The following is a 110,634-nucleotide window of genomic DNA, read 5'->3' on the forward strand; positions in this document are numbered from 1 at the left end:
GCGAGGACCTGCTGGGCGAGGGCGCCGGCCACTCCTACGAGGAACTGGCCGCCGGACCGCTGCGCGAGGCGCTCGCCGAGGACGAGCCGGCGGACCTGCTGGTCCTGGCCTTCGACACCCCGGACGTACGGCCCGGCGCGCCGTCCTCGCTGGCGCTCAGCCGGTCCGTACCGGGGAGCCCGCTCGCCTTCGCGGTCTGCGACCAGGGCGGCGCGGCGGCCTTCACCGCCCTGCGGCTGGCCGCCGGCCACCAGCGCACCGGCGGCTGCCGCCGGGCCGTGGTGGTGCTCGCCGAGCAGACCGCGCTGCACTACGAACCACCCGGGCCGGTGCCCTTGCCGCAACGGCACGCGGTGGTGGTGCTGGTCTGCGAGGAGGCCCCCGGCGACGGTCTGGTCGTCCGGCAGACCCGGGGCGCGACCTCCCCGGCGGAGACGGTCCGGGCCGAGGCGGAGGAGCTCGGGCCCGAGGCGGCGCTGCTGCTCGGCCCCGGCTTCGAGGCGGGGGAACCGGCGCCGGTCCAGCCGTTCACCGGACTCTGGGCGGAGCTGGCCGACCAGCTGCCGCGCTGGCGGGCGGACGGCCGGCCCGCGCTGCTGGCCGGGTACGACCGGCGGCTCGGCGTGCTCAGCACGCTGACCCTGCCGTGACGGCGGTCGACCTCTGGCTGATCGATACGCGTCAACCGGCCTCGGCGGCCGCCGGGTTGTGGCGGCTGCTGGCCCCTGACGAACGCGCCAGGGCGGTGCGGATGGACCCGGAAGCGCGCCACCGCTTCGCCGTGGTGCGCGGCGCCGTCCGGCAACTGGTCGCCGCCCGGCTCGGCGTGCACCCGGCCGAGCTGGTCTGGCGGTACGGGCCGCACGGCAAGCCCGAGCCGGCGGAGGGCCGGGGGCTGCGGGTCAACTGGTCGGCCTCGGAGGCGTTCGCGGCGCTGGCCCTCGCCGAGGGGCGGGCGGTCGGCGTCGACGTCGAGCGGCTCCACGATCCCCGGACGGCCGAACGGATGGCTGCCCGCTGGTTCCCGGCCGAGGAGGCGCGGTTCGTCGCCGAGCCCGTCGAACCGGCCGAGCGGGCGGCGCGGTTCACCGCGCTGTGGTGCCGCCGCGAGGCCTGCGTGAAGGCGTACGGCGGGCGGCTCGCGCAGTCGTTCGGCGTGCCCGTGTCCGGTCCGTCGCCGGTGCTGGTGGCCGATCCGGGCGGGCTCGGCACCGGCCCGGCCCGGCTCTGCGACGTCCCCGTCGCCGAGCCGTTCCGGGCTGCCGTCGCCGCCCTCGGGGATTCACCGATACATGTCAACTCCCTTGTGTGGAACGCCGGTTGAGTCGCAGCTCAGGCTTCCGCAGTTGGTCTGGACCAGTTCGCGAGGGCGCTGGTAGCGTCCCGATCACACCCCCGCCGAGCCCTCCCGGGCGAGCCGAAAGGCGCGTACGACGTGACACCGCACGACGCCACCCCATGCGACGCCACCGCTTCCGACGCCGCGGCGAGTGACGCCGCCGCGCACGAGCCGACGTCACTCGCCGCGCCTCCGGGCAGCCCGCGGCGGACCGCCCGGCGGGTCACCGTCCGGTTCGCCGCCGAGGGCGGCGGCTCCGGCCCGCTCACCCGCGGCCAGGACAACATGGTCCGCTGCATCCGGTCGAGCGCCCCCGAGCAGATCAACCGGGAGTCCGTCTGGCCGGTGCCCCACGGCACCTCGGTCCCCGCCGGACTGGCCGCCCTGCGCCTGCTGGTCGAGCGGCACGAGTCGCTGCGGACGACCTTCCCCGCCGGCCCGGGGGCGGACGGCTTCCCGGACCGCCAGGTGGTGCACCGGGACGGCCGGTTCACCGCGACCGTGGTCGAAGCCGGCGACCGCTCGGAAGACGAACTTGACGCCTTGGCCGAGGAGTTGGGCCGCGTCGACGTCGCCGTCCCGGTGGCCCTCGACACGCCGCCGCGAGCCCGGTTCACCCTGGTCGCCACCGGTGACCGGCTGCTGCGGCTGGTCGTCGTGGTCTGCCACGCGGGGGCCGACGGCGCCGCCACCGCGGTGCTGATCGAGGACTGGCACGCCCTCGCCGCCGGGAAGGAGCTGCCGCCGGTCACCGCGCCGACCCCGCTGGAGATCGCCGTCGCGGAGCAGAGCCCGCAGGGCCGCCGCAGGGCCGCCGCCGCGCTGCGGCACTGGGCCCGCATCCTGACCACCGGTCCGCAGACCGTCTTCGCCGACGCGCGGGTCACCGGGCCGCCCCGCGACCACGGTGCCCTGCTGGTCCGCTCGCGCACCGCCGCCGACCACCTCGCCGCGGTGTGCCGGCGCACCGGCGCCAGCCCCTCGGTCGTCCTGCTCGCGGCCTTCGCCGCGCTGGTCGCCCACCGCGCCGGCCGGCGCGGACTGGTGCTCTCGGCGCTCTCCGCCAACCGCCAGCGCGCCGCGCTGATCGACCACGTCGGGACCCTCGCGCAGGACGCGCTGATCCTCCTCGACACCGGCGCGGCCGACCTCGACCAGCTGATCGGCCGGGCGAAGTCCGCTTCGCTGAACGCCTATTGGCACAGCACCCTGGACGCCGAGAAGGTCTGGCAGCTGGTCGAGGACGCGGCCCACCTGCGCGGAGCCCGGTTCGGCCGCCAGGTGGTCGTCAACGACCTGAGCCTGACCGTCCCGGCCACCGTCGCCGACACCAGGCCGCTGCCGGCCGTCGACCCCGAACTCACCGTGCTGACCGCCCCGACGCTGCCGGTGCGGTTGATGTTCACCATCCTGCGGATCACCGGAAGCCTGGACTTCGTCCTGATCGCCTGCCCCCAGGTGCTCGACGCCGAGGAGGCCGAGATATTCGCCCGGGCGCTGCCGGCCCTGCTCGCCGCCGCGGCCGAAGGCGCGGTTCTCCTCGCCGACCTGCCCGCGGTGCTCGGCCCGCCGGGTGGCGGCCGGGACGGCGAGTGGCTGCTGATCGACGACTCCTGGATCGACCTCGCCGCCGTCCACGACCTCCTGCGCACCGCCCTCGGGGACCACCGACTGTCCGTGGCGGAAGGCAGGTTGGTGGCCGAGGTGACGGCGTCCGACCCCGCGTTCGGCCCCGCCGAAGCGCACCGCGCGGTGGTCGCCGCCCTGCCCGGCCGCGACACCGCGATGGCACCGCACCACTACGTCGTCCGGCACGTCACCCCGGCGGGGGAGCGGACCGACTCCGGGAGCGGACGGGACCCGGCCGTCGTCGCCGCGCTGTCCGCGCTCACCTGAAGGGATGATCACGGTAGCCTGCGGGGCCCTCACCCCCACGGGTCGTCGCGATCGTCCGCCGCTCCCCGGCGAAGGTCCTCCCAGGAGCAGGCGGAGGTCGCCCCCGAGTTGAGCCCCCACGGGCTCGGCACCTCCTCCTCGTCGCCGTCCTGCACGGGCAGCCGGTCGACCACCGCGACCAGCGCCGGCGGCAGCCGCGGGGCCAGCCCCCGGTGCACCCGGGACAGGATGTCCCGCCGTACGCCGGCCGGCAGCAGCGGACGGTCCATCCGCAAGGCCCTTGGCCCGGGCGGGCGTTCGGCCGTCGCCAGCTGGTCCGACCAGGCCCGCCAGTAGTCGGCGTCGTCGGTCTCGCCGAGCATCAGGTGATGCAGGTGCAGGCAGTACGCGGCCGTTCCGCTGCCCGAGCCGGCCGCGAAGCGCCACCAGAACTCGGCGCCCTCCTCCTTGCCCGTGGCGTACAGCAGCGCGCCGAACACCTCGGCCCCCTCCGGCTCGATCCGGCGCGCGTTCACCAGCAGGTCGAGTCCGCGCGAGGCGTCCGGCGCGCCCAGCACCAGGGCCACCACCAGGCCGAGTTCGAAGGCGGCCTGCTGGTGCTCCGAGGGCAGGTGGGCGGGCGCGGCGGTCAGCCGGGCCTGGCGTACGGCGGCGATCCGCTCGGCATGGGGTCGTTCCGGCCGCGGTACGCGGAACCCCGTGCGGCCGCCGTCGGCCGGGGCGCCGTCCTCCCGTCCCGCCGTCACAGATCGCCTCCGCCGTCCGGGAGTTCACCCACCCCGAGTCGGCGGGCCAGCCGGTCCCGGGCGTGCCGGAGGTTGGAGTGCACCGTCGCCACCGGCCGCCCCAGGTAGGCCGCGATCACCTTGACGTGCAGGCCGAGCAGGTACCGCAGGATCACCACGTCCCGCTGGCGGTCCGGCAGTTCGAGGATCGCCGCGTACAGCCGGACCTCGTCCGCCTCGCTGTGCAGCAGCCCGTTCGCCACCTGCTTGAACGCCCCGATCACCGCCGCGAAGGTGACCGCCTCCACCTCCACCGGCTCCTCGGCGGCCACCCAGTCCGAGACGTGCCGGTTGGCCAACCGCCAGGCGTACGCGGCCGGTTCCTCGAAGCGCAGCACCTGCGGCCAGCAGCGGGCCAGGTCGGACTTCACCGCTCCGACCACCAGCGCCGCGTCGGACCGGTTGCCTATCCTGGTCAACGCGAGGGCGTGCCAGGCGGGTTCATGGGTCTCGCAGAAGGCGGCGTAGGTGAGGTCCAGGCGGAGGCCGAACGCGGATCGGAGGCCGGACTCCGGGCCGGCCGGCCGCTCCGGCGCCGGCTCCACGCCGGTGCACGCCACGGCCGTCCCGCCCCGGTGCCCACGCGCCGGGGCACACCTGTCGATCGTCATCGGTCCTGCTTTCCGTGGCCGTCGGCTGCGCACCGGGCCACCCGAGGGTCGGGCTGTCCGCGCCCATCCTCATTCCATCAGGCCTGTCACTCCAGGCTGCAATCCGAATACAGATTGTCATCTCATGCGTCTCGAATGTTCGTCGTTACCCCCGGGGTGACCGGTTCACGGTTGGCCCCCGCCCGTCCTGGGCAGCAAGCGATCGATCAGGAGCGGAGCGGAGGGAGAGCGCGATGGGCCTCTACGACGGGGTGGACCTGCGGCTGAACGTGCCGCACTCGGCCCGGATGTACGACTACTTCCTCGGCGGCTTCACCAACTTCGCCGCCGACCGCGAAGCCGCCGGGCACGCCCTCGCCGTGGCGCCCTGGCTGCTCACCGGCGCCCGGGTCAACCGGTCCTTCATGCACCGCTCGACCCGGATGCTCGCCGAGGCCGGCTTCGACCAGTTCCTCGACATCGGCACCGGCATCCCCACTTCGCCCAACCTGCACGAGATCGCCCAGAGCGTGCGGCCCGGCGCCCGGGTGGTCTACGCCGACAACGACCCGATCGTCCTCTCGCACGCCCAGGCCCTGCTCACCGGCACCCCCGAGGGCCGCACCGCCTACGTCGAGGCCGACGTCACCGACCCGGCCCGGCTGCTCGCCGCCCCCGGCCTGCGCGACACCATCGACCTCACCCGGCCCGTCGCGCTCTCCCTCAACGCCCTGCTGCACTTCGTCCCCGACGCCCGCGGAGCGTACGAGCTGGTCGAACACCTCAAGTCGGCGCTCGCGCCCGGCAGCGCCCTGGTGATGACCCACGTCACCCCCGAGTTCGCACCCCAGGACATCGCCTCCCTGGTCCGGATATACGCCTCCGGCGGCACCGAGGTCCAGCCCCGCACCCGGCCGGAGATCGCCCGCTTCTTCGACGGCTGGACCCTGCTCGACCCGGGCCTCGCCCCCACCCCGCGGTGGCGGCCCGCGCCCGGCGAGGTCCCCGCCGCCCCCGACGAGGCCTCGGCCTACGCGGCGGTGGCCCTCCGGCCGTGAACCGTCGAACCGGATACGGCCGCTGACGAACCATCGGCGCACGCACCGCGTCCTGGTGATCAAGAAGCGGCTCGCGCCGCGACAGTCGATCAAGGGGGATGCATGTACCCGCAGTCTTCGGAAGTACGCCGCCACAGCCGCCGCGCCGTCCTCGGCCTGGGCCTCGGAGCGGCGGTCGCCGTCACCGCCGCGACCGGCGGAACGGCCTTCGCGACGACCGGCGCAACGCCCCTCGCGGCGCCGGCGAGCGACGACCCGGCCACCGGCAACGGCCTCCACCGGGCCCTGGCCGCCCTGGAGCAGGAGCACTCCGCCCGCCTCGGCGTCTACGGCCGCAGCCTGGTCACCGGCCGGACGGTCCGGTACCGGGCGGACGAGCTGTTCCCGATCTGTTCGGTCTTCAAGACCGTCGCCGTCGCCGCCGTCCTGCGGGACCTCGACCGCGACGGCGAGTTCCTCGCCCAGCGGATCCGGTACACCACCGAGGACGTCACGCGGGCCGGCGGCACCGTCGGCGTCGAGGGCGGGGGCGGTGCGCCGATCACGGGCCGGGAGGTGAACCTGGCGAACGGCATGACCGTCGCCGAGCTGTGCGCCGCCACCATCGACTACAGCGACAACGTCGCGGGCAACCTGCTGCTCCGCGAGCTCGGCGGGCCGACCGCCGTCACCCGGTTCGCCCGCTCGGTCGGCGACCGCGTCACCCGCCTGGACCGCTGGGAGCCCGAGCTCAACACCGCCGAGCCCGACCGCCGCACCGACATCACCAGCCCGCGCGCCATCGCCCTCACCTACGGCCGGCTCGCGCTCGGTGACGCCCTGCCGCCGGCCAAGCGGGACCAGCTCGTCGCCTGGCTGCGCGCCAACACCACCAGTACCCGCCGGTTCCGCAGGGGCCTCCCGGCGGACTGGGCCCTCGCCGACAAGACCGGCACCGGCCGCCACGGCACCACCAACGACGTCGGCATCGCCTGGACCCCGGCGGGCGCCCCCGTCCTGCTCTCGGTACTGACCACCAAGCCGGCGGACGAGGCTGCTCCGATGGACGAGCCCCTGGTCGCCCGGACGGCCACGCTGCTCGCGGGCGCCCTCGGCTGACCGGACCCTCCCACCACCCCGTCGGCCCGCACCGCGCGGTGCGGGCCGACGGGTCGTCCCGGTGGTACCCCTCACCCCCTTCGTCCCACCCGTGCGCCCCGGTTCGGCCGGGCACAGACTGGTGGTGGATCGAAGCTGCCCCGCGAGGCTGGGAGAGGCATGCTGCTGGGACTCACCACCGCGTTGGCCGCGACCGTCTGCTTCGGCTTCGGGGCGGTCTTCCAGGCGCGCGGGGCGCGGTCGGCCCCGCGCGCCGACCGGGTGCGGGCGGGCCTGCTGGCCGCGCTGGTGCGGTCCTGGCAGTTCGTCCTCGGCACGGTGCTGGACATCGTCGGCTTCGTGCTGAGCATCGTCGCCCTGCGCACCCTCCCGCTCTTCCTCGTCCAGGCCGTCACCAACGCCAGCCTCGCCGTCACCGCCCTGGCCGCCGTCCGGCTGCTGGGTGCGCGGCTGCACCGGAGCGACCTCGCGGGCATCCTCGCCGTGGTCGTCGGCCTGACCCTGCTGGCGCTCGGCTCCGGCCGGGAGGGCCGCGACCACGCCGCGCCCGCCTTCCACTGGGCGCTGCTCGCCGCCACCGCCGTGATGCTGCTGGCCACCGTGGTCCTGGCGCGCCGCGAGGGCGACGCGGCCGCGGCCGGCCTCGGGCTGCTGGCCGGGGTCGGCTTCGGCGTGACCAGCCTGGCGGTGCGGGTCCTGGACGCCTCCGGCCCGGTCGCCGTGCTCACCGATCCCGCGGCCTACGCCCTCGCCGTCGGCGGCCTCGGCGGCTACCTCGCCTACGCCCTGGCCCTGCAGCGCGGCACGGTGACGGCCGCGACCGCCGCCGGGACGGTGACCGAGACCTTCGGCCCGGCGCTGGTCGGCGTGACGGCGCTCGGGGACGCCGCGCGCCCCGGCTTCGAGTGGTGCGCGCTGACCGGCTTCGTGGTGGCGGTGGGCGGCACCTTCGTACTCTCCCGGTTCGGCGAGCCGGAGGGCGAGTCCGCCGAGCTGTCGGCCCCGCGCCGGGGCGCCGGGACGGAGCCCGCCGTCCCGCCCCGGTAGCCCGGACGGCTCCGCCGTGCGAAGGTGACTTGCCGGACAAAACGGACGGCGACACGGTCACAGAGCGGCAGGTGCCCGATGGCGGAGGAGCCCCATTCCCGACCCCGGCGGTCGGACCCGAAGGACGGCACGGACCCCGCCGATCCCAGGGATCCCGCGGATACCGGCGGCCCGGCCGGCCCGACCCGCCGCCCCGTCGCGCTGATCACCGGCGCCTCCTCGGGGATCGGTTACGCCACCGCCACCCGACTGGCCGACGCCGGCTGGCTCACCCTGCTCTCCGGCACCGACCGCGCCCGCCTCGACGACCTCGCCGAACGCACCGGCGGCCGCGCCCTGCCCGAAGACCTGAGCAAGCCGGACGGCCCGGCCCGCCTCGCCGAGGCCGCGCTGGCCGGGACCGGCCGGGTCGACGTCCTGATCGCGAGCGCCGGGCTGGGCTGGCGCGGCCCGTACGCGCGGACGCCCTCCGACACCCTGGACCGGATGATCGAGGTCAACCTCGCCGCCCCGCTGCGCCTGGTCCGCCTGCTGCTGCCCGGCATGCTGGAGCGCCGGCACGGCCGGATCGTGCTGCTCGGCTCGATGGCCGGCCAGGTCGGCGTGCGCGACGAGGCGGGGTACGCCGCCACCAAGGGCGGGCTGACCATGTTCGCGGAGAGCCTCTGGTACGAGCTGCGCGGCACGGGGGTGGGGGTGCGCCTGGTGCTGCCGGGGGCGGTGGACACCGCGTTCTTCGACCGGCGCGGCACGCCGTACCAGCGCGAGCGGCCGCGTCCGGTCCCGGCGGAGCGGGTGGCGGACGTCGTGGTCGCGACCATCACCACCGAGCGCGACCGGCTCTACGTCCCGCACTGGCTGGGCTTCCCGGCCCGCATCCACGGGGTGGCCCCGGGCGTGTTCCGCCGGATGGCCTCGCGCTTCGGGTGAGCGCCGGTTGAGCACCGCCGCCGGCCGCCCCGGGACGCTCGCCGCCGCGGCGCTCGGCGTCGCCGCCGGCGTCGAGTTCCTGCACCTCGCCCCGGCCGCCGTCCGGCTGCCGCCGCTGCGCCGGACCCTGGCCCGCCGCACCGCCGGCCACGGCACCGCGCCGGGCCACGTCGCCCTCACCTTCGACGACGGCCCCGACCCCCGCAGCACCCCGTACGTCCTCGACGCGCTGGACGGCCTCGGTGCCCGCGCCACCTTCTTCCTGCTCGGCGCCATGCTGGAGCGCGCCCCCGCGCTCGGCCGCGAACTGGTGCTGCGCGGCCACGAGGTGGCCGTCCACGGCTGGCACCACCGGCCGCAGTGGTACCCGGACCCGCTCCGCGACCTGCGCGAACTGCGCCGCGCCAGCGAGGCGGTGACCGGACTCTGCGGGGCCCGCCCGCTCTGGTACCGCCCGCCGTACGGCGTGCTGACCGCCGGCCCCGCCCTGGCCGCCCGCCGTCTCGGCCTGCGCAGCGTGCTGTGGACGGCCTGGGGCCGCGACTGGACGGCGGAGGCCACCGGCGAGTCCGTCTACGCGACCGCCCGCCCGGGCCTCACCGCCGGCGCCACCCTCCTGCTGCACGACTCCGACTGCACCTCCGCCCCCGACTCCTGGCGCGCCACCCTCGCCGCCCTCCCCCTGATCGCCGCCCACTGCCGCACCCACCACCTCACCCTCGGCCCCCTCCGCGACCACGGGGTGCCCCCGCCGGCCGGCGGGAACCGTCGGATGTGACGGACGCGCCGGGCGAGCAGGGGTGCCCGACTCGGCCCGCCCGTCACGGCCCCCGCCCGCCCCTGCTATCCCAGCCCGACCCGCCGCAGCGCCGCCCCGAACCCCGACTGCCAGGCCTCCGGTGTCGCACCGGCGGACGGCGCCGGCTCGGGGCGGCCGAGTGCGGCCAGGGCGTTGCGGACCACCTCGGCCGGGTGGGCGGTGGCGACGTCGGCGTGGCCGAGTTCCAGTTCGTGCTGGAGGTTGTCGCGCCCGTGCCCCTGCACCACGTCGAGGAGGAGCAGCCGCCGGCCCAGGGCCCGGGCCTCGCTGCAGGTGTCGCCCGAGCTGGTGACCACCAGGTCGGCGGCGGCCATCAGGGCGGGGACGCGGTCGGTGTAGCCGAAGGGGTGCAGCCGGGGCTCCCGGCGCGCGGCGGCCCGCAGCCGGCGCTCCAGTTCCCGGTTGCGCCCCGCCACGGCGAGTACGTGCGGCCCGGCGGCGGCCAGCGAGGCGGCGGTGCGGGCGAGCGGGCCGAGCCCCCAGGAGCCCGACATCAGCAGCACGCACGCGGCGCCGGCCGGCACGCCCAGCTCGGCGCGCGCCGCGGTCCGCGCCGGCGGCGCGTAGAACGGCTGCCGCAGCGGTGCCGGGACGACGACGATGTCGGCGTCCGGCCGGTACCGCCGCACCGCGCACGCGGCGACCTCCGAGGTGACCAGGAACAGGTCCGTCCCCTCCTGCACCCAGAGCCGGTGCGGCGTCACGTCGGTGCAGAACACGAAGTGCCGGAACTCCCGCACCGGAGCCTGCCGCAGCAGCCGGTCGACCGCCGAGGTCGCGGTGGCGAACACCGACACCACCAGCTGCGGCCGCTGCTCCTCGACCAGCCGCCGCAGCGCCGGGACCAGCCGGCTGCGCGCCGCCGCGTCCGCGAGCAGGGCGAGCCGGGTGCCCGGCCGCAGCGCCGAGAAGTGGAAGGCGTCGTACACCCCGGGCAGGTCGAGCAGTCGGCGGAACACCGCCTCCCCGGTCGCGCCCGAGCGCTGCCCGAGCAGGGCCATGGCGTCGACGGTGCGGGTGGTCCAGCCGCGTTCCCGCAGGGTGTCCGCGCAGGCCTGCGCCATCACGTCGTGGCCCTGCCCGAGCGAGCCGGAGACCAGCAGGGCGTGCGGCATCGGGCGGCTCCGTCAGGCGCCGGCGGCCGGGCCGGCGGTGGCCCGGTACCAGTCCGCGTAGCGCCGCACGCCGTCCGTGAAGTTGGTCCTCGGCGACCAGCCCAGCAGCCGCTTGGCCTGCGCCGAGGAGATCCGCCGCCCCGCGTAGTCGGCCTTGCGCCCGTCGATGTGCTCGATGGTGACGGGCCCCAGCAGGCCGTCCACGGTGTCGGCGATGTCCCGCACCGAGACGGCCGTCGAGCCCTCCAGGGCGAAGGTCTGGTCCTCGGCGGCGGGGGAGAGGGCCCGGACGTGGGCGTCGGCGAGGTCCTCGACGTAGACGAAGTTGCGGCTCTGCCGGCCGTCCCCGGCGATGGTGATCGGCCGGCCGGCCAGCGCGGCCTGGACGAACCGGGCGACGACCAGTTCGTCCCGCATCCGGGGCCCGTACGGGATGCCGTAGCGCAGGATGGTGAAGTGCTGCCCGTAGAGCTCGCGGTAGCTGTGCACCAGCATCTCGGCGGCGAGCTTGGTGGCCACGTACAGGTGGCCGCTGTGCTCCAGCTCGATCGGCACGTGCTCGTCCAACTCCTGCTCCCCTCCTTCGAGTTGCTCGTCGGCGAGGGCGGCTCCGTACACCCAGACGGTGCTCGCCAGCACGGTCCGGCTGAGGCCGCTGCGGCGGGCGGCCTCCAGCACGGCCTCGGTGCCGTCGATGTTGGTCCGCACCGCGCGGACCGGGTCCGCGCAGACCTGCTCGACGTCGGCCATGGCCGCCAGGTGGTAGACCACCTCGCTGCCGGCCAGTGCCGCGGTGAGGGCCTTGAGGTCGAGGACGTCGAGCCGCGCGTGCTCGGCGTCCGGGTTGAGGTACTTGTCGGTGGTGTCCACCGCGAGGACGTCGTGGCCGGCCGCGATCAGGTGGTCCACGACGTGTGAGCCGATGAACCCGCAGCCCCCGGTGACGGCTATCCGCACGATCTTGCTCCCTTCGCTCCGGCTGCCCGGCTATCCGGCCAGTCGCCGGTACACCGCGGAGACGGCGTCGACCACCTGCTCCGTCTCGTCCTCGGTCATGTCGGAGTGCACCGGCAGGCAGACCTGCCGGGCGCAGACGTCCTCGGCCACCGGCAGCGGCCCGCGCCGGTACGGGGCGAGCACCGGCTGGAGGTGCAGCGGCAGGTCGTAGACCTCACCGGACAGCCGCACGCCGTACTCCTCGGCCACCGCCCGCTTGAACTCCGCGCGGTCCACCCCGGAGGGCAGCAGCGCCACGTACTTGTAGTAGTTGCCGCGGCAGCCGGGTGGTTCGAGCACCGGGTCGAGGCCGTCCAGCCCGGCCAGCGCCGCGTCGTAGCGGCGGGCGACGGCCCGGCGGGTCTCGATGAACTCCTTCAGCCGGCGCAGGTGCACCGCGCCGATCGCGGCGTGCGGCTCGCTCATCCGCCAGGAGTAGCCGAGCTTCACGTGGTGGTTGGTGGTGAAGGAGCCCTTGCCCTGGTCGCGGTGGATCCGGGCCTCGTCGCGCAGCTCCGGCGACTCGGTGAGGATCATCCCGCCCTCGCCGCTGGTGGTGACCTTGGTCGGGTAGAAGGAGAAGGCCCCGGCCAGGCCGAAGGTCCCGGCGGCGCGCCCGTCGAAGCTGCTGCCGTGGGCGTGCGCGGCGTCCTCGACCAGCGGGACGCCGCGCCGGTCGCACAGCGAGCGCAGGTCGTCGACCCGCGGGCCGACCAGCCCGCCGATGTGCACCAGGACGACCGCGGCGGTGTCCGGGGTGAGCGCCGCCTCCAGGGTCTCGGGGGAGAGCGCGAGGGTGGCGGGGTCGACGTCGGCGAAGACCGGACGTCCGCCCGCGTGCACCACCGCTCCGGCGGTCGCGTAGAAGGTGACGGCGGGGACGACCACGTCGCGGCCCCGGACGTCGATGCCGCGCAGGATCACCTCCAGCGCCGCCGTGCCGCTGCTCACCGCGACGGCGTACGAGGCGCCGTGCTCGGCGGCGAAGGCCTGTTCGAAGCGCTCGGTCCACGGACCGAGGGTCAGCGCCCCGGTGGTGAGCATCTCGGTCACCGCTTCGGCGACCGCCGCGCGGTCGCTCTCGTCGAACACGATGCGGGCGGCTGGAACGCCCATGGGGCACCTCCGGCGGCGGGCTGCGAAAGCAGCACCGATCGGGTGGGATCCTCCCGAACCGCACGTCGGCGGACGGGTCAGGTCACATCACGCTACTTCGCCCACCGGTCCGCGGCCCGCCGTCGCGGCCCGCACGGGTGACCGGAACTGCTTCCGCCGCAGGTGGGGGCGCTGCTCCGGGCGCAGGGCGTGCGCTCCTCCGTACGGGGGAGGGGACTACTGCGTCCGTAGTACGCAAACGGCCTGCGCAGGGACGACGACGGAGCAGGGGTCGGCGATCAAGGATTGGCCATGCTGCGGCGGACCGCGTCCATCCGGACGTCAGGCCCGCCGTGGCGCGTCCCGTTTCCGAGACCGCATCCGAAGGAGTCCGCTCTCCCGTGGCCACGTTCCTCTACCGTCTGGGCCGATGGACCTTCGTCCGGCGCCGGCTGGTGACCTTCCTCTGGGTCGCCGTGCTGGCCGCCGTCGGGGTCCTGGCGGCCAAGGCGCCCGCCGCACCCGACGACGGCTTCGCGATGCCCGGCACGGAAGCGCAGAAGGCCTTCGACCTGATGAACGAGCGCTTCCCCGGCGGCCACGCCGACGGGGCCTCGGCGCGCCTGGTGTTCGTCGCCCCCTCCGGCCAGAAGATCACCGCCGCCCCCAACCAGCAGGCGGTCGAGCGGACGGTCGACGAGCTCGCCGGCTCCGAGCAGGTCACCGCCGCGGTGAACCCGTTCAGGACGCAGGGCGCCGTCTCCGCGGACGGCAGCACCGCGTACGCGGCGGTCAGCTACTCCGCCAAGGCGGGCGAGGTCTCCAAGGGCGCCACCGACGCCCTGGAGCAGGCCGCCCAGCACGGCCGGGACGCCGGGCTCAAGGTCGAGATCGGCGGCACCGCCCTGATGGCCAAGCCCGAGGCGGGCGGCAGCAGCGAGGCGATCGGCATGGCGCTGTCCGCCGTCGTACTGGTGATCACCTTCGGCTCGCTGCTCGCGGCCGGCCTGCCGCTGCTCACCGCGGTCGTCGGCGTCGGCCTCGGCATGGCGCTGATCACCGCGCTGGGCAGCACCCTGGGGCTCTCCGCCACCACCGGCACGCTCGCCATGATGCTCGGCCTCGCGGTCGGCATCGACTACGCGGTGTTCATCGTCTCCCGCTACCGCGCCGAGCTCGCCGAGGGCCGCACGCCGGAGGAGGCGGCGGGCCGGGCCGTCGGCACCGCCGGGTCCGCGGTGGTCTTCGCCGGCCTCACCGTGGTCATCGCGCTCGCCGGCCTCTCCGTGGTCGGCATCCCGGTCCTGGCCAAGATGGGCATGGCCGCCGCCGGCACCGTGGTGATAGCCGTGCTGGTCGCCCTCACCCTGGTCCCCGCGCTGCTCGGCTTCCTCGGCCGCAAGGTGCTCCCGCGCAAGGCCCGCAGGGCCCGCGGCGCGGCGGCCCCGGCCGCGAAGGAGAACGGCGGTGCCCGCTGGGCCCGCTTCATCCTGCGCCGCCCGCTCGCGGTGCTGCTCGGCGGTGTGATCGGCCTCGGCGTGCTCGCCGCCCCCGCGCTGGACCTGCGGCTCGGCCTGCCGGGCGACGAGTCGAAGCCCACCTCCACCACCCAGCGCCGCGCCTACGACCTGCTCTCCGAGGGCTTCGGCCCCGGCTTCAACGGCCCGCTGACGGTCATGGTGGACGCCAAGGGCGTCGCCGACCCGAAGGCCGCCGCGGGCGAGGTCGCCAAGAAGGTCTCCGGACTGCCCGGGGTCGTCGCGGTGACGCCGCCGATGTTCAACCAGGCGGGCGACACCGCCCTGCTCAACGCCGTCCCGGCGACCGGCCCGAGCGAGGCCGAGACCAAGGACATCGTGCACGCCATCCGTGCCGACGCGGCCGGTCTGAAGTCGGCCACCGGGGCGACGGTCCTGGTCAGCGGCACCACGGCGATGAACATCGACGTCTCGCAGAAGATGTCCGACGCGCTGGTGCCCTACCTCGCCGTGGTCGTCGGCCTCGCCGTCATCCTGCTGATGGTGGTCTTCCGCTCCGTCCTCGTCCCGCTGAAAGCGGCTCTCGGCTTCCTGCTCTCGGTGGTCGCCGCGCTCGGCGCCGTGGTCGCGGTCTTCCAGTGGGGCTGGCTGGCCGACCTGATCGGGGTGGAGCAGACCGGCCCGGTGATGAGCATGATGCCGATCTTCATGATCGGTGTGGTCTTCGGCCTCGCCATGGACTACGAGGTCTTCCTGGTCACCCGCATCCGCGAGGGCTACGTCCACGGGGAGCAGCCCGGCGAGGCGATCGTCACCGGCTTCCGGCACAACGCCCGGGTGGTCACCGCCGCCGCGTTCATCATGATCGCCGTCTTCGCGGGCTTCATCGGGATGAGCGAGCCGATGATCAAGATGATGGGCCTGGGCCTCGCCGCGGCCGTCGCCTTCGACGCCTTCCTCGTCCGGATGACCATCGTCCCGGCCGTCCTCGCCCTGCTCGGCCGCCGCGCCTGGTGGCTGCCGCGCTGGCTCGACCGGCTGATACCGGACGTGGACGTCGAGGGCAGCAAGCTGGCGACCACCGCGCCCGAGCCGGCCCCGGCCCGGGAGTCGGTCCCCGTCTAGACCGCCACCGTCGCGGCCTGGCCCCGGCACCGCCCGGGGCCAGCGGACAACACCCGGGCCTGCCCCGGTACCGCCGGGGCAGGCCCGGGCCCTCTCGGCTCGGACAGTGGTTCGAGCCCAACCGTTACCGTTGCTGTCGGGGGCCACCGCCCGTACGGAGGCTCCCCGACGCGCCCCGCCACGGCTCTGCCGGGCCCCGCGCGGCACGAACTGGAGCCGCCCGCCGACGGGCGCGGCCGGCGCCCCCGACCGGAGAGCACGACCATGAGCGAGACCTGGCAGCGCCTGCGCCGCGACCACCCCCGGCTGCTCGACGCGGCCGGAGGCGTGGCCCTGATCACGGTCACCGCCCTCGGCGCCACCACCGACCAGGCCGCCGGGAAGTTCGTCAAGGCCGACCCGACGACCTGCGCCCTCGCGCTCGTCGCGGCCCTCACCGTCTTCTTCCACCGCCGCTGGCCGCGCGCCGTGGTCGCCGTCACCCTGCTCTGCACCATGCTGCTCGCCTGGAGCAGCCCCCGGCTCACCCCGATGCTGGCCACCCCGCTGCTTCTCGCGCTCTACTTCCTCGCCGTCCGCACCGACCGGGCCACCGCCTTCCGCGCCTCGGTCCTCACCGCGGTGCTGCTCACCGGGATCGCCCTGCTGTTCGGCCCCAGCGGCCCGGTCGGCGAACGGATCGGCGTCCTGGCCTGGGCCCTGCTGCCCGGCGCCCTCGGCGACTCCATCCGCAACCGCCGCGCCCACCTCGCGGCCATCGAGGAGCGCGCCGAACGCGCCGAGCGCACCCGCGAGGAGGAGGCCCGCCGCCGGGTCGCCGACGAGCGCATCAGGATCGCCCGCGACCTGCACGACGTCGTGGCCCACCACATAGCCCTCGCCAACGCCCAGGCCGGCATCGCCGTCCACCTCATGGACAACCACCCCGTCCAGGCCCGCGAGGTGCTCAGCCACATCACCGACGCCACCGGCTCGGCCCTCCAGGAACTGCGCGCCACCGTCGGCCTGCTGCGCCGCGCCGAGGAGCCCGCCCCGCTCGAACCCACCCCGGGCCTCGACCGGCTGCCCGAGCTGATCAACACCTTCGAGCGGGCCGGCCTGCCGGTCCGGCTCACCGTGGACGGCGAGGCCCGCCCGCTGTCGCCCGGCGTGGACCTCACCGCCTTCCGGATCGTCCAGGAGTCGCTGACCAACGTGGCCAAGCACGCCCACGGCGCCGACGCCGAGATCACCCTGGCCTACAGCGGCAGCCGGGTCGCGGTCAGCGTCGCCAACGGCCGCCCGACCGCGACCGGCCGCCCCCGCGCCGTGCCCCTGCCCCAGCACCCGCCGAGCGAGGGCGGCTTCGGACTGATCGGCATGCGCGAACGGGCCGGCGCGGTCGGCGGCCGGCTCAGCGCCGACCGGCGGCCCGACGGCGGCTTCCTGGTCACCGCCGAACTGCCGCTGCGCACCGGCGCCCGCGACGACGGCCCGGAGGCCGCCGGAGCCTTCACCGCCGCCGACGTCGCCCGGGCCGCCCGGGCCGTGCGCACCGCCGGTACCGATCACCCGACACCAGCCGAAGGACAGGCCGGCGCCGCCCGAGCGGACGGCGCCGTTCGAGAGGACAGGGACCACGCATGACCATCCGGGTACTGCTCGCCGACGACCAGGCCCTGCTGCGCGGCGCCTTCCGCCTGCTGATCGACGCGGAGGAGGACATGGAGGTGGTCGGCGAGGCCGCCGACGGCCGGGAGGCCGTCGCGCTCGCCCGGGCCACCAAGCCCGACATCGTGCTGATGGACATCCGGATGCCCGGCGTCGACGGCCTCGGCGCCACCGCCGAGATCTGCGGCGACGAGGAGCTGTCCGGCACCCGGGTGCTCATCCTCACCACCTTCGAGATAGACGAGTACGTGGCCCAGGCGCTGCGCGCGGGCGCCGGAGGCTTCCTCGGCAAGGGTGCCGACCCGAAGGAGCTGCTCGCCGCCGTCCGCACCGTCGCGGCGGGCGAGGCACTCCTCTCGCCCGCCGCCACCCGGGCCGTGATCGACCAGTTCCTGGCCCAGCCGGAGCCGGCCTCCGCCGCGCCCACGAGCGAGCGGCTCTCGGTCCTCACCGCCCGCGAGCGCGAGGTGATGTCGATGGCCGCCACCGGCCTCACCAACGAGGAGATCGCCGAGCGGATGTTCGTCAGCCCCTTCACCGTCCGCACCCACGTCCACCGGGCGATGTCCAAGCTCGACGCCCGGGACCGCGCCCAGCTCGTCGCCATCGCCTACCAGACCGGCCTGGTCCCGCCCGGCCGCCCGGCCTGAGCCGCCCGCTCCGAGCCGCTCGGGATGGGGCAGGGCCGGGGCCGGGTCAGGCCTGGGCCCGCTCCGCGCCCGGACGCGGAGTCCGGACACGGAGGAGGCCGAAGGCCACGAGGGAGGGTCCGTCGGCCGGCTTCCCGTGCGACGAGGCCGTCCGCCGTCAGGGCTTGCGGGCCACCGCGCCGTACATGCTGACGCGGTCGGCGCCGGAGCCCGGGGCGGTGTCGGGGCGCCAGAGGGGCACGGTGGTGACGCCGGGGGCCAGGAGGTCGAGGCCGTCGAAGAAGGCCCGGACCTCCTCGCGGGAGCGGCCGACCAGGGGCGCGGTGGCCTTGTCGTAGACGCCGGTGACCCGGTCGCGGATCTCGGCCGGGATGAAGTCGGCGGTGCCGTGGGAGAGGACGAGGTGGCTGCCGGAGGGCAGGGTGTCCAGGAGGGTGGCGAGGACCTGGTGCGGCTTGTCCTCGTCCCGCAGGAAGTGGAGGACGGCGGCGAGGACGAGTCCGACCGGGCGGGAGAAGTCGAGCAGCCCCACCTCCCGGACGGCGTCCAGCAGGGCGTCGGGCTCGCGCAGATCGGCCTGGATGACGGTGGTGCGGCCGGGGCCGGAGCCGGCCATCAGGGCGCGGGCGTGGCTGAGCACGATCGGGTCGTTGTCCACGTAGACCACCCGCGCGCCCGGCCGGGCCGTCTGGGCGATCTCATGGGTGTTGCCGACGGTCGGGATGCCGGTGCCGATGTCGAGGAACTGGTCGACGCCGAGGTCGGCGACGCACCGCACCGCCCGGGTGAGGAAGCCGCGGTTGGCGCGGGCGGTGGAGCGGAACTCCGGGTTGGCGGCGAGCGCCTTCTCGGCGGCGGCGCGGTCGGCGGGGAAGTTGTCCTTCCCGCCCAGGTAGTAGTCGTACATCCGGGCCGGGTGCGGCACGTCGGGCCGCAGGTCGGCCGCGATCCCGGCCTGGCCGGACTCCCACATGTCCTCGTATCCCACGGCTGCCGCCTCCTCCGCACAGAAATCACTGGTGATCCACTCGCGTCCTTGCTGGCGGACAGCCTAAAGCCCAGGTCACGGCCCCGGTACCGGTTGGTCGGGTCACCCCCGTATGTCCCTGTTCGTCGGGTGGGGGAGGTCGGCGGCTCACCGCGCGCCGCCGCCGCTCCCGTCGCAGGATGGGAGTTCGGGCAGTGGAACAGCCGGGGACGGGAGGTCGGGTCCGTGGTCATCGCAATGGCAGACATCCGCGAGTGGCGCGGCCACGCCGTGGTCGACGAGAAGGGCCACCGCATCGGTTCGCTGGAGTCGGTCTACGTGGAGACGGCCACTGACGAGCCGTTCTTCGTCACCGTCACGGTCGGTTTCGCCGGTCGGCGCCGCCTGGCGTTCGTGCCGCTGGACGGGGCCGTGGCCGGACCGGACTACCTCCGCGTGGCGTACCCGCGCAACCAGGTCAAACAGGCTCCGGCGATCGGCACCGACGACGTGCTGCCCGCCGAGGACGAGCCCGCCGTGTTCGCGCACTACGAGCTGCCGTACGCGACCGGCGCCGGCGGCGAGCGCCGCCTGGCCCGCCGCTGAGCCGCGCCGCTGAGCCGCGCCGTCCCGCCGCCGGACCAGCCGGCCCCGCCGGGACGGCCGGGCTGGCGGCGACTTCCGCGATCCGGGAATGGATACCCCGCCGGGTACACTTGTCCATCGACAGTCGATGTGAAAGGCGGCCCGACATGCAGGTGGACGAGGAGGCGGTCGGCGCGGTCCTGAACCGGCTGCGTCGCGCCCAGGGCCAGTTGGCCGGAGTGATCGCGATGATCGAGGCGGGCCGGGACTGCAAGGACGTGGTCACCCAGCTCGCCGCCGTCTCGCGCGCCCTCGACCGGGCGGGGTTCAAGATCGTTGCGAGCGGCATGCGCCAGTGCATGGCCGCCGCCGACGGGGACGCGCCGCCGATGAGCGAGGCCGAGCTGGAGAAGCTGTTCCTCGCCCTGGCCTGACCGCCGGCACGAGCCCGAGCCCGAGCCCGAGACCACGCCCGCCCGGAGGGCCGCGACGCTTCACCCGTCGCGGCCCTCTTCGGCTGCCGCGGACGTTCCCGTGAGGCCCGATGCCCCGTCCCCCGTCCGTCGCCTGCCCGTTCACGCCGTGGTCGTCGGCCTTCGGGTGAATGAAGGCGCCGCAGTTGTCCGGCCAACTGTCCCGGGACAGCCCCGCAACTGTCCCGTACAGCCGACCGCGGCGTCGGCCGGGGCGCCGATCCGGTGACCCCCGGCCGTGGCTCGGCCGCCCCGTCGCGGCTCGCCGCTACCGTCGGCGCATGCAGAAAATCACCACCTTCCTCTGGTTCGACGACCAGGCCGAAGAGGCCGCCACCTTCTACACGACGCTGTTCCCGAACTCCCGGATCACCGGCATCACCCGCTACGGCGAGGCCGGCCCCGGCCCGGTCGGCTCGGTGATGACCGTCGGGTTCGAGCTCGCCGGCCGCGAGTACACGGCCCTCAACGGCGGCCCCGAGTTCCACTTCACCGAGGCGATCTCACTCCAGGTCGAGTGCGATGACCAGCGGGAGGTCGACGAGCTCTGGGCCCGGCTCACCGCCGACGGCGGCCAGGAGGGCCCGTGCGGCTGGCTCAAGGACCGCTACGGCCTCTCCTGGCAGATCACCCCGCGGGTGCTGCTCGACCTGATCGCCGACGAGGACCGGGCCAAGGCGGGCCGGGTGATGGCGGCCATGCTGCGGATGCAGAAGATCGAGATCCAGCCGCTGCTCGACGCGGCCGAGGGCTGAGGCCGTGACCGCCCTCAGCCACCGCGGCGTCACCTACCTGCGGGCCACCCCCGAACGGGTCTGGCACGCGCTGACCAACGCCGACGAGTCCGGCCTCTACTGGGGCCACCGCAACGTCTCCACCTGGCTGCCCGGCGCGCCCTGGGAGCACCAGCGGACCGACGACTCCGGCGTCGCCGACGTGACCGGCACCGTCGAGGCGGTCGACCGCCCGCACCGGCTGGTCACCACCTGGGCCGGCCCGCAGGAGCAGCGCGCCGGCTGGCCCTCCAGGGTCACCTTCGAGCTCCAGGGCTGGCAGGACCTCACCCGGCTCACCGTGACCCACGAGAACCTCGCCGACGAGGCCGAGCGTACGGACGCCGAACGGGGCTGGTCGGCGGTGCTCGCCAACCTCAAGACCTACCTGGAGACCGGCCACCCGCTGCCCCAGCAGCCCTGGCTGATGCCCTGACCCCCGCCTCGCTGACCCCTGCCTCGCTGATCCCCTGCCTCGCTGACACCTTGACCCTCTCAGCCCTGACCCCCTGAGCCCTGACCGCCGCCGCTCCGGGAACCGGCGAACGGCGCCCGGCCTACGCCGCCGGGCGCTCCGCCGAGCGCTCCGCCGGGACGGACGCCCGGCCGCCGCGGACCCGCTCGCCGCGCACCACGCGGCGCAACCAGGCGTAGCGGGAGAACCGCTCCCGGTTCGCCACCGAGGCCCGGTCCAGCTCCTCCATCAGCCGCCGACTGCGGTGCTCCAGGTCCAGCTCGTCAAGGATGCGGTCCACCTCGGCGAGCATCGAACCGTGCAGCTGCCAGGCCTCCGGGTGCTCCTGGACCTTGCGCAGCAGCAGCTGGGCGACGTTCTCCCGGCAGGCCCACGCCGCCGTCAGCTCGGCGGTCAGCCGGTCCTCCGCCTCCTCGGCGTTCCGGCTCACCTGGGTGGTCACCAGCACCGCGAAGCTCACCATCGCGTCGCCGACGTGCGCCAGCAGCTCCTCCAGCGCCACCGCGACGTCCGGCGGGAAGAGCCGCTCCTCGGGTCCGCGCTTCTTGGCCAGATCGGTCAGCGAGCGGGCCAGCACCCGGATCACCACCACGCAGATCTCCAGGGTGTCCAGCCCGGTGCGCAGCACCAGCCGGGACAGCAGCCCCTCGCTGATCCGCGGGTTGAACCGCAGGCTGTCCTCGGCCTGGCGCAGCGCCGCGTCCACGTCCGCGATCGCCTGGTCCAGCCGGCGGGCCTCGTGCAGCCGCTCGGCGGCCCGGGCCACCGGGGTGGGGCGGCCCAGCTCCTCGGAGATGTCGAGCAGCAGTTGGCGGGCCCGCCGGGCGAGGTCCTCGATCGACTCACCCGCGGTGTCCACCCAGACCGGAGGCGCGAACAGCAGGTTGAACAGCAGGCCGACGGCGGCGCCGATGAGCGTCTCCAGCACCCGGTCCCAGGCCTGCGAGGCCAGCTTGGTCACGCCCAGGATCAGCATCGCGCTGATCGCGACCTCCTGGACGAACTCCTCGACCCGGACGAAGCGGCCGACGACCAGCGAGGACAGGATGATCAGTCCGAGGCTCCACCAGGAGAGCCCGACCACGGCGCTGAACCCGATGGCGATCAGCACCCCGACCACCACCGAATTGACCCGGCGGATGCTGGTCTTGAGCGTCGAGTAGACGGTGACCTGGACGACCAGCAGCGCGGTCAGCGGTGCCGTCAGCGGGGCGGGCTCGCTGCTCAGCGCCGTCGCCACGGCGTAGGAGATGGTGGCCGCGACGGTGGCCCGGATCGTCTGGACCACGAAGGGTTCTCGGGCGCTGCGGCGGAGCAGGTCCGCGAGTGTCTCCGGGAGAAGGGCCATGTCGCCCTTCTTTCCCCGCGGCCGCCCTTCACACCGCCTCCGGGGCCGTTCGGCACCCGTACGCCAGCATCGGACCCTCGTCAGCCCTCGCGGTTGAAGCGCAGCTTCCAGGGTGCCAGCGCGGACTCGACCTGCACGCCCATGCTCATCTTGGAGGCGCCCTCGATCCGCTCCTCGAAGCGGATCGGCACCTCGCGGATCGTCATGCCCTGCCTGACGACCCGGTAGTTCATCTCGACCTGGAAGGAGTAGCCGTTGCTCTGCACGGTCGGCAGGTCGATGGAGCGCAGGGTGCCGGCCCGCCAGGCCTTGAACCCGGCGGTGGCGTCCTTCACCCCGAGGCTGAGGATCGCGTTGACGTAGAAGTTCGCCCAGGTGGAGAGCGCCTTGCGGTGCCAGGGCCACTCCTCGGCGGTCGAACCGCCGTCGACGTAGCGGGAGCCCAGCACCACGGCGGTGTCGTCGGCGAGCAGCGTCTCGACCATCGCGGGTATCGCCGACGCCGGGTGGGAGAGGTCGGCGTCCATCTGCACCACGATGTCGGCGCCCTCGTCCAGGGCCCTCGCCATGCCGGCCAGGTAGGCCCGGCCGAGGCCGTCCTTCTCGGTGCGGTGCAGCACGCCCATGGTTCCGCCGGAGTCCGCGGCGAGCTTGTCGGCGACCTCGCCGGTGCCGTCGGGGGAGCTATCGTCGACCACCAGCAGGTGCAGGTTGGGCACCGGGAGCTCCGCGAGCATGCCCGCGAGGACCGGGAGGTTCTCCCGCTCGTTGTACGTGGGGACGACCACAACGACCTTGGGGGAGGCCTCGACCATGTTCTGTTTCCCTCGTGCCTGCTCCGGATGGGACTGTGCGAGTGTATCGGGGGTGCCGGGCGGCTCCTGCCCCGGCTCAGTGGGGACGAAGCCCCGACCCACCGGGGCGGACACCCGTTCGATCACGATGCGGTACCGTGACGGGCCGCAAACGTCGGAACGGCCGCCCCGGAGAGCTCTCATGACGTCCCGTCGCACCACCGTCCTGCCCGTCACCGCCCTGGTCCTCGCGGTGGCCGCCGTGTCGACGCTGACCGGGTGCGCCGCCGACGGCTCCACGCCGCCGACCGCCCGAACGACCGGAGCGTCCGCCGGCACCACCGGTGCGCCCGCCGAGGCGACCGGTGCGCCCGCCGAGGCGACCGGAGCGCCCGCCGACGCGAGCGGCGCCTTCGACCCCGTGGTCGCGATCGCCCACCGCTCCTGGGAGCCGTACGCCGCGACCTTCGAGACGACCGTCGAGACGGGCGAGGGCGACGCCAAGGAGATGACCACCGTCACGGGCCGGTCGAACCACAACACCCCGGCCGAGGGCTCCCGCCTGGAGTCCCGAATGGTCCGCGGGTCCGACGTGCTGGCCTGGGAGGAGACGGTGACCATCGACCAGGTCGTCTACTGGCGGGACAAGGCGAACGGTGAGTCCCGGTGGTCGAAGGACCAGAAGTCCCCGGCGGCTGCCGGGAGCAGCGCGAAGGACAAGGACGGCTACGCCAAGGCCCTGTTGGACGCCGGACCCGCCGCCCGCAGGGGCATGGAGACCGAGGCGGGGGTGCCGGTGTTCCACCTGAGCGCCAGTCTCTCACCGGCCGAGCTGCGCCGCGCGGACCCGAGCTACGGGGTGGGACGGCAGAACCAGGGCGTGGACGCGGGCGACTGCCAGGTGTGGATCGACCGGTTCGGCCGGACTGTCCGGGCCGAGCTGTCGACCGTGGTCGCCGGAAAGCCGGTCGTGACGAAGGAGCGGTACTCGGACTTCGGTCCCGCGGAGACCTTCACCCCGCCGGCCGTCGGCTGAGCCTGGCCCGCTACGCCGTGCCGTAGACGGCGGCGAGGTTGTCCTGCGCCGGGCGGGTGCGGCCGGCCGGGCCGGCGGCGAAGGCACGCAGGACGTTCTCGGTGACCTGGCGGACCAGGTCCCCGGCGTGCGAGTCGATGCCGTGGTCGGCCCTGCCGCCGCCGGGGCCGCGGGCCTCCAGCGCCTCGACCCAGCGCATCGTCCCGGTGGCGAACACCCCGGCACCGCTCGGCACGGTGTGGTAGGCGGTGTCGGCGTGGGAGCGGCGGCCGTCGCAGATCACCGGGGAGTGGGCGATCACCTCGATCGGGCGCGGGGTCGGGAAGCCGGTGTCCACCCGGTCGTACTCGACCCCGACCAGGTGCGGGAAGGACGCCCCCGCCGCGACGCCCGTCCCCTCGAAGGCCCAGTGCCCGGGCGAGGTGACCACGTACGGGGCGTCCACCGGGTAGCCGTCGTAGAGGACGCCGAGCATCGAGCTCTCCGGGTCGGCGTCCGGGCCGACCCGGAAGTCGGTGGTCGCCGGGGCGCCCGCCCGGTGGCCCGGGTCCTGCGCCCAGGCGTCCTTGTAGCAGACCACCGTGCGGTCCGGCCCGAGCCCGGTCGGCTCGAACCGCACCCGGCGGTAGCAGCAGTTGGCGCCCAGGACCGCCAGGTTGGTGCCGGCGTCCCTGGCCGCGACCACGTTGGCCCGCTGCTCGGGCGACCAGTACTCGTCGTGGCCCAGGGACAGGACGGCGCTCGCCCCGGCCAGCAGGCCGGGCTCGCGGGCCACGTCGATCCCGGTGGTGTAGGCGAGCGGCAGGCCGAGCCGCTCGGCGAGGGCGACCAGCGGCGCCTCGTAGACCAGGAACAGCCCGGCGCCGTGGTCGTAGTCGTACGGCCGGTCGAAGACGACCCGCAGCGAGCGGGTCGCCAGGCCGCCGGTCGGGCCGTTGTAGAGGCTGTGGCCGCCCCACTCGTTGTAGGCCTGCCAGGTCGCGGGGGCGCTCATGATCACGGTCCGGCCGGCGGTGCTCGCGGAGCGGACGGTGAGCGGGACGTAGCACCGTCCGGAGCCGTCCTCGGCGTCCAGCCGCAGCAGGTAGGCGCCCTCGGGCCAGTCGGCGGTGTCCACCGCCAGGGTGCGCTGCCAGCCGGTCAGCACGGTACGGGTCGCCGGGTCCACGTGCGGCGCGGGCTGGCTGCCGCCGGGCACGTGTTCGCGGCGCCACACCAGGCGGGCGCGGGCGCCGTCGTACCAGCCCGTCCGGTAGGCGGAGACGGTGAAGGCGGCGGCGGGGGTGGAGACGTGCAGGCCGAAGGGCTCGCCGGGCAGCACGCTGACCCGGTCGGCGAAGCCCTCGATGGCGCCGTCGGGGCCGGGGTCGGTGATCTCCCAGTCGGGGTTGCCGGGGAGGGAGCGCTCGCTCTCCGGGGCGGTGTGCCCGGCGGGGGCCGGGCCGTCAGGCGCGGGCGCGGGGACGGGGGCGGGAACTGGTCGGGGGACGGCTGGTTCGGTGGAGGCAGGGGCGGCGGACGGGACCGGGGCGGGGGCCTGGTCCGGGCGGCGGGGGCCGCAGGAGGTGACGGCGGCCGCCATCAGGCCCAGGCCCAGGATCCTCCGCCGGCTCGGCTCCACCACCGCGACCTCCCAGTTCGTGTTGATGCCCGCGTCCCTGCCTCCGCTGGCGCCGTGCCGCTGTCCGTACCCGTGCCGGCGCCCGTGTCGGTGCCCGTGGGTGTGCCCACCCGGTCGTCAGTGGCGCGGACATCCTCGCGTGTTCCGCGAGGTCCGGGCAGACCGCCGTGCCCGCGCCGACCGGGGCCGCGGGGCCGTCACCGGCGCGAACGGGCAGGTGGGGAGGCGGCCCGTCACCGGGGCAGGGCCGTACGGGCGCACCCGGGCGTGTCGGCGCGCGCGGTTGACCAGGCCCGATGAGCCGGTCCCCTAGCCTGACCAGGCCCGCCGTCCGGCGGCCACAGGGGATCCGGAGCAGCGCGCCCGGCCGAGTCGTGGACAGGGGTGCACGTGGTTTCGTCGGGGTCGGCCGAACCGGGGACGGGGCCGGTCACGAAGCGCGAGCGGTTCCGGGCCTGGATGCTGGAAGGCCTAGCGGACATGGCCAAACAGCACCCCGGCCCGCACGCGCAGTTGCCGCAGGTGAAGGGCCAGCGCTGGTGGCGGGTCATGTGCCTGACCGGTCTGGACTACTTCTCCACCCTCGGATACCAGCCCGGCATCGCCGCGCTCGCGGCCGGGCTGGTCTCGCCACTGGCGACCATCGTGCTGGTGGTCGTCACCCTGCTCGGCGCGCTGCCGGTCTACCGGAGGGTCGCCCAGGAGAGCCCGCACGGCGAGGGCTCGATCGCGATGCTGGAACGGCTGCTGTCGTTCTGGCAGGGCAAGCTGTTCGTGCTCACCCTGCTGGGCTTCGCGGCCACCGACTTCATGATCACCATCACCCTGTCCGCCGCCGACGCCGGCGCCCACCTGGTGGAGAACCCGCACCTGCACAGCGCGCTGACCGGCAAGCAGGTCATGCTGACGCTGGTCATGATCGCGCTGCTCGGCGCGGTCTTCCTCAAGGGCTTCAGCGAGGCGATCGGCCTGGCCGTGGTGCTGGTCGCGGTGTACCTCTCCCTGAACGTGGTGGTGGTGGCCGACGGACTGTGGCACGTGCTCCGGGCTCCGCACCTGTTCAGCGACTGGACGGACGCGCTGACCGTGGAGCACGGCAACGGGATCGCCATGATCGGCGTCGCGCTGATCGTCTTCCCGAAACTGGCGCTCGGCCTGTCCGGCTTCGAGACGGGCGTGGCCGTGATGCCGCACATCGAGGGCGACCCGGACGACACCGAGGAGAAGCCCACCGGCCGCATCCGCGGCGCCCGCAAGCTGCTGACCACCGCGGCCGTGATCATGAGCGTGTTCCTGATCACCACCAGCTTCATCACCACCCTGCTCATCCCGGCGGACCAGTTCAAGACCGGCGGCCAGGCCAACGGCCGGGCGCTCGCCTATCTCGCCCACGAGTACCTGGGCAGCACCTTCGGCAGCGTCTACGACCTCTCCACGATCGCCATCCTGTGGTTCGCCGGAGCCTCCGCGATGGCCGGGCTGCTCAACCTGATGCCGCGCTACCTGCCCCGCTACGGGATGGCCCCGCACTGGGCCCGCGCGGTCCGGCCGACCGTCGTCGTGCTCACCCTGATCGCCTTCCTGGTGACCTGGATCTTCGACGCGAACGTGGACGCCCAGGGCGGTGCCTACGCGACCGGCGTGCTGGTGCTGATCAGCTCCGCCGCCATCGCCGTCACCATCGCCGCCCACAAGGCCGGGCAGCGCCGCTGGCGGGCCGGCTTCGCGGTGATCGCCGCGGTGTTCCTCTACACCACGGCGGTGAACATCGCCGAGCGGCCGGACGGCGTCAAGATCGGCGCCTGCTTCATCGCCGGGATCATGCTGGTGTCCTTCCTCTCCCGGCTCAAGCGGGCCTTCGAACTGCGCGTCACCGACGTGGTGCTCGACGGCGTCGCGGAACGGTTCGTCCGGGACTACACCCACCGCCCGCTGCGGTTGATCGCCAACGAGCCGAACAGCCGGGACCTCGCCGAGTACCGCGACAAGATGCACCAGATCCGGCGGGACAACGACATCCCGGCCGAGGACGACCTGGTCTTCGTCGAGGTCACCGTGCTCGACCCGTCCGACTTCGAGGCCGAACTGACCGTGCGCGGCGAGGTGCTGCACGGCCGCTACCGGGTGCTGTCGCTGGAGAGCTCCAGCGTGCCCAACGCCCTGGCCGCCCTGCTGCTCCAGGTCCGCGACCTCACCGGGCAGCAGCCGCACATCTACTTCGAGTGGACCGAGGGCAATCCCTTCGCCCAGTTCCTGCGGTTCTTCCTGTTCGGGCAGGGCGAGATCGCCCCGGTCACCCGCGAGGTGCTGCGCGAGGCCGAGCCGGACCGCTCGCGCCGCCCGGCCGTCCACGTGGGTTGACGGGCCCGGCCCGGGCCGACCGGGTTCGGTCGGGCCGGGCCGGGTCGACGGTGCGGGCCCCGGCCGGTCCTGACGGAGGGGCCACTCCGGCCGGTGGCGACGGAGCGGCCCCCGGACCCGTCAGCGGTTCTGGTGGGACCTGCTCCACGCCGGCGCCACGAAGGCCACCAGGGCCACGGCGAAGGCGAGCTGCAGGACGTGACGGATCCAGTCGATGCCCGAGGTGTGGCGGACGCCGATCCAGCCGGCGACGGCGTTGCCGAGCCAGGCCCCGGCGGCGCCTAGCAGCATGGTCAGCCACCAGGGGATCGACTGCGGTCCGCGCAGGATCAGTTTGGCGATCACGCCGAGCACGAAACCGATGAGCAGAATCCACAGGAGCTGGAACATCGCAGTCCACCTTCCGGGCGCTCCCGGGGCCGACGGCCCGGTGCGCCGTATCGCCGATGACGCGGTTCGTCCCATGATCACCCGGATCGGGCGAACGGGCACCTCGACAGGAGACCGCGCAGGTCAGCGCCGTGTCGGCGGGTGAATCGCGGAGGGGAGGGGCGAGATCGCGCCGCAGGTCGGGCCGGAAAGAAGCTGTCCGTCCTCACCGCCGCACGGATAGGAATGGGCGGGACGCGGACGCGCCGCGTCGCGAGAGGAGCCGATCCCTGTGATACGCCTTCGTTCCGTCGCGCTGACCCTGGGCTGTACCGCCGCCGCGCTGACCCTGACCATGGGGACGGCCCAGGCCGCACCCGGCGACACCAGCACCGTCTGCTCCTCCTCGCTGACGCCGAGCGGCTTCGTCGACGTCCAGTGGTGGAACAGCGCCGGCTGCGGCTCCGGGTTCAACCCGAACACCAAGAAGATCATGCAGCTCACCGGCTACCCGGTCGGCACCGTGGTCAACGCCTGCGGCTCCACCTGGCCGCCGGACGGCTGGACGATCGTGAGCAGCTTCTACAGCTCCGGCTGCCGGTACTCCGCGGTGCCGAGCCTGGAGAAGAACTCCTGGCAGCTCAAGCGCGTCTCCTGACGCGGAACACCCGGCGCCTGAGGTTCGAGGCCTGGCGCCTGAGGTTCGAGGTCTGACTCCAGGGCCTGCGGCTTGAGGCCTGGGCTCGTCGTGCGACCTGACGGCGGCCGGGGCCTCAGCGGTCCCGGACCGCCTCGACGGCCTCGCGGACGTACGGGTGCGGGTCGTCCGCCAGGCCGTCCAGGAGGTCGGCGACGCCCGGGGTGGACCAGCGGCCGATCGCCCAGACCAGGTCCCCGCGCACCTCCGGGGCCGGGTGGACGGCCAGTCGGGCGAGGAGGTCCACCGGGCCGCGCCTGCGCAGCCCGAACCAGTGCAGCGCGGCCCGTAGTTCGGCCGGATCGCCCGGTTCGCCGGCCGCCGCGATCCGGGCGAGCAGCACGGGAACGGGCGGCGGCGGGCCGTCCAGCGGGTGCGGATGGCGCTCGCGCAGCCGGCGGCTGCCGTACTCGCCGCGGACGCGGCAGCCGAAACAGGTGCAGGGCCGGGTGCCGTGGGCGCCCGGCAGGTAGCGCCAGCCGGTGACCTGCGGGACGGCGCGGACCCGGTGCACCTCGCGGGCGCCCACCGCGCGCGGCAGGAACACCTCCCAGCCGCGCGGGTCGGTCAGCGAGCCGATCCGCCGGACCGCCTCGGCGGCCGGCAGCGGCCGATGGGCGTCCCGGCCGCGGCCGCCGTAGTGCCCGGCCAGGACCTCCTGCTCGTCGTCCAGCCGGAGGTGCACCGCGATCAACGGCCCGTTGGGGTGGAAACGGGCCAGCTCGCGCAGCCACTGGTGGGTCAGCGTGTACGAGGGCAGCACGGGGAAGCAGTACACCCCGCGCGCGCCGCCCTGGCCCCGGCTGTCGGCGCGGATTCCGGCGCGGCGGATGCGCGGCGCGTTCGCCGCTGCGGTCAGGTGCACGAACATCGCCATGGGGCGCGATCCTAGCGAGCGCCGGGCGGTGGTCCGAGCGGTTTTCCGGCCTCCCGGGCGGGTCGGCAAGGCCGGCTCCGGCGGCCGCGGTGGATCACACGGTGCGCGGCGGTCGCGGCTGGTCAGGCGGTCCGCGGCGGGTCAGGCGGTGTTCGCGCGGCGCTCGATCAGGGCGGCCAGCCCGTCCAGGATGCGGTCCAGGCCGAACTGCAGCGCCTGGTCGCGGCCGCCCGGTTCGGCCATGGCGGCGGCGACCGCGGGGAAGCGGTCGGCGTGCTCCTGGACCACGCTGCCGAGGGCGGCGAGGAGTTCGGCCTCGGGGGTGTCGACCGGCCCGGCGGCGCGGGACTGTGCGGCGATCCCGCGCACGTGCCCGGTGAGCAGGACGGCGGCGTCCATCCGTTCGGGGCCGGTCAGTCCGTGGCCGTCGAGTGCCGCCACCACCCGCTCCAGCCAGGCGAGTTCCCTCGGGCCGATCGCCCGGGCGCCGACGGTGGCGTCCAGCAGCCACGGGTGCCGGGCGAAGGAACCGGCCAAGTGGTGGGCCCAGGCGGTGAGTTGCTCCCGCCAGTCGGCGCCCTCCGGTGCGTCCGGCGGCGCGTCGACGGCCGACTCGACCATCAGGGCGATCAGTTCGGCCTTGCCGGGGACGTAGCGGTAGAGCGACATCTTGGTGAAGTCGAGCAGCCCGGCCACCTTCTGCATGGAGACCGCGCCCAGCCCCTCCGCGTCGGCGACCTCGACCCCGGCCGCGGCGATCCGCTCCAGGCTGAGGGCCGGCTTCGGCCCCCGGGTGGGCTTGGCCGGCGGGCCCCAGAGCAACCGCACCGTGTCGTTCGCCGCCTCGACCATCATCCGCTCCCCTTCTGAGGTCCCGCCCAGGGTCGTTCCACGTACCACCGGTGGTCCGTCGGTGTTCCGCCCTGGGCCGCTGACCGTGTTTCCGCCGGGCTTCCACCTGGGGGGTTGCCCTCCCAGCCAACTGTGTCTACCGTACACAGCAATGAACAGTGTCTGCGAGACACAGTTTCCTGATCATCGGACGGAGTGGTTTCCATGAGCACCAAGGTCCTCATCTCGGGCGCGAGCATCGCCGGCCCCGCACTGGCCCACTGGCTGGGCAGGTACGGCTTCGAGGTGACCGTGGTCGAGCAGGCCCCCGCGCTGCGAGACGGCGGTCAGGACGTGGACTTCCGCGGCCGCACCCACCTGACCGTGCTGGAGCGGATGGGCGTCCTGGACGAACTGCGCGCGCTCGGCACCGGCGGCAGCCCGATGACCTTCGTCGGCCCCGACGGACGCCAACTGCTCCACCTGCCGGCCGAGTTCGCCGGCGGCGACGTGGAGGTCCCACGCGGGGAACTGGCCCAGCTGCTGCACCGGCACAGCAGCGCCCGCGCCGAGTACGTGTTCGGAGACTCGATCACGGCCCTGGAGGAGACCCCGAGCGGCGTCCGGGTCGCCTTCCGGCACGGGGCGCCGCGCGAGTTCGACCTCGTGATCGGCGCCGACGGGCTGCACTCCAACGTCCGCCGGCTCGCCTTCGGGCCCGAGCAGCGCTACGTCCGCCACCTCGGCTACTACGCGGCCACCTGGCAGCTGCCCAACACCCTCGGGCTGCCGGTCGGCGGGGTCGGCCTCAACGTCCCCGGCCGGCTGATGTCCGTCGGCGCCGCCCACCGCGACCCGGGCCGGGCCGGTGCGTTCTGCCTCTTCGCCTCGCCCGAACTGCGCTACGACCGCCACGACCCGGGGCAGGAGAAGGCACTGATCCGGGCCGCCTTCGCCGGCCTCGGCTGGCGGGTGCCGCAGCTGCTGGAGAGCCTGGACGCCGCCCCCGAGCTGTACTTCGACTCGATCAGCCGCGCCGACGTACCCACCTGGTCGACCGGCCGGATCGCCCTGCTCGGCGACGCCGCCTGCGGCGCGACCATCGGCGGCATGGGCACCGGCACGGCGGTCGTGGCCGCGTACGTCCTGGCGGGCGAACTGGCCCGGGCCCGCGGCGACCACCGGGCGGCCTTCGACCGCTACGAGAAGCTGCTGCGCGGCTACGCCCAGGGCTGCCAGAAGGGCGGCGACCGCACCGGCCCGTTCCTCGCGCCGCGCACCACCGCGGGCCTGCGGTTCCGCAACGCCCTGCTCAACCGGCGCTGGGCGCTGGACAAGATGCTGGAGCTGGGCAAGCAGGTCAGCAGCGTCGAACTGCCGGACTACGACGGGGAGCTTGCCCGTGGGCCGAAGGTCAGGGGATGAGCGGGGGCACTCGGGGAGAGTTCGGTGGGGCGGGGCGGGAGGGCGGCAGGACAGACCAGCCCGAAGTCCTGTCAATCTCGGTGGGCGGGCTGCACGCCCGGCCCGGTCCGCCGCCGCTGTGCTGGGGGGTGCGGGTTGCGGGCGCCCGGTAGGACGACGGTGGTGGCCGGACTGCCCCCGCCGTTCCAGCGGTCGGCGCGCAGGCAGGCACGGGAGGCCGAGCCGACTCGGGGCAGAAAGTCCCACCCGTTCGGCCCCTTGGCCCCTGGCGAACGGAGCCGCCGCGCGCGATGCTGCCGGTACGGGCCGGGACGATCCGCGCCCGGTCGGACCAGCATCGTTGGACGAGGTGAACCGGCGTGCGGCATGCCACCGTCGAATCCGTGATGACCAGCCCCGTGGTCCTGGTCTCGCCCGAGACCGGATTCCGGGAGATCGTGGCGCTGCTGAGCGAGTACGACATCACCGGCGTGCCGGTGGTGGATCCGGAGGGGCGGCCGCTGGGCGTGGTCTCGGAGGCCGATCTGCTGCGCACCCTGGCCGCGCAGGAGGACCCGGCCAGCCTGTTGCCCGCGCCCGAGTCGGCGCCGGCGGGCCCGGACGGCGAGGTGACCGCGGCCGACCTGATGACTACGCAGCCGGTGTGCACCACGCCGGACACCAGTGTGGTCGCGGCGGCGCGGCTGATGAGCCGGCACGGCCTGAAGCGGCTGCCGGTGCTGGACGAGGAGGGGCGCGTGATCGGCATGGTCAGCCGCGGTGACCTGCTGCGGGTGTTCCTGCGCGAGGACATGGTGATCCGGCGGGAGATCGTCGAGGAGGTGCTCGGCCGGATCGAGGGGGTCAGTCCGGCGGAGATCGGGGTGGAGGTCAACCAGGGGCGGGTGGTGCTCAGCGGCACCGTGCCCGAGCCGTACCTGGTGCCGATCGTCCTCAACCTGTGCCGCTCGGTGGACGGGGTGGTCTCGGTGACCGACCGCCTCGCCGCCGGAGGTGCGGCACCGGTCGGCTGACCGGCCGCGCCCCCCGCCGTACCTTCGTCCAGGGTCGAACGATCCGCTTCGCATACTGCGGAGGGTATCGGGTAACTCACTCTGTGTGCCTGGCGGTGTGGGCTGCCGGGGCGCCGGAGCTTCGGGGAGGCGGCCGTGGCAGTCGTTTTCGACGCGGACTTCACTTCGACCAGTCAGTGGATCGCCGGGCGCAGCAGCGCGTATCCCCGGATGGGGCCGACCAACCGGAGCGACCACAAGCTCGACTACCTCAGCCGCGACTACTGCCTCGACGGGGTCTTCGCGGCGGTCAGGCGGCACAGCGGCGGGCTGTGGAGCTGCAACCTGCTGACCACGGAGGGGAGCCCGGACGGTTTCCAGCTCCTGTCCGGGGACGTGTTGTCGGCGAGGGTGACGCTGCCCGTCGAACTGGGTGCCTGGCCGGCGATCTGGACCTGGCGGGACGGCGGCAACGAGGTGGACGTCTTCGAGTACCACCCGGACAACCCGGACCTGCTGGAGATCTCCAACCACGTCCGGGGCGGCTTCCGGTACTGGCACGGCGCGGACGCCGGGATCGCTCCGGGGGCGACCTTCGACCTACGGGTGGTGCTCGGTGCGAAATCCGTGGACTGGTACGTGGCGGACGAGCTGGTCTACGCGGACCTGCACGGGGTCGGCTCCGGGTGGCACGCCTACCTGATCGTCAACATGTCGGTGGCGGACGGCACGTACCACGACCGACCGCCGTACGGCGGGCCGGACCGGCTGAGCTGGGTCTGCCACAGCCTCCGGGTCGAGCGCTGAGCGGCCGGTGGGGAGGGTGCGGGTCCACCTACGGCTCGTGGGGTGCGAACGCGGCCGTGATCGGGCCCCGGGGGGCGTATCCACCGCGGGGGTCGAGTGGGGTGAGGAGGGCCCGTGGGCCGCTTGGTCCGTAGGGGTCGTGCGAGTTCTGCGGGCCGGGTGAGCCGTACGGGTCGGTTGAGTCGTACGGGTTGTGCGGGCTGTGCGGGGCGGAGCGCTGGAACCAGACCGCCCGGCGCTGCGGGCCGATGTGGGCGGGGTCGGTCACGTACAGGTCGTCGCGCGGGGCGCGTTCGTTGCCCGGGGCGAGCGCCGCGTCCACCGCGCGGTCGGCGATCGAGCGCAGCAGCGCGGCGGCGGTGGTCTCGGCGGCGGCCGGCGCGATGGCCAGGGCGGTGAGCTCGGCCCAGAGGGCGGCGGTGACGTAGTCGATCGGGGAGTGGCCGAGCGCCGGGTGGGGACGCGGGTCCGGGTGGCGCCGCAGCACCCCGGCGGCGACGAACTGCTCGGGGGAGCGGTCGTCGTCCGGCAGGTGGAGGGCCACGGGTGGCTGGTGAGCCGGGGGCCGCTGGAGGTGGGGCGCGGGCGGCGGGTGGTGGGTCACGAGCGGCACGCTACCCCGGGTGGGCGCCGGGCCGACCGCCGGATCGTTTTCTCGGGCGGCCCTCACGCCGCTTTCACCGCTGACGGGCGCACGATGGTGGTAAGGCGCTGCTCACCTCGGCGGGCTCCGACGGGGCCGGAGGAGGAGGTCCTGATGAGGTACTGGCACGGACACGGCCACATGGATGGCTGGGGCATCGGCCTGATGGCGTTCGGGACGCTGCTGTTCCTGGTGATCGTCGTACTCCTGGCCGTGGCCCTGTTCCGCTACCTGTCGCACTCGCGGCAGCCGATGCCGCCCGGGCGGGCGACTCCGGGTGTCGGTGGATTCGGGGCGGGGGGCCGGCCGGGTTGGGGCCGGGACGGGCAGGGGAGGCCGGGATTCCAGGGGGTGCCCCCGGAGCAGCTGCTCGCCGAGCGGTTCGCGCGGGGCGAGATCGACGCGGAGGAGTACCGGCACCGACTGGAGACGCTGCGCTCGGCGAACCGGCCGGGCGGCGATTGACCGTGGTGGCGACCCGGGCCGGGCCCGCCGCGGTTCGCGTGCGGCGGGCCCGGCCTGTGCTTGGGTTCCAACGGTCCGGCGGGGCTTCTTCGGTGACCGGTCGGTGAGGCCTCGGAAGCCGGTCGGTGGGGCTTCGGGGGCCGGTCGGCGGGCCGTCTACTCGACGACCAGCTCGACCGGGATGTTGCCCCGGGTGGCGCGGGAGTACGGGCAGACCTCGTGGGCCTGCTTGACCAGCAGCTCGCCGGTCTCGCCCGCGAGGGACTCGGGCAGCTCGACGCGCAGCACGACGGCGAGGCCGAAGCCGGCCCCGTCCTTGCCGATGGACACCTCGGCGGTCACCGAGACCTCGCTGGTGTCCACCCGGGCCTGGCGGCCGACCAGGCCGAGGGCGCTGGCGAAGCAGGCGGCGTAACCGGCGGCGAAGAGCTGCTCCGGGTTGGTGCCCTGGCCGCTGCCGCCGAGCGCGGGCGGCATGGCCAGCGCGAGGTCCAGCTGGCCGTCGGAGCTGACGGCGCGGCCCTCCCGGCCGTTGGCGGTGGCGGCGGCGGTGTAGAGCGCGTCCATGGTGGCGTCCCCTTCGGATCCTGGGTGTTGCTGCGGTCGGTTTCCGGCGGATGCCGGTCCGGTGTGCTTCGCGGCGGCCGTCCGGTCGTCGCTGCGCTGCGACAAGTAGAGCACGCAATTCAATTGCGCACAACTCAATGGCGTGATGGCGATCGGTACCATGGGTCCATGACCACCCACCCCGGCATGGCGGACCAGGAACTGCTCCGCCTCGACCAGCAGATCTGCTTCTCGCTCAACGCGGCCTCCCGTGCCTTCGGCGGCGTCTACCGGGTGCTGCTGCGCGACCTCGGGCTGACCTATCCGCAGTACCTGGTCATGTTGGTGCTGTGGGAGGAGGGCGAGCTGCCCGTCAAGCGGATCGGCGAGCGGCTGCGGCTGGACTCCGGGACGCTCTCGCCGCTGCTCAAGCGTCTGGAGGCGGCCGGACTGGTGCGCCGCGAGCGGAGTCCGGAGGACGAGCGGTCGGTCACCGTCCGGCTGACCTCCGAGGGGTCGGCGCTGCGCGAGCGGGCCGGGCAGGTCCCGCGGCGGCTCCTTGCGGCGACCGGCCTGCCGATCGAGGACCTGGCCGCGCTGCGCGGGCTGCTGGACCGGGTGACGTCCGCGCTGGACGTTGCGGAGGTGGAGCCGGCGCCGTAGGGGGCGGGGTGGTCGATGGGGCGGGTTCGGGGGTGAGGGGTGAGTTCACCGGGGGTCGGTCGCGGGGTGGAGGGGGCTGGGTGGGTCTCGCCGGGCCTTGTCAAGCGGCGCTCTCGATGGCTGTGATCTGGGTCACGTTTCGGAGGCTCCGGCGGGATTCGTGAGGGCGAAGCCGCAGGTCAACGGTGCTGTTCAAAAGTGAACGGAATCGTTCGGCAATTGTCCGCCCGATCCGGTCAACATCCCGCTCCCCCCGGACGGTTACACCACGAGCCCCAAGGGGCCGTCGGCGTGCCACCAGGCGGGTCGGCCAGTCGACCCACGAAAGGGGGCCGCGTGACCACTCCCGGGCCGGGCGAGGAGCGGGGCCTGAGAGCCGACCCGCTCGGCGACCTCCCGAACGACTTCGAGGCCTTCTTCACCCGAGAGAACTCCGGCTACCTCCGCTACGCCCAGCAGCGCCTGCGGCACCGTGAGGACGCCCAGGACGCCGTCCAGAACGCCGGTACCACGCTCTACAAGAACTGGCGCCGGGCCCTGGCCAGCCCCGATCCGCAGGCCTTCGCCTTCAAGATCGTCAAGGACGCGGTGGTGGACGTGCTGCGCGAGCGCCGCCGCATCGAACGCAGACGGCTGCGGGTGATCGCCCAGCGCCGTCCCGACACCAGCCAGGACGAGTTGGACGAGCTCGCCGAGCTGGACGCCCTGGACTGGGCGATGGAGGAACTCGCGCGGGCCGCCCCGGTCCAGGCCGACGTGGTCCGGCTGCGCCAGGCGGGACTGTCGTACCACGACATCGGGCGCTCCCTCGGCATCGCGCACACCACCGCCCGCACCTACTACAGCCTCGGGCGGCGCCACCTGGAGTACCTGCTGGAGCACCCGGACGACGGCGGGGCGCGGACATGAGGATCGTGGACCTGCTGCGCGCGCACGCCGTCGAGCTGGACCGGGAGCTCGACGACCACGATCCGGTGGACTTCACGCGCCGACTGGCCGAGCGGCTCGCCGCCGCCCGACGGCCCGCCCCGACCGTGCGCGAACGTCCCGCCAGGCCGCCCGCCGGCGCCCGTCCGCCGCACGCTCCGCTCTCGGGGCCGAGCCCGGGAACGGCGGCGGGGGCGGGCTGCGGACTCGGTGCGGGGGCGGCGGGCGCCGGCTCCGGCCCGGGATCGGGCGCCGGCCCCGCTGCGGTCCCGGGGCAGCCCCGGTGGGCCGGGGGGCGGGCGGAGCTGCGGCGCGACCTGCGGCACCTGTGCGCGGGGGTCGCGGGCGCGGTGGAGCCGGGGGAACTGGCCCTGGACCTCGAACTCGCCGAGAAGACCGCCTTCCGCACCCTCGGCTGCCTGCTGTACGGCATGGGCCGCACGGCGGACGGCGTCTTCTGGTGGCGGATAGCCGCCCAGTACGGGGACCAGCTGGCCGTGCACTGCCTGGCGGTGCACTACACCGCCGAGGGCGAGCGGCGTGACGCGGCCCGCTGGGCCGCCCAGGCCCAGGACCTCAGCGCCCCCGGCCGGTTGCCGGACCTCGCGCCCGACGTCCGGCCGGGCGGCGCGGCGGAACTGGCGCGGGTGCTGGCGGAGCACTACGACGGCGAGATCCTGCTGACGGTGCGGGAGGCGGTGGCGGCGCGGCAGGCGGCCGACCCCGGACGGTTGGGGGTACGGGCGGTGCGGGGGCGCGGGGTGGTACGGATCCGGTGAGGGGGTGGCGGGGGCGGGAAGGATCGGCTGGGCGGAGCGGGCCGGGCAGGAGGGTTCACGCGCAGGTCATGTGAGACCGGAGACGGCGGCGCCCAGGTACTCGGCCCCGAGCAGCAGCGGGACGACGGTCATGATCGCCGCGTTGTGCGTGGCCGTCCAGGCGCGCCACTCGCCGAGGGCGTGCCGCGTGCGGTCGTCGGCCCGGAGGTGGACCGCGAGCGGCAGCAGGGTACCCAGCGAGCCGAGCAGCACCAGCACGGCGGCGGCCGCCGCCTTTCCCCCGCCACCGGTCGGGGCGGCGGCGATGGAAGCGGCCCCGCCGATGGCCGGAACCAGGGTCTTCGGGTGGGCCACCACCAGGACCACGGCGAGCCCGGCGGCCCGAGCGGCGGTCAGCCGGTCGATCGAGAGCAGCCAGACCGGCGGCGCGGTGACCCGGCCGGGCCGTGGCCGTTGACGCCACTGCCGGGCGGCCAGCAGGAGGAGTACGGCGCCGAGCGCGAGCTTCAGCCAGGACGGCCACGTCGGCGTGGCCTCGGCGCGGTTCAGCGCGGTGCCCGCCGCCACGACGGCGGCCGTCACCGCCGCCAGGCCCAGCAGCCAGCCGACCGTGAACGCGATCCCGTTGGCCCGGCCGCGAGGCGAGGCGAGGATCAGCAGGACGGCGATCAGCGGAAGCGGGCTGAGCGCGACCGCTACCGCGGAGGCCAGCATCGGGCCGATCGCCTCACCCATCCCCGGACCTGCCTTCCCGCCGCCGGGCGCCCGTCCGCCATTCAGCTACCGACCGGCGGGCGGCGCACGGCCGGTGCCGCCGTTCGGGTGAGCGCGGGGTGAGCGGCGGGCGGGCGAGACGAGGGTGGACGGCAGTGGGGCCGGGCGGGATGGGGCCGGGCGGGATGGGGGCGGGACGGCGGAGGGCCGCCGCACCGCTTGGGTGCGACGGCCCTCCGCGGGCACGAGGTGCGTCAGTCGGTGCCGGACTCGATCGCCGCGTGGTCGAGCGCGGTGGAGTCCTCCTCGTCACCGGTGCCGGCGGCGATGGGGGTTGCACCACCCGGGGCGAGCTCACCGATCAGACCGCTCCACGGAGCCAGCTGGCCGTGCACCGCGTACTGCTCCAGCTTGCTGCGCGAGTCGGCGATGTCGAGGTTGCGCATGGTCAGCTGACCGATGCGGTCGTCCGGGACGAACGCGGCGTCGACGCTGCGCTCCATCGACAGCTTCTCGGGGTGGTAGCTGAAGTTGGGGCCCTGGGTGTCGATGACGGAGTAGTCCTGGCCGCGCCGCAGCCGCAGGGTGACGCTGCCGGTGACCGGGTGGCCGATCCAGCGCTGGATGCTGTCCCGGAGCATCAGCGACTGCGGGTCGAACCAGCGGCCCTCGTAGAGCAGCCGGCCGAGCCGCCGACCCTGGGTGTGGTAGGTGGCGAGGGTGTCCTCGTTGTGGATGGCGTTGAGCAGCCGCTCGTAGGCGATGTGCAGCAGCGCCATGCCGGGGGCCTCGTAGATGCCACGGCTCTTGGCCTCGATGATGCGGTTCTCGATCTGGTCCGACATGCCCAGACCGTGCCGTCCGCCGATGGTGTTGGCCTCGTGGACCAGGTCGACGGCGCTGGCGAACTCCTGGCCGTTGATCCGGACCGGGCGGCCGAACTCGAACTCGACCGTGACGTCCTCGGTCTGGATCTCGACCGCGGGATCCCAGAAGGCGACGCCCATGATCGGGCTGACGATCTCCAGGGAGGCGTCCAGGTACTCCAGCCGCTTGGCCTCGTGGGTGGCACCCCAGATGTTGGCGTCGGTGGAGTAGGCCTTCTCGGCGGAGTCCCGGTAGGGGAGGTCCCGCTCGGCGAGCCACTCGGACATCTCCTTGCGGCCGCCGAGCTGGTCGACGAACGCCTGGTCCAGCCACGGCTTGTAGATCCGCAGGTTGGGGTTGGCGAGCAGGCCGTAGCGGTAGAACCGCTCGATGTCGTTGCCCTTGTAGGTGGAGCCGTCGCCCCAGATGGAAACGCCGTCCTCCTGCATGGCGCGAACCAGCAGGGTGCCGGTCACGGCACGGCCGAGCGGGGTGGTGTTGAAGTACGTCTGCCCGGCGGAGCGGATGTGGAAGGCGCCGCAGGCGAGGGCGGCCAGGCCCTCCTCGACCAGCGCCGCCCGGCAGTCGACCAGCCGGGCCTGCTCGGCGCCGTACGCGCGGCCCCGGGCCGGGACGTCGGCGAGGTTCGGCTCGTCGTACTGGCCGATGTCGGCCGTGTAGGCGTAGGGGAAGGCACCGTGCTCGCGCATCCACGCGACGGCGACGGAGGTGTCCAACCCACCGGAGAATGCGATGCCGATCCGTTCACCGACCGGCAGCTTGCTCAAGACCTTCGACATGGATGCACCCTTGACCCGCGTGGAGCGGGCCCCTGATCTAGCGATGTGTGACGGGATTCGGCGTAATCGATCCGATGCCCGAACTCTGGCATACATTTGCAGAGCAATGCAAGAGCATGCGGAATCCTGGTCGGCTGCGGAGCCTCGACCGGTCGGCGTCTGCCGGTCGCCGGTTCCGCCAACTCGCGCGAATCGTCCGTCGGTTGTCGTGGATCGGGAGGTGGGCGCGGGCACAGTGGGACCGCGCGGAGCGCGATGAGGCAGTCGCCGCCGGCGCACCGGCCGCAGGTCCTCGCGGTGAGCAGTTGGGCGTAGCCGGTGGTGAGCAGGTCGGGTGGCGGCTCCCGGATCCCGGCTCCCGCGCGCCGGGTGCCGGGAGGCGGCGGAGTCGGGCGGGGGCGAGGGTGAGGGGGGAGGAGCGGCGAGGAGGCGTCGATGGCCGGCAGCACCGCCAGGGGTTCCGAGACCCACCGGCGGCCCCGGTGGGGTCATCCCACCCGCGCGGCGTGGGCCTACGTCCGGCGCGCGCCGGGCACCTACGTCTGGCTGGCGATCCTGCTCGTCACCACCCAGGTGATCCGCCACGTCGATCCGGCGACCGCCGACCACATCCTGGAGCGGCGTTCGACCAACCTCCACCACCTCCAGATCTCACCGGTCCGCGTCCTGCTGACCAGCGCCCTGTGGATCGCGGGCGGCGGCTGGCCGTTCTACTTCCTGCTGTACAACCTCTTCCACGTGCCCGCCGAACGGTGGCTCGGCACCCTGCGGTGGATCTCGGTGGCGGCGCTCGCGCACGTCGGCGCCACCTACCTCAGTGAGGGTGTGCTCGGCTGGGCGATCCACCGTGGGCTGGCCCCGCCGAGAGCCGTCTACACCCTGGACTACGGCGTCAGCTACGCGCTGGCCGGCGTGGTCGCGGTCCTCACCTATCTGATCGCGCGGCCCTGGCGGTACCTGTACGCGGCGGGGGTGCTGCTGGTCTACGGACTGGGCGTGCAGCAGAGCCGGGACTACACCAGCGTCGGCCACCTCAGTGCGGCGCTGATCGGATTCGCCTGCTATCCGCTGACCAGGGACCGCCCGGGCTCCTTCGACCCGGTCGTCTCGGCCCGAACGCTCTGGCGACGCGCCCGGGGGCGGTGACCGGTGGCTGGTGACGGGGCGCCGACTGTTCGAAGCCGTAAGGCGATTACCGCCTACGTGTCGTCTACGCCTACCCCGGCCCGGTCGGGCCCAGCAGGCAGACGCCCTGTTTCCGCCGAGTGCGCGCGACCGCGCGACAGGCTCCACGAGTCGGCCCGCCGCCCGGTGTTGGGCACCAACCCGGTCACCACCCGGCAACCCGCCGGCACCTGCCACCGCTGCCCGGCCGCTCCTCGTTGAGCGTGCCGGGCAGCGGCGCCGCCTCCGAAGAACGCGGCGCGGTGGGTGAGATGGGCGGTGTACCGAGGTGCCGGGCCGGCCGACGGACGGGTTCCGGGGAACGCCCGCCGGCCGGCCCGGCCGGCGGGACGGCTACTGGTCGACCCGCTGGGCCACGCAGATGATGTTGCCCTCGCTGTCCTTGAACCAGGCCGCGCGCATGCCCTCGCCCTCGGCGACGCCGTTGACGGTCTGCAGACCGGGGAAGTCGTACTCCTCGAAGGTGATGCCGCGGCCGCGGAGGGCAGCCATCTCGCCGTCGAGGTCGGTGACCTTGAAGCTGGCGAGGGTGTGGGCGGCCTGTCCGCCGCTGGGCGTGCGGTAGACGGTGAACTGGGTGCCGCCGCTGTCGCAGGCGAACTCCTCCTCACCTTCCTCGGTGAGCTTGAGGCCGAGGGTGTCGGTGTAGAAGGCCTTGGCGCGGGCGAGATCGGTGGCGGGGATGACCGCTTGCAGTGGAGCGTCTCCAAGCATGGTGTTTCGCCTCCTCCTTCTCACCAGGCTAGGGACGTGCGGGCCGTGTCGCCCGGTGGGCGTGCGGCTGCTTCGGGCCGTGTGCGGCAGGTCGCGTGGAGTCATGCGGGGGCCAGCCTCCAGAGCGAGGTGACCTCGGCGGCGCGGGCGGCGCGGAGGAGGGGGTCGGCCCCTTCGGGGGTGGTGGCCCGGGGGTGGCGGGGGACGGTGTCAAGGCGGCCGGTGACGCGCAGACCGGCTCCGGCGACGGCGTCGAGCAGGTCGGCGCGGGACCTCAGGCCGAGGTGTTCGGCGAGGTCGGAGAGGACGAGCCAGCCCTCGCCGCCGGACAGCAGGCGGCCGGCCAGAGCGTCGAGGAAGCCGTGGAGCATACGGCTGTCGAGGTCGTAGACCCCCTCGTCGAGGGCGGAGCTCGGTCGGCCGGGCAACCACGGAGGATTGCACACGACCAGGGCGGCCCGGTCGTGGCCGGGCGGGTAGAGCCCGGTGCCGGCGGTCTCGATGCGGCGGGCGAGGCCGAGCCGGTGGGCGTTGTCGTGGGCGCAGGCGAGGGCGCGCGGGTTGGCGTCGGTGACCAGGACCTTGCGCAGGCCGCGCCGGGCGAGGAGCGCGGCGAGCACGCCCGTGCCGGTGCCGAGGTCGTAGGCGGTGGAGTGGGTCCGGGCGGCCGGCGGCAACGGCGCCCGGGCGACGAGGTCGACGTACTCGCCGCGAACGGGTGAGAAGACCCCGTAGTGGGGGTGGATGCGGGCGCCGAGGGCCGGGACCTCGACGCCCCTGAGGCGCCACTGGTGGGCGCCGATCACCCCGAGGAGTTCGCGCAGGGACACGATTCTGTTGTCAAGGAGCGGTCCGTAGGCCGCCAGGCAGGACTCTCGGACGTCGGGCGCCCGGTGGAGCCGGACGCGGTGATCCGCACCGAGCGGTACCAACAGCATGCCCAGGACGCGTGCGAGGCGGGCGCGCTCCCGTCGGTGCCGACGGAAGGCCTCGGCGGGTGAGGCGGGCGCGGATCGGGGTTGGCGCCGCTCGGCGCGGCGGCGCATGGCGTGCAGGAGGTGGAGCGCGCCGGGGTAGTCGCCCTGCCAGAGCAGAGCGGTGCCCTCGCAGGCCAACCGGTAGGCGGCCTCGGCGCGAAGGGTGTCGTCGGCGGCGATCAGGCGACGCGGCGGGGGCGTGCCGTTCTCGCTGTGCCAGGGTGCGGGCAGGGCGAAGAGGGTGGGCAGGGTGACGGTACTGGGCCGGTGGGTGTCGGACACCGGGGCTCCTCGTGGTCGAACGTGCAAGGGGGCACGAAGAGCACTTCGACGAGGAGTGAGCAGCAGGCGCGTCGGGCGACGGCGCCGCCGGGACGGCGGGCGCGGGCGTCAGGCCGGGTGCGGCTCACGCGTCGAAGCGCGAGCCGGGGTGTCACCGAGTACGAGGCCCGGCACGACCGCGAGCCGTATGCCACTGATCATCTGCGGGCCTCCCTTCCGAACGAGCTGGTCCTGCGCGGTTGTTCGTACGCTTTCACACAGAGTGGCCGGTAGGCAACCGATTTATCACCGCCCCCCTGGCCAGCCGTGCGGCACGCGCTCCAGCACTCCCGCCCCGAATAGCTCGTACAGCGGCAGGGTCTCCAGGTGGACGTAGCCGATGTGACAGTCGCAGACCGGCAACGGGCAGGCGCGCGGCCCGAGTTGGGTGCGGTAGCTGCCGTCGTAGAGGTTGCCGAGGACGTCGCGGACGAAGTGGCAGCGGCGTACGGTGCCGTCGCCGTCCACCGACAGCACGGACTCCCCGGTGCGGCACGGCAGCCCGGCACTGGGATGGGCGTGCCGGCTGTAGCCGAAGTGCGGATCGAGGGCCGTCCATTGGGCGGCTTCGGCGTCCGTGTAGTCGAGGCCCTCGGCGGCGTTGACCCACAGGTAGACGTCCCCCGCGAGTTCGGCGCGCAGCCGACGGGCCTCCGCGAGGTGCTCGGGTTGGCCGACCACGCCCACGCTGTAGCGCACGCCGAGTGCGTCCAGCTCGCGGCACTTGGCGAGGAACCGGTCGCGGGAGACCTGGCCGGGGTGGAAGGTGACCCAGAGGGCGAGGGCGTCGAGGTCCGCGTCGGCGAGCCAGCCCGTGCGGCAGCTGAGGTTGGTCTGGATCGCGACGCGGCGGACGTGCGGCAGGAGGCTCAGCTCGACCAGGGCGCGGCGGTACCAGGACCGCACCAGACCCTCGCCCCACGGGGTGAACAGCAGTGACAGGGTGTCGCCGGTGCCCGCGCGCCCGGCGGCCCAGCCGGTGAAGCGCTCCAAGGCGGCCCGGTCGGCCCGCAGCTGCTCGGGGCTGTCGCGCCGCTTGGCGAACGGGCAGTAGGGGCAGTCGTAGTCGCAGGACGCGAGCGGCCCGCGGTAGAGCAGGGTGAGGTGCCGCGCGCCGTCCTCCGGCAGCGGTGGGCCGGAGGGCATGCCGAGGAAGGTCATTTCGCCTCGTACGCCGCCATCAGGGCCCCGACCTCGGGCGAGAAGAGCATCGGCCCGACGGCGTCGGAGTGCGCCAGCCCCTCGGGGCTGAGCCGCAGGTACTCCGGGTCGCCCCCGGCGAGCCAGCCGCGCTCGGCGAACTCGGCCAGCTCCGCCCGGAAGTCCTCGGCCGGTGAACCGCCGAACCGGGCTCGGTAGTCCGCCAGCGGCAGGCCCTCGGCCTGGAGCAGCGACTGCAGCAGGTGGCGCCGGCGCGGCTCCGCGCCGCCCATCCAGTGGCCCACCTCGGCCCGGTGGAAGTCCTCGGTGGCGACGTAGTCGTCGATGATGCCGCGCACCTCGGTGGCGTTCACCGCGTAGTCGAAGGAGTAGTGCAGCCGCGAGGTGTAGGAGCGGGCGCCGCAGCCCAGGCCGACCATGCCGTCGGTCTGGCAGGCGTACTCGCCCGCCCCGGCCTGCGGGGAGGCCGCGCGGCGGAACATCCGCATCGACACCTGCTGGTAGCCGTGGGCGAGCAGGTGGTCGCGGCCGGCCCGGTAGAGCGCGAGCCGGCGCGCGTCCCAGGCGGGCCGGCTCTCCTGCTCGCCGCGCCGGGCCAGACCGGTCAGCGGGCGGACGTACAGCGGGTAGAGGTACAGCTCCTCGGGCTGCCAGGCGAGCGCGGTGTCCAGCGAGCGGAGCCAGCTGCTCTCCGTCTGGCCGTCGATGCCGTAGATGAGGTCGATGTTGAGCACCGGGAACCCGGCCGCGCGGATCCGGCCGAGGGCGGCCTCCACTTCGGCCCGCTTCTGCGGGCGCACGGCGGAACGCGCCTCGGCGTCGTCGAAGGACTGCACGCCCAGGCTCAGCCGGGTGGTGCCCCGGGCGGCCAGCACCTCCAGCCGGTCGGCGGTCGCGGTGGCGGGTGAGGCCTCCACCGAGAGCGGTACCGCCTGCAGGTCGGCGCCCATCCGCCGCTCGGCGATGTCGCACAGCCGCTCCAGCTCACCGGCCGTCAGATAGGTGGGCGTGCCGCCGCCGAACGCGGCCAGCGCGAACCGCGCGCCCTCGTCCAGCGCCGAGCGCACCGCCGTGGCCTGCCGGTCCAGGGCGTCCAGGTAGGCCGTGGTCAGGCCGTCGGGGCTGCCGATCCGGGTGAACAGGTTGCAGAAGCCGCAGCGGACCTCGCAGAACGGGATGTGCAGGTAGAGCGAGAGCGCGTGTTGGGCCTCGCCTGCCCACAGCTCGCGCAGCGGCGGGCGCTCGGGCAGCGGGCGGTACGCCGTCTTGTGCGGGTACGCGTAGACGTACGACTGGTACGGCGAGTCCGGGCGCGGGGGTGCGGTGGTCATGCGCGCTCCTTGGAGGTCGCGGGGGCGTCCGCCGCTCGGGCGGGGAGGGTGAAGTGCGCGTACGGGACCGTCCAGACCACCTCGTGGCCGATCCGGTGCCCGGTGTAGCCGTCCTCGCCGTAGGCGGTGCCGTGGTCGGAGCAGACGACCGCGAAGCAGGGACGGCGGGCGCTCATCGCGGCGAACAGCCGGCCGATGTGCGCGTCCACGTACTCCAGGGCGGCGGCGTGACTGGCCCGGGAGTCCCCGTGCTCGCGGGTGGCGCCCGGCAGGTGGAACCAGTTCGGCTGGTGCAGCGCCGAGACGTTCAGGAAGAGGAACAGCGGCTGGTCGGCGGACTGTTCGGCGGCGACCCGCTCGGCCCGGGCGACCTGCTCCTCGAAGGACGTCGGCGAGGCCACGCCCAGCTCGGGCGCCCAGTGGCTCTCCTGGAAGAGGCCGGGCAGCACCGAGCCCAGCGGGCCCTGCTTGTTGAAGAACCCGACGCCGCCGACGCACACCGTGCGGTACCCGGCCGCGGCCAGCGCCGTCGGCAGGTCGGGGGCGTCGAACACCCAGGTGCGCGGGGCGGTGCTCTCGGAGCCGGCGAAGCGGGCCGCGAACAGGCGCGGATGCGGACCGTCCGGGGTGGCCGGCGTCGGCAGGAAACCGGCCAGGATCGCCTGGTGGGAGGCGTAGGTGAAGCTGCCGGGTGCGTGCCGGCGCTCCCAGCGGCCGCCGGGCAGGACGGCGGCGAGGTTCGGGATGCGGCCGGCGGCGGCCAGCTCCTCGGCGACGTCGAAGCGGAGGGTGTCGAGGGTGACGAGGAGGAGGTCGTGGGTACCGACGACGGCGTTCATGTCGGGGGCCGGGAGGGTGGTCCGGTGGTTCATCGAGCGGGTTCCGTGATCTGGTGGTCCGTCGCCGCGGACGACGACGGGGAATGAGCGGTGAGCGCGGCGAGCTGGGCGCCGTAGGTGTCGAGGCCCTCGGCGGGGCCGTCGGGCAGGCCGGTGAGGTTGGGGAGCAGGTCACCGAAGGCGTTGACCTCGCCGACCAGGGCACGCCGCCAGCCGGCCGTGGGCAGCACGTCGACCCCGACCATCGGCGAGCCGGGGAAGCAGGCCGCCGCGCGCTCGGCCGTTTCCAGCAGGGCCGGCCAGGCCGGCCCTGCGGCCTGACGGACCTGGTCGACGCTGCCCCGGGCGCCGCCGAGGTGCAGGTTGGTCATCGGCTGGGCGCTGGTGCGCACCACGGCGTGGGTGGCCCGGCCGGCGACCACCACCACCCGCAGGTCCGCGGAGCGTCCGGACTGCGAGGCCTTCGGGATCCACTGCTCGACGTGCAGCCCGTCCGGTGCCAGGCCGTCGACGATCGCGGCGACCTCCCGCTCGCTGCGGTAGCGGCGCACCCGCAGCGAGTTGTGCAGCCGGCCGTCGGCCAGTTCCACCGAGGTGGTGGCCTGCAGCCGACCGTGCGGCCCGAACTCCAGGGCCATCACCCCGGAGGCGGAAGAGCCGTGCGCGGGTTTGACGAAGACCCGGTGCAGGCCGGCCTCGGCGAGGCGCTCGCGCAGGTGCTCCCAGCCGGTGACCTCGCCGCCGAGCGCCCTGGGCACCGGCACCCCGGCCCCGGCGAGCAGCGCGTGCGCCCGGCGCTTGTCGAACATCACGGCGACCTCCTCCGGATCGCCGAGCAGCCGTACCCCGGGCCGGGCGGCCAGCGCGCGCAGCGCGGCCATGACCCCCGCGTACCAGACGGCCGTGCCCTCGACCCTGGTCGGCGCGTAGCCGGGGCCGAGCGCCGGGCCGCGCAGCAGGCGGTCGACCTCCGGCTCCTCGCCGGGTGACTCGATGCGCAGCAGTCCGCCCTCGGGCAGCCGGTACCGGCCGCGCAGCACGTCCAGCCAGGGCAGCACGGCGGGCTCCGGCAGCCCGGCGGCCCGGGCGGCGGCGGCGAACAGTGTCACCCGCCGGTGCCCGGGGTTGCCGAGGACGGTCAGCCGCAAAGTCATCGCCTCCGCCGCCCGCCTACTCGGCGACCGAGACGTAGCGGTCGTCCTCGTCGTCCATGGCACCCTCGGCCTCGTCGAGGTCGACCTCGACACCCGGCAGGGCAGCGCTCAGCCGCTCCATCATCGCGTCGCTCAGGTAGTGGTGGTGCAGGTCGAGGGAGCGCAGGTGGGTGAGCGGCTGGCCCTCCAACAGGGCGGTGGCACCCTCGTCGGAGAGCATGCCCATGGAGAGGTCGAGCGACTCCAGCCGGGCCACCACCGGGGCGTGGGCGACGGCGGCGGCGATCTCGTCCTGGAGTTCGCTGTTGGCCAGCCCGAGGTGGCGCAGCTTCGGCAGTCGGGAGCCGTCCAGGAACGGTGCGAGGTCGTCCAGCGACGCGTCACCGCCGTACTCGTCCACACCGAGCCAGAGGCTCAGGCGCTCCAGCGCGGGCAGTTCGGAGCCGGCCACCGCGCGAACCACGGTGGCCGGAAGGCCGCCGGACTCGAAGCGCAGGCTGGTCAAGCGGTCGTGCCGCACCGGCTCCAGGGCGAGGTCCATGCCGCCGCGCACGGCCAGCGACCTCAGCCCGGGGAAGGCGGTCAGCAGCGGCGTGACGTCGTCCATCTCCAGCCAGGAGATCTCGCACTCGTCGAAGGTCACCTCGCCGAGGAACAGCGCCTCCAGCGCGGGCAGGCGCGGCGCTGCGGCGGTGATGGCCTCGATCACGGGGTGGACGGACGTGTAGCCGTCCTGCCACCAGGCGCCGACCACCACGGCGCGCACGCCGGCCGGGTCGACCCTCTCCAGGAACGACTGCCAGAGCTGGACGAAGTCCTGCTCGGAGCCGTACTCGAGGGACAGCCGCCAGGCGACGGCGCCCGCGTCGGGACGCGGCCGGTCGTCGGGCGTGAACTCGTGGATCGGCAGCTCGTGGAAGCGTTCCAGGTGGCGGGAGACGGCCATGTCGGATCCTGGTGGGTCGAGTGGTCGGACGGGTGGACGGTGCGGGTCGCTCTGGGTGGTGCGGGAGGTGACGGCTACTCGGCCACGGCCACGTAGCGCCACTGGTCGCCGGGCTTGCCGGGCTGGGAGAGGTCGACCTCCACCCCGGCCAGGGCCTGGCGCAGGCGCTGCCGCACCTCCTCGGTGATGTAGTGGTGGTGGAGGTCGAGGGAGCGCAGGTGGGTGAGCGGCTGGCCCTCCAGCAGGGCGGTGGCGCCCTGGTCGGTCAGCACGCCCATGGAGAGGTTGAGCGACTCCAGCCGGGCGACGACGGGCGCGTGCGCCACGGCGGCCGCGATGTCGTCCTGGAACTCGCTGTTCTGCAGGCCGAGGTGGCGCAGCGCGGGGAAGCGGGTGCCGTCCAGGAAGGGCGTCAAGTCGGCCATCGTCGCGTCGCCGCCGTAGTTCTCCACGCCGAGCCAGAGCTCCAGCCGCTCCAGGGCCGGGAAGTCGCAGCCCGCCACCGAGCGCACGACCGAGCCCGGCAGCCCGCCGGCCTCGAAGCGCAGCGCCTTGAGATCCTCGTGCCGCAGCGGCTCCAACGCCAGACCGCCGTTGCCGTCCCAGTCCTCGGACGCGCCGCGCACCACCAGCTCGGCCAGCCGCGGGAAGGCCTTCAGCAGCGGCGTGATGTCGCACTGCTGGATCCAGGAGATCTCGCACTCCTCGTAGGTGATGTCGCCGACGAACAGGGCGCGCAGCGCGGGCAGCCGGCCGGCGGCGGCGATGATCGCCTCCATCGGCTCCTGGAAGCCGTCCGGCTCCTCCGGCGCCCACTGGCCGATCACCAGGGCGGTGACCCGCTCGGTGTCGACGGCGTCGAGGAACTGCTCCCAGCGCTCGACGAACGTCGCCTCGGACTCGTAGTCGAGCTTGATCCGCCAGGCGACCGACGCGGCGTCGGGCAGCCGGACGGCGCCGGATCCGCCCTTCTCGGCGGCCTCCTCCAAGGCCTCCACGAAGTCGAAGACGGGAAGACCGTGGAACCGCTCGACGTGGGCGTTGACACTCATGCGCTGCTCCCTCTGGGGTCTGGACCGAACAACTGTCTACCAGCAGGGACTGACAATCCGGTGGCCGGGTCGCCGCCCGGGCGCATTGTCAGACCCTTGCCCTATGTTCGGGTCCTGGCTCCGGAGAGTGACCGCGGCAGGTGCGGCGGAGCCGTGGGTTCCGGCGTCCGCCGGGGTCCGGCCGTACGGCGAGGGAGGACTGATGTACCGCCAGGGCGATGTACTGATCGTGCCGGTCGAGGAGGACGCGGTCCCGCCGCGGGTGGCCGAACTGGCCGTGCAGCCCCGGGACGCGCGGGGTCGGATGGTGCTCGCGCTCGGCGAGGTCACCGGGCACGCCCACGCCGTGGTCGGCCCCGGCGAGCTGCGCCGCGAGACCGGGCCGTTCGGCGCGGGCTGGCTGCACCTGCCCGAGGGCGGCCGGGTGGTGCACGAGGAGCACGCCGCGATACCGCTGCCCCGGGGCTGGTACCGGGTGGTCCGCCAGCGCGAGTACGTGCCGGGCGCGGTGCGGGTGGTGGCGGACTGACGACGGCTCCGCCCGCCGTACGGGGGTCGGCGGGCGGGTGCGGACACGACGGCACGGCGCGGCCGGGGCCGAGGCACGGAACGGGAACGGACGGCCGGGTGGGGAGCCCGGCCGGGAACGGAGCAGGGATGGAGACGGTGTTCCACCACGAGGTCCACGCCGACCGGACGGAGGCACCGGCGCTGCCCGGGCCGGCCGAGGTCACGGCCCGCTGGCGGGCGGCCGCGGCCGCCACCGGGGCCGCCGACCGGGCGGCGGCCGAGCGCGCCGTCCGGGCCGCGTACCGGGCGGCCGGGCTGCCCGAGCCCGCGGCCGTCCGCTGGTTCGGCTCGCCGCTCGCCGCGACCGAGGCGGCGCTGGCGCTGCGGGCCGCCGGTGCGGAGAGCGTGCGCGAGGCCGTGCGCACCGGGCCGTGGGAGGAGGCCAGGCGACGGGCCGTCGAACAGGTCGGTGCCGTGGGGTGGGCGGGCCACTGGGCGCTGACCGGCGGTGAGCTCGGCCCGGTCACCACCGCGCTCGCCGACCGGCTGCGCAACGCGGTGCTCGACCGGCTCGCCCCCGAGGCCGACCGGGAGGAGGACGCGGCCGTGGCCGAGGACGCCCGGGCCCGGCGCACCACCGTCCGGCTCGCCCTGCTGGACGCCGTGCGCGGTCAGCACGACGCGCCGTGGTTCGCCGCCTTCGAGGCCGCCGGGCCGAGCGCCGACGCCGTCGCACCGCTCGCCGAGCTGGCCCGGGAGGTCGGCTGGTGGTGGCCGTACCGGGACGTCGCGCTGCTCAGCGAGCGGCCGACCGCCCTGCACCGCGACGAGGCCGGACGGCTCGACCGGGCGGACGGCCCGGCGCTGGAGTACGCCGACGGCTTCGCGCTGCACGCCTGGCGCGGCATGCCCGTGCCGGCCGAGTTCCTGGCCGGCCTCGCCGGGGTGACGGCCGAGCGGATCCGCACCGAGGAGAACGCCGAACTGCGCCGCGTCCTGCTGGAGCACTACGGCTACGAGCGCTACCTGGCCGACTCCGGCGCCGAGCCCGTCCACCGCGACGAGACCGGGGTGCTGTGGCGGATCGTCCTGCCCGACGACGAGCCGGTGGTGATGGTCGAGGTGGTCAACTCCACCCCCGAGCCGGACGGCACCCACCGCACCTACTGGCTGCGCGTCCCGCCGAGCACCCGCACCGCGCGAGCCGGGGTCGCCTGGACCTTCGGCATACCCGAGAGCGCCTACCACCCGCAGCGCGAGACCTGACCGGGGTGCCTCCCGGCATCCGGAGCAGGCCCCCGGGCTGCGCGTGTTGACCCTCACCCCACGTCAGGCCGCACGGTGGGGCGCAGTGAACGCACGGATGATCGGAGGGACGCATGAGCTGGTCGGTGGGCCAGGTCTCCGGCTTCGCCGGAGTCACGATCCGGACCCTGCACTACTACGACCGGTCCGGTCTGCTCTCGCCCAGTGAGCGCAGCCCGGCCGGCTACCGGCTCTACAACGGCGCGGACCTCGCCAAGCTCCAGCAGATCCTCTTCTACCGGGAACTCGGCTTCCCGCTCGACGAGATCGCCGACATCCTGGCGGATTCGCAGGCCAACGCGCTCGACCACCTGCTGGCGAGACGACAGGCCCTGACCGAGCAGATCGGCCGCCTGCAGAAGCTGGTCGTCGTCGCCGAGCGGGCCATCGAGGTGCAGCGCACCGGGGTCGAGCTGACCCCGGAGGAGCGCTTCGAGGTCTTCGGGGACGTGGTCTTCGACCTCAGCTACGCGGCCGACGCCCACCTCAAGTGGGGCGAGCGGGACAGCCACCAGGAGGCCCTGGCCCGCGCCGCCACCCACTCCAAGGAGGACTGGCAGCAGCTGATGGCGGAGGCGGCGGAGTGGCGGGTCCGGCTGCTGGAGGCCTTCGACGAGGGGCTGCCGGTCGACCACCGGACGGTGCTCGACCTCGCCGAGGAGCACCGGCAGCACATCACCCGGTGGTTCACGCCCTGCCCGCCGGAGATGCACGGCCGGATCGCCGACGACTACGAGGCGGACGCCCGCGCCTTCGCCCTCGTCGTCCCGCCGGCCGAGCAACGCCCCGGCCTGGCCGGCTACCTCCGCGCGGCCGTCGGCGCCAACGCCGAACGGCAGGAAGCCGAACGGCGCGACACCGAGCAGCAAGACGCCGAGCGGCGCGGCACTGAGCAGCAGGACGCCGAGCGGCACAACGAGAGCGACGTCGCCGGGGTGACCCGATGAGGATCCTCGTCACGGCCGCCGGATCGCACGGCGACGTCGCCCCCTACACCGGTCTCGGGGCGCGGCTGCGCGACGCGGGGCACGAGGTCGCTCTCGCGGCGCCCGAGGCCTTCCGCGGGCTGGTCGCCGACAGCGGCCTCGACTTCCGCCCGCTCCCGGTCGACCCGCGCGGGGCGGGCACCGGGTCGGCCGGTGGGCGCTCCGAACTGCTCGCACGGGCCGCGGTGTTCATCGGGCAGCTCGGCGACGCGCTCGCGGACGCTGCCGTACCCGGAGCCGATCTGCTCCTGCTCAGCACCACCACCGCACCGCTGGGCTGGCACCTCGCGGAGGCGATGGAGGTCCCCGGCATGGGGGTCTACCTGCAACCCACGCTGCCGACGCGGGAGTTCCCTCCGGTCGTCGGGGGCGGCCGCTCGCTCGGAAGCTGGGGCAATCGGGCGGCGGGGGCGCTCGGTCAGCGGGTCGTCGACCGTCTGCACGCGGAGGCCGCACGCCGGTTGCGGTCGCGGCTGGGCCTTCCGGCGATCTCCCAGACCGCGCGACGGCGGGCCGTGGAGCGGGCGAACTGGCCGGTGCTGCACGGCTTCAGTCCGACCGTCGTGCCGCGCCCGACCGACTGGCGGGAGGGGCTGCGGGTGGTCGGCAACTGGTGGCCGCACGTGGCGGAGGACTACTGCCTCCCGGCCGAGGTCGAGGACTTCCTCCGGGCCGGGCCGCCGCCGGTGTTCATCGGCTTCGGCAGCATGGCGGCGGGCCAGGGCCGGCGGCTGAGCGCCCTGGCGGTGGAGGCCCTGCGGTGGGCGGGCGTCCGGGGCGTGGTGCAGGCCGGCTGGGCCGGGATCGCCGGCGAGGGCGACGACGTGCTGACGGTCGGCGAACTGCCGCACGCCCGGCTGTTCCCGCACATGGCGGCCGTCGTCCACCACGCGGGCGCGGGCACGGCGGCTGCGGCACTGCGCGCGGGCGTGCCGAGCGTCCCGGTGCCGGTGACGGCGGACCAGCCGTTCTGGGCCGAGCGACTCACCCGGCTCGGTGCCGCCACCGCTCCGATTCCTTTCGCCGGCCTGACCGCCGACCGGCTGGCGGAGGCCGTCCGTCAGACCGTCGAGGGGCGGCGGCTGCGGGAACGGGCGCAGGAGGCGGCCCGCGCGATGGCGAAGGAGGACGGCGCGGGCCTGGTCGCGGAGGCGGTGATGGCAATGGGCCGGTAGGGGAGGAGGGGAGCGGCCCGCTGAGGCCTTCAGCGAGGGTCCGCTCCAGCCAGTCGGGCACCGTGGTGCTGCGGAGCTGCTGCGCCATGGGGCGCAGTGGTCGCCGGCGCCTTTGGCGACGGTGAGGACGGTGTGCCGTTCGGGGACAGCGGAGGAGGTGGTTTCGGCGGGCTCGGCTGATCCAGCGGCCCGGTGATCGCGGGTCGGTCCGTTCCGGTCAGGCCCGCAGGCCGTGGCGCTTGGTGTACACGAGGTGGAAGAGGAGCAGCGGCGCGGCGATCACCGGCCAGCTCAGGTTCATGGCGGCCGGGGCGGCGTCGACCGGAAGGAGGTAGGCGAAGGCGACTTGGGCGACGGCGTTGAGCAGGCTGGCGGCGCCCCAGGCCAGGGTGAGCACCCGGAGGCCGCGGCGGAACGCGGCGTCCTGCTCCCAGCGGGCCTCCCAGGCGCGCAGTCCGTCCTCGCCCGTCTTGGCCCGTACGAAGTTGCGGAAGACCACCAGCAGGGCCGGGCGGCCGTAGCCGACGGAGGCCAGCAGCCAGACGCCGAGGAGTCCGCCGAGCATGCCCGTCCAGGCTTCGCGGATCAGCAGGGTACGCGGGTCGCCGGTGAGCGCGGAGAGCACCACACCGAGGAGGATCATGCTCAGGACCAGCAGGGCCAGGAAGTCGACGCGACGGGTGCGGACCAGCCGTACGACCACGGTGACGGCGGGTACGGCGGCGGACCAGAGCAGGCACCACCACTGGTCCAGGCCCGCCGCGCGCAGCCCGTAGTAGACGGCGAGCGGCAGGCCGAGGTCGATCAGCAGTGGTAACAGCACGGCGGTTCGGCGTGGGGTGGCGTGGACGGTCACTTCGCCTCCTCGTTCCTGGTCGCGAGCGCGAAGAGGGTGACCAGCTCGCGCCCGTAGGCGCGGGCGTCGAAGTCGTCTCCGGTGGACAGCCGGTTGGCGGCCGCGTCGATCGAGGCGCGGATCGCCGTGGCCATCGCCCCGGCGTCGAACGGTCGGAAGTCACCGCTGAGCTGCCCGTCCCGTAGGTGCTGCACCAGCAGCGCCACGGGGGTGTCGAAGCCCGCCGAGCTGACCAGCGGGCTTCCGTCCTCCCGGCGGGCGTTGGCGAGGACGTCCACCAGCGCGCGCACCTCGACCGGGTGCTCCGCCAGGAACTCCAGGTTCGCCTCGATGTAGGCGGCCAGTTGTGCGGCCGGTCCGGTACGCGCGTGGATGCGCGGCTGCATGAAGGTCCGCGCCGCCTCCTGGACGGTGTCGACGAGGGCCTGGAAGAGGTCCTCCTTGTCCTGGAAGTGGTACGAGATCAGCCGCACGCTGGAGAGCCTCGCCCGCTTGGCGATCTGGGCGAACGAGGCACGGGCGTAGCCGAGTTCGGCGACGGTCTCGATCGTGGCGGCGACGATCTGGGTGCGCCGCGCATCGGTGGTGACGCTCCGGCCGGAGCCGCGGGCCGACGGGGGAGCGGCGGGGGCCGGGTCAGGTTTTACTCGCATGAGTAAAAATTAACATGCATCGGCAAAATCACGGGCGCCAAAAGCCGTGCCAACGGCCGTCAAGACGTCGGTGACCGGGGCTGGGGGCCGGCGGGAGGAGATCGGGAGGTAAGAAGGGGAGGGGCAGGAGGTGGGACGTCAGGGCGCCCGGGCGATCAGGACGGGCTGGACGAAGCCGGTGCCGGCGGGCTGCTCCCAGTGGATACCGGCCAGGCCGGCCTCGGTGGCGAAGGCGCTCAACTGCTCCTGGATGAGCGCCCAGTAGGTGGAGCGTCGGACGGAGACCTGCCACTCACCGCTCGTGTCCGGCAGGAGCTGGAAGAGTTCCAGGTCGTACCGCTCGCCGTCCTCGTGCCACTGCCAGAGCTGGAAGGCGACCGACCGTCGGCCGCCGTGCTCGGCGGTCTGCGGCGCGGTGGAGGCGGGCCGGGCGCGGCGCAGCTCGTCGTACGGGCGGGTGGTGACCAGCAGCAGTCTGCCCGGGCGCAGGACCCGCCGCATCTCACCGAGCGCGGTGCGGACGTCCTCGGCCGTGAGGAGGTGGGGCAGTGTGTTGTCGGCGCAGACCACGACGTCGAACCGGCCGTCCGGGAAGGGGAGTTCCCGCATGTCGGCTGCCGCGGCGGGCAGCCGGAGGCCGCGTTCGGCGGCCTCGGCGGCGGCGCGGGCGACGGCGACCGGGCTGAGGTCGGTGCCGGTGACGCGGTGGCCGAGCGCGGCCAGGCCGATCGCCTGGGTGCCGATGCCGCAGGCGCAGTCCAGAACCTCGGCGGGGCGGTCGCCGAGGTCCGTGCGGATCAGGGCGTCCAGCGCGGCGCCCTGATGGGCGAGCGAGGCGTTCCAGTCGCTGTAGAGGAGGTGGTAGTCGTCGGCGAAATCGTCGTAGAAGCGACCGAGGGAGGACTGGGTCATGGCGGCGGGGTCTCCACGGAGCGTCGGCGGAGCGGGCGGAAGAAGAGGACGTCAGGTCGGGGGGACGGAGAACGGCGGGTGCCGGACCCGGTGAGCGGGCCGACGCATCCGGGGAGGGTCGGCAAACTCACGCGACCGTGGTCGGCCGGTGGTGGGAGACTCACGCCCATGAAGCCCAATGATCCCAAGGACGACCTGCACCGCTACCTGAAGGCAGCCCGCGAAGCCGTTGTCTGGAAGCTCGAAGGACTGTCGGAGTACGACATCCGCCGCCCCCTGACGCCGACCGGTACCAACCTCCTCGGTCTCGTCAAGCACCTCGCCAGCGTCGAGCTCGGGTACTTCGGCCCGACCTTCGGGCGCCCGCACAACGAATCCCTCCCCTGGCACGAGGAGGGTGCCGAGCCCAACTCGGACATGTGGGCGCCCGCGGACGAGTCGCGCGAGGAGGTTCTCAGCCTCTACCGTCGTGCCTGGGCGCACGCGGACGCGACGATCGAAGCGCTCCCGCTCGACGCGATGGGCCACGTCGAGTGGTGGGGCGACGACGGAGACGTGACGCTTCAGCGGATCATGCTGCACATGACGGCCGAGACCAACCGGCACGCCGGCCACGCCGACATCGTCCGCGAGCTGATCGACGGCAAGGTCGGCATGAGGCAGGAGAACAGCAACATGGACGGCGGCGACGAGGCGTGGTACCAGGCTTACTGGAACCGACTGGAGGCGTCCGCCAAGGAGGCCCAGGCCAAGCAGGGCTGAGGTCGTTCGGGGAGGTGACCGCCTTGGGAGCCTTGTTGTCGGCTGCCTCCCCACACTCCTCGCACAGGGGTGGCGCCGGTTCCGGACGTTGACCTCGCCCGAGATGCGGGGGCCCCGCGACATCAAAACGTAACGCTTCCATGAGAAGTCGTCAGGCGTAAAGCCTTCCCCAAGTCCTGTTTAATCTGGCATGTTTCCTTCAATTCCCGCGCGATCCCCCTCACGCATGGGACGAATCGGAGGACACGTGTCACCCCTGATATCCCGGCGGCTCGGCCGCCCGGCCGCAGCCCTCGCCGTGCTCTCGGCCATGGCGTTCGCCACCCCCACCGCGTTCGCGACCGCCGCCACCGCTACCACCACCCCCACCGTCCCCGGCGCGGTCTCCGTGCCCGCCGTCCAGGCCCCCGCAGCCCAGGCCCCTGCCGCCCCCGCCGTCGCGGGCACCGCGGCCGGCTGGGCCGCCGGCACCCGGGCCTACCTGGTGATCAGCGCCCCCGCCGACATCGCCGCCGCCAAGGCCGCCGTCGCCGCCAAGGGCGGTACGGTCTTCGCGAGCTACGACGCGATCGGCGTCATCGTCGCCCACTCCACCAGTACCGGCTTCGCCGCCGCGCTGCGCTCCGTCACCGGCATCCAGCAGGTCGGCGCGACCCGCACCTCCGACGTGCCGGCCGACGCCTACAGCCCGGCCCTGCCCGCCAACCCCGCCCAGTCGGCCACCACGCTCACCGAGTCCAACCGATGGGACATGACCCAGATCAAGGCGGACCAGGCCTGGAGCGTCAGCACCGGCTCGCCGACCGTCAAGGTCGGCGTGCTCGACACCGGCGTGGACGACCAGCACCAGGACATCGCGCCGAACTTCGACGCTGCCGACTCGGTCTCCTGCGCGTACGGCAAGCCCGACACCCGCAGCGGCGCCTGGCGGGACGTGGACACCCACGGCACCCACGTCGCCGGGACCATCGCGGCCGCGAAGAACGGCAAGGGCGTCATCGGCGTCGCGCCGGGCGTGAAGGTCGCCTCCGTCCGGATCGCCGAGCCGACCAGCACCCTGTTCTTCGCCGAGAACACCGTCTGCGGCTTCGTCTGGGCCGGTGACCACGGCTTCAAGGTCACCAACAACAGCTACTACACCGACCCGTGGCAGTTCAACTGCCCGGACGACCTCGACCAGGCGGCCCTCATCGAGGGCGTCAAGCGCGCCCAGGAGTACGCCGAGGGCAAGGGCTCGCTCCAGGTCGCCGCGGCCGGCAACTCCGACTACGACCTGGCGAACAAGACCACCGACACGGCGAGCCCGAACGACTCCACCCCGACCACCCGCACCATCAGCAACGCCTGCCTCGACATCCCCACCGAACTTCCGGGCGTGGTGACCGTCGCTGCCATGGGCAGCGGCAGCGGCAAGGCCTCCTACTCCAACTTCGGACGGGGCGTCATCGATGTCGCGGCGCCCGGCGGCGACGGTGCCACCGGCGTCTACTCGACCCTGCCCGGCGGCAAGTACGGCACCAAGAGCGGCACCTCGATGGCGTCCCCGCACGTCACCGGCGTCGCCGCGCTGATCGCCAGTGCCGACCCCTCGCTCACCCCGGCCGACATCCGGTCCCGGCTGGCGAGCCAGGCCAACGACCTGGCCTGCCCCGCCTCCGACAGCCGCTGCACCGGTACCACCGCCAACAACGCCTTCTTCGGCGAGGGCCAGGTCGACGCCCTGAAGGCCGTCGGCGGCGGCACCCCGCCCACCGGCAAGTACTTCGAGAACACCGCCGACGTGGCGATCGCCGACAACACCACGGTGGAGAGCCCGCTCACCGTCACCGGCGTCACCGGCAACGCACCCGCGACGCTCAAGGTCGGCGTGGACATCAAGCACACCTACCGCGGTGACCTGGTCCTCTCCCTCGTCGCCCCGAACGGCACGGTCTACCTCCTGGAGGACTTCCCGAACAGCGACGGCACCGACAACGTGGCCAAGGCCTACACGGTCAACGCCTCGGCGAGTGTGGCGAACGGCACCTGGAAGCTCCGGGTGAAGGACGGTGCCTCCGGCGACACCGGCACGATCGACGCCTGGAACCTCACCTTCTGATCCCGCCGTTCCGGCCGACGCCTGACGCCTGACGCCTGACGCCTGACGCCTGACGCCCGACGCCTGACGCCCGGCGCCTGACGCCCGGCGCCTGACCTCTGACGCCAGATCCCTGATGCCTGACACCCGACCGCGTCGGGTGTCAGGCATCAGGCGTCAGACGGCCGGTACCGCGGGCAGGACGCCGCCCACCGCCACGGTGGCGGCGCACCCGGCGTTCTCGCCGCCGGAAGGGAGCCCGCCGGAAGGGAGCCCGCCGGAAGGAAGGCCGCCGGAAGGAATCCCGCCGCGAGGAAGCCCGCCGGGACGCAGCCCCGGCGGGCCGGCGCCGGACCTCAGGACTGCGCGACCAGGTCCAGGTACGCGTCGTGCCAGAGGTCCTCGTCACCGTCCGGCAGCAGCAGCACGCGGTCCGGCCGGAGGGCCTCGATGGCGCCCGGGTCGTGGGTGACCATCACGATCGCGCCCGGGTAGGTGCCGACCGCCGCCAGGACCTCCGTACGGGAGGCCGGGTCGAGGTTGTTGGTCGGCTCGTCCAGCAGCAGGACGTTGGCGCCGGAGTGCACCAGGGCGGCCAGGGCGAGCCGGGTCTTCTCGCCGCCGGACAGTACCGCGGCCGGCTTGTCGGCGTCGTAGCCCCGGAAGAGGAACGCGCCGAGCACGTGCCGCAGTTCGCCGTCGGTCAGACCGGGCGCGGCCGCGGCGAGGTTGTCGCGCACGCTGAGCGCCGGGTCGAGGGTGTCGTGCTCCTGGGCGAAGTAGCCGAGCCGCAGGCCGGTGCCGGGGACGACCCGCCCGGAGTCCGGCGTCTCCCGGCCGGCCAGGATGCGCAGCAGGGTGGTCTTGCCGGCCCCGTTCAGCCCGAGCACGACCAGTCGGCTGCCGCGGTCCACGGCCAAGTCCAGGCCGGTCAGCACGGGCCGCCCGGCGTAGGACTTGGCGAGGCTGACCGCGCCGAGCGGCGTCCGGCCGCACGGGGCGGGCTCGGGCAGCCGGATCCGGGCGGTGCGCTCGGCCTGCCGGAGGGGTTCGAGCTCGGCGAGCATCCGGTCGGCCCGGCGGGCCATGCTGCGGGCGGTGGTCGCGGTGGCGACGTTGGCCCGCATCCGGTCGGCCTGCGCGTGCAGGGAGGCGGCCTTGCGCTCGGCGTTGGCCCGTTCCCGGGTACGGCGGCGCTCGTCGGCGGCGCGCTGGGGGGCCCTGACCCCGGATGTTGGACACGGGGTTATGCGGCTTGGGCGAGTGTAGTTGATGTTGTGCTGAGGGCGGTCTCGTAGGCGATCGGGCTGCGGTATCCGAGGCTGCTGTGGCGGCGGACTGTGTTGTAGCGGTGGAGCCAGCGGAAGAGCTCCAGGCGGGCCTCGCGCTCGCTTGACCAGCTCTTTCGGCCTTGGAGGGTCTCGCGTTTCGCCGTCGCGTTGAAGCTCTCCGCGAGCGCGTTGTCAGCGCTGGACCCGACCGCGCTCATCGACTGCCGGACGCCGGCCCGGCGGCAGGCCTCGGCGAAGACCCTGCTGCTGTACTGGGAGCCGTGATCGGTGTGCATCACCGCCCCGTGCAGGCTGCCGCGGGTCCGCTCGGCCGCGGCCAGGGCGTCGATGACCAGCTCGGCGCGCATGTGGTCGGCGATTGCCCAGCCGGCCAGCCGGCGCGAGCACAGGTCGATCACGGTCGCGAGATAGCAGAACTTGCCGCCGCCGACCGGCAGATACGTGATGTCGCCGACGTACTTCCGGTTGGGCTGCTCGGCGGTGAAGTCGCGGCCGACCAGGTCCGGGGCCTTCGCCGCGGCGGGGTCCGCGATGGTGGTGCGGTGCTTGCGCCGCAGCCGCAGCCCGGCGATCTGGGCGGCGTTCATCAGCCGGGCGACCTTCTTGTGGTTCACGACGTCGCCCTGGTCGCGGAGCTCGGCCGTGACGCGCGGGACGCCGTAGGTGCCGTCCGAGGCGGCGTGGACCGCGCGTATCCGCGCGGTGACCTCGGCGTCCGCGGCCTGCCGGGCGGCGCGGTCGGGGGCGGTGGTCTGCCAGTAGTAGAAGCTGGACCGGGCGATGCCCAGGACCTGGCACAACCGCTTGACGCCGTAGCGGCGCTGGTGGTCGGCAACGAACTGGCAGCGGTTCACCAGCGCGTCTCCCCTGCGAAATACCGGGCGGCCTTGCGCAGGATGTCGCGCTCCTCCTCCAGCTCGCGGATCCTCTTGCGCGCGGCCGCCAGCTCGGCCTGCACCGCGTCAGCGGCCGGAACCGCCGCGAGAGCCCCGGCCGCCGAGTGCGAGGCGGGACGGCGTCCGTCGGCGGTCCGAATCCAGTTGCGCAGGGTCTCGGTGTTCACCCCGAGGTCCTCGGCGACCGACTTGATCGTCGCCCCCGGCCGGGACCGGTACAACGCGACCGCGTCCACCTTGAACTGCGGCGGGTAGTGCTTCATCACCATCTGTGCAGGACTCCTGTCCACCCGGACCATCAAGATCCAAGTGTCTCTGGTGTCCAACATCCGGGGTCAGGGCCCGGGTCAGATAGGCCTGCCAGCCCGTGTTGTGGACGTCGATCACGGCGCGCTGCGGGTCCAGGTGGAAGACCCGGTTGACGGTCTCCGCCAGCAGGCCGGGGTCGTGGCTGATCAGCACCAGCCCGCCCTGGTGGGCGGCGAGGAAGCCGCGCAGCCAGGCGACGGAGTCGGCGTCCAGGTGGTTGGTGGGCTCGTCCAGCAGCAGGGTGCCGTGGTCGGCGAAGAGGATGCGGGCCAGTTCGACCCGGCGGCGCTGGCCGCCGGAGAGCGTGCCGACGGGCAAGTCCATCACCCGGGTGGGCAGGCCGAGCCCGGCCGCGACCCGGGCGGCCTCGGCCTCGGCGGCGTAGCCCCCGCGGGACTGGAACCCGGCCTCGGCCCGGACGTACGCGTTCATCGCCCGGCGTTCCTCGGCCGGCGATCCGGCCCGGGCCATCGCCGCCTCGGCGGCGCGCAGGGCCCGGACGGCGGTGTCCAGGCCGCGGGCGGACAGGATGCGGTCGGTGACGGCGGTCGAGGGGTCGGCGGCGCGGGAGTCCTGCGGGAGGTAGCCGACGGCGCCGGTCCGGGTGACCGTGCCGGCGGCGGGTGCCAGCTGTCCGGCCAGGGTGGCGAGCAGGGTGGTCTTGCCGGCGCCGTTGCGGCCGACGAGGCCGATCCGGTCGCCGGGGGCGATGTGCAGGGTGACGTCGGACAGCAGCAGGCGGGCGCCGACGCGCACGTCGACACCACGGGTGGTGATCATCGGGTAACGCTCCGAAATAACTAGCGAACAGACGGGTGGCGTGGAAGCGGGCCGTCGGCTAGGAGATTCGGGGCGTGGACATGAGGACCACGGTAGCGCGCGGAGAGGAACCGGCGCATTCGAATTGACGGACGGACCCCGAACCGGTGGGTGCACCCGGATCCGATGGGGCGGTTTCGGCCACGCCGCGCGGCGGATGGCGCACGGAGCCGTCTTGTCGTGGCCACGTCGTCATCGCTTGCATGGCCGCATGCCCCGACGCGACCTCGTACTCCTGACCGATCACAGCTCGACCGAAGGCAGCCGGAAGGTGCTCGCCGCCGCCGCGCGGACGCTGATCGGCCGGGAGCCCGTACAACTCGACGCCCGGCACTTCATGACCGGCGGCAACGGCCTGATCGAGGCCGACGACGCGGGCGGGATCCGGCTGACGGGCGGCGGCCGGACGGCGACCGCCGAGACGGTGATCGTCTACGAGATCCCGCCGCACCGGCGCCGGGCGTTCGAGGACTGCCAACGGCGGCTGCGCGGATTCGGCGCCCGCTCGCTCGGCACCGACGCCGCGGCGTGGCGGGCGGCCACCGAGAAGGACCTCACCGTCGCCCGTTTCGTCCGGGACGGCGTGCCGCACATGCCCAGCATCGCGCTCTCCGAGCCGAGCCCGGAGGACGCCGCCGAGGCCTTCGCGGCCCTCGGTGGCGACGTCTGGGCCCGGCCGTGCGTCGGGATGGGCGGCGACGACGTCTTCCACATCACCACCGGTGCCCAGCTCGACGCCGCCGCACGGCACTACGCACAGACCAAGGCGGACTGGCTGCTCGCCCGTGACGCCCGGAACTTCCTCCCCGACGGGCGGCGCCACCAGTACCGGGTGGTGGTGCTGAACGGGCGGGTGGTCCGGGCGGTCGAGCACGTCCAGGCGGACCCGGACGCGCCCTGCAACGAGAGCCGGGGAGCCGTCTCCACGCTGCTCGACTACACCGAACTCCCGGACGGGCTCGCGGAGTCGGCCGTCGCGGCGGCCACTTCCCTGGGGCTCGACCTCGCCGGCGTGGACCTCGCCGCCGAGAGCGGCGGCGTGGTCTTCGAGGTCAACGTCCACCCCGCCTTCGGCCTGCGCGGCCTGGAGCAGGTGGCGCTGCCGTACGTCGCCGCGCACCTAGGGGAGTAGCACCGGCGGCGGTCCGCCCCGCCTCGGCCGACCCCACCGCCCGACCCCACCGCCCGACCCCACCGCCCGACCCCACCGCCCGCCGGCAGCGCCCCCGGCGGCCGCCCTCGGCCCCGCGTCCCCCTCAGCCGCGCAGCACCGACGCGAGCACCGAGGGCCGGAACAGCAGCGACGGCGGCTCCACCAGCGACATCACCTCGTGGAACGCCTTGGTGACCGCCGGGTCCCGGGTGCTGCCCGCCAGCACCTTGTCGAAGAAGCGGTGCTGGAGCTCGATCAGGGCGCCGGAGGGCGCGCCGGTGGTGGTACGGAAGCGGGCGTCCTCGGCGCAGGAGATCATCCACGGGACCTTGGACGCCGTGGCGACGGCGCGCCGCGCGGCCCGGGCCGTGGTGTGCCCGATGCCGCCGTGCCGCTTGGCGGTGCGGCGCAGCTCCCGGGCGCAGAACAGGGCGACGGTGACCCCCTGCCCGTACACCGGGTTGAAGGTGCTCGCGGCGTCACCGACCACCACCAGCCCGTCCGGGCAGCTGCGCTCGTAGTGCCGGCGCACGCCCGGGCCGGGGTGGAACCCCCGTACCTCGCCCGCCGGTTCGGCGTCCCGCAGCACCTCGTGCAGCAACGGGTCGCGCAGCAGGCCCAGGTGCTCGGTGAAGCCCTCCTCGCCGGCCGCCGGCTCGGCGCCGCGCATCCCGGCGAGGCTGACGATCCAGCGGTCGCCCTCGACCGGCAGCAGCACGCCCAGCCGCGGCGCGTCCGGGGCCTTGGTCTGGATGTAGACCGCTCGGTCGCCGAGGTCGGCCCCGGCCGGGCGGTGGAAGATCCGGGAGGCGTAGGAGACGCCGGCGTCCACCCGCTCCTCGGGCACCGGCGGGCACCCCAGTTCGGTGAGCCACTTCGGCACCGAGGTCGAGCGGCCGGTCGCGTCCACCACCAACTCCGCCGGTATCTCGCGGACTTCGCCGCGATCCGGGCCGCGCTCGCGGATCTTCACCCCGGTCACGGCAGTCGCCGAGCCGAGCAGTCCGACCGCGTCCGTCCCCTCCAGGAGCTCGATCGCGGGGTGGGCGCGGAGCCGGTCCAGCACGAACGAGTCCAGCAGCGGCCGGGTGCAGGAGAGGAAGCTCATCTGTGCCGGGTACTCGGCCAGCCATCCGGCGGAGCAGAGCCACTTGACGTCCGAGACGGACACCCGCCGCGCGCCGGCGGCCGCCAGCTCCTGCCTGATGCCGGGCATCATCTCCTCGAGCAGCCGGTGCCCGGCCTCCAGCACCAGGTGGGCGTGCCGGCCCTGCGGCACCCCGGCCCGGAACTGCGGCCCCGCCGGGTACCGGTCCCGCTCCACCACGACGATCCGCTCAGCGAACCCGCGCAGCGCCCACGCGGCCGCCATCCCGGCCAGCCCGCCGCCGATCACCACCGCCGTACCCAGCCCCGAGGCCCTCTCCGAAGAAGTCATGACACGTAGCGTAGTGGCGCGGTCGCCTCCGCGTGATCGCTTCGCTCCGGAGGAACGTCCCTGCCGGGCAGGGAGGTTGACGCCTGGCCGGCCCGTCCTGGCCAAGCCGGACCGGACCGGGCCGAATCAGACCGGGAGGGGCGGATACGGGCGGCCGCGAGTGCCGGTCGCGGGCGCCGGGCACGACCTGCGGCGGGGCCCGGTCCGAGCCCGGGGCGCGCGGGTACTAGACTCGACGGGGTTGTGCTGGCGCCTTTCCGGTGCGTGAGCGCTCGGCGCCCAGGAGGTGAGAGCTGTGGAGTGCAGTAGTACGGGTCGAAGTCGGCCCCGATCCCGGTTGTCCCGCACCACTCGCGGCCCCCGGCACACCTCCTCCCGTACGGCTCCCGCGCGGCACTGACCTCGTCCTCCCGACGAGGTGCCGCCGGTCGCGCCGTGCGCGTGGCGGCCGGCCGGGCGCCTCCGGTCCGCCGTGTTCCGTACGGCGGCCGGGCAACTCCCGTGGAGGTCCCGCCATGTCCGACTGGCGTGTGCGCGCCGTGCGCGCGAGCAAGCGTCCGTTCTCCCGTACCGTCGTCCGGCCCGCCGACACCCAGCCGGCGCCCGAGCACTCGATGGACCCGCGCCCGGACCAGCCGGTCGAACCGGTGACGCTGGAACGTTCCGTCGTGGACGCGGCGGTCTACCGGGACGGCCACCGGATCGAGGCGCCCACCGACCTGGCGGACATCTACCGCAAGCTGCCCGACCGGCCCGGAACGATGGCCTGGATCGGCCTGTTCCGCCCCGCCGAGACGCAGCTGCTGGAGGCCGCCGACCGGTTCAACCTGCACGAACTGGCCGTCGAGGACGCCATCGTCGCCCACCAGCGGCCGAAGCTGGAGCGCTACGGCGACACCCTGTTCGTGGTGCTGCGCGCCGCCCGCTACCTGGACGAGGCGGAGGAGGTCGACTTCGGCGAGATCCACCTCTTCGTCGGCCCCGACTTCGTGATCACCGTCCGCCACTCCCAGGCCCCGGACCTGTCGGCGGTGCGCCGCCGCCTGGAGGACGACCCGGAGCTGCTGGCGCTCGGTCCGGAGGCGGTGCTGTACGCGGTGCTGGACGCCGTGGTGGACGGCTACGCGCCGGTGATCGCCGGCCTCCAGCACGACATCGACGAGATCGAGACCGAGGTGTTCGGCGGCGACCCGCAGGTCTCCCGCCGCATCTACGAACTGTCCCGCGAGGTGATCGAGTTCCAGCGCGCCACCCGCCCGCTGCTGGAGATCATGAAGAGCCTGGAGGCGGGCTTCGGCAAGTACGGCACCGACGAGGAACTCCAGCGCTACCTGCGCGACGTCGCCGACCACGCCACCTACGCCGCCGAGCGGGTGGACGGCTTCCGGCAGATGCTCCAGAACATCCTGACCGTCAACGCGACGCTGGTCTCGCAGCGGCAGAACGAGGAGATGAAGCAGCTCGCCGAGGCGGGGCACGCGCAGAACGACGAGATCAAGAAGATCTCCTCCTGGGCGGCCATCCTCTTCGCGCCGACGCTGATCGGCACGGTGTACGGGATGAACTTCGAGGAGATGCCGGAGCTCAAGTGGGCCTTCGGCTACCCGTTCGCGATCGGGTTGATGGCGCTGGTGTGCACCGGGCTGTACCTGGTGTTCAAGAAGCGGGACTGGCTGTAGGGCCCGCGTCCTGGCGCGTGCGGGGCGGCACGCGCCGGGGCCCGCGCGCCGGGGCTCGCGCGTGCCGGTGAGCGGGACCGCGCGGTTGCCGCCGTTCCTCACCGGACGGTGACAACTCGGCCTCGGTCCAAGGACGTTCGGTACCCGCGCGGGCGGGGCGGGGGACTCTTCCGGGGACGGGGAGGAGGCCCGATGCGGGCGGTGGCGGGGATGGTGGTGACGGCCGTGGCGATCGGCCTGCTGTTGGGCGGGGCGGCGGCCCTGCTGCTGTTCGTCCTCGCGGACTGGTTCGATCCGATCGCGCGGTGGGTGCACGAGTACGGGTTCCTCCCCTGGGGCCGTGAGGCGCCCTGACACCCGGACCCGCCCCGGGCACCCCCGCGTACCCCGATGCGCCCTGACGCCCCGACGCGACCCGGACACCCCGACGCGCCCTGACGCCCCGGGCCTACCCGTGCCGCAGCCGCTCGTACTCGGCCTCCGGGTCCAGCTGCCGCCGGTACTCGACGTGCAGCCGGACGGTGCCGTCCGCTCCGGCCAGGCGGTCGAGCGGGCCCCGGGCGGCCGGGAGCGGGCGGGGTAGCGGCCACTGCTGGGCCAGGACGGCCAGCGGGGAGCCGTCGGCGGCGTACACCACCCAGGTGGCGAGGCCACCGCCGATCAGCGGGAGGCGGGGGCGGGGGAGCCCGAGGGCGGTGAGCGCCGCCGGGGCGTCCAGACCGTCGGGGAGGAGGACGGTCTCGGCGTGCGGGGCGTCGGCGTCGTCGCCGGCCGCGACGCTGTCCCGGGTGAGGAGGAGGCGCATGACGGGAGGATAGGTCGGGCCGGCGGACGCGCTGCGGTGACCCCCAGGGGTGGCGGCCGGGGCCTCACCCGTGTGCCGGATTGACAAGGGGCCTTGCCGTACCGGCAAATGACAGGCATGGCCGACGAAGAGTTCGAGAACGTCCTCACCACGGTGGGCCCGCGGCTGCGGGCGCTGCGCCGCGAGCGCGGCACCACGCTCGCCAAGCTCGCCGCCGCGACCGGCATCTCGCTCAGCACGCTGTCCCGGCTCGAATCCGGGCAGCGCAAGCCGACGCTGGAGCTGCTGCTGCCGCTGGCCCGGGAGTACCGGGTGCCGCTGGACGAACTGGTCGGCGCCCCGGCGACCGGCGACCCGCGGATCCACCCGCGCCCGGTGACCAGGAACGGCCAGACCATCGTCCCGCTCACCCGGCACCTGGGCGGGCTGCACGCCTACAAGCACATCGTGCCGCCGGGCCGGAACGCCGGGCCAGAGCTGGAGTTGAAGGTCCACGAGGGGTACGAGTGGCTGTACGTGCTGTCCGGGCGGCTGCGGCTGGTGCTCGGCACCCACGACCTGGAGCTGACGGCCGGTGAGGCCGCCGAGTTCGACACCCGCACCCCGCACGCCTTCGGCAACGCGGGCCCGCAGCCGGTGGAGTTCCTCAGCCTGTTCGGCCCGCAGGGCGAGCGCATCCACGTCAGGGCGCGCCCGGGAACCTCTGTTCGGTAGGTTCGTTCCTGACAGGGGGTCTTCGTACCGGCTCCCACCAGGCCGTCGGAGGGGCCGAGGAGATGAGTGTGCAGCAGAGCGCGGAGTCCGGGGAGAGCGGCGGAGCAGGGGAACGCGGGGAGGCCGGGAACGGCCGGCCGGAGGCGGGCCCGGGTACTGCGGAGGCGCAGGACGCGGACGCGGGCGCGGGCTCGGGCGCCGGTGCTCCCGAGGAGGCCGACGCCCCCGCGAAGACCGGCAAGGAGGCCGAGCGCGCCCGGAAGAAGCGCCCGTTCTGGCAGGAACTGCCGATCCTGCTGGTGATCGCGCTGCTGCTCTCGCTCGGCATCAAGACCTTCTTCGTGCAGGCCTTCTCCATCCCCTCCGGCTCGATGGAGCAGACCCTCGCGATCGGTGACCGGGTGCTGGTGGACAAGTTCACCCCGTGGTTCGGCGCCGAGCCCGAGCGCGGCGAGGTGGTGGTGTTCCGCGATCCGGGCGGCTGGCTGGAGGGCACGCCGACGACCTCCGGCGACTCCGTGATGGGCACCGTCCAGAAGGCGCTCAGCACCGTCGGCCTGATGCCCTCGGCGGACGAGAAGGACCTGATCAAGCGGGTGATCGCGGTCGGCGGGGACACCCTCGACTGCGAGGTGGGCGCGCCGCTGAGGGTGAACGGCGTGGCGCTGGACGAGCCGTACCTGTTCCCCGGCTCGACGCCCTGCGACAACGACCCGGTCGGCACCATCACCGTGCCCAAGGGCAAGCTCTGGGTGATGGGCGACCACCGCAACAACTCGCGGGACTCCCGCTGGCACCACAACCAGAGCGGCGACGGCTTCGTGCCCGTGGACAACGTGGTCGGCCGGGCCTTCGTGGTCGCCTGGCCGGTGTCCGACTGGTCCACCCTGCCGGTCCCGGACACCTTCGACAAGGTGCCGGCCGGGGCAGTGGGCGCGGCCGGCGTCCCTGCCGGGACGACGCCGTTCGAGGCGCCGCCGGCACCGGAGGCCGCCGCACTGGCCGGCATCGTGCCGCTCGCCCTGTGGCAGCGGAGGCGGTCGGCGCGCGGGGCGGCGGCGCCCACGGAACCGTCGCGCGGAGCGTAGCCGCAACAGACGTACGCGCGCCCCCGGCGGACCGGCCTGGATCGATCGTCTTCGACAGAACTCACCCATCGGTCTCTACACGCCTGTAGAGTTCGGTGGGTGAGCTGTACCCCCGGCTGACGGCCGCCCCAAGGGCGTCCGGCCGCCGGGGCCGGGCCGGGGAGGCGGAGCCGTGATGGAGAGTCAGCGCAGTCCCGAGGTCGCCGGAGACCGGGCGGACCCGCAACCGGCGGACCGGGACGTCCGGTGGGTCTACCAGCCGGTCGAGGTGCACCTCGGCGGCGGCACCTGGGCGCTCGGCCGGATCAGTGCGTGGTGGCAGGACGCGGCCGGGCAGCGCTGGTGCCGGCTGCGGGTCGGCCGCAGCGGACAGCCCGCGCTCTGGCAGCTGTTCGACCCGTCGCGGGTGCAGTTGCTGCCGGTGTCCGGGCTCTGAGCGGGCCGGCCGGGACGTCCCGGCGGCACCGGTCGGAGATCCCCTGCGAGTGGCCGGGGTCCACGGCGGCAGCAACTGCCATGGCCTGTGCGAGCGGCACGGCACCGCCGTGGGCTGCCATTTCGCCTGCCACCACTGCCCGGAACCTGGCGGTCGACGTCCGAACCGTTCCGGATCGGTCGGACACGGGCGACGCGGCGCTGACGTCTCCTCGGGCGCCCCGCCGGCCCGGTGTGGCGAATTCCGGGCTCCGGGGGGAACCCCTGCGGCCGGACTCGACGTCATCCTCCGCGGTTGCCACGCGTGCCCGTCGACAGCGGCGGGGCGGGTGGCCCGCGGCCGGAGGCGATCCGAGCAGGGGCCGGCGCTTCGGATTCTTACACTGCTGTAGAAGAGCAGTGGAGCATACTGGGCGCGGATGGGAAGACCAGCTGGTCAGACCATGACTGCCTGGACTCGTATGAGGAGCACGATGACTGATCGGATCGCACGTTCGATAGCCGGCGCCCTGGTGGCCCTGCTGGCCGCCGTCGGCCTCACCGCCGCGGCTTCGGGCGCGGCGGCGGTGGCCGCACCCCGAACCGTCGCGGCCGCCGCCGCGAACCCGGGCGCGGCAGGCACGCAGGGTGCCGAGGCCGTGGACTCCGGCCGGCAGGTCCGCACCGAGGCGCGTGCCGCGGCCGCCGTCGACGCCGCTCACCTCGCGTCCAAGGACGAGAAAAAGAAGAAGAAGAAGGGTTTCTTCGCCAAGCTGGGCAAGTTCCTGCTGGTCGTGGTCATCCTGCTCATCGTGCTCGTCGTGCTGCTGATCGTCGGGATCGTCTACGCCGCCAAGCGGATCTTCAGCCGACGCAAGTAGCCGGGGGGCGGGGCCGCAGGCGAGAGGTCCGCGGCCCGCACGCGGCCGCGACGGTGCGTTCGCCGCCGCCCCCAGGGCGGTGGAACCGGAACGACTGCCCGACCAGGGCCACTTGACGGCGATTGGCCCTGGTCGGCGCGCCGGGGCCGGCCGAGGATGAGCGCCATGAACGACTTCCACCCCGACGGGGCCCCGCACGCCACCTCCGGTACGAACGACGGGCTGCGCCCCGAGAGCCGGGTCGTCCACCCGCCGCTCGCCGAGGTGACCGGCAGCCGTCCGCTCGGCGTCCCGCTGCACCAGGGCCACCTGTTCGCCTTCGAGACCAGCGACGCGCTCACCGAGGCCCACGGCGGACCGGACGGCGCCTTCTTCTACAACCGCTTCGGCAACCCCACCGTCCGCTCGCTGGAGCAGGCCGTCGCCGGACTGGAGGGCGGCACCGGCGCCGTGGCCACCGCCTCCGGCATGGGCGCGATCAACACCGCGCTGCTCGCCCTGCTGCGCGCCGGCGACCACGTGATCGCCCAGCGCAGCCTGTACGGCGGCACCGTCAGCGCGCTGACCGACCTCACCGAGCGCTGGGGCGTCGAGGTCACCTACGTGAGCGGCGACGACCCCGCCGGGGTGGATGCCGCGCTGCGTCCCACGACCCGGGTGCTGCTCCTGGAGACCGTCTCCAACCCCACCACCCGGGTCACCGACCTGCCCGGGCTGATCGCCGTCGCCCGGCGGGCCGGGGTGGTGAGCGTGGTGGACAACACCTTCGCGACCCCGCTGCTGTGCCGCCCGATCGAGCACGGCGCGGACATCGTGGTCCACTCGGTGACCAAGTACCTCGGCGGGCACTCGGACGTCCTCGGCGGGATCGCCGTCTTCGCCGACCCGGAGCTGCACCACCGGGTCTGGCGGCGTTCGCTCGAACTCGGCGCCTGTGCCGACCCGTTCGCCGCCTGGCTGACCCTGCGCGGCATGCAGACCCTCGCCCTGCGGGTCCGCCGCCACTGCGAGACCGCGCTCGACCTGGCCGGCCGGCTCGCCGCCCACCCCGCGGTCACCGCGGTCCACTACCCGGGCCTGCCCACCCACCCCGACCACGAGCGCGCCCGCCGCCTGCTGCCCGACGGCCACGGCGGGGTCCTGGCCTTCGACCTGGCCGGCGGGCGCGAGGCGGCCGCGACGTTCACCGAGTCCGTCCGGCTCGCCTCGCTCGCCCCCTCCCTGGGCGACGTGCACACCCTGGTGCTGCACCCGGCCAGCACCTCCCACCGGCAGCTGTCGGACGGGGAATTGGCGGCGGTGGGCATCGGGCCGGGCACGGTGCGGGTGTCGGTCGGCATCGAGCACCCGGAGGACATCTGGGCGGACCTCCGGCAGGCGCTGGCGAAGGTGTGAGCCCGGAGGGGGAGCCGGTAGGGCCCGGCCGCCCGGTGGTCCGTCAGCGCTGCCGGGGCCGGGCCACCAGGAGCGCGATGTCGTCCTCGACGGCCTGGGCCGGGGCCAGGGCTTGATCCTGAGCTTGGGCCGGGGCGAGCGAGGCGAGGACGGCGTCGAGCAGGTCGTCGAGGTCCCCGGTGGCGGGCAGGCGCAGGGCCGCGAGGCGCCCCAGGGAGACGTCGATGTCCTCGCCCCGGCGCTCGACCAGGCCGTCGGTGTAGAGCAGCAGGGTCTGGTCCGGCAGGAGCGGGTGGGCGGTCTGCTGGTAGCCGCCGAGCCCGGTGCCGAGCGGCGGGCCGGTGGGGACGCGCAGCAGCTCGGTCGGGCGGTCGGGCGCGATCAGGGCGGGCGGCAGGTGGCCCGCGCTGGAGAAGGTCCAGCGGCCGCGGCCCGGGTCGGCGAGGGCCAGCAGGCAGGTCGCGGGGCGGGCGGAGTCGTCGGCCGAGACGACGTTGTCGAGCTGACGCAGGATCCGGTGCGGGGGCAGGTCCATCCCGGCGAGGTCGCGCAGCGCGGAGCGGTAGTGGCTCATGTCGACGGCGGCCTCCACGCCGTGCCCCATGACGTCGCCCATCGCCAGCAGGGTGCGGCCGAACGGCAGCCGTACCGTCTCGAACCAGTCGCCGCCGACCACCGAGGCACTTCCGGAGGGCAGGTAGCGGGAGGCGAGGGAGAGGTTCTGGTGCGGGTTGCCGGGCTCGCTGAGCAGGGCCCGCTGGAGTTCCAGGGCGATGCCCTGGGAGCGGGCGAAGCGGCGGGCGTTGTCGAGGGCGGTGGCGGCCCGGGCGGCGAGGTCGCCGAGCAGGGCGGCGTCGTCCGGGGTGAAGGCCGGGGTGGCGGCGGTGCGGCCGAGGGTGAGCAGCCCGATCAGGCGGCCCCGGGCGGCCAGCGGCAGGACCAGCAGCGAGGCCGTCCCGGCCGGGCAGGCGTCCGCGGGCCCGGGCTCGGGGAGCACGGCGACGCCGCCGGCCAGGCTGCGGGCGGCGGCCGAGCCCTCCCGGTGGCGGATCGATTCGCCGGGCCGGGGCAGCCCGGCGAGGGCGGCGGTCAGCGCGGGTGCGGACCGGGCGCCGACGCGGTGCAGCCGCCGGGCCACGCCGTGGCCCGCCCGGGCGGGTTCGGCCTCCGGCGGCAGGACGTCCACGGTGGCGAGGTCGGCGAGCCGGGGCACGGCGAAGGCGGCGAGCTCGGCGCCGGTGGTGCCGAGCTCGAGGGTGGTGCCGATCCGCTCGGTGGCGGCGTCCAGCAGGGCGAGCCTGGCCCGGGCCCGTTCCAGCTCGCGCAGCCGCTCGCGGGCCGGGTCGGGGTCGTCCAGCACGACGACGACCACTCCGGTGGTCCGCCCGGAGTGCCGCAGCGCCCGGTAGCGCACCCGTAGACCGGGCGGTACGGGCGCGCCCGCGCCGTCCGGGCCGCCGGTGGCGTGCTCGCGGTCGCGCCCGTCGGCGAGCACCCGGCGCAGGATGCCCAGGGCACCGGCGAAGGCGGTGGTCCCGGCGGCCCGGCCGAGCAGGTCCGCGCGGCGCAGCCCGGTGGCGGTGGTGAAGGCCGCGTTCAGGTACCGCCAGCGCAGCCGCTCGTCGAGCAGCGCGACGCCGACCGGGGCGGCGGCGAGGACCTCGCGCAGCCGATCCGGATCGTCGTCACCACCGCTGTTACCGCCGCGATCATCGCCGCTGTCACCGCCGCTGTCACCACCGGTGATCGCGCCGAGCCGTGCGGCGAGGGCCGCCGCGGCCGCCGCCAGGGACCGGGGATCCGGTTTCGCGGGCCGCGGCCCCTCCGCTCGGTTGCCGTGCCGGAAGTGCATACGTCCATGATCACGCGCCCGGGCGCGGCACGCCCACAGGTGGGTGAAACGTTGACCGGCCGGAGACGGTGCCGTAACGGAGCACGCCGCCGGCTCCGAGCGGTCGGCTCCGGGCGACCCGCGCCGCGCGGGTGGCGCCGGGGACGCCCGCGCGGTCGTGTGGATACGGCAGGCGAACAGCGGATGATCACCGGTCATACTTGGGCGGCGGCGCCCGACCCCGGACGCCGTAGGCCGGGGTCAGCCCGGGCCCACCCGCCGTACCGTACCGACGCGGCCGTACCGCCCCGGCCGAGCCGTACCGCCGAGCCGTACCGACCCGACCTGACCCGACCCACGCCCGCAGACCCAGACCGGAGGAACCCGATGAGCCCCCACCAGCCGACCAGTCGACCGGCGGCCGGGGCCCCCGGGGTGCCGTGGAACCGGCAGCGGCTGCGCAGCAACAACGAGTGGCTGCTGCTGGAGCTGCTGCGCACCGGCGGTGGATCCTCGCGTGCCCAGCTCGCCCGGGACACCGGTCTGTCCAAGCCGACCGTCTCGGCCGCGCTGGCCGAACTCGAACGGGCCGGTCTGGTCCGCGAGGCCGGGCGGCTGGCTCCCGAGCGCGGCCGCACCGCCGTGCTGTACGAGGTGGACCCGACCGCCGGGCACGTGCTCGGCGTGGACATCGGCCGGGCCCGGCTGCGGGTCGCGGTGGCGGACCTGGCCGGCACGGTGGTCGCCCGCCGGGACGTGGCCAACCGGGGGCGTTCGGCGAACGCGGTCGCGGATGCCGTGGTCGCCGCCGCGCACGAGGCGATCGCCGAGGCGGGCCCGTCTGCCGGGGACATCGTGCACGCGGTGATCGGCACCCCGGGGGTGTGGGACGAGCAGCGTCGCGGGGTGCGCTACGCCAGCAGTCTGCCCGGGTGGGGAAGGCCGGGGCTGTTCGACCGGATAGCGAAGGGCCTGGGGACGGCCGTCTCGGTGGCCAACGACGCCAACCTGGCCGCGCTCGGCGAGTACACCCTGGGCGCCGGGCAGGGCAGCCGGATGTTCGCCTACCTGCTGGTCGGCACCGGGCTCGGGTTGGGCGTGGTGAAGGACGGCGAGCTGCTCCTCGGCGCGCACGGCGCGCTGGGCGAGATCGGCCTGGTCCCGCTGCCCGGGCGGGCCGGGGAGCCGGCCGTGACCATCGAACAGGACGCCGCCGCCGATGCCGTGGTGCGCGCCGCCCGGGACTTCGGACTGGAGGGGGACTCCCCGACGCGGCAGCTGACGGCGAAGCAGGTGTTCGAGCGGGCCCGGGCGGGGGAGGCCGCAGCGGTCCGGGCGGTGGAACGGGAGGCCGAGCGGCTCGCCTACGCGGTGGCCGTGCTGTCGGCCGTCCTCGACCCGGACCTGGTGGTGCTCGGCGGCGGGATCGGCAACAGCGCGGACCAGCTCCTGGAGCCGCTGGAGCAGGCCCTGCACCGGCTCGCCCCGATGCGCCCGACGCTCGCGCCGAGCCTTCTGGGGGAGGAGGCGGTGCTCCTCGGCGCGGTCGCCACGGCGCTGGAGACCGCCCGCCCCGAGGTGTTCGAGCGCCGGACGGCGGGGCTGCGCTGACGGCTGGTCAGGGTAATCGGGCGGCGTCCGCGTGGCGGCGCTCGGAGGCCGGAAGGTCTCGATCTGCGAACGAGTGGGAGTTCCGTGGACGGTGCGTGTGCGATTCCTGTTTCAATCGCACGACTCATCCAAACGGAACGGAGCGTTCTCCTCCATGCCTTCACGGATACCCGGTCCACGGTTCCCCGGTCGCCGTCGGGCCGGCCTGGCCGGATTCGCCGGACTCGTCCTCACCGTCGGTCTGGCGCTGACCGGTTGCGACCCGTCGGCCGCCGACGGCGGCGCCAAGGCCTCGGCCACGCCGACCGTCGCCGCCACCACCGCCCCGGCCGCGCCGACCACCCCGCCGGTGACGTCCGCCGCACCGGTCCCAGTCCCGGCCGGCACCCCGCCGGTCCAGCCGGCGCCCCCGGTGCCGGTGGTCACGCCCCCGCCCGCCGAGCCCCCGGCCCAGCCCAGCGCCAAGCCGCAGCCGCCCGTCACCAAGGCGCCGCAGCCGAAGGTGACCACCGCCCAGCCGCCCACCGACCCCGAGCCCCCGGCGGCGGCCGGAGCCGGGACCGGGTGCGAGATCCGCTCGAACGCGGGCAACTGCTACGAGGCGGGGCAGTTCTGCCGCACCGCTGACCTGGGCAGGAGCACCCACGACGCCGGCGGCCGGATGATCTACTGCCGGATGGTCAGCGGCAAGCCCCACTGGCAGGCCTGAGCCGCCCGGCCCCCGGACGGGCCCCGGGCCCCGTCCGGGGGCCGGCGTGAGCCCGGGCGGTTCGTCGGCGGGCGGCACGGCGGGTGTCCTCCGGCTCACTTCTCGACGAAGACGATGTCCTCGATCCGGGGGCGCAGCTTGATCGTGTCGCCGATGACGTCGATGATCCGGTGCAGGCCCTTGGTCGAGTTCCGCTGCTCGGAGAGGAAGTACTCGTCGTCACCGCCGGCCAGGAAGGCGGGGAGGTGTTCGAGGGACGGCCCGAAGAGCCGCAGGTAGTCGGCCACGCGTCGGAACAGCTTCGGCATGATGACCAGCTGGTCGGTGAGGGAGCTCAGGTCCCCGATCGTGGCGCCGCTGTGGGTGACGTCGTTGGCCCAGACGCTCTCGGGTGCCTTCTCGGCCCGCGCCCGCTGGGCGGTGGCGGCCATGTCGAGGCGCAGTTCCTTCGGCAGGTTCTTGTAGAACGTCGGGTAGACCAGGCCGCGGGAGAGCAGTTCGTGGTTGGCGGTCTGGTGCAGCATCGGCACGTCGACCCGCAGGGCGGTTCCGCTCGCGGCGTCCGGGATCGGCACCCCCTTGCCGACCATGGCGACGCAGCGCCCGTACGTGTCGGCGCCGCTGGTGAGGATGAACCCGGAGACGGCCTCCGGGGTGGCGGAGGTGACCTTCTCGTCCGCGCCCTGCTCGACGTCGGTGAAGCCCAGCCAGGTCAGCAGGGCGTCCCGGGCGGCGTGCGCGCCCAGGTCGAGCGGCTGGTGCACGAAGTCGGGACCGACGCCCTGGAAGTGGGTCTCCAGCGCGTCGATCCCGTCCAGCCTCAGGTTGGCGCCGCCGTGGTCGTCCGGCTTGACCTTGTGCTCGCCGGGGAGTTGGGACCAGATGGTGATGTCGTCGGGGAGGAAGTGGACGGTGTCGCCGTCCGGTTCGAAGTCCTTGATCTGGTAGGTGCCCTTGATGAGGGTCATGGTCATGGGTTGCCTCCCGTAGTCGAGTCGCGACCCATTGTGATGCGCTTCGTGGGCAAACGGCGGCACCGCGTCGTCGGCGCGTTGGCCGGACTGGCGCGGCGCGGTGACCGGGCGGGTGCGGGTGGTGGGCTCCCGGCCGGGGCGGTGCGCCGGCCGGGAGCTGGTGGACGGGCGACGGGGAGCGCGCCGGGTGCGTCAGGCGTCGGCGCAGGCCTTCCCGATGTCGCCGGCGGCGTCGGTGATCGGCTTGAAGTCGGGCTGCCTGCCCTTGGCGACCCGGTCGATGGCGTCGTTGACGGCCTTGGAGAGCCGGTCGGCGGCCGCGTCGACGTTTCCGCCGCCCTCCTGGCGGATCTTCTTGGTGTCCTCGGCGACCTTTCGCAGGGCCTCGACGGTGTGGGTGCGGCGGCTCTCGTCGGCGAGCTGTCCGACGTTGATCGCCGAATCGGCGAGGTCCTGGACGTCGCCGGCGAGGCTGATCGCCCGCTTCCCGCAGTCGAGGGCCTGGTCGGCGTCGCAGGCGGTGAACAGCGGGGCCGCGAGCAGCAGTGCGAGCGCGGTGGCGGCCAGATGGTACGGCTTCCTTGTCATGTCTTTATCCCTCCCGCCGTGACAACGCCCTTCTGCTGTACGGAGGTTCCGGGGGAATGCGTGAACCGTGGGGAAAGTCCCCGCTCGTCGAGAGGATGTGATGTTCCGTCAATTAGCCGAGGATGCCACGGCGTTCACCCCGCCGGTGTCGGCCGGTGGGGTGAACGCCCGGTCGGGGCCCTACTGGTCGGCGGGCGCGGACAGGTCGCGGACCAGGCGGCTGATGGCCGGGACGGCCACCCCGTGCGCGTCGGCCGCCCGCAGGACGGCGCCGCCGATGGCGTCCAGCTCGGTCGGCCGGCCGGCTTCCACGTCGCGCTGCATCGAGGACTTCATCGTCCCGGGGATGCGGTCGAAGGAGGCGAGCAGGGTCTGCGTGTCCGCCGGCGCGCCGACCGCCCGGGTGACGGCGCCGATCTCGTCCAGCACGGCGAGGAGTTCGGCGCGGTGCTCGGTGCGCACGGTACCGATCCCGCTCGCGTGGCGGGTGGTGAGCAGCGCGAACGGCGCGAGGAAGGCGAGCTTGCTCCACAGCATCGCCGTCTCGTCCTCGCGCAGCGTGACGTCCAGCCCGGCGTGCCGCAGTCGCTCGGCGAACCCGGCGACGGGGGAGGAGGGTTCGGCGGTCGCGCCGAGCTCGACGGTGGCGAACGGACTGGTGTGCTCGATCCGCCCGGGTGCCGTCCGGGTGGCCTCGACCCGGATCGTGCCGGCCACCACCCGACCGGCCGGGTAGCGCTCACGCAGCACGGCCATGTGGTCCAGGCCGTTGAGCAGCGGCACCACGATCCCGGCGCCGAGCGCCTCCGGGGGCATCCGGTCGAGCGCGGCGGCCAGCGCCGTCTCCTTGACCGTGACGAAGGCCGCGTCGACCGGCTCGCGCAGCTCGGTCGCGGCCTCGACCCGGGCGGTGAACTCCCCGAACCGGGCGCTGCGGACCTGCAGTCCGTCCCGCGCGACGGTGGCGGCGGTCTCCTCGCCGGCCAGGCAGACGACCCGGTGGCCGTCGCGGGCGAGCAGCCCGCCGATCAGTCCGCCGACGCCGCCCGGTCCGAGGACGGCGACGGTCAGGGGCGTGTTGGTCATGGTGACTCCGTGAGTGGATGAGGGAACGGGTGGAGCGGAGGGCGGGCGCGGCTACCGGGCCGCCCAGCGGAAGCGGCCCTCCAGGTCGTCCGGGCTGAGGAGGCCGAAGCCGTAGCCGAAGTCGAGGAAGTACGGATCGCCCTGGTCAGGGGCGTCAGCGAGGGCGAAGAGGTACCGCCAGGGCGCGGGGACCCGGGCCCGGCCGCCCGAGTGGGACGGGTCTCCGCCGAGATGGTCGTGCGCGTGGTCGCCGGTCGGGAGCGGGGTCACTCGGTGGCCCCGGCGGGGGTGGTGGGGGCGGACAGGGAGGCGTAGTCGAAGGCGAACGGCTCGGGGTGGCGCGGCTTGCGGCCCGGGGCGGTCGGCCGGCGCCGGGCGCCGGGTGCGCGGTGGAGGTGGAGCGTGTCGTGGCGGAGGCTGCCGCCGACGGGGTCGGGCACCGGCAGGCCCTCGGCGCGCAGCGCCTCGACCAGTTCGTGCACCGGCCAGCCGAGCAGGTCGATGCCGTGGTAGCCGACCGGGCAGGCCGGCCGGTCGTCGCCCGGGTTCCGGCCGACCACGACGCTGCCGAGGCGGTCGCGCTCGTCCGCGCAGAGCGTGACACCGACGCCGGGCAGCTCCAGGAACAGTGCCCACCGGCAGCCGCAGACGAAGGTGTCCCGCACCCCGCCGGGCAGCAGCCCGCCGTGCGGGGCCAGTAGCGCACGCACCTCCGCCTCGGTGAGCCCGAAGCGGAGCTCGGGCAGCGGGGCGGGCAGCCGGACGCCGCGGCCGGGCAGCAGGTCGATGGTCACGCGTTCATGATCGCCCGTCGGGCGGGCGGACCGGGAGGCGGGGGTGGGCCCGGCCGGAACGGGGCGGCCGGGGGAGCGCGCGCCCGGGGCCGACGGTTCCGGGACCGGCCCGAGGGGGTGTGGCACCACCTGCGGGGTTCGGTTTTCCGAACCCCGGATTCGGGTGCCAGCACAATCGATCTCCCGGCCCCGGACGCCCACGATGGAGGGCATGAACGGGATGACGACAGCCGCCGCCACGGCGGCGCACGACGGGGGGACGGGCGCGGCTCTGAGCGCGACCGGGCTGCACCGGGAGTACGGGCGGGGTACGGCGGCCGTACGGGCGCTGCGCGGCGTCTCGGTGGGCTTCGCGCCGGGGACGTTCACGGCGGTGATGGGGCCGTCGGGCTCCGGCAAGACCACCCTGCTGCACTGCCTGGCCGGGATGGACCGCCCGACCAGGGGCAGCGTGCGGTGGGGCGGCACCGAGGTGTCCGGGCTGCCCGAACGGCGGCTGGCGGAGCTGCGCCGGACCCGGGTGGGGTTCGTGTTCCAGGCCTTCAACCTGATGCCGGCGATGACGGTCGCGCAGAACGTCGAGCTGCCCGGGCGGCTGGCCGGGCGGCCACCGGAGCGGGCCCGGGTGCGCGAGGCGCTGGGCCGGGTCGGGCTGGCCGGGCGCGAGCGGCACCGGCCCGGGCAGCTGTCCGGCGGCCAGCAGCAGCGGGTGGCGATAGCCCGGGCGCTGGTCTCCCGGCCGGAGGTGCTGTTCGCCGACGAGCCGACCGGCGCGCTGGACCGGGCCACCGGGCAGGAGATCCTCGAACTGCTGCGGGCGGGCGTCGACGCCGACGGGCGGACGTGCGTGATGGTCACCCACGACCCGGTCGCCGCCGGGTACGCGGACCGGGTGCTGCTGCTGGCCGACGGCCTGCTGGTGGACGAGCTGACCAGTCCGACGGCCGCGCAGGTCGGCGAGCGGCTGAGCCGGTTGGGCGGGTGAGCGCGATGAGTAGCCCTGTCCTGAGCCTCTCGGTGGGGCAGATCCGCCGCCGGCCGGCCTCCTTCGCCGGGCTGGGAACGGCGCTGTTCCTGGCGGTGGCGGCGGTCACGCTGTTCGGCTCGCTGGTCGCCGCACAGGTCACGGCGCCCGCCGCGGTGACGCGGGCGGCGGTGTCCGGGCCGGGCCTGGTGGTGATCGCCGGGGCGTTCGGCGAGATCGCCGTCCTGGTCGCGCTGTTCGTCGTGGTCAACGCGCTCGGCTTCACCCTGCGCCAGCAGCACCGCGACCTGGCCCTGCTGCGCACCGTCGCGGCGACACCCCGTCAGATCCGTCGGGTGGTGCGCGCGCAGGTGGCGGCGACCACCCTGCTGGTGGCCGTGCCGGGCGGCCTGGCGGGCTTCGTCGGCGCCCGGGCCTTCCTCGCCGCGCTCCAGCGGCGCGGCATGGCCGCATCCGGGCTGCACATACCCGGGGCGCCGGTGGCGGCGCTGGTCGGGCTCGCGGTGGCGCTGCTGGTCGGCCTGGCGGCCACCGCCGTCGCGGCCCGCCGGATCACCCGGCCCGCCCCGGCCGCCGCCCTGACCGAGGGCGCGGGCGGGCCGGGCCGGACGGGCGTGCCGAGGGTGCTCGCCGGGCTGGCGGTGCTCGCGGGCGGCGGGCTGCTGCTGCGGCTGGCGGCGAGCCGGCCGGCCGGGGAGCTGGACAAGGCGGGGCAGGCCTCGCTGCTCGGCTCGCTGGTGCTGCTGGTCGCGGTCGGACTGCTGGGACCGGTGGCGGCGCGGGTGCTGGCAACCGTGCTCGGCGCCCCGGCCCGGGCGCTCGGGCCCCGGGCCGGCTGGCTGGCGGACGCCAACCTGCGCGGCTACGCGGCCCGGCTCTCCTCGGCGGTGGTGCCGGTCGCGCTGCTGGTGGGCCTCTCCGGCACCATGCTGACCCTGACCAGCACCGCCGAGCACGTCGCCCGGGCGACGGGTGTCGCGACCAGCGTCACCAAGGCGAGCGACATCTGGCTGCGCGAGATGGAGCTCGGGCTGCTGGTCTGCTTCGCGGCGGTCTCCACGGTCAACACCCTGGTGGCGCTCACCGCCGACCGCCGCCGCGAGTTCGCGCTGCTGCGCCTGGTCGGGGCGACGCGGCGGCAGCTGCTGCGGATGCTCTCCGTGGAGGCGGCCCTGACCACGGCGATCGGGGTGCTGCTGGGCGCGGCGGTGGCGGCGGCGGCCTCAGGGGCGTTCAGCCTGGCGGTCACGGGCTCGGTGGTGCCGGTGGTGCCGGTCGCGGCGTGCGCCTGGGTGGCGCTCGGGGCGGCGGTGCTCACCGTGCCGGGGATCGTGGGCACGGGGCTGTGGGCGGTCGGCGGTTCGGCGGTGGAGTCGACGGGCGGGGAACGGGGGTGAGGCGGGGGAGGCAGGGCTGGACGGGCGGGCCGGACACGGAGCCGGGTGTGTGATGGTCGTCCGGCCAGTCCGGCCGGTTCGTCCGGTCCGTCCGTACGGAAGCGCAGGTGGGTGCGGTGGTTCCAGGGGCCCTGGTGGATGCTGGGTGCCGGTCGGCGAGTGAGTGGTGAGGTGGACGGTGGCTGAGCGGCGGCGGTACTGGTCGGTGCGCGGTGGTGAACTGGCCTTCGCGGTGCTCGGGTTGCCGCTCGGGGTGCTCGGCGGGGCGTACGCCGTCGCGGTGCTCTACGCCGGGGCTCTGCTTTCGCTCACCGTACTGGGCCTGCCGTTCGTGGTGGCCGCGCTGGTCGCGACGAGGCGGCTCGGCGGGCTGCACCGGTGGCTGGTCGGGCGGCTGCTCGGGGAGCAGGTGCCCGCACCGTCGTCGCTGCCGCGCCCGTCCGGGGTGGTCGCCCGCGGCCGGACGGTGCTGACCGACCCGGTGGCCTGGCGGACGCTGGTCTACCTCCTCCTGCGGCTGCCGCTGGGCGTCCTCGGATTCCTGGCCGTGGTCGGACTGCCGCTCGCCGGCGTCTGGCTGGTGGGCTTCCCGCTCTGGGTACGGCTGATGGAGCCGGGCCCGCGGCCGCTCGGCCTGCTGGACGTGGGCGCGGTCCCGGTCGGCCTCGCGGTGTTCGCCGTCGTCCCCGCCGCGGTGCGGGCGCTCGGCGGAGCGAACCGTACGCTGGCCCGGGCCCTGCTCGGGCCGGTGCGCTCGCAGCAGCGGGTCCGCCAGCTGGAGAGCGCCCGGGCCACCCTGCTGGCCGAGAACACCGACCGGCTGCGGCGCCTGGAACGCGACCTGCACGACGGCACCCAGGCGCAGCTGGTCGCGCTCGCCATCACGCTGTCGCTGGCCGACGACGTGCTGGCGGAGAGCCTTCCCGCCGAGGGCGCAGCGGCCCGCCCGGGAGGGCCGGTCGGCTCGGGCGGGCCGGACCTCGGGCGGCTGCGCACCCTGGTCGACCGGGCCCGCGGGCAGACCGACGACACCATCACCGGTCTGCGCCGGCTGACCCGGGGCATCCACCCGGTGGCGCTGGACGGCGGGTTGGCCGAGGCGCTGCCGGGGCTGAGCGTCACGTCACCGGTGCCGGTGGACGTCCGGCTGGACCTGCGGGAGCGTCCGGAGGAGGTGATCGAGCGGGCCGTCTACTTCTGTGTGGCCGAGCTGCTGACCAATGTGGCCAAGCACAGCGGCGCGCGGTCGGTGGAGCTGAGCGTGAGCGCGGCCGACGGGAGGGTCCGGCTGACCGTGCGCGACGACGGGCGCGGCGGCGCCGTGATCGGCGCGGGCACCGGGCTGACCGGCCTGGCTGAGCGGCTCGCGGCGGTGGACGGGACGCTACGGGTGGACAGCCCGCCCGGCGGGCCGACGGTGATCAGTGCCGAGCTGCCCGGGCGGCTCTGACGGGAGGTCACGACCGGGGCGCCACGGGCCGCCCGCCGCAGGATTCGGGCGGCGCAGGAGCTGCGGTCCCACGAGGTGTCGGCTCAGGAGGTGCCGCTCTCCGCGAGGTAGGCGAGCACCGCCTTGACCCGGCGGTTGTCGGCGTCCGTCGCGGGCAGGTCGAACTTGCCGAACACGGCGGCCACGTGCTTCTCCACCGCCCGCTCCGAGACCACCAGCCGGGCAGCGATCGAGCGGTTGGAGTGCCCCTGCGCCATCAGCTCCAGCACCTCCCGCTCGCGCGGGGTGAGCGCGTCCACCCGGCTGCGCCGCCCGCCGTGCATCAGGCCGTTGACGATCTCCGGATCCAGGGCCGTACCGCCCGCGGCGACCCGGTGCAGGGCGTCCACGAACTCGGAGGTACGGGCCACCCGTTCCTTGAGCAGGTAGCCGATGCCGGCGGCGCCGTTGGCCAGCAGCCGGGCCGCCCAGGCCGTCTCGACGTGCTGGGAGAAGACCAGGATGCCGACCTCGGGCCGGGCGGCCCGGATCTCCACCGCCGCCCGGATGCCCTCGTCGGTGTGGGTGGGCGGCATCCGGATGTCCACCACGGCCACGTCGGGCCGGTGTTCGGCGACGGCGGCGATCAGCTCGGGCGCCGTCCCGGCGGTGGCGACCACCGCGCAACCACGGGCGGTGAGGAGCTCGACCATGCCGTCCCGGAGGATCACCGAGTCCTCGGCGAGGACGACGCGAAGCTGCTTGTCGATCATGCCGTCATTATCCGGGCCCGATCCGCCGCCACGGAAAGTCTTCAGTCCAGACTGGACAGTTCAGACTGAAGAAATTACCGTGAGGTCGTGACCGAGAAGCCAACCGCCCGTGCCGCCGCCGCGGCCCGTACAGCCCCGGCCGAGTCCGAAGCCGTGGCGCTCGTAGCGCCCGTGGCGCCCGACACTGCGGCGCCGGCCGCCCGGGAGCTGCGCGCCGTCTTCAGCCGGCTGCGCCGCACCCTTCGGGAGGCGAGCGGCACCAGCGACCTGACCCCCTCCCAGACCGCCGTGCTCAGTCGGCTGATCAGCGACGGCCCGGCGTCCGCCAGCGCGCTGGCCGCCGCCGAACGGGTCCGCCCGCAGTCGATGGCCGCCACCCTCGCCGCGCTGGAACAGCACGGGCTGGTCGGCCGCCGTCCCGACCCCGCGGACGGCCGCCGACAGGTGGTCAGCCTCACCGAGGCCGGCCTGGCCCACGTCGCGGACGGCCGCCAGGCCCGCCAGGAGTGGCTCACCCGGGCCATGGCGGAGCACTACACCGAGGCCGAGCGCGCCACCGTGTTGGAGGCGTTGGCCCTGATCGACCGGCTGAACCGGTGATGAGCGGCCCGGTCGGCCGGACGGCCCGCCTCGCGGCGCGCCGTCGGCAGCCCGCTCCGGGCAGCGGGTTCAACCGTCGGCTGATCGCACCGATGGTGCTCGGCTCGGTGCTCAACCCGATCAACTCGTCGATGATCGCGGTGGCCCTGGTGCCGGTGGGCGCCGCCTTCGGCGCGCCGCCCGCCGAGACCGCCTGGCTGGTGACCGCGCTCTACCTGGCCACCGCCGTCGGCCAGCCCGTGATCGGGCGGCTGGTGGACACCCACGGCCCGCGCCGGCTCTACCTCGCCGGGACGGCCCTGGTCGGCCTCGCCGGACTGCTCGGCGCGCTCGCCCCCTCGCTCGGGCTGCTGATCGCCGCCCGGGTACTGCTCGGGCTGGGCACCTCCGCGGCCTACCCGGCCGCGATGCACCTCACCCGCAGCGAGGCGGAGCGGACCGGAGAGTCCAGCCCCACCGGGGTGCTGACGGTGCTGGCGGTCGCCAACCAGACCGTCGCCGTGGTCGGCCCCACCCTCGGCGGTCTGCTGATCGGCGCGGGCGGCTGGCGGACGGTCTTCGCCGTCAACGTCCCGCTGTCACTGGCCTGCCTGGCGCTCGGCGCGGCCCGGCTGCCCGCCGCCGAGCGCCGCCCCGACCGCAGCGACGGCCCCGACCGCAGCGACGGCCCTGACCGCACCGAGCGCACCGAGCGCACCGAGCGCCTTGAGCGCCCTGAGCGTCTCGACCACGCCGGGATCGCGCTGTTCACGGTCCTCCTGCTCGCCCTCATGCTGTTCCTGATGAAGCCGGACCCGGCGCGCTGGTACCTGCCGGTGCTCGCCGTCCTGGCGGCCGTCGGCTTCGCCGTCCGGGAGCGGCGGGCCCGTACCCCCTTCATCGACCTGCGATCGCTCGCCGGCAACCGCCCGCTGATCGCCACCTACCTGCGCCAGGTCCTCGGCTACACCGGCGTCTACGCCTTCCTCTACGGCTACACCCAGTGGCTGGAGGAGGGGCGCGGCCTGTCCGCCGCCACCGCCGGGCTGGTGCTGCTGCCGCTCTCGCTGACCGCGCTCACGGTCGCCGCAACCACCGGCCGCCGCCCGGCCGTGCGCGGCAAGTTGCTGGTCGGCTCCGCCTGCCAGATCGCGGCCTGCGCCGTCCTGCTGCTGGTCCACGCGAGCAGCCCGGGCACCCTGCTGATCGGCGTCGGCGTGCTGGCGGGCATCTCACAGGGGCTGATCGGCCTCGGCACCCAGACCGCCCTCTACCACCAGGCGGACCCGACCACCATCGCCTCGGCAGCCGGGCTGCTACGCACCTTCATGTACCTCGGCGCCATGGCGGCCTCAGCCGCGAACGCCGCCTTCTTCCCGCACGGCGCCACCACCGGCGGCCTGCACCACCTCGCCCTGTTCATGCTCGGCAGCGCGGCCCTGCTCCTCCTCCTCACCCTGCCCGACCGCTCGCTCAGCCGACCGGAAGGGCCTGAGGGAACCTGACAGGGCGACGTCGGGCCACCTGGTCGTGCCTGGAGATCTGGTTCAGCCCCATGAGCCCTGAAGGCGGGGGCGGGCGAGCAAGAGGTGCACGGTGGAACCGATCAGCCTCGTGGACGACGACCACAGCCCCGAGATCAGGATCCAGCCGTACAACGAGGAGCACAGGACGGTCGCTGTCCGCGTGGAGGACCTGGGCGGTTCGTGCGTCTCCGTGTTCATCCCGGTGTGCCTCGAAGAGGGCTGGATCGACGAACAGCGGAGGCTGCCTGGGCAGGTACGGCAGGAGTGGCCGAGCGAGGTCCTCGAATCCTCATGGGACGTCCATGAGTGGCGGCGCTGAGCTTCCGCCAGCCGGCGCCGGCTGCAGGAGCGGCACGAGGAGACGACCTCGCGGGTGGTGCGGGCTCCGGTACAGAGACCTCTTCGCCGAAGGCTCGGTGCCCGCCCGGGACGGGGACGGCCCGCCGGGCCGGGGAGGGCGGGCGGGCCGTTCGGGGTGTGGCGCGGGGCGTCCGGTCAGTGGTCAGTGGTGGTCCGGGTGGCCGGTGAGCACGGTGGTGAAGACCGGTTCGCCGTGCTGGTGGCCGGTCACGGTGGTGGTGAGGGCGTGCGGGTCCTGGCCGGGGGTGTGCCGGGCGGTGATGGTGGTGGGTGTGTCGTGCTCGGCGTACCGGTGGAAGGTGGTGGCCGCGGCGGTCGGGGTGACGGTGACCGGGCTGCTCAGCGCGTTGGCCGCCTGGCGGGCCGCTTCCATCAGCACCATGCCGGGGATGTGGTCGTTGGCGTGGTCGAAGAGGATCGGGTGCCGGAAGTCGGGGGTGAGGTGCCAGCTGCCGGCGGTTCCCGCCGGGGTCAGCACGACGTCGCAAGGGCGGAGCCGGCCGACCCGGGCCGGCGGGAGCGGCTCGGCGGGCACGACCGGCGCCGAGGGGAGTTCGGCGTCGTGGCGTCCCCGGCGCAGCCGCTGGTAGGTGGGGTCCGGGACGGTGGTGAAGCGGGCGTATCCGGTGGCGGCGGGCTGCGAACCCCGTCGGACCACGGTGTCCAGGGTGAAGTCGACGGTGGTGCCGGAGCGGCGGGGCTGGGCGGCTATCCGGACCTCCAGGGTGAGGTCGGTCGGCGCCGCACCGATCACCAGCAAGCCGGGCCGGGTGGTGTAGTCGAGGTTCCACATCATGAACTTGTGGTCGAGCGGTACGCCGAACCGGGTGTGGGCGAGGTAGAGCCCGGCTTGACGGATCGTTTCAGCAGCTTGGAGCGGGTCGTGGTGGGTGCCGTCCGGGGTGCTGAAGAAGGTGTGCGCCCGCGGCCACTGCGCGGTGACGGCGAAGGCGGTGTCGGTCAACCGTTCGCTGCCGGTGAGGAAGACCTCGGCGTGGCAGGCCCGGTGGACGTACTCCTTGGCGACGGTGCTGGTCAGACGAGGCGCCGGGACCGCTGCCGCGGCGGGGCCGGGGATCGTCCCGGAGTCCGTGCCGGTGACGAGGGTGGAGGCGGGCGTGCGGGAGGCAAGCAGAGTCATAGGGAGCGCTCCGAAGGGCCGTGACGGGCGGGATGGGCTGCTCAGGGCTCGTAAGATACGTACCTGCCGGTTTGGTTTTCAAGGAGCCAGAGCAAACGTTCGTCGGCGGCCGAGCGTGGTCGGGCGGGCACGGTGGGTGGTTGTTGATCACTGGTGGAGGTTGACTCCTTCGGGAGGGCCTCGTTGACCTGCGGGAATGTCGACGGCAGTGATTGACAGGTTCATTATCTCCGAATGGCCGTTCGTTGTCCTTCCGGCTGGAAGTGGGAGGCGGTGCTCCGGCTGCGGGGCCCGGCGGTGGAATCTCCGGCGGGCCGGATGCGGTCCGCGCGGTTTCGGCCCGCTCGAGGACGGCCCTATAGGGCCTCGGGCTCGGGGGTCGCTCTGATGACGGCGGGTAAGATACAGGGTGTTTGGTTTTGTTTGCCGAGCGTTTCGGGTGGGGTGGTTGCGGTGGTGCGACAGGAACGGGCGGTCCGGACGCGTCGGCTGATCCTGGAGGCGGCGGCGTCGGTCTTCGACGAGTACGGGTACGTGGGGGCGACGATCGGTGAGGTGGTGGCCCGCGCCGGGGTGACCCGTGGCGCGGTGTACTTCCACTTCGCCTCCAAGCGGGAGCTCGCCCAGGGGGTCGTCGAGGAGCAGTTCGGTCGGGACGAGATCCCCGAACGGCACTGCAAGCTCCAGGAGTTCGTGGACCTCGGGATGGTGGTCGCCCACCTCATGCCGCACGACCGGGTGTTGAGCGCGGGGGCGCGGCTCTCCCTCGGTCAGGACGTGTTCGGCGACTTCAGCGGTGGCGCGGCGCCGGGCTGGATCCAGCGGGCCGAGAGCGTGCTGGAGACGGCCGGCCGGCGCGGCGAACTGCTGCCCCAGGTGGTGCCCGCCGAGACGGCGTGGCTGGTGACCGGGGCGTGGACGGGGGTGCAGATCCAGTCCCAGAAGATGTCCGGCCGGACGGACCTGGAGCGCCGGGTCGCCGCGCTGTACCAGCACGTGATGCCCAGTATCGCGGTGCCCGGGGTGCTGGCCACGCTCGACCTGGCGGTGGACCGGGGCGCCCGGGTGGCCGCGGAGCTGGCGGCGGCCCGGGTCGCCCAAGCGGCGGCGGAGGTGGCGGAGGCCGGCGCGGACGGGGCGGTCGGGGAGGCCCGGGAGTCCGGGGAGGTGAGCGGGCCGGCCCGGCCTGGGCCCGGAGTGGTCCGGGTCGGCCGGGCGCCCCGCTCACCAGGGGGGATCGCTTCCCGAAAGAAGCAAACAGAACGTTCGGTTTTGTATTGACAAACCGCCTGTCCTGTTTCGGGCTCGGCGGCGGCTCAGGGCCGACCAGGTCCGTTGCGGCGAGCCTAGTCGGCGAGCACGCCGGTGTTCTGGCACGCGTGCAGCAGCCACCGTCCGTCGTCCTGCTTGGTCATGACGTACAGCGGGGCACCCTCCGAGCCGCCCTCACCGTCGCTCCCCGCCGAACGGTAGACCTGGCGGACCTTGACGGCGGCCACGTCGGGGCGGAGGAACTGGATGTGCACCGGCTCGTAGGTGACCTCGCCGTCCCAGGTCGCGGCGGGCAGGACGGCGCGGGTGAACTCGGCGATCGCGTCCAGGCCGAGGAGGACCTTGCCGTGCGCGGTGGTCCAGATCGCCTCGGGGTGGAAGAGGGCGAGGAACGCGTCCGGATCCTTGGCGCGCTGGGCGCGCTCGACGGCGGCCACCACCCGCTCGATGGCAGAGGTGTCCGAGACGGCCGAGGGGGCCGAGATGACGGAAGTGTCCGAGGTGTCCGTGGGCTCGGTGCGGGCGGAGTGGCTGGTTGCGGCTTCGGTGTTCATGTGGATCATCCTGGAACCTCAAGTGGACATGAGGTCAAGCCCGTCGGGCTGATTCGGGGCGCAGCCTCAGGTAGTCGTCCAGGCGGGCCGAGGCGGTGAGCATCGCCAGGCCCCGGGCGGTGAGGCGCTGCTGCCAGCCGTCCAGGGCGGCGGCCAGCTCGCCGGTGCCGCCCGCCGTGCGGATCTGCCGCAGCACGGTGGCGATGTGCTCCAGCCGGTAGCCGCCCCGGCGGAGCAGGTGGGCGAGTTCGGCGTCGCGGACGTCCGCCGGAAGGTAGCGGCGGTGGCCGGTGGCGCGCTCCCGGCCGGGGACGAGGATGCCGGCGGCCTCCCAGGCCCGCAGGGTCGCGGGGGTGACGCCGAGCCGGTGTGCGACCTCGCCGACGGAGCGGGGGCCGGACAGTGCGGGGAGGCCGGTGCCGGGCGCGGCGCCGTCGGTCAGGTGGCCGACGGCCGTGCGGACGGCGGTGAGGGTCTCCCGGTCGCGCAGCAACTGGGCGTGGCCCCGGTCGAGTTCGGTGAGGGCGTCGCCGAGCCGGTCGGCGTGCACGGCGGTCATGACCGCACCGGCGGTGGCGTGCCCGTACGCCGGGACGAGGGCGAGGTGGGCGCGCAGGGCGGCCGCGTGCTGCTCGGTGTAGATCCGGTACCCGGTGGGCGTGCGTTCGGCGGGCGGGAGGAAGCCGTCGCGTTCGTAGTTGCGGATCGCCTGGGTCGAGATGCCGTGCTCGCGCGCGAGGTCGGCGGGGCGCATGGTCGTCTCCCGTTCCGGGCCGGGTGGGCGTTCGGGGCCGGCCGGTCGTTCAGGCCCGTTTGAGGCTTTGAACTGCGGCTGAGCGGTTGTGGAGGAAAAAGTCTCAACCGTCCTTTCAAGGATACGCTTGAGGTTCATGAACCAGGACATGCATGACTTCGTCACCCCGGCGTGCGAGCTGCTGGGCCTCGGCGAGCCGACGCACCAGGAACCGGCGTTCGGGAGGGTCCGCAACGAGCTGTTCGCCCGGCTGGCCGACCGGGGCTTCCGGTCGATCGCACTGGAGACCGACCGGGTGGCCGCGTTCGCCGTGGACGCCTACGTCCGGGAGGGTGTCGGCACCCTCGGCTCGGCCATGGGGGAGGGCTTCACCCACGGCTTCGGGGAACTCGAACCCAACCGCCGACTCGTCGCCTGGATGCGGGAGTTCAACGAGGAGCGGCCGCCCGGCGAGCGGCTGGCCTTCCACGGCTTCGACATCCCGACCGAGAACACCAGCGCCCCCAGCCCGCGCCGCTACCTGGAACACGCCCGCGACTACCTGGGGCTCGACCTCGACGTCGCCGGTGTGGCGGGCGAGGACGAGCGCTGGAGCCGCACGGAGGCGGTGACGGATCCGGCCGGCTCCCCGGGCGACTCCGCCGACGCGGCGCGCCTGCGCTGCCTCGCCGACGACCTCCTGCTCCAACTCCACATGCGGGCACCGGAACTGATCGCCGCCACCTCGTCCGCCGAGTGGTTCGCGGCCCGTGCCCGGCTGGCCGCCGGGATCGGCCTGCTGCGCTACCACGCGCAGGCGGCGGTCCGGGGCCGAACCCAGAGCGCCCGGCTCAGCGCCCTGCTCGGCGTGCGGGACGCGCTGATGGCGCGGAACCTCCTCGACATCCGCGGGATCGAAGCCCGGCGCGGACCGACCCTGGTCTTCTCCCACAACCGGCACCTGCAACGGAACCCCAGCGCCTGGGCGATGGGCGAGCTGGACTGCCGCTGGACGGGCGCGGGCCACATCCTGGGCACGCTGCTGGGCGAGCGGTACGCCTTCGTCGCCGGGAGTCTGGGGCGCAGCGAGGCGCTCGGACTGGCCGAACCGGCGCCCGGGACGTACGAGGCCCACCTGCAGGGAAGCGGCGCGGCCTGGGAGCTGACGGGCTCCGCGCTGCCGGGCGACGCCCGGACCCGGACCGACACCGTCCCTCGGCAGGGCTACTTCCCGCTCGACCGGGAGGTGCTGGACGGCGCGGCCGCGCTGCTGCACATCGCCGACGGCGCGGCGGTGCCGGCCGGGGCCTGAGCGGGCGCCGGCTCCGGGTAGGCCTGCCGCAGGTGGGCCACCAGGGCGGCCGCACGGCAGCTCGCGAGCCGTAGGCCGTGGGCCGTGGCCCGGGCGGCCGTCATGCGGGGGCCGGGAGCCCGTGACTACGATCGGAGGAAGCCCTTCCGGATGGTCGTGAGACGGAAGCCAGGTCGCCGAATGGCCCCGAGGTCCGTGCAGTGGCCGCCGTACGTGCGGGTCGCGCCGTGGTTGCTGACCGTCGGCGGGCTGGTGTGGAACGCGCTGGATCCGACCGACTACTGGGGCGATCCGATGCTGGCGGCCGCCGTCGTGCTGGCGGGGGCGCTGCTGACGCTGCGGGACACCGTCGCGGTCGGAGTGGCCAATGTGCTCGGCATCGTGGTGCTGTCCACCCAGGACGCGTCGATCGGGACCGGCGCCGGCTATCTGGAACTGGGCAACACGGTGTTCGCCGCACTGCTCGGGATCGGGGTGAACCGGGTGGTGGCCCGCCACGGGCGGCGGCTGGCGCGGGTGCGGTCGGTGGCCGAGGCGGCGCAGCGGGCGGTGCTCCCGGAGCCGCCCCCACGGGTCGGGCGGCTGTCGGTCGCGGCCTGCTACCGGGCCGCCCAGGACGAGGCGCTGATCGGCGGCGACGCGTACGCGCTGCAGGTCACCCCGTACGGCGTGCGCGGGCTGATCGCCGACGTGCGGGGCAAGGGGCTGCACGCGGTGGGGGCGGTCTCGGTGCTGCTGGGCGCCTTCCGGGAGGACTCCCACCGGCTGCCGGACCTCGCCGCGCTCGCGGACGCGCTGGAGGACTCGCTGCTGCGGGAGAGCGAGCGGATGAGCGAGGAACTGCGGCTGGAGGGGTTCATCACCGCGCTGCTGGTGGAGTTCCCGCCGGGGGAGGAGAGCGTGCGCACGCTCGACTGCGGGCACCCCGGCCCGTACCTGCTGGGTCCGTATCCGGGGGACGGGGCCGCACCCGGGGTGCGCCGGCTGGACGCGGCGGACCCGGGGCTGCCGCTGGGGATGGGCGGACTGGGCGTGGCGCGTCCGGCGCCGGAGTGCCGGCCGTTCCCGGCCGGGTGCACGCTGCTGCTGGTGACGGACGGGGTCACCGAGGCCCGGGACGCGGCGGGGGAGTTCTACGACCCGGTGCTGGGCCTGGCCCCGCTGGGGCCGTTCGCCGGGCCGGGGGAGGTGCTGGACGCGCTGGTGGCGGACGTCGAGCGGTGGACCGGCGGACCCCGGGACGACGACATGGCGGTGCTGGCGATCACCCGCCGGGCGTCGGCGGGGGCGGAGGCGGAGGCGGACGGCTGAACGGTCCCGGTCCACTCCCCACGGCCCCACGGCTCGGCTCACGGTGCACGGGGCGGCGGACCGCGCCGGTCCGTGAGCGGCCGGGTGCGCCCCGGGGCAGCCGGTATCGGCCTGGTGATCCCCTTCTACGGCTCGCTTGGGTCACGCCGATATCACGATGAGGTGACGGCCGCTCTCTACTCCATGGGATCCGGCCAAGTTGAGTCTCTCCGTCCGGTGGCTGGAAAGGCGGTGTCCGGATAGCGGACAGGGAAATGGACCGGCAGGTCCGAAGGTGGCCGGGGCGTCCGTCGGGCCGTGCCGCCTTGGCCGACGGGCGTTGCGGACGGTGCGGTCGCGTCCCGGGTGGTCGTAAGGAGCGTGCAAAGGTCGACGGGGGGAGTGGCGGGATTCGGCCGACCTGCGGTCCGTCCGGAAACGAACCCGGTGCTTGCCCCGTGTCGAATGGGTGACCGAGAGTCGCATCGATGAACGAGAAGCCCAGCTCCCACCAGGCCCGTCTGCTCGGCCACCGCGACTTCCGGCTCCTGCTGACCGGAGCAGCGGCGGCCCAGACGGGCAGTCAGGTCACCCTGGTCGCCCTCCCCCTGGTCGCGGTGATGGTGCTCGACGCCACGCCGTTCGAGGTCGGACTGCTGACCGCCGCCGAGACCGCCGCCTTCCTGCTCGTCGGCCTGCCGGCGGGCGCCTGGCTGGACCGGATGCGCAAGCTGCCGGTGCTGATCCGGGCCGACGTGGTGCGCTGCCTGGCCGTGGGGTCGATCCCGCCGGCCGCGGCCTTCGGGGTGCTGACCATGCCGCAGCTCTACCTGGTGGGGCTGGTCACCGGGGTGGCGACGGTGTTCTTCGACGTCGCCCACCAGTCCTTCCTGCCCGCCGTCCTGCCGCGCGAGCAACTGGTCGGCGGCAACGGGGCACTGGAGACGGTCCGCTCCTCGGCGCAGATCGCCGGGCCGGGCCTCGGCGGCGGGCTGGTCCAGCTGCTCGGGGCGCCGCTCGCCATCGTGGCCGACGCCTGCGGCTACCTCGCCTCCGCGCTGCTGCTCGCCCGGATCAAGGTCGACGAGCCGCGGCCGGAGCCCGAGCCGGGGCGCTCGCTGCGCTCCGAGGTCGGGGAGGGCGTGCGGTTCGTGCTCGGCCACCCGCTGCTGCGGGCGATCGCCACCGCCACCGCCACGTCCAACCTGTTCTCCGCGGTGCTGACCGCCGTCCAGACGGTGTTCTGGGTACGGGTGCTCGACCTGTCGCCGGGCGCCATCGGCGTGCTGCTGTCGGTCTCCGCCATCGGCGGTCTGGCCGGCGCGCTGTGCGCCGGGCAGCTCGCCCGGTGGGTCGGGCAGGCCCGGCTGATCTGGCTGTCCACGCTGGTGACGGCGCCGTTCGCGCTGCTGTGGCCGCTGTCCGGCGGCGGCGCGGGCGTGGTGCTGTTCGGCCTGGCCTCCGGGGTGGTGCTGTTCGGTGCGGTGGCCTACAACGTCGCCCAGGTGAGCTTCCGGCAGAGCGTCTGCCCGCCGGAGCTGCTCGGCCGGATGAACGCCACCATGCGCTTCCTGGTGTGGGGCACCCTGCCGATCGGCGCCCTGATCGGCGGCGTGGTCGCCGACGGGGCCGGGCCGCGCACCGCGCTCTGGCTCTGCGCGGTCGGTTTCCTGCTGGTGCCGTTGCCGCTGCTGCTCTCGCCGCTGCGGCGGATGCGCGAGCTGCCGGGCGCCGACCGTACGGCCGGGCAGGGCGCGGGGCCGGCCACGGACGCGGACGCCGCCGAGGAGGCGGGCGCCGTGAGCCCCAGCACGCCCTGAACCGACCCCTCGACCGACCGTTGAAACCCCTGAACCGATCCTCCCGACCGATCCCCGACCCGAGCCGCGACCGGAAACCGGAGCCCGTTCCCGTGCACGCCAGCATCACCGCCGCCTACCTCGCCCGGTACCGCACCGCCGCCGCCGAATCCCCGGTGGAGCTGCTCCCGCTGACCGGCGCCCAGCGCCGGTTCCTGATCACCCGCCGGATCGCGCCGCAGAGCCGCACCGACGTCGTCCCGCTGTTCTTCGCCTACCCGCGCGGCACCCTCGACCTGGACCGGCTGGCCCGCGCCGCCGCCGCGGTGGCCGCCCACCACCCGGCGCTCTGCGGCGGGTTCGCGACCGTGCGCGGCACACCCGTGCTGCGCACCGGCGGCCCCTCTGCCGAGGCCGCCCGGATCGCCGTCGCCCCCGGCGGCACCGCCCGCGCGGCACTGCGCGCGGCCCTGCTGGACTGGCCCGCCGACGGACCCGCGCTGCGCCTGCTGGTGGCCGCCGACCCGGGCGGGGACGAGGAACTGCTCGCCCTCGCGCTGGACCACGCCGCCTGCGACGAGCAGTCGCTCGGCGTCCTCGCCGCCGAACTCGGCGCGGCGTACGAGCAGGACGAGCCGCCCGCGGACGGGCCCTCGCCCCAGGCGCTGGCCGACTACCGGCAGGCCGTCGAGCTCCAGCTCGCCGCCGAGGACGCCGCCGGCGGCCCCGCCGCCCAGGCCCACTGGGGCCGGCGGCTGGGCGCCCTGACCGGGGCGGGCGGCGGCACGGCCACCTCCACCGGCATGCTCTCCGAGCGGCTGCCCGCCGCCGAGGGCGCCGCCCGCGGCGCCGTCTTCCCGGCGCTGCTGGACGCGGTCGGCTCGGCCCTGCACCGGCTGCACCGGACGGACGACCCGCTCGCGCTCGGCTACCCGTGGGGCGGCCGGCCGGCGGGTGCGCCCGCCGCGCTCGGCTGCTTCCTCAACACCCTGGTGCATCCCACGACTTCGGGTCCGGCCACGGACCTGGACGCCCTCGCGGACGCCTGGTGGGACGACCTGGACCAGGCCGGCACCCCCTTCGACGAGGTGGTCCGCGCCGCCCGCACCGCCGGGGCCCCGTGGTCGGGCGCCCTGGACGCCCTGCTCACCCTGGAGGACCTGCACCGCCGTCCACCGCTGGTGCTCGGCGGCACCCCCGGCCGGGAGACCCACCTGGAGGGACGCCCGCTCGCCGCGCCGCTGGCCGTCTCCGCCTCGCACGGCGACGACCTGCTGGTCCGGCTGGCCTGGGACCGCGACCGCTTCCCGGAGGCCGACGCCCACGCGGCCTTCGAGGAACTGCTCGCCGGGCTGCGGCACCACCTGCACACCCGGCCGGTCCCGGCGCCGGGGGCCTGAGCGCGCCCGCCCGGACGCACCCCGCCACCCGGCCCCGCCCGCCCGGACGCACCCCGCCACCAGGGCCCCGTCCACCCCGTACGCCCGCGCCCGCACGTCCGCGTCCGACCCCGCGGGCCCCGAACTCCCCTGCCCAACCGCGGATCCAGCACGACGGATCCGCCCGCCCGTCCGCGTGCGTCCGACACGCCCCGGACGGGACCGCCGGGCCTCCGGCCGCTCCTCACCCCGGCGCGGCCCGGCCCGGTCCACCGGTCGGTGCGGAAAGACCCCACGCCCGCATCCGGCCACCGCAGTGCCGACAAGCCCACCACACAAGGGAATCGACGATGTTCGCACTCTCTCCCTCGCAGGAGATCGTCTGGCTGCACGAGCAGATGCTGCCGGGTAGCCGCGCCTACAACTTCACCGCAGTCCTCGACCTGTGGGGCACCCTCGACCGGGACGCGCTGCACGCCGGCCTGGCCGCCGTGCTGGCCCACCACCCCGGCCTGCGGCTGGAGTTGGTACCCAGCGCGGAGGGACTGCCCGGCCAGCGGGTCGCCGAGGGCTGCGAACCGGAGCTGCGCCACAGCGACTTCACCGCCGAGCAGGACCCGGAGGCCACCTTCCGCCGGCTGCTCGCCGCCGAGGCCGAGGAACCGCTGGACACCGGCCGGGCGCCGGTGCTGCGCTGGCACCTGGTCCGGCTCGGCGAGGACCACCACCGGCTGATCCACGTCGAGCACCACCTCGTCCACGACGGCCACTCCTTCGCGATCCTGCTGCGCGACCTGTTCACCGTCTACCGCGCCACCGTCCTCGGCGAGCCGTACCAGCTGCCCGCCGCGCCCTCGTACGAGGAGCACGCCCGCACCGCCGCCGGCCTCCCGCGGGACCGCGCACTCGACTTCTGGACCAGGGAACTGGCCGACGCGCCGCGCGAGGTCACCCTGCCCGGGCTGGCCCGGCCGGGCGTCGAACGGCGCCACCGCGGCGGCCAGCTGCGCCAGTCGATCGGCGCCGACCTGGCCGAGCGGCTGCGCGAGCGCAGCAAGGCCGACGGCCACACCCCGTTCAGCACCCTGCTCGCCCTGCTCGCCGAACTGCTGCGCCGGCACAGCGGCCACCGCGAGATGGTGATCGGCACCGCCGTCGGCAACCGCCCGGAGGGCTTCGAGGGCACCGTCGGCATGTTCGTCAACACCGTCCCGCTGCGCCTGCGGCTCGACCCGGCGGCGTCCGGCACCGAGGCCGTGGACGAGGTCACCGACGTCCTGCTGCGCGCGCTGCCGCACCAGGACCTGCCGGTCCAGGAACTGACCCGCCGGCTCGGACTGCACACCTCCGGCGCCGACAACCCGCTGTTCAACGTGATGTTCAGCGCGCACGACGCGGCGCTGCCCGACGTCCAGGCGCCCGGGCTGGAGGTCTCGCTGTACGAGGGCTTCAACACCGGCACCACCCGCTTCGACCTCGACCTGGTGCTGCTGCCCGACGACCGCCGGGTGGTCGGCGAGAAGCACGGCGCCGCCGGGATGACCCTGGTCTGGGACTACGACGCCGACCTGTTCCGCGAGTCCGAGGCGGTGCTGCTGTCCGAGCGGCTGCTGGAGCTGCTGCGCTGCTACCTGGACCGCCCGCAGGCGGGGATCGCCGAGCTGGCCCCCGCGCCCGAGGCCGCCCCGGCCACCCCGGTGACCCCGGCCGCCCCGGCCGCGCTCGACCCGGCCGCCGCCCACGACCCGACCTCGATGGCCCTGCTGGCCGGCACCGAGCGGATCAGCTACGGCGAACTCGACCGCCGGGTCACCGAGCTGGTCGAGCGGCTGCGCGCCGCCGGGGTCGCCCCCGGCCAGCCGGTGGCCACCGTGCTGCCGCGCGGCGCGGACAGCGTGGTCGCCCTGCTCGCCTGCCTGCGGTACGGCGCCGTGTACGCGCCGCTGTCCACCGAGGACCCGGCCGCCCGGCTCGGGCTGCTGCTGGAGCGGCTGAGCCCGGCGCTCGTGCTGGCCACCCGGCAGAGCGCGCTGGCGCTGCCCGCCGAGGGCGTCACCCCGGCGCTGCTGGACGGCCCCGCCTTCCCGAAGGCCGAGCCCGCCGCCGTGCTGGACGGCGCCGCCTACGTGATCCACACCTCCGGCTCCACCGGCGTGCCCAAGCCCGTCCTGGTCGGCCGCGAGGCCCTCGCCGGGTACGTCGCCGCGATCGTCGACCGCTACCGGCTCACCTCCGCCGACCGGGTGCTGCTGTTCGCCCGACCGTCCTTCGACGTGGCCCTGGAGGAGGTGCTGCCCGCCCTCGCGGCCGGCGCGGCCCTCGTCGTGCCGCAGCGCGAGGTGCCCACCGGGCCCGAGCTGGTGGCCGTGCTCGCCGCCCGCGGCGTCACCGTCGCCAACCTGCCGACCAGCTACCTGCTCGCCGTCCGCGAGGACCTGCGCGAGGCGCTGGGCGACGGCCGCTGGGCGCCCCGGCTGCTGGTGCTCGGCGGCGAGCGGCTGCCCGCCCGGGCCCTGGCCGGCCTGACCGAGGCCACCACCGTGCTGAACGCCTACGGCGTCACCGAGGCCACCGTCACGTCCACCGTGTACGAGGTCACCGCCGCCGACGTCGCCGAGGACGGCGAGATCCCGCTCGGCGCCGAACTCGACGGCGTGCGGATCCACGTCCTGGACGACACCCTGCGCCCGCTCGCCCCCGGCTGCGTCGGCGAACTCGCCGTCGGCGGCGAGCTGTTGGCCGAGGGCTACCTGGGGCTGCCGGAGCCGACCGCGGCCCGCTTCACGACCGTCCCCGCACTCGGCGGCGCCCGCGTCTACCGCACCGGCGACCGCGGCTACCGGGACCTGGACGGGCGGCTGCGCTTCCTCGGCCGCGCCGACAACCAGGTCAAGCTGCGCGGCCACCGGATCGAGCTGGAGGAGATCGAGGCCGCCGCCTCCGCCGAACTCGGCGGCCGCTCCTGCGCGGTGCTGCTGCACACCGACCCGCAGTCCGGCCCCCGGCTGATCGGCTTCCTGGAGGGCACCGAACGCCCCGACCAGGCAGCCCTGCACGAGGCGCTCGGCCGCCGGCTGCCCGGCGGACTCGTCCCGGCGAGCTGGACGGCCGTCGCCGCGATGCCGACCCTGCCCGGCGGCAAGCCCGACCGCGCCGCCCTCGCCCGACTGGCCGCCGAGGCCGCGGACGCCCCCGAGGCCGAGGAGAGCGCGCCGAGCGAGTTCACCGACCCCGGCCAGCGGCTGATCGCCGCCGCCTGGCGCGAGGTGCTCGGCCACGACCGCTTCTCCGCGGACTCGCACTTCTTCGAGGTCGGCGGCCACTCCCTGCTCGCCGCGCAGCTCGCCGCCTACCTGGAGCCCCACCTCGGCAGCCGACCGCCGCTGCGCACCCTGTTCCGCCACGCCGTACTGGCCGACCAGGCCAAGGCCCTCACCGCCGGAGCCTCCAAGTGACCGCCCCCTCCGCCGTCCTGGAGGACGGCCACCGCGAACTCGTCGAGGCCTTCGAGTCCTTCGTGCGCCGCGAACTCGTCCCGCTGGCAGCCGAGTTGCCCGAGACCGCCGACCAGGTCCCGACCGACCTGCGGGCCTACGTCCGCAAGCGCTCGGCCGCCCTCGGCTTCTACGCGGGCGACTACCCCGAGGAACTCGGCGGCGCCGACATGCCGTTCACCGCCGTCGTCCTGCTGCACCACGCCGCCGGGCGCAGCGGCTGCGTGCTCGCCCCGTACGCGCTGGCCGGCTCCGACGGGCCGAGCCCGCTGCTGCGGCACGGCACCCCCGAGCAGGTCGAACGCCACCTCGTCCCGCTGGTGCGCGGCGAGCAGACCCGCTGCCTCGCCCTCACCGAGCCGCACGCCGGCTCCGACGCGTTCCGCCTCACCACCACCGCCGTGCGCAGCGGCGACGGCTGGGTGCTGAACGGCCGCAAGACCTTCGTCAGCAACGCCGAGCACGCCGGGATCGCCCTGGTCGTCACCGCGACCGACCTCGGCGACGGAGCCGGCCCCACGGCCGGTGCCACCGCCTTCGTACTGCCGATGGACCAGCCCGGCCTGCGGATCGGCCAGCGCTACGAGGGCATGTCCGGCGAGCCGCTGTTCGAACTGCTGCTGGACGGGGTCACCGTCGGCCCGGAGGCCGTGATCGGCGGCGAGGAGGGCGTCGGCGCGGCCACCGCCCTCGCCATCGACAGCCTCTCGCGCGGCCGCCTGGTGGTCGCCGCGATGTGCAACGGCATCGCCGAGCACGCGCTGCGGATCGGCGTCGAGTACGCCAAGGACCGGCGCGCCTTCGGCCGGGTGATCGGCGACTACCAGCACGTCCAGGAGCACCTGGTCGCCACCCGGGCCGAGGTCGAGGCCTCCAAGCTGCTCACCCTCGCCTGCGCCCGGCTGGTCGACGAGGGCACCGAGTCGCCCGAGAACGCGGCGCTCGCCAAGCTCACCGCCTCCGAGACCGCCGTGCGCGCGGTGGACCGCTCGCTCCAGGTGCACGGGGCCACCGGCTGGGTGCGCGGGCACCCGCTGGAGTTCCTGTACCGCTACGTCCGGATGACCACGATCATCGAGGGGACCTCCGAGGTCCAGAAGGTGATCATCGCCCGTTCCATGGGCCTGAACTGACGGTACGTCACCTTCCTGGAGATGATGATGGAACACCTTGACACGAAGTCCCCGAGCATCGGCTACGGCCGTCCGCACCAGGACGGCGCGGTGCTCGACCTGTTCACCGGCTGGGTGCACCGCACCCCCGACGCGCCCGCCCTGATCGACGGCGAGCACGTCTACAGCTACGCCGAACTCGACCGCCTCGCCGACACCGTGGCCGAATCCCTGCGCGGCAGGGTCGGCCCGGGCGACCTGCTCGGCGTCTGCCTCGACCACTCGGTCTCGCTGGTCGCCGTCACCCTGGCCGCCGCCAAGCTCGGCGCCGTCCACCTGCCGCTCGGCCCGCGCCCCGGCGAGCACCGGCTGCGCGCCGTCGCCGAGCAGCTGCGCCCGGTCTGCCTGGTCGGCGAGCCGGCCCTGCTGCCGCCCGGCGGCGAGCGGCTGGCGCTGGACCTGCCCGCCGCCGGCGTGGTCGCCGCCCTGACCCCCGGCGAGCAGGTGAGCGTCCCGGCCGGCACCCACTACGCGGTGCTCACCTCCGGCTCCACCGGAACCCCGAAGGCCGTCGCCGTCACCGAGCCCGCACTCGGCGCGCTGCTGCAGTGGTACCGCGGGCTGACCGGCCTCGGGCCCGGCGAGCGGCACAGCCTGCTGATCGGCGTCTCCTTCGACCCGCACCTGCAGGAGCTGTGGGCAGGCCTCACCTCCGGCGCGGCCCTGGTCGTGGCCCCCGAGGCGGTCCGCTGGGACACCGGCGCGCTCACCGACTGGTGGCGCGAGGCCGGCATCACCGTGTCCATCCTGCCCACCCCGCTGGCCGAGCCCGTCCTCGGCCGGCCCTGGCCCGGCGGACTGCCGCTGCGCCACCTGGTGGTCGGCGGCGACCGGCTGCGCCGCGCCCCCGGGCCCGACGTCACCGCGACCGTCCACAACGCCTACGGCCCCGCCGAGGCCACCGTCACCACCACCACGCACGCCATGGCCCCCGGCGCCGACCACGGCACCGGCGCCCCGCCGATCGGCCTGCCGATCGACGGCGCGGTCGTCCTGGTCACCGACGAGGACGGCCGGCCGGTGCCGCGCGGCACGGCCGGCGAGCTGCGGATCGGCGGCCGCGGCCTGGCCGCCGGGTACCTCGACGCCGAGCTGACCGCCCGCCGCTTCGTCGACGCGCCCGCCGGCGTGGTCGGCACCGACCGGGTCTACCGCACCGGCGACCGGGTGGTCATGCGGCCCGACGGCGTGCTGGAGTTCCACGGCCGCCTGGACGACCAGGTCAAGGTCAGCGGCGTGCGGATCGAACCCGCCGAGGTCGAGGCCGCCTTCGAACGCGACCCGCGGGTGCACCGGGCGGTGGTCGCCGCCGAGCAGGCGCCGACCGGCGGCGCCCGGCTGCTCGCCTTCGTCCACGCCGAGGACGGCGCCGACCCCGCGGCGCTGCTCGACAGCGTCCGACCCTGGCTGCCCGAGCAGGCCGTGCCCTCCGCCGTCCGGCTGGTGGAGCGCTTCCCGCTGGACGCCAACGGCAAGGTGGACCGCCGTGCCCTGCTGGCCGAGGCGTCGGCGGCGGCGCCGGCCGAGGCGGCCCTCGACGACGAGGGCGCAACCCCGGTCGAGCGCACCGTGCTGAAGCTCTGCCGCGAGCTGATCGGCCGCGCCGACCTCGGGCCGGAGGACAACTTCCTGGCCGCGGGCGGCAACTCGCTCGCCGCGGCAAGACTGCTGGAGGCCCTGGAGAACGAGTACGGCGTACGGCTGCGCGCCCCCCTGGTGCTGCGCCAGCCCGACCTGCGGGCCGTCGCCCGGCTGGTCGAGGAGCGGGCGGCGGCGCCGGCCGCGACCGCCTGACCCCGCCCGAACCTCCTCAGCAGGGGCGCCCCGGCCCATCGGGCCGGGGCGCCCGGAAGGGAACCACATGACCGCCACCGCGACCCCGCCCACCGGGCAGACGCCTCCCGCGCCGCCCGCCGACGACCGGACCGGCGATGCCCGGACCGCCGAAGCCCTGCCCGTCGAGGCCGTGCCCGGCGAGGCGCTGCCGGCCCTGATCGCCCGGCAGGCCGAGCGCCGGCCCGACGCGCTCGCCGTGACCGACGGCTCCACCGTCCTGACCTACCGCGAACTCGTCGACGCCGCAGGCCGGTTGGCCGCGGTTCTGGCCGCCCGGGGGATCGGCCCCGGCAGTGCCGTCGCCCTGCTGTGCGCCCGCTCCACCCGGCTCGTCGTCGCCCAGCTCGCCGCCTGGCGGGCCGGCGCCCTGGTCGTCCCCATCGACCCGGCCTACCCGCGCCCGCGGATCGCCGAGATGACCGCCGACGCGGACGTCCGGCTCGTCCTCGGCGACAAGGGACTGCTCGCCGAGGCGGGGCTCCCCGAGGAGCGCACCCTCGTGCTGACCGAGCGCGGCACCGAGGCCGCCGACGGCACGGTGCCCGACGCCGCCGACCCGGCCGCGCCCGCCCTGCTCTACTACACCTCCGGCTCGACCGGCCGCCCCAAGGGCGTCCTCGTCCCGCACGCCGCCGTCACCGACCTGGTCACCACCGAGGGGGCGTTCGTCCTCGGCCCGCGCGACCGGGTGCTCTTCCACTCCACCGTCTCCTTCGACGCCGCCACCTTCGAGCTGTGGGCCCCGCTCGCCCGCGGCGCCGCCGTGGCCGTCTCCCCGAGCGAACGGCCCACCGCCGAGGACCTGGTCCGCGACGTCGAGCGCTTCGGCGTCACCACCCTCTTCCTCACCACCGCGCTCTTCCACCACCTGGCCGCCCGCCGCTCCCGGGTCTTCGGCGTGCTGCGCACCCTGGCCGTCGGCGGCGAGGCGATCTCCGCCGAACACGCGGGCGCCGTGCTGCGGGCCTTCCCCTGGCTCGAACTGTTCAACGTGTACGGGCCGACCGAGGCCACCACCTTCACCACCCTGCACCGGGTCACCCCGGCCGACTGCGCGGGCTCCGTCCCGATCGGCCGGGCCTTCGGCGGTGCCCGCGCGTACGTCCTGGACGAGCGGCTCGCGCCGGTGGCGCCCGGCGCCGTCGGCGAACTGTGGATCGCCGGCGACCGGTTGGCCCTCGGCTACCTCGACCGGCCGGAGCTGACCGCCGAGCGCTTCCGCGAACTGCCGGGCATCGGCCGCGCCTACCGCAGCGGCGACCGGGTCCGCCAACGGCCGGACGGCGCCCTGGAGTACCACGGGCGCACCGACGACCAGGTCAAGGTCCGCGGCTTCCGGATCGAACCCGGCGAGGTCGAGCACGCGCTGCTCCAGCTGCCCGAGGTCGCCGAGGCGGCGGTCGTGGTCCGCCGGGCCGGGCAGGACGACGCCGCGCTCACCGCCTGCGTGGTGCTCGCCGAGGGCTCCCGCCCGACCGTCGAGACGCTGCGCGCCCGGCTGGCCGAGCAACTGCCTGCCCACCTGGTGCCCACCGCCTGGACCGTCCTCGCCGCGCTGCCGCTGACCGGCAGCGGAAAGGTGGACCGGCGGGCCCTGGCCGCCGACGAGCCGGCCGGGGCGCAGCCGTCCGCCGGCGCCGAGCTCGGCCCGATCCAGCAGGTCGTCGCCGAGGCGTGGAGCCGGGCACTGGAACGCCCGATCACCGACCCGGCCGCCGACTTCCTCGCCGAGGGCGGGCACTCGCTGCTCGCCATGTGGGTGGTGGACGACCTGCGCGAGGACCTCGGGGTCGAGCTGTCGCTCGCCGACTTCCTCGACCACCCGACCGTCGCCGCCCAGGCCGAGCTGCTGGAACGCGCCCTACTGGCCGCCGACGACACCCCCGGAGCCGACCGATGAGCACCGTCGACCAGAGCGACCTGCTGCGGCGCGCCCGCAGCCGCCGCGCCGCCGCCCCGCCCGCCCGGTCCGTCGCGCCGGCCCAGTCCGCCCAGTCCGTCGCGGACGGTGGCCAGGACCCGCTGTCGCACGGTGACCAGGCGCCGCTGTCGCACGCCCAGCAGCGGATGTGGCTGATGGACCACCTCGGCCAGGGCGGCGCCCTCTACAACGTGCCGGTCGCCACCCGGCTGCGCGGCCCGCTCGACCGCGCCGCCCTCGCCACCGCGATCACCGGCCTGACCGAGCGGCACGCCGTCCTGCGCACCCGCTACCCGCGCCGCGGCGACCAGCCGTACCAGCAGATCGACCCGGTCACCCCGGTGCCGCTGCCGGTACTGGACGCCACCGGCCCGGAGCAGCTCGCCGCCGAGGCCGCCCGCCCGTTCGAGCTCGCCACCGGCCCGGTGCTGCGCTCCGTGCTGCTGCGGCACGGGCCCGAGGACCACACGCTTCTGCTGACGATCCATCACATCGCTGTGGACGGCGGCGCGTTGCGGTTCCTCGCGTCCGACCTCGCCGAGCTGTACCGCGCCGCGCGCGACGGCGTGCCGGACCGGCTGCCGTCGCCGGCCCCCTCGTACGCCGACTACGCCCGCCAGGAGCGCGCCCGGGACGCCGAACTGACGGCCGCCGCCGACACCCTGGCGGCCCGGCTGTCCGGAGCCCGACCGCTGCCGCTGCTGCGGCCCGTCCCGCCCGGCGCCCGTGAGCGCCGCGCCGCGCTGCACACCGCCCCGCTGGAGCCGGCGGTCGTGGAAGGGCTGCGCGGCCTCGGCGCGCGGCACGGCGCCACGCTGTTCACCGTCGTGCTGGCCGCCGCGTTCGCCGCGCTGCACCTCGCCTCCGGGCAGGACGACGTCGTCCTCGGCTGCGCCAGCGGCCACCGGGGGCGGCCCGAGTTCCGCCGGACCGTCGGCCTCGCGGTCAACACCCTTGCCGTACGGGCGAATCCGTCCGGTGACGTGACGTTCGTGGAACTGCTCGGTCTGGTCCGGACCGCCCTGCTCGACGCGCAGCAGCACCACGAGGTGCCGTTCGACCTGGTGGTCGAGCGGCTCGGCACGGCCGCACGCGGCGCCGACGGCACTCCGCTGCTCTCGGTCAGCTGCGACCTGCTCCAGGTCGTCGACCCGCTGGTACTGCCGGGCCTCGACACCGAGAACGTGGACATCGACCTGGGGCTCGCCAAGTTCGGCCTCACCCTGCTGCTGGAGGACGGCCCGCGGCCGCGCTGCCTGCTGCAGCACGACCGGGACGTGCTGGACCAGGGCACCGCCGCCCGGCTGCTGGACGCCTTCGCCGCGCTGCTCACCGCCGTGGCCGCGGACCCGGAACAGCGGCTGTCCGAACTGCCCGGCGAGCGGCTGGCGCCCGCCGAACACCCGGTGGTGGCGGCCCTGTCGGCGCACCCGTCGGTGGTCGAGGCGGCCGTGGTCGAGAACCCCGACGGCCCGCCGCTCGCCTACGCGGTGGTGCGCGGGCCGGTCGCCCCGAGCGGCACCGACCTGCGGGCCGCCCTGCGCGGGCGCCTCCCGGCCGCCGAACTGCCGCTCGCGGTCACCCTGGTGGACCGGCTGCCGCGCCACCCCGACGGCACCCCCGACCGTAACCGGCTGCCCGGGGCGGACCGGCTGCCCGGCACGGGCCCGCTTCCCGGCACGGGCCCGCTGTCCGGCGGCGCTCCGCTGTCCGGCGGCGCCCCGGCGACGGAGGGCCCGCTGGCCGTCGTGCGGCAGGCGTTCGGCGAACTGCTCGGCGCGACCCCGCCCGCGGACGGCGACTTCTTCGCCCTCGGCGGCCACTCGCTGGTCGCCGTCCAGCTCGCCGAACGCCTGCGCACCAGCACCGGGTTGCCGCTCACCGGCCTCGACATCCTGGAGCAGCGCACCCCGCGCGCCCTCGCCGCCCTGCTCGCCACCCGCGGGGACGAGCGCCGCGCCGCCCTCGCCCAGGCCGGCGCCCGCCCGCGGCCCGCCGGCGCCCGCGTGGGAACCGTGCTGCTCACCGGCGCCACCGGCGGCGTCGGCGCTGCGGTGCTCCAGGAGCTGATGGCCCAGGGCCGGCCGGTCCGGGTGCTGGTGCGGCCGGAGTCCGCGCACCTGCCCGCGCTGAACGGCGCCGAGGTGGCGGCGGGCGACCTCGGCGACCTCGACAGCCTGCGCCGGGCCGTCGAGGGCGTCGACGCGGTGATCCACTCCGCCTGCACCTTCACCGACCACGCCACCGACCTCGCCGCGATGCGCGCGCTGGTCGACGGCTGGCGGGGCGGCCCGTTCGTCTTCGTCAGCAGCATCGACGCCTACGGCCGCCCGGCGGGTACCGAGGTCCCCGAGGGCGGCGCCGGCGGCGGGTCCGTCACCCCGTACGGGCAGGCCAAGCTGGACTGCGAGCGGATCCTCTTCGAGGCCGCCGCCACCGGTCGCGGCCCGGCCACCGCGGTACGCGCCCCGATCGTCTGGGGCCCGCACCACCGCCTGCGCGACCAGCTCCGCTGGGGCTCCACCAGCGCCCTCTACCAGGCCGCCCTGGCCGGCCGGCCGATCGGCCTGCCGGAGCCGGAGCAGTGGTACGGCGCCTCCTGGGTGCACGCCGCCGCGCTGGCCCGCGCCCTCACCGCCTGCCTCACCCCCGACCACCCCGCCGCCGGCCGGGTCGTCAACGCGGTGAGCGGACACGTCTCCTGGGCCGACTTCACCGCGGAACTGGTCCGCCTGCTCGGCTCCGAGAGCCCGGTCGGACCCGCCGCCGACGCCGACGAGGAGCTCCGCCGCCCCTGGCACTACCGGGCGGACACCCTGGCCGGCCCGCTCACCCCGGAACCGGGGGAGGACTGGCGCAGCGTCCTGGCGGCCATGGTCCGCTGACCAGGGCCGCGGGCGGAGGAGTCCGGCAGCCGGACTCCTCCGCCCGCGCTACCGGAGCCGCCGCAGCCGCGAGGCCGCGATGTCGCGGACGCGCCGGGTGCGGCCGCTCGCGGCGAGGAGGCTCAGGACCTGCCGGGCCGCCGAGTCCTCGGCGAGGCGAGCCTGGAGCCGGTTGCCCGCCGTGAGCAACTGCTCCTCCGCCCACGGTTCGTCCAGCACGATCGCCCGCAGGAGAGCCCAGTCGCGCAGGCAGCGGACGGCGAAGGGGTCGCTCGCCGTGGCACCGGCCATCTCCCGGTGCCAGGCCGGGAAGCCCGGCCCGGTCAGCAGCTCCGCCGCCCGCCGGTCCAGGTACTCGCAGACCGCGCAGCTCGCCATCGAGGTCTCGGGGTCGGTCAGCACCCGGGCCGCGAGGCCCGCCGCGTCCTCGGGCGCGACCTCCGCGAAGGCCCGTCGGTACCGCGCGAACCGCACGTGCTCGTCCGGCTCGAAGCCTTCCGCGCCGACCGCTCCCGTCCCGATCACCGAGGTCTCCCCTTCCGTCCTGCCCTGGCCCGGTGATCCGTGGCCGCCGGGGCCCGATCCTCGCACGCCCGCCGCCGGGAGCCGCTCCTCCCGCTGAGGCGCCTGCCCCCCGAGCCGGGTGCTCAGCCGATGGTCACCACCCGGGCCCACTGCGGTGGGGCGTCCGGCTCGTACCCCTCCTCGTCCTCCCCCTCCTCCCGGGCCTGCGCGTCCTCGCGGTACCGGCTCGGCCTCGGGAAGAGGCCGACCACCGTGCGGCAGGGCGGGGCGGCGGCGGGCCACGGGGTCTGGCCGTCGGTCAGGACCACCACCACGTCCGGGCGGGGGTGCCCGCGCAGGGCGGTGCGGAAGCCGGTGCGCAGGTCGGTGCCGCCGCCGCCGATCAGCGGGATGCTCGCGGCCCGGCAGAGCCGGTGGACGGTCTCGGCGGCCGCGTCGCAGGGAACGACGGTGACCTGGTCGCGGCGGCCGCCGACGGCCCGGCCGATCGCGGCGACCTCCAGCAGCGCGCTGCCCAGTTCCTCGTCCGAGACCGAGCCGGAGGTGTCGATGATCACGGAGACCCGCGGCGGGCGGCGCCGCAGGCTCGGCAGCAGCACCCCCGGCACCCCGGCCGAGCGTCGGGCGGGGCGGCCGTAGCTGTAGTCCTCGCCCGCGCCGGGGCCCGAAACCGCCGAGCGCACCGCCGCGCCCAGCAGCTGCCGCCACGGCTGCGGCGGGTGGAACGCCTCCTCGGCCCAGCGCTCCCAGCCCGCCGGTGCGCAGCCCGGGCGGCCCCGGATGCCCTCGGCCACCCGGAACCGGACGGCGTCGCGCTCCTGGTCGTTGAGCCCGTGGGCGCCGTCGGGGCCGAGCTCCCACGGCCGGTCCAGGCCGTCGGCGCCGCTGCCGCACTCCAGCCAGGCCGCCTCCAGGCTGCGCGGGTGGAAGCGGTACCGGCGCAGGTACTCCTCCATGAGCAGCCCGTCCGGCAGCTTCAGCATCCCCGGCCGGACGGCGCCGGGCGGGCGGACCAGCCCGTCCCCGTACACGTCGTCGTTGATCTCGCAGTCGGCGGCGATGTTCATCCGCAGCCGGTCGGCCGGGCCCCGCAGGCCGAGCTCCCGGGCGAGCCGGTCGCCGCGGCCGTGGTGGTCGCGCAGCAGGTGCGAGACCTCGTGCACCCAGACGCCGGCCAGCTGGTCCACCGGGGTGCGGGCGACGAAGGCCGGTGAGACGTAGCAGCGCCAGTACCGGTCCACGGCCATGGTCGGCACCTGCCGGGACTCCACCGGGTTCAGCGCGAACAGCGCGGTCGCCAGGTAGGGGCGGACCCGGGCGGCGTGCAGACGGGCGGCGTACAGCTTCTCGACGTCCAGCGGCGCGGGGGCACCGGCGCGGGGGAGGGCCGTGGTGCCCGCTCTGTCGCGCGCCGTACCGCTCGTGCCCGTCACGTCGCCCGTCACGTCGCCCGTCGCGGTGCCCGTCGCGGTGCCCATCACGTCGCCCGTCACGTCGCCCGTCACGTCGCCCGTCGCGTCGCCCGCCGTGCCGCTCATCGCGGCACCGCCCGCGGCTTCGGGGCGCCGACGAGGTCGGCCCGGCGCGAGACGGCCAGCGCAGGGGCGAGCCGTTCGATCGCCGCGGGCACGTCCCAGTCCTCCCGGCGCAGTGAGGCCAGCGTGGTGGCCGGGACGACCAGCAGGTCCGGCGCGCCGGTCTCCAGCGCCCGGGCCAGCAGTGCCCAGGCCGCGTCCCAGCGCGCCCGCTCCGGCCGGTTGCGGACCGCCGCGACCACCCCGTCCAGGACGGCCTGGCGCAGGTCCCCGCGTTCGGGCAGCACCGCGCCGTCCGGGTCGGCGAGCAGGGCCTCCGGGTCCGGCAGGTCCATCCGGTCCGTGTGCGCCATCAGCTCCAGCCCCGGCCCGTCGCCGACGGTGCCGCGCACCAGCAGCGACAGCACCTCCCGGGAGGAGCCGGCCGCGGTCGCGAAGGCGACCAGCCGCAGCGTCATGTCCCAGCTGCGCGGGGACGGCCAGGCGCCGCCGCGGCGGGCGTCGGTGGTGGGCAGCCGGTGCACCAGATCGGGGCGGGCGGCCAGCAGCCCGCACACCGCGCGCCGGGCCAGTGCGACCGCGGCCGGCAGCGCCTGGGGGTCGAGCCGGGGCAGGGTGGCCACCGGCCAGACGCCGCCGAGGCCGCGCACCACCACCTCGTGGTCGTGCGTCCACTGGAGGTGGACGAAGCGGTTGGCCAGCGGCGGGCTCAGCTCCCAGCCGTCGGCCGCCGATGAACGCGGGTTCGCGGCGGCCACGATCCGTACGCCGGGCGGCAGTCGGAGCGTTCCGATGCGCCGCTCCAGGACCAGCCGGAGCAGCGCGGCCTGGACGGCGG

The 110,634-nt window shown here is 74.7% G+C and carries 101 protein-coding genes and 2 pseudogenes (2 of these 103 only partly in view); 58 read left to right on the forward strand and 45 right to left on the reverse strand.

Going from position 1 to position 110,634, the window contains the following annotated elements; genetic code table 11:
• The 3 genes from ACZ5GH_RS33280 to ACZ5GH_RS33290 all read left to right on the forward strand — a co-directional run.
• On the forward strand, positions 1–650 hold the 3' portion of the coding sequence (locus tag ACZ5GH_RS33280; protein ID WP_387753370.1) for a hypothetical protein. It extends 136 nt beyond the left edge of the window; 650 of the gene's 786 nt are visible here — the last part of the coding sequence; its start codon lies off the left edge, out of view; it ends in the stop codon at positions 648–650.
• Entirely contained in the window at positions 647–1,324 is a 678-nt protein-coding gene (locus ACZ5GH_RS33285) for a 4'-phosphopantetheinyl transferase family protein (protein ID WP_387753367.1), read from the forward strand. Before ACZ5GH_RS33280 ends, ACZ5GH_RS33285 begins: the two co-directional genes overlap by 4 nt.
• A gap of 111 nt (positions 1,325–1,435) precedes the next feature.
• Complete coding sequence (locus tag ACZ5GH_RS33290; protein ID WP_464336147.1) at positions 1,436–3,235, forward strand: condensation domain-containing protein; 1,800 nt, start codon at positions 1,436–1,438, stop codon at positions 3,233–3,235.
• A gap of 29 nt (positions 3,236–3,264) precedes the next feature.
• Here the strand turns inward: ACZ5GH_RS33290 and ACZ5GH_RS33295 are convergent, their stop codons facing one another.
• Positions 3,265–3,981: a hypothetical protein gene (locus tag ACZ5GH_RS33295; protein ID WP_387753362.1), complete on the reverse strand. Its 717-nt coding sequence runs from the start codon at positions 3,979–3,981 to the stop codon at positions 3,265–3,267.
• Positions 3,978–4,631 (reverse strand): RNA polymerase sigma factor, encoded by a 654-nt coding sequence (locus ACZ5GH_RS33300; RefSeq protein WP_387753360.1) that lies wholly within the window; start codon positions 4,629–4,631, stop codon positions 3,978–3,980. The genes ACZ5GH_RS33295 and ACZ5GH_RS33300 overlap by 4 nt, the downstream gene beginning before the upstream one ends.
• Positions 4,632–4,864: 233 nt before the next feature.
• Between ACZ5GH_RS33300 and ACZ5GH_RS33305 the strand changes: the two genes are divergently transcribed.
• The 5 genes from ACZ5GH_RS33305 (at position 4,865) to ACZ5GH_RS33325 (ending at position 9,521) form a co-directional block, all read left to right on the forward strand.
• Positions 4,865–5,668 carry an SAM-dependent methyltransferase gene (locus tag ACZ5GH_RS33305; RefSeq protein WP_387753357.1) on the forward strand — a complete coding sequence of 268 codons (804 nt, stop codon included), beginning with the start codon at positions 4,865–4,867 and terminating at the stop codon, positions 5,666–5,668.
• Between the two features lie 102 nt (positions 5,669–5,770).
• Positions 5,771–6,766 (forward strand): class A beta-lactamase, encoded by a 996-nt coding sequence (gene bla / locus ACZ5GH_RS33310; protein ID WP_464336148.1) that lies wholly within the window; start codon positions 5,771–5,773, stop codon positions 6,764–6,766.
• A 159-nt stretch (positions 6,767–6,925) separates the two neighbouring features.
• Positions 6,926–7,813: a DMT family transporter gene (locus ACZ5GH_RS33315; RefSeq protein ID WP_387753352.1), complete on the forward strand. Its 888-nt coding sequence runs from the start codon at positions 6,926–6,928 to the stop codon at positions 7,811–7,813.
• Between the two features lie 78 nt (positions 7,814–7,891).
• Positions 7,892–8,743, forward strand: coding sequence for an SDR family NAD(P)-dependent oxidoreductase (locus tag ACZ5GH_RS33320; RefSeq protein ID WP_387753350.1), 852 nt, complete (start codon positions 7,892–7,894; stop codon positions 8,741–8,743).
• A 7-nt stretch (positions 8,744–8,750) separates the two neighbouring features.
• On the forward strand, positions 8,751–9,521 hold the full coding sequence (locus tag ACZ5GH_RS33325) for a polysaccharide deacetylase family protein (protein WP_387753347.1): 771 nt from the start codon (positions 8,751–8,753) through the stop codon (positions 9,519–9,521).
• A 65-nt stretch (positions 9,522–9,586) separates the two neighbouring features.
• Here the strand turns inward: ACZ5GH_RS33325 and ACZ5GH_RS33330 are convergent, their stop codons facing one another.
• The 3 genes from ACZ5GH_RS33330 to ACZ5GH_RS33340 are packed head-to-tail and all read right to left on the reverse strand — an operon-like array spanning position 9,587 to position 12,790.
• Positions 9,587–10,678 carry an MGDG synthase family glycosyltransferase gene (locus ACZ5GH_RS33330; protein ID WP_464336149.1) on the reverse strand — a complete coding sequence of 364 codons (1,092 nt, stop codon included), beginning with the start codon at positions 10,676–10,678 and terminating at the stop codon, positions 9,587–9,589.
• A 12-nt stretch (positions 10,679–10,690) separates the two neighbouring features.
• Positions 10,691–11,635: an NAD-dependent epimerase/dehydratase family protein gene (locus ACZ5GH_RS33335; RefSeq protein ID WP_387753342.1), complete on the reverse strand. Its 945-nt coding sequence runs from the start codon at positions 11,633–11,635 to the stop codon at positions 10,691–10,693.
• Positions 11,636–11,665: 30 nt separating this feature from the next.
• On the reverse strand, positions 11,666–12,790 hold the full coding sequence (locus ACZ5GH_RS33340; RefSeq protein ID WP_464336150.1) for a DegT/DnrJ/EryC1/StrS family aminotransferase: 1,125 nt from the start codon (positions 12,788–12,790) through the stop codon (positions 11,666–11,668).
• A 380-nt stretch (positions 12,791–13,170) separates the two neighbouring features.
• Between ACZ5GH_RS33340 and ACZ5GH_RS33345 the strand changes: the two genes are divergently transcribed.
• From ACZ5GH_RS33345 to ACZ5GH_RS33355, 3 genes are all read left to right on the forward strand, one after another.
• On the forward strand, positions 13,171–15,372 hold the full coding sequence (locus ACZ5GH_RS33345; protein ID WP_464336151.1) for an MMPL family transporter: 2,202 nt from the start codon (positions 13,171–13,173) through the stop codon (positions 15,370–15,372).
• Positions 15,373–15,636: 264 nt separating this feature from the next.
• Complete coding sequence (locus tag ACZ5GH_RS33350) at positions 15,637–16,998, forward strand: sensor histidine kinase (protein WP_387753334.1); 1,362 nt, start codon at positions 15,637–15,639, stop codon at positions 16,996–16,998.
• A complete protein-coding gene (locus ACZ5GH_RS33355; RefSeq protein WP_464336152.1) occupies positions 16,995–17,672 on the forward strand; it encodes a response regulator transcription factor in 678 nt (225 codons plus the stop codon). Before ACZ5GH_RS33350 ends, ACZ5GH_RS33355 begins: the two co-directional genes overlap by 4 nt.
• A 157-nt stretch (positions 17,673–17,829) precedes the next feature.
• Here ACZ5GH_RS33355 and ACZ5GH_RS33360 read toward each other — a convergent pair whose 3' ends face one another.
• Positions 17,830–18,645, reverse strand: coding sequence for an SAM-dependent methyltransferase (locus ACZ5GH_RS33360; RefSeq protein WP_387754053.1), 816 nt, complete (start codon positions 18,643–18,645; stop codon positions 17,830–17,832).
• Between the two features lie 252 nt (positions 18,646–18,897).
• Between ACZ5GH_RS33360 and ACZ5GH_RS33365 the strand changes: the two genes are divergently transcribed.
• From ACZ5GH_RS33365 to ACZ5GH_RS33380, 4 genes are all read left to right on the forward strand, one after another.
• Complete coding sequence (locus ACZ5GH_RS33365; RefSeq protein ID WP_387753328.1) at positions 18,898–19,245, forward strand: PRC-barrel domain-containing protein; 348 nt, start codon at positions 18,898–18,900, stop codon at positions 19,243–19,245.
• 146 nt (positions 19,246–19,391) lie between these two features.
• Positions 19,392–19,658, forward strand: a complete 267-nt coding sequence (locus ACZ5GH_RS33370; protein WP_380573425.1) for a metal-sensitive transcriptional regulator — start codon at positions 19,392–19,394, stop codon at positions 19,656–19,658.
• A gap of 320 nt (positions 19,659–19,978) precedes the next feature.
• On the forward strand, positions 19,979–20,452 hold the full coding sequence (locus tag ACZ5GH_RS33375; RefSeq protein ID WP_387753325.1) for a VOC family protein: 474 nt from the start codon (positions 19,979–19,981) through the stop codon (positions 20,450–20,452).
• A gap of 4 nt (positions 20,453–20,456) precedes the next feature.
• Positions 20,457–20,906 carry an SRPBCC domain-containing protein gene (locus ACZ5GH_RS33380; protein ID WP_387753323.1) on the forward strand — a complete coding sequence of 150 codons (450 nt, stop codon included), beginning with the start codon at positions 20,457–20,459 and terminating at the stop codon, positions 20,904–20,906.
• Between the two features lie 121 nt (positions 20,907–21,027).
• Here the strand turns inward: ACZ5GH_RS33380 and ACZ5GH_RS33385 are convergent, their stop codons facing one another.
• Together ACZ5GH_RS33385 and ACZ5GH_RS33390 are read right to left on the reverse strand one after the other, a co-directional pair.
• Positions 21,028–22,293 carry an FUSC family protein gene (locus tag ACZ5GH_RS33385; protein ID WP_387753320.1) on the reverse strand — a complete coding sequence of 422 codons (1,266 nt, stop codon included), beginning with the start codon at positions 22,291–22,293 and terminating at the stop codon, positions 21,028–21,030.
• Between the two features lie 80 nt (positions 22,294–22,373).
• A complete protein-coding gene (locus ACZ5GH_RS33390) occupies positions 22,374–23,108 on the reverse strand; it encodes a polyprenol monophosphomannose synthase (protein WP_387753318.1) in 735 nt (244 codons plus the stop codon).
• A gap of 181 nt (positions 23,109–23,289) precedes the next feature.
• Here ACZ5GH_RS33390 and ACZ5GH_RS33395 point away from each other — a divergent pair, with 181 nt between their 5' ends.
• Positions 23,290–24,123, forward strand: a complete 834-nt coding sequence (locus tag ACZ5GH_RS33395; protein WP_464336153.1) for a hypothetical protein — start codon at positions 23,290–23,292, stop codon at positions 24,121–24,123.
• 10 nt (positions 24,124–24,133) lie between these two features.
• Here ACZ5GH_RS33395 and ACZ5GH_RS33400 read toward each other — a convergent pair whose 3' ends face one another.
• Positions 24,134–25,747, reverse strand: coding sequence for a N,N-dimethylformamidase beta subunit family domain-containing protein (locus ACZ5GH_RS33400; RefSeq protein ID WP_387753312.1), 1,614 nt, complete (start codon positions 25,745–25,747; stop codon positions 24,134–24,136).
• Between the two features lie 477 nt (positions 25,748–26,224).
• On the opposite strand from ACZ5GH_RS33400, the gene ACZ5GH_RS33405 reads away from it, so the two are divergent.
• Entirely contained in the window at positions 26,225–28,105 is a 1,881-nt protein-coding gene (locus ACZ5GH_RS33405) for an APC family permease (protein ID WP_387753310.1), read from the forward strand.
• Between the two features lie 120 nt (positions 28,106–28,225).
• On the opposite strand, the gene ACZ5GH_RS33410 is transcribed toward ACZ5GH_RS33405, so the two are convergent.
• Positions 28,226–28,495 (reverse strand): GlsB/YeaQ/YmgE family stress response membrane protein, encoded by a 270-nt coding sequence (locus tag ACZ5GH_RS33410; protein ID WP_387753307.1) that lies wholly within the window; start codon positions 28,493–28,495, stop codon positions 28,226–28,228.
• Between the two features lie 271 nt (positions 28,496–28,766).
• Between ACZ5GH_RS33410 and ACZ5GH_RS33415 the strand changes: the two genes are divergently transcribed.
• Positions 28,767–29,132 carry a hypothetical protein gene (locus ACZ5GH_RS33415; RefSeq protein WP_387753304.1) on the forward strand — a complete coding sequence of 122 codons (366 nt, stop codon included), beginning with the start codon at positions 28,767–28,769 and terminating at the stop codon, positions 29,130–29,132.
• Between the two features lie 115 nt (positions 29,133–29,247).
• Here the strand turns inward: ACZ5GH_RS33415 and ACZ5GH_RS33420 are convergent, their stop codons facing one another.
• Together ACZ5GH_RS33420 and ACZ5GH_RS33425 are read right to left on the reverse strand one after the other, a co-directional pair.
• The gene (locus ACZ5GH_RS33420; RefSeq protein WP_464336154.1) at positions 29,248–30,048 is read right to left on the reverse strand and encodes a HEAT repeat domain-containing protein; all 801 of its coding nucleotides are present in this window, start codon (positions 30,046–30,048) and stop codon (positions 29,248–29,250) included.
• A 141-nt stretch (positions 30,049–30,189) separates the two neighbouring features.
• Positions 30,190–30,903 (reverse strand): TetR/AcrR family transcriptional regulator, encoded by a 714-nt coding sequence (locus tag ACZ5GH_RS33425; RefSeq protein WP_387753300.1) that lies wholly within the window; start codon positions 30,901–30,903, stop codon positions 30,190–30,192.
• Positions 30,904–31,104: 201 nt separating this feature from the next.
• On the opposite strand from ACZ5GH_RS33425, the gene ACZ5GH_RS33430 reads away from it, so the two are divergent.
• The 3 genes from ACZ5GH_RS33430 (at position 31,105) to ACZ5GH_RS33440 (ending at position 34,103) form a co-directional block, all read left to right on the forward strand.
• Positions 31,105–32,304, forward strand: coding sequence for an FAD-dependent monooxygenase (locus ACZ5GH_RS33430; protein ID WP_464336155.1), 1,200 nt, complete (start codon positions 31,105–31,107; stop codon positions 32,302–32,304).
• A 386-nt stretch (positions 32,305–32,690) separates the two neighbouring features.
• Positions 32,691–33,317 carry a CBS domain-containing protein gene (locus tag ACZ5GH_RS33435; RefSeq protein ID WP_387754050.1) on the forward strand — a complete coding sequence of 209 codons (627 nt, stop codon included), beginning with the start codon at positions 32,691–32,693 and terminating at the stop codon, positions 33,315–33,317.
• Positions 33,318–33,452: 135 nt separating this feature from the next.
• The gene (locus ACZ5GH_RS33440; protein ID WP_464336156.1) at positions 33,453–34,103 is read left to right on the forward strand and encodes a LamG domain-containing protein; all 651 of its coding nucleotides are present in this window, start codon (positions 33,453–33,455) and stop codon (positions 34,101–34,103) included.
• Between the two features lie 28 nt (positions 34,104–34,131).
• Here ACZ5GH_RS33440 and ACZ5GH_RS33445 read toward each other — a convergent pair whose 3' ends face one another.
• Entirely contained in the window at positions 34,132–34,707 is a 576-nt protein-coding gene (locus ACZ5GH_RS33445; protein WP_464336157.1) for a hypothetical protein, read from the reverse strand.
• Positions 34,708–34,860: 153 nt separating this feature from the next.
• Between ACZ5GH_RS33445 and ACZ5GH_RS33450 the strand changes: the two genes are divergently transcribed.
• The gene (locus ACZ5GH_RS33450; protein WP_464336158.1) at positions 34,861–35,211 is read left to right on the forward strand and encodes an SHOCT domain-containing protein; all 351 of its coding nucleotides are present in this window, start codon (positions 34,861–34,863) and stop codon (positions 35,209–35,211) included.
• 156 nt (positions 35,212–35,367) lie between these two features.
• Here ACZ5GH_RS33450 and ACZ5GH_RS33455 read toward each other — a convergent pair whose 3' ends face one another.
• On the reverse strand, positions 35,368–35,778 hold the full coding sequence (locus tag ACZ5GH_RS33455; protein ID WP_355266881.1) for an organic hydroperoxide resistance protein: 411 nt from the start codon (positions 35,776–35,778) through the stop codon (positions 35,368–35,370).
• 168 nt (positions 35,779–35,946) lie between these two features.
• On the opposite strand from ACZ5GH_RS33455, the gene ACZ5GH_RS33460 reads away from it, so the two are divergent.
• The 3 genes from ACZ5GH_RS33460 (at position 35,947) to ACZ5GH_RS33470 (ending at position 38,126) form a co-directional block, all read left to right on the forward strand.
• The gene (locus tag ACZ5GH_RS33460) at positions 35,947–36,420 is read left to right on the forward strand and encodes a MarR family winged helix-turn-helix transcriptional regulator (protein WP_387753285.1); all 474 of its coding nucleotides are present in this window, start codon (positions 35,947–35,949) and stop codon (positions 36,418–36,420) included.
• A 336-nt stretch (positions 36,421–36,756) separates the two neighbouring features.
• Positions 36,757–37,329, forward strand: coding sequence for an RNA polymerase sigma factor (locus ACZ5GH_RS33465; RefSeq protein WP_387753282.1), 573 nt, complete (start codon positions 36,757–36,759; stop codon positions 37,327–37,329).
• Positions 37,326–38,126: a hypothetical protein gene (locus ACZ5GH_RS33470; protein ID WP_387753279.1), complete on the forward strand. Its 801-nt coding sequence runs from the start codon at positions 37,326–37,328 to the stop codon at positions 38,124–38,126. Before ACZ5GH_RS33465 ends, ACZ5GH_RS33470 begins: the two co-directional genes overlap by 4 nt.
• Positions 38,127–38,192: 66 nt before the next feature.
• Here ACZ5GH_RS33470 and ACZ5GH_RS33475 read toward each other — a convergent pair whose 3' ends face one another.
• Both ACZ5GH_RS33475 and argG read right to left on the reverse strand, forming a co-directional pair.
• Positions 38,193–38,861: a GAP family protein gene (locus tag ACZ5GH_RS33475; protein ID WP_387753276.1), complete on the reverse strand. Its 669-nt coding sequence runs from the start codon at positions 38,859–38,861 to the stop codon at positions 38,193–38,195.
• Positions 38,862–39,094: 233 nt separating this feature from the next.
• Positions 39,095–40,507, reverse strand: a complete 1,413-nt coding sequence (gene argG / locus ACZ5GH_RS33480; protein WP_387753273.1) for an argininosuccinate synthase — start codon at positions 40,505–40,507, stop codon at positions 39,095–39,097.
• Positions 40,508–40,942: 435 nt separating this feature from the next.
• Between argG and ACZ5GH_RS33485 the strand changes: the two genes are divergently transcribed.
• Entirely contained in the window at positions 40,943–41,653 is a 711-nt protein-coding gene (locus ACZ5GH_RS33485; protein ID WP_464336159.1) for a rhomboid-like protein, read from the forward strand.
• Between the two features lie 372 nt (positions 41,654–42,025).
• Here ACZ5GH_RS33485 and ACZ5GH_RS33490 read toward each other — a convergent pair whose 3' ends face one another.
• The 8 genes from ACZ5GH_RS33490 to ACZ5GH_RS33525 form a co-directional block, all read right to left on the reverse strand.
• Positions 42,026–42,406, reverse strand: a complete 381-nt coding sequence (locus ACZ5GH_RS33490; RefSeq protein ID WP_387753267.1) for a VOC family protein — start codon at positions 42,404–42,406, stop codon at positions 42,026–42,028.
• Positions 42,407–42,507: 101 nt separating this feature from the next.
• Positions 42,508–43,665, reverse strand: a complete 1,158-nt coding sequence (locus ACZ5GH_RS33495) for a methyltransferase (protein ID WP_464336160.1) — start codon at positions 43,663–43,665, stop codon at positions 42,508–42,510.
• A 285-nt stretch (positions 43,666–43,950) separates the two neighbouring features.
• Positions 43,951–44,850: an STM4011 family radical SAM protein gene (locus tag ACZ5GH_RS33500; RefSeq protein ID WP_387753262.1), complete on the reverse strand. Its 900-nt coding sequence runs from the start codon at positions 44,848–44,850 to the stop codon at positions 43,951–43,953.
• An 11-nt stretch (positions 44,851–44,861) separates the two neighbouring features.
• Positions 44,862–46,196 (reverse strand): STM4012 family radical SAM protein, encoded by a 1,335-nt coding sequence (locus tag ACZ5GH_RS33505; protein ID WP_464336161.1) that lies wholly within the window; start codon positions 46,194–46,196, stop codon positions 44,862–44,864.
• Complete coding sequence (locus ACZ5GH_RS33510) at positions 46,193–47,035, reverse strand: STM4013/SEN3800 family hydrolase (protein ID WP_464336917.1); 843 nt, start codon at positions 47,033–47,035, stop codon at positions 46,193–46,195. Before ACZ5GH_RS33510 ends, ACZ5GH_RS33505 begins: the two co-directional genes overlap by 4 nt.
• A 29-nt stretch (positions 47,036–47,064) precedes the next feature.
• A complete protein-coding gene (locus ACZ5GH_RS33515; protein WP_464336162.1) occupies positions 47,065–48,189 on the reverse strand; it encodes an STM4014 family protein in 1,125 nt (374 codons plus the stop codon).
• Positions 48,190–48,205: 16 nt separating this feature from the next.
• A complete protein-coding gene (locus tag ACZ5GH_RS33520; protein WP_387753253.1) occupies positions 48,206–49,135 on the reverse strand; it encodes an STM4015 family protein in 930 nt (309 codons plus the stop codon).
• Between the two features lie 74 nt (positions 49,136–49,209).
• Positions 49,210–50,187 (reverse strand): STM4015 family protein, encoded by a 978-nt coding sequence (locus ACZ5GH_RS33525; RefSeq protein ID WP_464336163.1) that lies wholly within the window; start codon positions 50,185–50,187, stop codon positions 49,210–49,212.
• A 202-nt stretch (positions 50,188–50,389) separates the two neighbouring features.
• Here ACZ5GH_RS33525 and ACZ5GH_RS33530 point away from each other — a divergent pair, with 202 nt between their 5' ends.
• The 4 genes from ACZ5GH_RS33530 to ACZ5GH_RS33545 all read left to right on the forward strand — a co-directional run bounded on the left by ACZ5GH_RS33530 (position 50,390) and on the right by ACZ5GH_RS33545 (position 54,163).
• Positions 50,390–50,716, forward strand: coding sequence for a hypothetical protein (locus ACZ5GH_RS33530; protein ID WP_387753247.1), 327 nt, complete (start codon positions 50,390–50,392; stop codon positions 50,714–50,716).
• 128 nt (positions 50,717–50,844) lie between these two features.
• Positions 50,845–51,963, forward strand: a complete 1,119-nt coding sequence (locus tag ACZ5GH_RS33535) for a DUF6745 domain-containing protein (RefSeq protein ID WP_387753244.1) — start codon at positions 50,845–50,847, stop codon at positions 51,961–51,963.
• 113 nt (positions 51,964–52,076) lie between these two features.
• The gene (locus ACZ5GH_RS33540; protein ID WP_464336164.1) at positions 52,077–52,949 is read left to right on the forward strand and encodes a MerR family transcriptional regulator; all 873 of its coding nucleotides are present in this window, start codon (positions 52,077–52,079) and stop codon (positions 52,947–52,949) included.
• Positions 52,946–54,163 (forward strand): glycosyltransferase, encoded by a 1,218-nt coding sequence (locus ACZ5GH_RS33545; RefSeq protein ID WP_464336165.1) that lies wholly within the window; start codon positions 52,946–52,948, stop codon positions 54,161–54,163. The genes ACZ5GH_RS33540 and ACZ5GH_RS33545 overlap by 4 nt, the downstream gene beginning before the upstream one ends.
• Before the next feature lie 217 nt (positions 54,164–54,380).
• On the opposite strand, the gene ACZ5GH_RS33550 is transcribed toward ACZ5GH_RS33545, so the two are convergent.
• From ACZ5GH_RS33550 to ACZ5GH_RS33560, 3 genes are all read right to left on the reverse strand, one after another.
• Complete coding sequence (locus ACZ5GH_RS33550; RefSeq protein WP_464336166.1) at positions 54,381–54,986, reverse strand: VC0807 family protein; 606 nt, start codon at positions 54,984–54,986, stop codon at positions 54,381–54,383.
• Between the two features lie 29 nt (positions 54,987–55,015).
• On the reverse strand, positions 55,016–55,672 hold the full coding sequence (locus ACZ5GH_RS33555) for a TetR/AcrR family transcriptional regulator (RefSeq protein ID WP_464336167.1): 657 nt from the start codon (positions 55,670–55,672) through the stop codon (positions 55,016–55,018).
• Between the two features lie 138 nt (positions 55,673–55,810).
• Positions 55,811–56,584, reverse strand: coding sequence for a class I SAM-dependent methyltransferase (locus ACZ5GH_RS33560; RefSeq protein ID WP_464336168.1), 774 nt, complete (start codon positions 56,582–56,584; stop codon positions 55,811–55,813).
• Between the two features lie 168 nt (positions 56,585–56,752).
• On the opposite strand from ACZ5GH_RS33560, the gene ACZ5GH_RS33565 reads away from it, so the two are divergent.
• Positions 56,753–57,346 carry a DinB family protein gene (locus ACZ5GH_RS33565; protein WP_387757076.1) on the forward strand — a complete coding sequence of 198 codons (594 nt, stop codon included), beginning with the start codon at positions 56,753–56,755 and terminating at the stop codon, positions 57,344–57,346.
• A gap of 310 nt (positions 57,347–57,656) precedes the next feature.
• Positions 57,657–59,444 carry a S8 family peptidase gene (locus ACZ5GH_RS33570; RefSeq protein WP_464336918.1) on the forward strand — a complete coding sequence of 596 codons (1,788 nt, stop codon included), beginning with the start codon at positions 57,657–57,659 and terminating at the stop codon, positions 59,442–59,444.
• A gap of 335 nt (positions 59,445–59,779) precedes the next feature.
• Here the strand turns inward: ACZ5GH_RS33570 and ACZ5GH_RS33575 are convergent.
• The 3 genes and pseudogenes from ACZ5GH_RS33575 to ACZ5GH_RS33585 form a co-directional block, all read right to left on the reverse strand.
• A pseudogene (locus ACZ5GH_RS33575) lies at positions 59,780–60,637 on the reverse strand (ABC-F family ATP-binding cassette domain-containing protein); the annotation flags it as partial.
• 32 nt (positions 60,638–60,669) lie between these two features.
• A protein-coding gene (locus ACZ5GH_RS33580) for an IS3 family transposase (protein WP_464334099.1) occupies positions 60,670–61,880 on the reverse strand; the annotation gives its coding sequence in 2 pieces (ribosomal slippage) (positions 60,670–61,586 and positions 61,586–61,880; 1,212 coding nt in all).
• Between the two features lie 73 nt (positions 61,881–61,953).
• Positions 61,954–62,700 (reverse strand): annotated as a pseudogene (locus tag ACZ5GH_RS33585) (ATP-binding cassette domain-containing protein); the annotation flags it as partial.
• A 250-nt stretch (positions 62,701–62,950) separates the two neighbouring features.
• Here ACZ5GH_RS33585 and ACZ5GH_RS33590 point away from each other — a divergent pair.
• The gene (locus ACZ5GH_RS33590; RefSeq protein ID WP_464336169.1) at positions 62,951–63,871 is read left to right on the forward strand and encodes an ATP-grasp domain-containing protein; all 921 of its coding nucleotides are present in this window, start codon (positions 62,951–62,953) and stop codon (positions 63,869–63,871) included.
• Between the two features lie 124 nt (positions 63,872–63,995).
• Here ACZ5GH_RS33590 and ACZ5GH_RS33595 read toward each other — a convergent pair whose 3' ends face one another.
• Positions 63,996–65,330 carry an NAD(P)/FAD-dependent oxidoreductase gene (locus ACZ5GH_RS33595; RefSeq protein WP_464336170.1) on the reverse strand — a complete coding sequence of 445 codons (1,335 nt, stop codon included), beginning with the start codon at positions 65,328–65,330 and terminating at the stop codon, positions 63,996–63,998.
• A 515-nt stretch (positions 65,331–65,845) separates the two neighbouring features.
• Here ACZ5GH_RS33595 and ACZ5GH_RS33600 point away from each other — a divergent pair.
• Both ACZ5GH_RS33600 and ACZ5GH_RS33605 read left to right on the forward strand, forming a co-directional pair.
• Positions 65,846–67,009, forward strand: a complete 1,164-nt coding sequence (locus ACZ5GH_RS33600; protein WP_464336171.1) for a magnesium and cobalt transport protein CorA — start codon at positions 65,846–65,848, stop codon at positions 67,007–67,009.
• Positions 67,010–67,201: 192 nt separating this feature from the next.
• Positions 67,202–67,363: a hypothetical protein gene (locus tag ACZ5GH_RS33605; protein WP_464336172.1), complete on the forward strand. Its 162-nt coding sequence runs from the start codon at positions 67,202–67,204 to the stop codon at positions 67,361–67,363.
• Positions 67,364–67,457: 94 nt separating this feature from the next.
• Here the strand turns inward: ACZ5GH_RS33605 and ACZ5GH_RS33610 are convergent, their stop codons facing one another.
• Entirely contained in the window at positions 67,458–67,814 is a 357-nt protein-coding gene (locus ACZ5GH_RS33610; RefSeq protein ID WP_464336173.1) for a hypothetical protein, read from the reverse strand.
• Between the two features lie 117 nt (positions 67,815–67,931).
• Here ACZ5GH_RS33610 and ACZ5GH_RS33615 point away from each other — a divergent pair, with 117 nt between their 5' ends.
• The 5 genes from ACZ5GH_RS33615 (at position 67,932) to ACZ5GH_RS33635 (ending at position 72,306) form a co-directional block, all read left to right on the forward strand.
• Positions 67,932–68,528, forward strand: coding sequence for a helix-turn-helix domain-containing protein (locus tag ACZ5GH_RS33615; RefSeq protein WP_387757090.1), 597 nt, complete (start codon positions 67,932–67,934; stop codon positions 68,526–68,528).
• A gap of 62 nt (positions 68,529–68,590) precedes the next feature.
• Entirely contained in the window at positions 68,591–69,616 is a 1,026-nt protein-coding gene (gene lepB / locus ACZ5GH_RS33620; RefSeq protein ID WP_464336174.1) for a signal peptidase I, read from the forward strand.
• Between the two features lie 172 nt (positions 69,617–69,788).
• Positions 69,789–70,052 carry a hypothetical protein gene (locus tag ACZ5GH_RS33625; protein ID WP_464336175.1) on the forward strand — a complete coding sequence of 88 codons (264 nt, stop codon included), beginning with the start codon at positions 69,789–69,791 and terminating at the stop codon, positions 70,050–70,052.
• Between the two features lie 472 nt (positions 70,053–70,524).
• The gene (locus tag ACZ5GH_RS33630) at positions 70,525–70,911 is read left to right on the forward strand and encodes a hypothetical protein (protein ID WP_464336176.1); all 387 of its coding nucleotides are present in this window, start codon (positions 70,525–70,527) and stop codon (positions 70,909–70,911) included.
• Between the two features lie 165 nt (positions 70,912–71,076).
• Positions 71,077–72,306 carry a trans-sulfuration enzyme family protein gene (locus ACZ5GH_RS33635; RefSeq protein WP_464336177.1) on the forward strand — a complete coding sequence of 410 codons (1,230 nt, stop codon included), beginning with the start codon at positions 71,077–71,079 and terminating at the stop codon, positions 72,304–72,306.
• A 43-nt stretch (positions 72,307–72,349) separates the two neighbouring features.
• Here the strand turns inward: ACZ5GH_RS33635 and ACZ5GH_RS33640 are convergent, their stop codons facing one another.
• Positions 72,350–74,158 (reverse strand): SpoIIE family protein phosphatase, encoded by a 1,809-nt coding sequence (locus tag ACZ5GH_RS33640; RefSeq protein WP_464336178.1) that lies wholly within the window; start codon positions 74,156–74,158, stop codon positions 72,350–72,352.
• Between the two features lie 366 nt (positions 74,159–74,524).
• Between ACZ5GH_RS33640 and ACZ5GH_RS33645 the strand changes: the two genes are divergently transcribed.
• Positions 74,525–75,748 (forward strand): ROK family protein, encoded by a 1,224-nt coding sequence (locus ACZ5GH_RS33645; protein WP_464336179.1) that lies wholly within the window; start codon positions 74,525–74,527, stop codon positions 75,746–75,748.
• Between the two features lie 154 nt (positions 75,749–75,902).
• Entirely contained in the window at positions 75,903–76,457 is a 555-nt protein-coding gene (locus tag ACZ5GH_RS33650; protein WP_387757102.1) for a hypothetical protein, read from the forward strand.
• Positions 76,458–76,552: 95 nt separating this feature from the next.
• Here ACZ5GH_RS33650 and ACZ5GH_RS33655 read toward each other — a convergent pair whose 3' ends face one another.
• The 5 genes from ACZ5GH_RS33655 to ACZ5GH_RS33675 all read right to left on the reverse strand — a co-directional run bounded on the left by ACZ5GH_RS33655 (position 76,553) and on the right by ACZ5GH_RS33675 (position 79,899).
• Complete coding sequence (locus ACZ5GH_RS33655; RefSeq protein WP_387757104.1) at positions 76,553–77,431, reverse strand: nuclease; 879 nt, start codon at positions 77,429–77,431, stop codon at positions 76,553–76,555.
• A 192-nt stretch (positions 77,432–77,623) separates the two neighbouring features.
• Positions 77,624–78,019 carry a hypothetical protein gene (locus ACZ5GH_RS33660; protein ID WP_464336180.1) on the reverse strand — a complete coding sequence of 132 codons (396 nt, stop codon included), beginning with the start codon at positions 78,017–78,019 and terminating at the stop codon, positions 77,624–77,626.
• A 180-nt stretch (positions 78,020–78,199) separates the two neighbouring features.
• Entirely contained in the window at positions 78,200–79,105 is a 906-nt protein-coding gene (locus ACZ5GH_RS33665) for a ketopantoate reductase family protein (protein ID WP_464336181.1), read from the reverse strand.
• 51 nt (positions 79,106–79,156) lie between these two features.
• Positions 79,157–79,375, reverse strand: a complete 219-nt coding sequence (locus ACZ5GH_RS33670) for a hypothetical protein (RefSeq protein WP_464336182.1) — start codon at positions 79,373–79,375, stop codon at positions 79,157–79,159.
• Positions 79,372–79,899 (reverse strand): hypothetical protein, encoded by a 528-nt coding sequence (locus ACZ5GH_RS33675; RefSeq protein WP_464336183.1) that lies wholly within the window; start codon positions 79,897–79,899, stop codon positions 79,372–79,374. Before ACZ5GH_RS33675 ends, ACZ5GH_RS33670 begins: the two co-directional genes overlap by 4 nt.
• Before the next feature lie 220 nt (positions 79,900–80,119).
• On the opposite strand from ACZ5GH_RS33675, the gene ACZ5GH_RS33680 reads away from it, so the two are divergent.
• The 3 genes from ACZ5GH_RS33680 (at position 80,120) to ACZ5GH_RS33690 (ending at position 83,731) form a co-directional block, all read left to right on the forward strand.
• The gene (locus tag ACZ5GH_RS33680) at positions 80,120–80,884 is read left to right on the forward strand and encodes an ABC transporter ATP-binding protein (protein WP_464336919.1); all 765 of its coding nucleotides are present in this window, start codon (positions 80,120–80,122) and stop codon (positions 80,882–80,884) included.
• Between the two features lie 5 nt (positions 80,885–80,889).
• A complete protein-coding gene (locus ACZ5GH_RS33685; protein WP_464336184.1) occupies positions 80,890–82,281 on the forward strand; it encodes an FtsX-like permease family protein in 1,392 nt (463 codons plus the stop codon).
• Positions 82,282–82,459: 178 nt separating this feature from the next.
• Entirely contained in the window at positions 82,460–83,731 is a 1,272-nt protein-coding gene (locus ACZ5GH_RS33690) for a sensor histidine kinase (RefSeq protein ID WP_464336185.1), read from the forward strand.
• An 83-nt stretch (positions 83,732–83,814) separates the two neighbouring features.
• Here ACZ5GH_RS33690 and ACZ5GH_RS33695 read toward each other — a convergent pair whose 3' ends face one another.
• A complete protein-coding gene (locus ACZ5GH_RS33695) occupies positions 83,815–84,483 on the reverse strand; it encodes a response regulator (protein WP_464336186.1) in 669 nt (222 codons plus the stop codon).
• A 153-nt stretch (positions 84,484–84,636) separates the two neighbouring features.
• Between ACZ5GH_RS33695 and ACZ5GH_RS33700 the strand changes: the two genes are divergently transcribed.
• The 3 genes from ACZ5GH_RS33700 (at position 84,637) to ACZ5GH_RS33710 (ending at position 86,907) form a co-directional block, all read left to right on the forward strand.
• Positions 84,637–85,083, forward strand: a complete 447-nt coding sequence (locus ACZ5GH_RS33700) for a MarR family winged helix-turn-helix transcriptional regulator (RefSeq protein WP_464336920.1) — start codon at positions 84,637–84,639, stop codon at positions 85,081–85,083.
• Complete coding sequence (locus ACZ5GH_RS33705) at positions 85,083–86,567, forward strand: MFS transporter (protein WP_464336187.1); 1,485 nt, start codon at positions 85,083–85,085, stop codon at positions 86,565–86,567. The genes ACZ5GH_RS33700 and ACZ5GH_RS33705 overlap by 1 nt, the downstream gene beginning before the upstream one ends.
• A gap of 109 nt (positions 86,568–86,676) precedes the next feature.
• Complete coding sequence (locus ACZ5GH_RS33710) at positions 86,677–86,907, forward strand: DUF5959 family protein (RefSeq protein WP_464336188.1); 231 nt, start codon at positions 86,677–86,679, stop codon at positions 86,905–86,907.
• A gap of 183 nt (positions 86,908–87,090) precedes the next feature.
• Here the strand turns inward: ACZ5GH_RS33710 and ACZ5GH_RS33715 are convergent, their stop codons facing one another.
• The gene (locus tag ACZ5GH_RS33715; RefSeq protein ID WP_387757125.1) at positions 87,091–88,089 is read right to left on the reverse strand and encodes a ScbA/BarX family gamma-butyrolactone biosynthesis protein; all 999 of its coding nucleotides are present in this window, start codon (positions 88,087–88,089) and stop codon (positions 87,091–87,093) included.
• 453 nt (positions 88,090–88,542) lie between these two features.
• Here ACZ5GH_RS33715 and ACZ5GH_RS33720 point away from each other — a divergent pair, with 453 nt between their 5' ends.
• Positions 88,543–89,370 carry a ScbR family autoregulator-binding transcription factor gene (locus ACZ5GH_RS33720; protein WP_464336189.1) on the forward strand — a complete coding sequence of 276 codons (828 nt, stop codon included), beginning with the start codon at positions 88,543–88,545 and terminating at the stop codon, positions 89,368–89,370.
• Between the two features lie 65 nt (positions 89,371–89,435).
• Here the strand turns inward: ACZ5GH_RS33720 and ACZ5GH_RS33725 are convergent, their stop codons facing one another.
• Together ACZ5GH_RS33725 and ACZ5GH_RS33730 are read right to left on the reverse strand one after the other, a co-directional pair.
• On the reverse strand, positions 89,436–89,924 hold the full coding sequence (locus ACZ5GH_RS33725; protein WP_387757129.1) for an SgcJ/EcaC family oxidoreductase: 489 nt from the start codon (positions 89,922–89,924) through the stop codon (positions 89,436–89,438).
• A gap of 25 nt (positions 89,925–89,949) precedes the next feature.
• On the reverse strand, positions 89,950–90,669 hold the full coding sequence (locus ACZ5GH_RS33730; RefSeq protein WP_464336190.1) for a TioE family transcriptional regulator: 720 nt from the start codon (positions 90,667–90,669) through the stop codon (positions 89,950–89,952).
• 136 nt (positions 90,670–90,805) lie between these two features.
• Between ACZ5GH_RS33730 and ACZ5GH_RS33735 the strand changes: the two genes are divergently transcribed.
• From ACZ5GH_RS33735 to ACZ5GH_RS33775, 9 genes are all read left to right on the forward strand, one after another.
• Positions 90,806–91,960, forward strand: coding sequence for an erythromycin esterase family protein (locus tag ACZ5GH_RS33735; RefSeq protein WP_464336191.1), 1,155 nt, complete (start codon positions 90,806–90,808; stop codon positions 91,958–91,960).
• Between the two features lie 180 nt (positions 91,961–92,140).
• A complete protein-coding gene (locus ACZ5GH_RS33740) occupies positions 92,141–93,271 on the forward strand; it encodes a PP2C family protein-serine/threonine phosphatase (protein WP_464336192.1) in 1,131 nt (376 codons plus the stop codon).
• 467 nt (positions 93,272–93,738) lie between these two features.
• On the forward strand, positions 93,739–95,070 hold the full coding sequence (locus tag ACZ5GH_RS33745; protein WP_387757137.1) for an MFS transporter: 1,332 nt from the start codon (positions 93,739–93,741) through the stop codon (positions 95,068–95,070).
• Between the two features lie 92 nt (positions 95,071–95,162).
• On the forward strand, positions 95,163–96,449 hold the full coding sequence (locus ACZ5GH_RS33750) for a non-ribosomal peptide synthetase (protein WP_387757139.1): 1,287 nt from the start codon (positions 95,163–95,165) through the stop codon (positions 96,447–96,449).
• Between the two features lie 329 nt (positions 96,450–96,778).
• Complete coding sequence (locus tag ACZ5GH_RS33755; RefSeq protein WP_464336193.1) at positions 96,779–99,883, forward strand: amino acid adenylation domain-containing protein; 3,105 nt, start codon at positions 96,779–96,781, stop codon at positions 99,881–99,883.
• Complete coding sequence (locus ACZ5GH_RS33760) at positions 99,880–101,055, forward strand: acyl-CoA dehydrogenase family protein (RefSeq protein WP_387757142.1); 1,176 nt, start codon at positions 99,880–99,882, stop codon at positions 101,053–101,055. The genes ACZ5GH_RS33755 and ACZ5GH_RS33760 overlap by 4 nt, the downstream gene beginning before the upstream one ends.
• A gap of 27 nt (positions 101,056–101,082) precedes the next feature.
• Entirely contained in the window at positions 101,083–102,888 is a 1,806-nt protein-coding gene (locus ACZ5GH_RS33765) for an AMP-binding protein (RefSeq protein WP_387757144.1), read from the forward strand.
• A 67-nt stretch (positions 102,889–102,955) separates the two neighbouring features.
• On the forward strand, positions 102,956–104,830 hold the full coding sequence (locus tag ACZ5GH_RS33770) for a non-ribosomal peptide synthetase (protein WP_464336194.1): 1,875 nt from the start codon (positions 102,956–102,958) through the stop codon (positions 104,828–104,830).
• Positions 104,827–107,736 (forward strand): condensation domain-containing protein, encoded by a 2,910-nt coding sequence (locus tag ACZ5GH_RS33775; RefSeq protein ID WP_464336195.1) that lies wholly within the window; start codon positions 104,827–104,829, stop codon positions 107,734–107,736. Before ACZ5GH_RS33770 ends, ACZ5GH_RS33775 begins: the two co-directional genes overlap by 4 nt.
• Positions 107,737–107,784: 48 nt before the next feature.
• On the opposite strand, the gene ACZ5GH_RS33780 is transcribed toward ACZ5GH_RS33775, so the two are convergent.
• From ACZ5GH_RS33780 to ACZ5GH_RS33790, 3 genes are all read right to left on the reverse strand, one after another.
• A complete protein-coding gene (locus tag ACZ5GH_RS33780) occupies positions 107,785–108,261 on the reverse strand; it encodes a hypothetical protein (RefSeq protein ID WP_464336196.1) in 477 nt (158 codons plus the stop codon).
• A gap of 122 nt (positions 108,262–108,383) precedes the next feature.
• A complete protein-coding gene (locus ACZ5GH_RS33785) occupies positions 108,384–109,799 on the reverse strand; it encodes a vWA domain-containing protein (protein WP_464336197.1) in 1,416 nt (471 codons plus the stop codon).
• On the reverse strand, positions 109,796–110,634 hold the 3' portion of the coding sequence (locus ACZ5GH_RS33790) for an AAA family ATPase (protein ID WP_464336198.1). 460 nt of this gene lie beyond the right edge of the window; 839 of the gene's 1,299 nt are visible here — the last part of the coding sequence; the start codon falls outside the window, past its right edge — the gene reads right to left on this strand; its stop codon occupies positions 109,796–109,798. Before ACZ5GH_RS33790 ends, ACZ5GH_RS33785 begins: the two co-directional genes overlap by 4 nt.

It is taken from the genome of Kitasatospora sp. Xyl93, from assembly GCF_055383135.1.

Excerpts from the sequence above, each read along its gene's own strand:
- ACZ5GH_RS33300 (WP_387753360.1), bottom strand. The coding sequence starts at position 4,631 with ATGACGATCGACAGGTGTGCCCCGGCGCGTGGGCACCGGGGCGGGACG.
- ACZ5GH_RS33305 (WP_387753357.1), top strand. The coding sequence starts at position 4,865 with ATGGGCCTCTACGACGGGGTGGACCTGCGGCTGAACGTGCCGCACTCG.
- bla (WP_464336148.1), top strand. The coding sequence starts at position 5,771 with ATGTACCCGCAGTCTTCGGAAGTACGCCGCCACAGCCGCCGCGCCGTC.
- ACZ5GH_RS33315 (WP_387753352.1), top strand. The coding sequence starts at position 6,926 with ATGCTGCTGGGACTCACCACCGCGTTGGCCGCGACCGTCTGCTTCGGC.
- ACZ5GH_RS33320 (WP_387753350.1), top strand. The coding sequence starts at position 7,892 with ATGGCGGAGGAGCCCCATTCCCGACCCCGGCGGTCGGACCCGAAGGAC.
- ACZ5GH_RS33330 (WP_464336149.1), bottom strand. The coding sequence starts at position 10,678 with ATGCCGCACGCCCTGCTGGTCTCCGGCTCGCTCGGGCAGGGCCACGAC.
- ACZ5GH_RS33340 (WP_464336150.1), bottom strand. The coding sequence starts at position 12,790 with ATGGGCGTTCCAGCCGCCCGCATCGTGTTCGACGAGAGCGACCGCGCG.
- ACZ5GH_RS33350 (WP_387753334.1), top strand. The coding sequence starts at position 15,637 with ATGAGCGAGACCTGGCAGCGCCTGCGCCGCGACCACCCCCGGCTGCTC.
- ACZ5GH_RS33355 (WP_464336152.1), top strand. The coding sequence starts at position 16,995 with ATGACCATCCGGGTACTGCTCGCCGACGACCAGGCCCTGCTGCGCGGC.
- ACZ5GH_RS33360 (WP_387754053.1), bottom strand. The coding sequence starts at position 18,645 with ATGTGGGAGTCCGGCCAGGCCGGGATCGCGGCCGACCTGCGGCCCGAC.
- ACZ5GH_RS33365 (WP_387753328.1), top strand. The coding sequence starts at position 18,898 with ATGGCAGACATCCGCGAGTGGCGCGGCCACGCCGTGGTCGACGAGAAG.
- ACZ5GH_RS33370 (WP_380573425.1), top strand. The coding sequence starts at position 19,392 with ATGCAGGTGGACGAGGAGGCGGTCGGCGCGGTCCTGAACCGGCTGCGT.
- ACZ5GH_RS33375 (WP_387753325.1), top strand. The coding sequence starts at position 19,979 with ATGCAGAAAATCACCACCTTCCTCTGGTTCGACGACCAGGCCGAAGAG.
- ACZ5GH_RS33385 (WP_387753320.1), bottom strand. The coding sequence starts at position 22,293 with ATGGCCCTTCTCCCGGAGACACTCGCGGACCTGCTCCGCCGCAGCGCC.
- ACZ5GH_RS33390 (WP_387753318.1), bottom strand. The coding sequence starts at position 23,108 with ATGGTCGAGGCCTCCCCCAAGGTCGTTGTGGTCGTCCCCACGTACAAC.
- ACZ5GH_RS33395 (WP_464336153.1), top strand. The coding sequence starts at position 23,290 with ATGACGTCCCGTCGCACCACCGTCCTGCCCGTCACCGCCCTGGTCCTC.
- ACZ5GH_RS33405 (WP_387753310.1), top strand. The coding sequence starts at position 26,225 with ATGGCCAAACAGCACCCCGGCCCGCACGCGCAGTTGCCGCAGGTGAAG.
- ACZ5GH_RS33410 (WP_387753307.1), bottom strand. The coding sequence starts at position 28,495 with ATGTTCCAGCTCCTGTGGATTCTGCTCATCGGTTTCGTGCTCGGCGTG.
- ACZ5GH_RS33420 (WP_464336154.1), bottom strand. The coding sequence starts at position 30,048 with ATGGCGATGTTCGTGCACCTGACCGCAGCGGCGAACGCGCCGCGCATC.
- ACZ5GH_RS33425 (WP_387753300.1), bottom strand. The coding sequence starts at position 30,903 with ATGATGGTCGAGGCGGCGAACGACACGGTGCGGTTGCTCTGGGGCCCG.
- ACZ5GH_RS33430 (WP_464336155.1), top strand. The coding sequence starts at position 31,105 with ATGAGCACCAAGGTCCTCATCTCGGGCGCGAGCATCGCCGGCCCCGCA.
- ACZ5GH_RS33435 (WP_387754050.1), top strand. The coding sequence starts at position 32,691 with ATGACCAGCCCCGTGGTCCTGGTCTCGCCCGAGACCGGATTCCGGGAG.
- ACZ5GH_RS33450 (WP_464336158.1), top strand. The coding sequence starts at position 34,861 with ATGAGGTACTGGCACGGACACGGCCACATGGATGGCTGGGGCATCGGC.
- ACZ5GH_RS33455 (WP_355266881.1), bottom strand. The coding sequence starts at position 35,778 with ATGGACGCGCTCTACACCGCCGCCGCCACCGCCAACGGCCGGGAGGGC.
- ACZ5GH_RS33460 (WP_387753285.1), top strand. The coding sequence starts at position 35,947 with ATGACCACCCACCCCGGCATGGCGGACCAGGAACTGCTCCGCCTCGAC.
- ACZ5GH_RS33470 (WP_387753279.1), top strand. The coding sequence starts at position 37,326 with ATGAGGATCGTGGACCTGCTGCGCGCGCACGCCGTCGAGCTGGACCGG.
- ACZ5GH_RS33475 (WP_387753276.1), bottom strand. The coding sequence starts at position 38,861 with ATGGGTGAGGCGATCGGCCCGATGCTGGCCTCCGCGGTAGCGGTCGCG.
- argG (WP_387753273.1), bottom strand. The coding sequence starts at position 40,507 with ATGTCGAAGGTCTTGAGCAAGCTGCCGGTCGGTGAACGGATCGGCATC.
- ACZ5GH_RS33485 (WP_464336159.1), top strand. The coding sequence starts at position 40,943 with ATGGCCGGCAGCACCGCCAGGGGTTCCGAGACCCACCGGCGGCCCCGG.
- ACZ5GH_RS33490 (WP_387753267.1), bottom strand. The coding sequence starts at position 42,406 with ATGCTTGGAGACGCTCCACTGCAAGCGGTCATCCCCGCCACCGATCTC.
- ACZ5GH_RS33500 (WP_387753262.1), bottom strand. The coding sequence starts at position 44,850 with ATGCCCTCCGGCCCACCGCTGCCGGAGGACGGCGCGCGGCACCTCACC.
- ACZ5GH_RS33505 (WP_464336161.1), bottom strand. The coding sequence starts at position 46,196 with ATGACCACCGCACCCCCGCGCCCGGACTCGCCGTACCAGTCGTACGTC.
- ACZ5GH_RS33510 (WP_464336917.1), bottom strand. The coding sequence starts at position 47,035 with ATGAACGCCGTCGTCGGTACCCACGACCTCCTCCTCGTCACCCTCGAC.
- ACZ5GH_RS33515 (WP_464336162.1), bottom strand. The coding sequence starts at position 48,189 with ATGACTTTGCGGCTGACCGTCCTCGGCAACCCCGGGCACCGGCGGGTG.
- ACZ5GH_RS33520 (WP_387753253.1), bottom strand. The coding sequence starts at position 49,135 with ATGGCCGTCTCCCGCCACCTGGAACGCTTCCACGAGCTGCCGATCCAC.
- ACZ5GH_RS33525 (WP_464336163.1), bottom strand. The coding sequence starts at position 50,187 with ATGAGTGTCAACGCCCACGTCGAGCGGTTCCACGGTCTTCCCGTCTTC.
- ACZ5GH_RS33530 (WP_387753247.1), top strand. The coding sequence starts at position 50,390 with ATGTACCGCCAGGGCGATGTACTGATCGTGCCGGTCGAGGAGGACGCG.
- ACZ5GH_RS33535 (WP_387753244.1), top strand. The coding sequence starts at position 50,845 with ATGGAGACGGTGTTCCACCACGAGGTCCACGCCGACCGGACGGAGGCA.
- ACZ5GH_RS33540 (WP_464336164.1), top strand. The coding sequence starts at position 52,077 with ATGAGCTGGTCGGTGGGCCAGGTCTCCGGCTTCGCCGGAGTCACGATC.
- ACZ5GH_RS33545 (WP_464336165.1), top strand. The coding sequence starts at position 52,946 with ATGAGGATCCTCGTCACGGCCGCCGGATCGCACGGCGACGTCGCCCCC.
- ACZ5GH_RS33555 (WP_464336167.1), bottom strand. The coding sequence starts at position 55,672 with ATGCGAGTAAAACCTGACCCGGCCCCCGCCGCTCCCCCGTCGGCCCGC.
- ACZ5GH_RS33560 (WP_464336168.1), bottom strand. The coding sequence starts at position 56,584 with ATGACCCAGTCCTCCCTCGGTCGCTTCTACGACGATTTCGCCGACGAC.
- ACZ5GH_RS33565 (WP_387757076.1), top strand. The coding sequence starts at position 56,753 with ATGAAGCCCAATGATCCCAAGGACGACCTGCACCGCTACCTGAAGGCA.
- ACZ5GH_RS33570 (WP_464336918.1), top strand. The coding sequence starts at position 57,657 with ATGGCGTTCGCCACCCCCACCGCGTTCGCGACCGCCGCCACCGCTACC.
- ACZ5GH_RS33590 (WP_464336169.1), top strand. The coding sequence starts at position 62,951 with ATGCCCCGACGCGACCTCGTACTCCTGACCGATCACAGCTCGACCGAA.
- ACZ5GH_RS33595 (WP_464336170.1), bottom strand. The coding sequence starts at position 65,330 with ATGACTTCTTCGGAGAGGGCCTCGGGGCTGGGTACGGCGGTGGTGATC.
- ACZ5GH_RS33600 (WP_464336171.1), top strand. The coding sequence starts at position 65,846 with ATGTCCGACTGGCGTGTGCGCGCCGTGCGCGCGAGCAAGCGTCCGTTC.
- ACZ5GH_RS33605 (WP_464336172.1), top strand. The coding sequence starts at position 67,202 with ATGCGGGCGGTGGCGGGGATGGTGGTGACGGCCGTGGCGATCGGCCTG.
- ACZ5GH_RS33610 (WP_464336173.1), bottom strand. The coding sequence starts at position 67,814 with ATGCGCCTCCTCCTCACCCGGGACAGCGTCGCGGCCGGCGACGACGCC.
- ACZ5GH_RS33615 (WP_387757090.1), top strand. The coding sequence starts at position 67,932 with ATGGCCGACGAAGAGTTCGAGAACGTCCTCACCACGGTGGGCCCGCGG.
- lepB (WP_464336174.1), top strand. The coding sequence starts at position 68,591 with ATGAGTGTGCAGCAGAGCGCGGAGTCCGGGGAGAGCGGCGGAGCAGGG.
- ACZ5GH_RS33630 (WP_464336176.1), top strand. The coding sequence starts at position 70,525 with ATGACTGATCGGATCGCACGTTCGATAGCCGGCGCCCTGGTGGCCCTG.
- ACZ5GH_RS33635 (WP_464336177.1), top strand. The coding sequence starts at position 71,077 with ATGAACGACTTCCACCCCGACGGGGCCCCGCACGCCACCTCCGGTACG.
- ACZ5GH_RS33640 (WP_464336178.1), bottom strand. The coding sequence starts at position 74,158 with ATGCACTTCCGGCACGGCAACCGAGCGGAGGGGCCGCGGCCCGCGAAA.
- ACZ5GH_RS33645 (WP_464336179.1), top strand. The coding sequence starts at position 74,525 with ATGAGCCCCCACCAGCCGACCAGTCGACCGGCGGCCGGGGCCCCCGGG.
- ACZ5GH_RS33650 (WP_387757102.1), top strand. The coding sequence starts at position 75,903 with ATGCCTTCACGGATACCCGGTCCACGGTTCCCCGGTCGCCGTCGGGCC.
- ACZ5GH_RS33655 (WP_387757104.1), bottom strand. The coding sequence starts at position 77,431 with ATGACCATGACCCTCATCAAGGGCACCTACCAGATCAAGGACTTCGAA.
- ACZ5GH_RS33660 (WP_464336180.1), bottom strand. The coding sequence starts at position 78,019 with ATGACAAGGAAGCCGTACCATCTGGCCGCCACCGCGCTCGCACTGCTG.
- ACZ5GH_RS33665 (WP_464336181.1), bottom strand. The coding sequence starts at position 79,105 with ATGACCAACACGCCCCTGACCGTCGCCGTCCTCGGACCGGGCGGCGTC.
- ACZ5GH_RS33680 (WP_464336919.1), top strand. The coding sequence starts at position 80,120 with ATGACGACAGCCGCCGCCACGGCGGCGCACGACGGGGGGACGGGCGCG.
- ACZ5GH_RS33685 (WP_464336184.1), top strand. The coding sequence starts at position 80,890 with ATGAGTAGCCCTGTCCTGAGCCTCTCGGTGGGGCAGATCCGCCGCCGG.
- ACZ5GH_RS33695 (WP_464336186.1), bottom strand. The coding sequence starts at position 84,483 with ATGATCGACAAGCAGCTTCGCGTCGTCCTCGCCGAGGACTCGGTGATC.
- ACZ5GH_RS33705 (WP_464336187.1), top strand. The coding sequence starts at position 85,083 with ATGAGCGGCCCGGTCGGCCGGACGGCCCGCCTCGCGGCGCGCCGTCGG.
- ACZ5GH_RS33715 (WP_387757125.1), bottom strand. The coding sequence starts at position 88,089 with ATGACTCTGCTTGCCTCCCGCACGCCCGCCTCCACCCTCGTCACCGGC.
- ACZ5GH_RS33725 (WP_387757129.1), bottom strand. The coding sequence starts at position 89,924 with ATGATCCACATGAACACCGAAGCCGCAACCAGCCACTCCGCCCGCACC.
- ACZ5GH_RS33730 (WP_464336190.1), bottom strand. The coding sequence starts at position 90,669 with ATGCGCCCCGCCGACCTCGCGCGCGAGCACGGCATCTCGACCCAGGCG.
- ACZ5GH_RS33735 (WP_464336191.1), top strand. The coding sequence starts at position 90,806 with ATGAACCAGGACATGCATGACTTCGTCACCCCGGCGTGCGAGCTGCTG.
- ACZ5GH_RS33740 (WP_464336192.1), top strand. The coding sequence starts at position 92,141 with ATGGCCCCGAGGTCCGTGCAGTGGCCGCCGTACGTGCGGGTCGCGCCG.
- ACZ5GH_RS33745 (WP_387757137.1), top strand. The coding sequence starts at position 93,739 with ATGAACGAGAAGCCCAGCTCCCACCAGGCCCGTCTGCTCGGCCACCGC.
- ACZ5GH_RS33755 (WP_464336193.1), top strand. The coding sequence starts at position 96,779 with ATGTTCGCACTCTCTCCCTCGCAGGAGATCGTCTGGCTGCACGAGCAG.
- ACZ5GH_RS33765 (WP_387757144.1), top strand. The coding sequence starts at position 101,083 with ATGGAACACCTTGACACGAAGTCCCCGAGCATCGGCTACGGCCGTCCG.
- ACZ5GH_RS33770 (WP_464336194.1), top strand. The coding sequence starts at position 102,956 with ATGACCGCCACCGCGACCCCGCCCACCGGGCAGACGCCTCCCGCGCCG.
- ACZ5GH_RS33775 (WP_464336195.1), top strand. The coding sequence starts at position 104,827 with ATGAGCACCGTCGACCAGAGCGACCTGCTGCGGCGCGCCCGCAGCCGC.
- ACZ5GH_RS33785 (WP_464336197.1), bottom strand. The coding sequence starts at position 109,799 with ATGAGCGGCACGGCGGGCGACGCGACGGGCGACGTGACGGGCGACGTG.